Origin of the sequence: Marinactinospora rubrisoli, from assembly GCF_042664915.1 — a bacterium.
Lineage (GTDB): Bacteria > Actinomycetota > Actinomycetes > Streptosporangiales > Streptosporangiaceae > Marinitenerispora > Marinitenerispora rubrisoli.
In genome coordinates, this window is sequence record NZ_JBHTBH010000003.1 from 229182 (window position 1) to 342902 (window position 113721).

Sequence of the window (113721 nt, forward strand, 5' to 3'; positions counted from 1 at the left end):
TCCACAGGCGCCGCCGGGGTCCGCGACCGGACCGCGCACGCCGCCGCCCGGCGGGTTCGGCTCCAACGTCCGCATCAGTTCCGGTCCAGGCGGCGCGTTCTTCACCGGTGGTCCGGATCCCGGTGGCGCGTCCGGAACCGCGCCACCGCGCGTTCCCGGGCCGCCCTACCTCGCACCGCGCCCGGCCCCCGCGCCCGCGGCTCCGCCGCCGGTCGGTCCGGGCGGAGCCGGGGCACCGCCCTTCGCGGCCGGCGGCTATCCACCGCCCGGGCCGGTCGCGCCGCCGCCCGGCCCGGTGCCCCCCGCCCCGCGCCGGCAGCAGGGGATCAACGTGCTGTTGCTGGCCGCGGTCCTCGGCGGCGTGCTGCTCGTGGCGGTGGCCGGCCTCGTGGTGGTGGTCCTGCTGCTCAGCCAGGTGAGCGCCTGACGGCTGCGGCCGGGCCGATCACCGGCCCTCGAAGACCGGCGCGCTCTTGTTGACGAAGGACAGTGTCGCGTTGAGATGGTCGGTGGTCTCCGCGCACTGGTCCTGCAGGCTCGCCTCCATCTCCAGAGCGTTCTGCAGGTCCAGCCCCGAGCCGAACGTCAGCTCCGCCTTGATCGCCGCGTAGGCGACCGTGGGGCCGTTGGCCAGTCGCACCGCCAGCTCACGGGCGGCCGTGGCGAGTTCGTCCGCCGGAACGACCCTGGTGACCAGACCGATCTCCAGAGCGCGGTCCGCCCGTACCGGCTCGCCCAGCAGGAGCAGCTGCATGGCACGCGCGTGGCCCACCAGGCGGGGCAACGTCCACGAGGTCCCGGAGTCCGAACCGAGCCCCACGCCTGCGAACGCGGTCAGGAACGTCGCCCGGTCCGAGGCCACCCGCAGGTCGCAGGCGAACGCGATCGAGGCGCCGGCACCGGCGGCCACGCCGTTGACGGCGGCGATGACGGGCTTGGGCATGCGGGCCAGGGCGAGCACGATCGGGTTGTAGTGCCGGCGCACGGTGTCGCCGAGCCCCTTGCCCTCGCCGAGCGAGGCCGCGTGCTCGTGCAGGTCCTGGCCGGCACAGAACGCCTTCCCGCTGCCGGTCAGCAGGACCGCCCGCGCCTCACGGTCGGACTTGGCGCGTTCGACCGCGGCGAGCAGCGCCTCCTTGGCCTCGACCGTCAGCGAGTTCATCGCGTCCGGGCGGTTCAGGGTGATCGTCGCGACGCCCTCAGAGAGTTCGTAGCCAACGCTGTCGGAATCGGGCACGGGAATCCCCTGTTCATGGTCGATCGGCTCGGCCCCGGCAGGCGGCCCTCCGGCGCCGCGGCTATAACCTTAACTGTTCAGAATCTTTGGGCCCGGTGCTGCGGGGACCGCTCGATCGTTCCCAATCCGGTCTGAAAACCGAGATAATGACAGACCAGTGATTCGATCACTGCGTCACGCGGATGCGGCCCAGGACCCGGCGGGGCTCGCCGGAGGCGAGCCGGAGCGCAGGTGGAGCGGCCCATTCACGCGAGGTCTTCCTACGAAAGGGGTTAGGGCATGGCGGCGATGAAGCCGAGGACCGGTGATGGTCCGATGGAGGTCACCAAGGAGGGTCGCGGCATCATCATGCGAGTCCCGCTGGAGGGCGGCGGGCGCCTTGTCGTCGAGCTGTCGGCCGAAGAGGCGACGGAGCTGGCCGCCGCCCTGAACGGCGTGGTCGGCTGATCCCCTGTTCGGGCGTTAGCCGTTGCGCAGCCGCTCGGACGGTTCTCCCGCTCCGCAGCCGCTCGGACGGATTTCCCGCTCCGCAGCCGCTCGGGCTGGCCCACCGACCGCCGTTTCCTCCCGTACGGCACCGGGGAGCCGTGGCCACTGTCCGCAGGGGCGCCCCGCCCCTGTTCGGTGCCCGGCGCTCTTCGCGGCGGTGGGACGGTGACAGCCAGGTAACTGCCGGCTCCATGCAGTATGTCGAGATTGTGAGCGTTCGTGCCCTTCGCTACTGAGATCCGACCGGTTCCGGGACCTCTCACCGACTCCGCCGCCGACCTGCTCGCGCTCCCCATCTCCGCGGGGTCGGGCGAACCGGTGGTGGCCGTCCCCGGCCGGGGCGACCTCCCCGCCGACCTCGCCGCGCGCCTTCCGGCGCCGCTGCCCGAACTGGTCGCCCACTACGACTTCACGGGCAGGCCAGGTGAGACCGTCGAATTCCCGATCGCGCTCGATCGCGGGCTCGTGCGATTCGCGCTCGTCGGCGTCGGTGACCTCGGGGCGCGGGATCTGCGCAAAGCCGGGGCGGCGTTGGCACGGCTGGCGCGGGGACGGCAGCACGCGGCGGTCGTGGTGCCAGGGGAGCGAGTCGGCGAGCGCGACCAGGGGCACCATGCCGCCGACGGCGCGGGTCTGACCGCGTTCGTTGAGGGCGTGCTGCTCGCGAGCTACACGTTCTCCCTGGCGGCCGAGCCCAAGAAGCCGCGTCCCGTACCGCTGGTCGAGCTGGTGTCGGACGATCCCGACCGCCACCGTGCCGCGGTCGATCGCGGCCGGGTCCTCGCCGGCGCCACCGCGCTGGCCCGGGATCTCGTCAACACCCCGTCCGCCGAGAAGGACCCCGCCTGGCTGGCCGCGCGTGCGCAGGAGGCCGCCGGTGCGGCGGGTCTGGCGGTGAAGGTGTGGAACGAGGCCGACCTGGAGCGCGAGGGCTTCGGCGCCATCCTCGCCGTGGGCCGTGGATCGGCGCGCCCGCCACGCCTGGTGCGCGTCGAGTACCGTCCGGAGAACCCGGACCGGCACGTCGTGCTCGTGGGCAAGGGCATCACGTTCGACACCGGCGGGTTGTCGTTGAAGCCGAACGACAACATGAAGCTCATGAAGACCGACATGAGCGGCGCCGCGGTGGTGCTCGGCGTGCTCTCGGCGCTCGCCGAACTCGGTTCCCCGGTGCGCGTCACCGGGCTGCTCGCGATCGCGGAGAACGCCTTCTCCGGGAGCGCGCAGCGTCCCGGCGACGTCATCACCACCTACGGCGGGCGCACGGTCGAGGTGCTCAACACCGACGCCGAGGGCCGCCTGGTGCTGGCCGACGCCATGGACTATGCCGTCGCCGAGCTGGCGCCCGACTGCATCGTCGACGTCGCCACCCTCACCGGCGCGGCGAAGCTGGCGCTCGGAACGGGGATCGGCGCGCTGTTCGGCACGGACGACGGCCTCGCCGCCCAGCTGGTCGAGGCCGGTGAGCGGTCCGGCGAGGCGCTGTGGCGGATGCCGCTCGTCGAGGAGTACCGGGAGACGCTGCGGTCCCGGGTCGCGGATCTGGCCAACATCGGCACCAAGCCGGAGTTCGGCCGCCCCGGCGCCACCGAGGCGGCGCTGTTCCTGCGCGAGTTCACCGGGGGCGTCCCCTGGGCGCACCTGGACATCGCCGGGCCGGGCCGGTCCATGGCCGACAACGCGGAGCTGACCAAGGGCGGCACCGGATTCGGCACCCGGTTGCTGCTGCGCTGGCTCACCGAGCGATAACGGCCGGCCGGCGCTTCGGGCCCCGGCGGGCGGATCTCCCGTCAGCGGGGCCCGCGGCTCACTCGGCGCGGATGGCGGCCAGCAGGCCCGCGCCCACCGGTACCAGCAGCGGGATCAGCCGCTCGTCCTCGCGTACCAGCCGGCCCGCCTCCCGCACGCCCGCCGAGTCGGGGTCGGAGATCGCGAGCGGCCCGTCGGATCGCGGATGGCCCGCCAGCGCGTTGTTGCACACCACGATGCCGCCTTGGCGTAGCAGCCGCAGGGCCTCCAGCAGGTAGTCGGGGTACTCGCTCTTGGCCGCGTCGACGAAGACCATGTCGTAGGCGCCGTCGGTGAGCCGCGGCAGTACGTCGAGGGCGCGGCCGTGGATCAGCCGGGCGCGGTTGGCGGCGAAACCGGCGCGCACGTAGGCGTCGCGGGCGTGCTCCTGGAACTCGGGTTCGACGTCCACGCTGGTCAGGATCCCGTCGGGCCGCATCCCGCGCAGCAGCCAGATGCCCGAGCTGCCGCATCCGGTCCCGATCTCCACCACCGCCCGCGCCGCGATGGCCGCGGCCAGGAAACGCAGCGCCGCGCCGCTGGCCACGCCGACCGGATCGGCGTCCGCGCGCTGGCCGACCTGCCGGGCCGTGGCGAGGACGTCGTCCTCCGTGGCGTACTGCTCGACGTGGGCCACTGTGTCGTCTCGGCTGGCGATGACGGCCTCCCCGCGCGTGTGACGGACTCGATCGACGGTCACGACCGTCACACACGGTCATGGCGTGACTACGGCCGGACATTGTCCCCTGGCAAAGCGTAACCCGGGAGCGCTCCTCAGGCGGTCACGGGAACTTAATCGGCCCCGCGTGGCGTTGGAATCGGGGAGGGCTCGCCCGTCCGGATCCTCCCGTTCACCCCTCTCGGGACACCGTCCCGTCGACCCGACACGGGAGGCGCCGGCCGTGGCGGCCGAAGTCGACAACGACGCGGTCGACGACGCGAACGAACCGGCCGCGCCGACGAAGGGAGCGCTGGTGGCAGACCCCGATTCTGCCGTTGACTTCGAGCAGTGGGAACCCCCCAGCTGGGACGAGGTCGTCCGCACCCACTCCATGCGCGTCTACCGGCTCGCCTACCGGCTCACCGGCAACCAGCACGACGCCGAGGACCTCACCCAGGAGGTCTTCATCCGCGTCTTCCGCTCGCTGGCCAACTACACCCCCGGCACCTTCGAGGGCTGGCTGCACCGGATCACCACGAACCTCTTCCTCGACATGGCCCGCCGGCGGGCCCGCATCCGGTTCGAAGGACTCGCCGACACCGCCGACGAACGCATCTCCAGCCGCGAGCCGTCCCCCGCGCAGGCGTACGACGACCGGCACTTCGACGCCGACATCCAGGCGGCCCTCGACGCGCTGCCCGCCGAGTTCCGCGCCCCCGTGGTGCTCTGCGACGTCGAGGGCCTGTCCTACGAGGAGATCGCGGCCACGCTCGGGGTCAAACTCGGCACCGTGCGCAGCCGCATCCACCGTGGCCGCGCCCAGCTGCGCGCCGCGCTGGAGCACCGTCGGCGCCTCACCGGCCAGCGCGGCGTGGACGGTACCGACAGGAGCGGGGAGGCGCTGCCCGACGGCGGCACGTCCCCGGTGGCGACCCGGGAGGTGGAGGGCTGATGAGTCACTTGGGGGAGCGCATGTCCGCCCTGGTCGACGGGGAGCTGGGCCATGCGGAGCGCGAGCGTGCGCTGAGCCACCTGGCGGTCTGCGAGTCGTGCAGGTTCGAGGCCGAAATGCTGCGTCGGCTCAAGCGCCGGCTGAGCGGGCTGGGGGCGCCCGAACCGTCGATGGACTTCATGGGGCGGCTCGCCGGGCTGTCCGCGGACGACCGCACACCGCCGGACGATGACACCCCCGATTCCCCGTTCGGTCCGCCGCCGATGCCCTCGCGCGGGTTCCTCGAGGGGCTGGCGCGCCGCACGGCCGACCCTGCCGGGGAGGTCGCGCCGCGGAGCGGGTTCGGTTCGATGCCGCCGCTCGGGTCGAGCCGGCCCATCGGTGGCGGACTGCCACGCCGCGGCGGACCCGACGACGACGGCACGCTGTTCGGCGGCGGGACCGCCCTGGCCACGCTGCCCGCCGATGACCGCCCGGATCAGCCCGCCGAGGAGAGCCCCCGGCCCGCGCGGCGCGCCGCGGAGGGCATGGGAGGGCTCGCCCGGCTCCGGCCGGGCTGGGGGCGGACCCGGTTCGCGGTCGCGGGGGCGTCGGTGGTGGCGCTGACCCTCGGCACCGCGTTCGTGGTCGGCGGCCAGCAGCGCGACACCCGGCCGGTGACCCCGGCGCTCTCGGAGTTCGCCGTCGAGCACGCGCTCACCGCCCGGCAGGCGACGCTGCCCGACCCTGCCGCGGTCACCGCGGTCGACGTCGTGCGGGCACCCAGAACGGGAGGTGAGCACGGTGGCCTCGGAGCCGTCCCCGCCTCGGCGGACGGCTCCGGATCGGGCGAGACGGCCGGCCGGCGGTGACGGCGGGCGCTGTCGGCAGGCGGCGGAGCTGGCGGGTGATCGTGCTCGCCGCCATGCTGTGCTGCCTGCTCTGTCTCCTGGCGCTCACCGGCTCGGGCAACGCGCTGGCGGGACCGCCGGGTCCCCCGGACCAGGAAGCGGACGGAGTGGCGGTCCTGCGCCGGGCCGTGCGGGCCGGTCAGGACGTCGCGTACGAGGGGGTCCAGCTCATTTCGGCGCGGCACGGCTCAGGGTCGGACAGCGGGCTGATCGACGTCGTCAACCGCCCCGGTGAGGGCGTGTCCTTCAGCACGCCGGACGCCGCGCCGGTGCTGAAGGCGGCGCCGTCGCCGCTGGACGCCGACGGCAAGCTGCTCGACCTGCTGCGGACCAACTATGAGGTGGTCCGGGCCGGCACGGGCACCGTGTGCGAGCGCCGCGCCACCATCGTGGAGGCGCGCCGCGGCGACGGCACGGTGGCCGGGCGGTTCTGGGTCGACGAGGCCACCGGGCTGCTGCTGCGCCGGGAGACCTTCGACTCCGACGGGCAGGTGGCCCAGGTGAGCACGTTCGTGTCGATCGACTTCGATCCCCCGGCGCGCACGCTCACGACGGAGGACGGGGCCGAGCCCTGGGGCGACGTCATCACCTCGGAGGAGCGCGCCGATCTGCGCGGCGACGGCTGGCGGCTTCCGGACCGGCTCACCGACACCGTGGTGCTGGTCGAGGCGCGCACCACCGGCCGCGGCGCCGACCGGGTCGTGCACCTGTGCTACTCCGAAGGCATCTCGGTGATCTCGGTGTTCGTGCAACGCGGCCGGCTGGCCGCCGACCCCGGCCCCGAGGACGCCGCCGGCCTGCGGCCGGAACAGCGGGACGGCCGCACCGTCTACGTCAGCGAGAGCGGTCAGGAACGGCGCCTCTGGGAGGACGACGGGTTCGTGTACACGATCATGGCCGACGCTCCTCCCGAGCAGGTCGACGTCGCGGTGGACGCGCTGGCGTCCCCCGACGGCGCGGAGATCCTGACCCAGGTGGGCCGCGGTTTCGGGCGCCTCGGCGGGTGGCTGTGGACCATGGCCCCGTGAGCATCGGGGGACACGGCCGTGTTTCTGATCGTGTTTCCTGACCGTGTCTCCTGGTCGTGTTCACCGGCTCGCTTCCCTGCGCCGCCGGTGCGGGCGGCCTTCGGCCATGGCATCGACGGCTCCGGGCGCTCGACGGCTCACACTTCGCGTGGCGGAGGCTTTTGCAGGGAATGAACCAGGCCTGGATCTGGTCGGATCAACTTTTGGGCAGAATGGTGCACTCTGGGTGGGATTCGGGCCGCCGACCTGATGGGGCGGTTCCGGGTGGGGTGCCTGCTACGAACCGTTGATCCTTTAACTAACTGCTTATGTTGTGTGCGCCATGATGTGGAGGCGCATCGACAGACGGAGACCACATGACCGACGACACCGGACAGCGCGATCCGCACGAGGGAGGGCGGGACTGGCCGCCACCGTCGCAGGACGGGGCGGATGCGGACCACACGACCGCCGGCCTCCCCTCTGCCGGCCGCACCGCTCCGGAACCGGCCGAACCGTCCCCTCCGCCGGGCGCGCCACCGCCGACGTGGCCGGGCGATCCCGCCGCCGACCGCCATGCGCAGGAGGCCCCCGGCCACCAGCACGCCGCCGGGCCACCCCCGGGAAGCGGGGCGTACGCCGGACCCCCTCCGGGGGAGCCCAGCGGCGGCACGCTGTGGGGCGGCCAGGGCGCGCCCACCGGCGGCTGGCCGGGAGCCGCTTGGTCGGGCGGCGGGCCGGGGTATCCGGGAGCGCCGCCCCCCGCACCGACTCCGGGCGCCATGCCGCGGCCGCGCCGCTCGGTGTCGCTGCGCGCCGCACTTCTCTCCGTGCTCGCGGTGGGCCTGCTCTCCGGTGGAGTCGGCGGGCTGGTCGGCGGACTCGTCGCCGAGGACCGCATGACCGGGGCCGCGGGCAACCTCAGCAACGACATACCGAGCGACACCCCGAGCCGGCCGCCGGACACCATCGCCGGCGTGGCCCAGCGGGTCAGCCCGAGCGTGGTGTCGATCCGCGGCTCCGGCCCCCAGGACTCCGGCAACGGCTCCGGGTTCGTCATCCAGGACAACTACGTGGTGACGAACAACCACGTGTCCGCGGCCCTGGAGGGCGGCGGGATCGAGGTCGTGTACAGCGACGGCCACTCCAGCCCCGCCACCGTGGTCGGCGCCGCCCCCGGCTCCGACCTCGCCGTGCTGGAGCTGAGCGACCCGCTGGACGTCGACCCGCTGGAGTTCGGTGATTCCGACGACGTCACCGTGGGCGACACCGTGATCGCGATCGGCGCTCCGCTCGGCCTGGACGGCACGGTCACCACCGGCATCATCAGCGCGGTGGACCGGCCGGTCACCGTGGGCGAGACCGGCGCCGAGACCTACCTCAACGCCCTGCAGACCGACGCCGCCATCAACCCCGGAAACTCGGGCGGGCCGCTGGTCGACGCCCAGGGCCGGGTCATCGGCGTCAACTCGGCTATCGCCACCATGGGCGGCGGGATGACCGGCGAACAGTCCGGGTCCATCGGCCTCGGGTTCGCCATTCCGGCCGCGCAGGCCCAGCGGGTCGTCGACCAGCTCATCCGGACCGGCGAGGCGCCCTACGCCGTCATCGGCGCGGTCCTGGACATGCGGTACCAGGAGAGCGGTGCGCTGATCAGCACCGACAAGGCTGCCGGCGGCACCGCGGTCGTCGGTGGCGGCCCCGCCGACCGGGCCGGCCTGCGCTCCGGTGACGTCATCGTGGAGTTCGACGGCGAGAGCGTTCGCGACGCCAACCAGCTGGTCTCGATGATCCGCGACCGGACACCGGGCGACGAGGTGGAGATCACCTACCGGCGCGACGGCGAGGAGCGGACGACCGAGATGACCCTCGGCTCGTCGAACGAGTGAGCCCACCGGCCGCCCGCAGTGCGGGCGGCCGGAGCTTCCGGGCCGGACCCCGCGCAGGACGGGGACCCGGCCCCCCTTCCGTCAGGCGCTCGGGCGCACGCCCGCGCGCCGGTGCAGCGCCAGCGTGCCGAGGACGGCCACCAGCGTGCCCACCACAGGCGGGATGAACCAGCCCGCCTCGCTGCACCACCAGGCCGCGAGCGAGGCGGCGGCGTACACCGCCACCACGTCCCACCGCACGGCGGGCAGTGTTGCCTTGTCAGGCAGCACGCCGCGTCGGCGGAGCAGGAAGTCGCCGATGATCACCCCGCCCAGCGGCGGGATGAGGATGCCGAGCCAGGTCAGGTAGCCGATCAGGTGGTCGTAGATGCCCGTGACCGCCAGCGCCGTGCCGATCACCACGCACGCCAGCACCCACGGCTTGCGGGATCGGGTGTTGAAGATCTCCGCGCCGGCCACCCCCACCGCGTACGCGGTGTTGTCGTTCGTGGTCCAGATGTTCGCGATCAGGAATACCACGCCCCACGCCACCAGGCCGAGCTGGAAGAGGACCAGGACGAAGTCGCCCTCGCCGAAGGCCAGCGCGCCGACGGCGCCGCAGGCCAGCATGAGGAGCTGGCCTGCGAAGAAGGCGATCAGGCAGGACCAGAATCCGGCGGCCGGAGAGCGGGCGAAGCGTGTCCAGTTCGGTGCCTGGGTGCCGCCCGAGGCGAAGGTGCCCACGATGACGGTCACCGCCGCTGTCATCGACAGGGTGGTGGTCGGCTCGATCGCGGCGAGCCCGGCCAGGCCGCCCGTCTCGGCGAGTGCCCGCCAGCTCACCCAGCCGGCCAGCACGAGCAGCAGCGGCACCGAGACCACCGACAGCCAGTACATGCCCTGGTAGCCGATGTACGCGGTGACCCCCATGACCGCGCCGGACAGCACCATGACCAGTGCGGCGCCGAGGTCGCCCCACCCGGCCACCTGCGCGACCAGCTGACCAACGGTGGCGATGGAGACGCCGTACCAGCCGACCTGGGTTCCGCCGAGCAGCAGTGAGGCGAACTTGGCGCCGCCGGTACCGAGCGTGTAGCGCGCCATCATCACCGTGGTCAGGTTGCTGCGCGCGCCGACCCAGCCGATGGCGGCCACGTAGAGGCCGAGGATGAGCGAGCCGAGCACGAGCACGCCCACCAGCGGCCCGAGCCGGAAAGCCGCGCCGACCTGGGCGCCCGCCAGCATAGTCGGGGTGAACAGCGTGAAACCCGTCAGGACCACGGCAAGCGAGAAGAGCGAGCGCCGCGCGTGCGGGGGGACCGGATCGACCGGGTAGTCGGGGTCGCTGGCCGGGGCGGGGCGCCGTTCGGCCGCCGGGGCGGCGGGAGCGGTGGCCGGACCGCGAGAGGTTGCGTGCTCTTCGACGGATTCGCCGCCGTCGGCCGGCACGCTCACGCCTCATCCTCCTCGCCGATGTCCTCGTTCCACAGCGACGGATGGGCGGCGATGAAGTCGGTCATCAGCGCCACGCACTCGGCGTCGTCGAGCAGGACGACCTCCACACCGTGCTCGGCCAGCCAGTCGTGGCCGCCGTGGAAAGTTCGGGCCTCGCCGATCACCACGCGGCTGATGCCGAACTGGCGGACCAGGCCGCTGCAGTACCAGCACGGGGACAGCGTGGTGACCATGGTGGTGCCCGCGTAGGAGCGCTGCCGGCCGGCCGCCCGGAAGGCGGCGGTCTCACCGTGCACGGACGGGTCGCCGTCCTGCACCCGGCGGTTGTGGCCGCGGCCGAGGACGGAGCCGTCCCGGCCGATCAGTGCCGCGCCGATGGGGATTCCGCCCTCGGCGAGGCCGGTCCTGGCCTCCTCGACGGCGATCCGCAGCCAGTCGGCGTAGCGCGCGGTGTCGGTGTCGGTCATGCGGGTGTGCTTCCTTTCGGCGGCGCGGACGGCGGAAGCGGGCGGCCGGCGCCGCGGTCACGGCGCCAGGAGACCATTCCGGCTCTCGCTCCGACAAGGGGGCGATTTGGGTGATTCGCCCCAGATGTTGCGCTGACCCTATCCAGCGACCTGCGCCGACGGGACATCACGGCGATGTGCGCCCGGACACGCCGCAGGCCGCCACCGCGGCGGTGGCGGCCTGCGGCGACCGGGGCGGGCGGTCGCTACCGCCGTGCCGGGGTGATGCCGAGCTGGAGGCCGGACAGGCCGCGCGGCTTGCCCACGAGTTCGTCGGCGACCTTGCGCAGCACCTGGGCGGCCTCGGCGTCGGGGTCGCTGAGCACGAACGGCCGTCCGGCGTCACCGCCCTCGCGCAGGCCCATGTCGAGAGGGACCTGGCCGAGCAGCGGCACGTCGGCGCCGAGCGCGCGGGTCAGGCCCTCGGCCACCGTCTGGCCGCCGCCCTCGCCGAACAGGTAGGTGCGCTCCGTGCCGCCCGGGGTGACGAAGTAGGACATGTTCTCGATGACGCCGGCCACGCGCTGATGGGTCTGCGCGGAGATGGCACCGGCGCGCTCGGCCACCTCGGCCGCCGCCTGCTGCGGGGTGGTGACCACCAGGATCTCCGCGCTGGGCAGCAGCTGGGCGACCGAGATGGCGATGTCGCCCGTGCCGGGCGGCAGATCCATCAGCAGCACGTCCAGGTCGCCCCAGAAGACGTCGGCGAGGAACTGCTGCAGCGCCCGGTGCAGCATCGGGCCGCGCCAGACCACGGGCTGGTTGCCCTGCGTGAACATGCCCACCGAGATGACCTTGATGTCATGGGACACCGGCGGCAGGATCATGTCCTCGACCTTGGTCGGGCGTCCCGTGACGCCCAGCATGCGCGGGACCGAGTGGCCGTAGATGTCGGCGTCGACCACGCCGACCTTGTGACCCTGCTCCGCCATGGCCGCCGCGAGGTTCACGGTGACCGAGGACTTGCCGACGCCGCCCTTGCCGGACGCCACCGCGAACACGCGGGTCAGCGAGTTGGGCTTGGCGAACGGGATCTCCTTCTCGGCCTGTCCCCCGCGCAGCTTGGTCTGCAGCGCCTTGCGCTGCTCCTCGCTCATCACGTCCAGGTCGACGGCGACCCGCGCCACCCCCGGCACCTTCGAGACGGCGCCCGCGACGTCCTTCTCGATGCGGCCCCGCATCGGGCAGCCGGCCACCGTGAGGTAGATGCCGACGCGTACGCCGCCGTCGTCACCGATCTCGACGCTCTTGACCATGTCGAGGTCGGTGATGGGACGGCGGATCTCCGGGTCCAGGACGGTCGCCAGGGCCCTGTTCACCTGCTCGGTGGTGGGTGTGGAGGACATGTAACCCATGGTACGTAAGCCGGTGGCGCCGCAGCACCGCAGGCGAGTGAGCGGCCGTGCGTCGCGCGCCCGGACCGCGGCCGGACGGCCCGCCGTGCCGCTGACCTGAGCCGGAACCGGCAGGCCGCCCTGCTCTTAACGCGGTGATTACATCGACCGCTAGTAATCTCGACAAACGATGGGAAAAGCGCCGCCACCGCCCGGCTCGCCCTGGCCGACCGAACCCAGGGGCCCAGGCCCGCACGCCCAACCGCGATCGTCGCCGGCCTGGGCGTGGCCGCCCGAGCCCACGGCCGCGCACGGCACGCACGAGGCGGTGTGGACGTGGCCGCCGCCACGGCCGGCCCGTCCGTCCCGGGTGGCCGCGCCGCCGCCGGGCAGCGAGTTCCATCGGCTCGCCCGCACCGCCCGGTTCCGCTGGTGGGTGCCGCCGCTGGCGCTGGCCACGGCGGCCGCGCTCTCCCAGCTCATCCAGGTCCCCATCGGCCTGTTCGCCGGGCTGATGGCGCTGGCCTCCGGTGGCCCTCTCGACAGCGGCGTGCTGTTCGGGTCGGCGGTCCCCGACCTCGCCGTGCGGCTGGCCGTCGTGGCGCTGCTGCTGCCGTCGGTCCTGGTGGCCGCCCGGTTCGTCCAGTGGCGCCGGATCGGCACCCTCTCCTCCGTTGAGGGGCGGCTGCGCGTGCGGTGGCTGCTGGTCTGCACGGGGGTCGCCGCGGGTTGCGTCGCGCTGACCATGGTGGTCATGTTCGCGATCCCCGGCACCGGCCCCCGGGAGGCGTCGGAGTCCTTCGTGGGAGCCGGCGAGTTCGCGCTGGGCATGGCGGTGGTGCTGCTGCTCGTGCCGTTCCAGTCCGCGGGGGAGGAGTACGCGTTCCGCGGCTTCCTGCTCCAGCTCGTCGGCGGCTACGGCGCCCGGCCGGGCGAACTGGCCGCGAGCGGCCGTGCCGACGGGCCACTGCGCCGGTTCCTGCGCGGTCCGGCACCCGCCATCGTCGTCAGCGCGGTCGCCTTCACCCTGCTGCACACCTACGGCGGGTGGGCCACGGCCGAGGTGCTGCTGTTCGGGCTGGCCACCGGGTGGCTCGCCTGGTACACGGGCGGGCTGGAGGCCGGCCTCGCGCTGCACGTGCTGCACAACATCGCCGGGTTCGGGCTGTCCGCCTACGCGGGGGCGCTGGACCCGCAGGGAACCGGGAGCGGGAGCTGGCAGAGCCTGGCCGGCACGGTGCTCGAGGTCGGGCTGTTCGTGCTGCTGGTGGTCCACCTGGCCCGTCGGCGCGGTCTGCGCCGGGTCGTGCCCGGCGGACACGCCGCACTGCCGGCGGCCCCGGCCGGTGGCCCCGGGCCGCACGCCTCCGCCGGACGGTCCCGCCTGCCCGGCGGCGGCGATGCGTCCGTGGCCCCCTCCGTCGACGCGTCCGCGGCCACGCCGGTCCCGGACCGCCGGCCGAGACCGCGACCGCGGCGATCCTGACCCGCGGCCGGCGGTGACGTTTTCCCACAGGTGAGTCGGGTATCACCTCCGCAGTCATGAAGTCAGACCCGTCGTGCCCGCGATGCGGACGTCCCGTCCACCCGCCGAACCTGTGGTCGAGCGCGTGGCAGTGCGACGCGCACGGGCCCGTGGCTCCCCTGCAACCGCTGCGCGACCCCAGTCCCGCCACGCTGGAGCTGATGCTCGTCACCGCCGAGGTGCCGGTGTGGATCCCGTGGCCGCTGCCGACCGGCTGGGTGGTCACCGGGTTCGCCGAGGCCGGCGACGAACGCAGCGGCGCGCTCGCCGTGGCGGTCGCGCTGTCCGGTCCGGCGCCGCTCGGCGGGGTCGGTGAAATGGTGGCCGTCGCCGAGGACCCGGGCATCGGGTTGGCCGCGCGGCTCGCGGGGCTGGAGGGGCCCGATCCCGGAGACGGTTTCGACTCGGGCCCTCCGGCCGGCAAGATCCGGCACGATGGCCACGAGATCGCCCTCTGGGGCGTGCCGGCCGGCGACGACCACGCCGTCTACGCGGGCGAGGCGATGGCGAGCTGGCTCTGGCTGGTCTTCGCGCCCGCCGACGCCGGTGTGCTGATGTGCGAGATCAGCGGGCTGCGCGATCTCCGGGACCGTAACGACGGCGGTGCCGCCCTGGAACCTCCGTTCGGGGCGCCCACACCGTTCCTGTACGACCGGCTCCGCGCACGCGGCTGATCCGCCCAGGGCCGCTCCGTTCCGGTCCCAGCTCCCTAGAATCGGTGCGATGCGCATCGATCTGCACGCCCACAGCTCCGTCTCCGACGGCACGGACGCCCCGGAGGCCGTCATCGATCACGCGGTCGCCGCCGGACTGGACGTCCTGGCGCTGACCGACCACGACACCGTGGCCGGGCACACCGCCGCCGCGGCGCACCTGCCGCCCGGTTTCACCCTCGTCCCGGGCATGGAGCTGTCCTGCGTGCACCACGGCGCCAGCGTGCACCTGCTCGGCTACCTCTTCGATCCGGCCGCGCCCGAGCTCGCCGCCGAGTTGCGCCGGATCCGGGAGGACCGCGTAGTGCGCGCCCGGGGCATGGTGCGGCTGCTCCGCGAAGCGGGGATCGACGTCACCTGGGACCAGGTGCGCGAGATCGCGGGAGACGTCGGCGGGGACGACGTGGTCGGCCGTCCGCACATCGCCCGCGCGCTGGTCGCGGCCGGCGCCGTCGCAGACGTCCAGGACGCCTTCGACCGGTGGATCGGCTCCGGCCGCCCGGCCTACGTGGCGCGCTACGCTCTCGATCCGGTGCGCGCCGTGCGCCTGATCCGTGCGGCCGGTGGAGTGTGCGTGCTGGCGCACCCGGCGCGTGGCGAGGGGGCACTGACCGGGCCCGTTCCCGACGACCTGGTGCGCCGGATGGCCGAAGCCGGCCTGGGCGGCATCGAGGCCGACCACCCCACGCACGATGACGCCGAGCGCGCATACTGGCGGAACCGCGCGGCCGAACTCGGGCTGGTCGTCACCGGGTCCAGCGACGACCACGGCGAGCTGACCGGTCACCGGCTCGGCTGCCGGACCACCGACCCCGACGCCTACGCGGAGCTGATCGCGCCCGCGACCGGAGCCGCCCCGATCGTCGGCCGCTGACCTGGCCGGACGCGTCGGGAGAAGGTTCTCCGTCGCGGGAGCGACGCGGCGCGCGGTTTACTACGGTTTTATGCGTTGCGCGGGATGGTTCCTGTTCACGCTACCGAGTACCCATCCACGGTGTGGGACCGGAACAATGGGGCCCGCAGAGGTTGACAGTCGGACGGAATCGAAGGGTCGGCACCGTGTTCTGGAAGCGGAAGGGCAAGAAGCAGGACGGCGACGCCGCCGCCGCGGAGTCCGGCGGCGTCACCACGGCGACCGCAGACGAGAAGGACGCCGGGCCGGACCGGCCGGCCGGTCCGGCCGAAGCCGAGGCCACGCCCACGAAGGCGGAACCGGCCGCCGGCACCGAGCGGCCCGCCGGCGAGCGCACCGAGGCGGCCGGCGCCGCGGCCGAGACGGCGGATGCCGGCACCGGCGCGGACGGCACGGACTCCGCTGAGAGCGCGGCGGGCACCTCGGTCGAGGACGCCACAGCGGAGGAGAACGCGAAGGACGCGGACGGCGCGAGCCAGACGGAACCGGCCGGCGCCCGAGACGACTCCGCGATCCAGCTCGTGCGCACGTCCGGCGTGCTGCACGTCGACGGCGAGGACTTCGACGTCGTCAGCAACACCTGGATCGTGCAGGCCGACGACGACGGCGTCATCGTGGTCGACCCCGCGCACGACGCCGCCGCCATCCTCGAAGCCGTCGGCGAGCGCGAGATCTACCTGGTGGCGTGCACGAACGGCTACAACAACCACATCGGCGCGGCCGTCGAGGTCGCCGCCCGCGACGAGGCCCCCATCGCGCTGCACCCGCGCGAGCTGCGATCCTGGCGTAAGGTGCACGGCGTCGAGGCCCGCCCCGAGATGGAGGTCGAGGGCGGCGGCCAGCTGGAGGTCGGCGACCTCGAACTGGACGTCCTGCCCACCCCCGGCACCTCGCCCGGTTCGGTCTCCTACTACATCCCCGAACTCGGCGCGGTCTTCAGCGGCGACATCCTGCTCGCCGGGCGGCTCGGCACCGTCGGCGAGGGGTACGTCGACTACACCACCCAGCTCGCCTCCGTCGGAGAGATCCTGCTGTCGCTCCCGCCGGACACCCGGGTACTGCCCGACAGCGGCGACGAGACCACCGTCGCCGCCGAGTCCAAGAACTTCGACGACTGGGTCTCGGCCGACTGAGCGGTTCTCAGGGCCGCCGGGGCGCCTCCGCCCGGTTCCAGAAGTCGGTGAGCGCGCTCGCGGTGGTCTCCGGCGCCTCGACGCCGGGGGAGTGCGCCGCCCCGGGGATCACCACGCGCTCGGCCCGGAGGCGCTTGGCCATGGCGGCCTGTGCCTCCGGCGGCCAGACGTCGTCGTCCTCTCCGTAGAGAACGAGTTGCGGCAGCGGCGCCTCGGCGAGTTCGGCGGTGCGGTCGGGGGCCGTGGTGACCCCGTCGGCCATCCGCACCAGGCCGACCGGGCAGTTGCCGAGCATGCGGGCGCGCAGGAAGTCCGCGATCTCCTCACTGATGCCGCTGGCGCGGGTCGGCCCGTCCAGGTGCTGCCGCCAGATCTCGGTGAGGAGCTCGGCGGTGGGCGTGGGGCCGAGCGCGGCCATCAGCCCGCGGGCGTTGTCGGCCGACGCCCCGCCGACGCCGCTGGGTCCGGAGCTCATCAGAGTGTGAGAGAGCGGCGTGATCTCGCCGGACAGCACGACCTCGCGGGTCACCAGGCCACCAAAGGAGTGCCCCAGCAGGTGCACGCCGTCCTCGCCGAGCGCTCGGACCAGCGCCGCGACGGCGTGGCCCAGGGCTTCGCAGGTGTAGTCGGCGGGATCGCCGGTGCCAGGGGACTCGTACTGCCCGGGCAGGTCGATGGCGTGCACCCGCCGCCCGGCCTGGGCGAGCGTCTGGAGGATGGCGAGGAAGTCCTCCTTGCTCCCCGTGAATCCCGGCACCAGCACGGCGGACTGCCGTTCGCAGCCGCCGGCGGCGGGGACCGCCTCAAGAGTGGCGATCCGCCCCAGCGGAGTCGCGACGTCCACCCGCCGCACTCCGGGCGGAAGTTCCAGAAACCGAGGCGTACTCACGTCGGCTCACCTTAGACGATTTCCCGATTCGCAGCCGCTCGGGCTGATTTCCCGCTCCGCAGCCGCTCGGACGGACTTTCCCGTTCCGTGGCTGCTCGGACGGTCTTTTCCGCTCCGCAGCCGCTCGGACGGTTTTTCCCGCTCCGCAGCCGCTCGGACGGTTTTTCCCGCTCCGCAGCCGCTCGGACGGCTTTTCCCGCTCCGCAGCCGCTCGGGCTGGCCCCCCTCGCGCGGAGCGGCGGGTCACGCGGCCCCGGAGCCGGTCGAGCCGGCCCGGTTCCGTTCGTGACCCCGCGCGGTGCACCGGTGGCGCACCCGGTCAGTCCTGATCGCTGGACACCTCGACGCCGCCGCGGGTGCGGCGCCGCCGCCGCGACCTGCGGGCCGGGCGCTCAGCGGCGGACTCGGCGCCGCCTTCGACCGGCGCCTCCGCGGCCGGGGTCTGCTGAAGGGCGGTGTCGGTCCCGCCCGCGCCGGCCGCGGCACCGTTCCCGGACTCGGTCGCGTCGGCCGCCTGGCCGCCACGGGTCCGCTTGCGGTTGCGCGAGCGCCGCCGGCGTGGCTGTTCCTCGTCGCGGTCCCGGTGGCGGCGGCCGGTGTCGCCGATGTCCTCGACCTCCTCGGCCTCCAGCCCGGCGCGTTCCCGCAGTTCCTTGGCCAGCGTGCCCTTCGTCCCCGGCGGAATGCGCAGCGCCTCGAAGAAGTGCTCCGACGTGGAGTAGGTCTCGGGCGGGTCGGTGAACGGCAGGTCGAGCGCGGTGTTGATGAGCTTCCAGCGCGCCACCTCCTGCCAGTCGATGAAGGTGACCGCGGTGCCCGAGCGCCCGGCCCGGCCGGTGCGTCCGATGCGGTGGGTGTAGGTCTTCTCGTCCTCGGGGCACTCGTAGTTGACGACGTGCGTGACGTCGTCCACGTCGAGACCGCGGGCCGCCACGTCGGTGGCCACGAGCACGTCGATCTTGCCGTTGCGGAACGCGCGCAGCGCGCGCTCCCGCTGGCTCTGGCCGAGGTCGCCGTGCACCGCGGCGGCGGCGAAGCCGCGCCCCTTCAGCGCGGTGGCGACCTGGTCGCAGGCGCGCTTGGTCTGGCAGAACACCATGCTCAGCCCGCGGCCCTCGGCCTGCAGCAGCCGGGCGAGCATCTCGAGCTTGTCCAGCGGGTGGGTGCGGAAGACGTGCTGCTCAGTGCTGGCGGGCAGCAACTGCTCCGAATCGTCGTCACTGGCCCGCACGTGCGTGGGGCGGCGCAGGTAGTTGCGCGACAGCGCGACGATCTCGCTCGGCATCGTGGCGGAGAACAGCATGACCTGCCGCTCGGCCGGCACCTTGGTCATGATGCGTTCGATGTCGGGCAGGAAGCCGAGGTCGAGCATCTTGTCGGCCTCGTCGAGCACGAGCGCCGCCACCTGTGAGAGGTCGAGGTGGCGCTGGTTCTCCAGGTCGAGCAGCCGGCCCGGTGTGCCCACGACGATGTCGACGCCGTTGCGCAGTCCGGTGATCTGCGGTTCGTAGGCCCGGCCGCCGTAGACGGTCAGGATGCGGGCGCCGGTGCGCTTGCTGGCGGTGGCCAGGTCGGCGGCCACCTGGATGGCGAGTTCGCGGGTCGGGACCACGACGAGCGCCCGGGGGCTCCGGGGGCTTCCGGGCGCCGACTGCACCCGCTGCAGCAGCGGCAGGCCGAACGCGAAGGTCTTGCCGGTGCCGGTGCGCGCCTGCCCGATGATGTCGGTGCCGGTGAGCGCGAGGGGAAGTGCGAGGGTCTGGATCGGAAAGGGCTCGACGATTCCTTCTGCCTCCAGAGCGTCCGCGATGTCGGCGCTGACGCCGAGGTCGCGGAACGTCTGGCGGGTTCCTTGGGTGGGTGCTGCGCTGGTCAGGGCTCGTGCCTCCATCTGGGCTGGCCGCAAGGTCTTCGTGGCCTGGTGTGGCGCGGACGGGCTCGCCGTGGGCGAGCCGGACGCTCTCGCAGAGGTTCCCGGAAATCCCGGACCGAATCCGGCGCTGCTCACCGGGACCGTGGAGGTGTCCACGGGCCGGTGGCGCGGCTTCGTCGCTCTGCACCGTCGGTGCCGTCGGTCACGGATTCGCGATCGGCGCACGGCGTCCGCTGAGTTGTCTGCTGGTTGTCATGGTGCGCGGCGGAGCTGGTCGCGATCGTGCGGAACCGGGCCCGTCCGTGTGGACGTGCCGCGGTGCTCGCCGATCGCGTGGACTCCCGCGCTCGCCCCCCGTCGCTGGGCCCGGGTCGGCGCGGGTGCGATGACCCGGGCCGGTACCGCGGCCTCGGCGGTGGCGTGCGGCGGGGACTCCGCGCGGTGGCCGGCCGGTGCCGGTCACAGGGCGAGTGTATCCTGCGTGTTCCCCGGCTGGACATGCCGCTTTTACCACAGGACGGACAGTGCCTGAACCGTCCGCAGGTGCAACGACGCGGGCGTCCGGAAAAGTCCCGCGTGGGGCGCCGGATCCGGGAAAGGGCCCACCGTGGGGCGGCTCCACGGCTCGGTCGGCGGGGGCCGGATCGTCTACGCTTTCCGGTATGACGAACGGAACCGGAGCCGGCTCGCCGGCGCGTACCGCCGACTCCGCCACCGGTGCGGTCATCGACCTTCTCGGCCTGCTGGCCTACGCCGAACTCGTCTCCTTCTTCCGCCTCTCCGACGACGCCGAGCTGGCGCCGACGCTCGCCGACAAGGGAGAACTGGCCGGGCTGGCCGCCACGGAGTTCGGGCACTACCGCCTGCTGCACGACCGGCTGACCGAACTGGGCGCCGATCCCGAGGAGGCCATGCGGCCGTTCGTGGCCCCGCTGGACGACTGGCACGCCCGCACCCGGCCGCAGAGCTGGCTGGAGGGCCTGGTCAAGGCGTACGTGGGCGACGGGATCGCCGCCGACTTCTACCGCCAGGCCGCCGAGCTGGTCGACGAGCACACCCGCGAGCTGGTGGGCGGGGTGCTGATCGAGACGGGGCGCGCGGAGTTCGTCGCCGCCAAGGTGCGCGCCGCCGTCGCGGATGATCCGCGGCTCGCCGGCCGGCTGGCCCTGTGGGCGCGCCGCCTGGTGGGGGAGGGCCTCAGCCAGGCGCAGCGGGTCGCCACACACCGGCCGGACCTGGCCGAGCTGCTGGCGTCCTCGGCGGAGGACGAGGGCGAGTCCGCCGACCTCGCCGCGGTCGGCCGGATGTTCGCCCGGCTCACCGACGCGCACACCGCGCGGCTGCGCGCGATGGGCCTGGCGAACTGAGCCGCCGCCGCGTCCCGGCGGCGGAATTTTTTGGCCGCCCCGAATGTCTGAAACATGAGAAATGTTGATGTTCGCGGCTATCGCGGTCGGTTGGGGGACCTGTCGGTTGCGCCACAGATGACGCGAATGTTAGTAAGTCGCTATATAGTCGGTCACGTTCGCGTCCCCGTACCGTCCCTGAGGTATCCATTCATGCGCCGTGGGTTCTTCGTCGAGTGCCCGCTGACCCGGCTGTCGTTCGACATCGGGCACTTCGGGCTGCTGGCGGCCCGGGAGGACCCCGGATTCACCGCGGAGCTGGACCAGCACGCCGCCGCTGTCCGCGATTCGATCGAAGGCGACGGCCTGCGGGTGACCCGAAGCTCGCTCACCCATTACCTGCACGGTTTCGTCGACGGCTGCCGGGAGCGCGACCGGGGTTACGACAGCGTGGACTACGACTGGGAGACCCTCCGGCTGCTCGCCATCTGCCGGATGGCCAAGGAGTACGGATTCATCCGGTAGGACGCCGCAGTCGACCACGGTATCCCCGATTCCCGGCGGTTCCCGGCGATCCGCAAAGTGACCACGAGAACGCGTGCGCTGGGCGTACGCTAAGCGATGTCCCGGGTACCACCGCGCCGTGAAGCCTCCGTGGCGGGAACGGAAAGCCCGTCTCCGTGGCGGGAACGGAAGGCCCGTCTCCGTGGCGGGAACGGCAGGCGCGGTTCGCCGCCGCACGCGAGGGCGCGGTCAGCGCCGTGCGGCGCGGCGCTGCGAAGAGACCACCCGGATCTCCAGGGGGCCCGCCCCGCGACCGATGACGCGGACAGCTGCGCGCCGCGAGAAAGGAACAACGCATGAGGAGTGGCCGGCATGGGGCGGCGCGTCCACCGATCGGCGTCCTGGTCCAACAGGACCGCGTCGACTTCTCCCTCTTCGCCCTGCACGCCGTGATCGCGGTGGTCATCATGATCAGCACCGGCGTGGCGAGTGTGGCTTTCTGGCTGTCCTTCCTGTCCGTCATCGCCAGCGTCGTGCTGGCCGTGCGGCGCATCGACCGGCTGTCGCGTGAGGAGGTCGCCGACGAGGAGCTCCTCTGAACGCGTTCGCGACAACGGGCGAGGGCGAGGCCGCGCCGGCCCCGCCCTCTGGTGTCTCCGCCGCCGACGTCGGTCTCACGGCTGCGGGGGACGCTCCCGCTCCTGTGCGACGTCGTGCGGTGCCTCGGGCCCGGCCGGGCGGGCCGTCCGTGGCGGCGCCTCCTCGCGCTCGCCGGCGGCGGCCGGCGCGCCCATGGCGTCGGCACGTCCGCGCCGGTAGCCGGAATCCCGCACGCGGACGCTTTCGCGCTCCGCGGCGTCCAGCCAATTGGACCAGCGCTGCTGCATGGGGCGGACCAGCCCGCCGCCGACCCCGACGATCAGGATGCCGGCGAGCGTGGCGAGGACGGCGATCAGCACCGGCTGGGTGACGGTCGTGGCCACCTCGATCTGGTTCAGCGCCGCGATGACGCCGAGCGCCAGGATGAAGACGCCGGTGACGTTCGCCAGGAAGCGCCCGTAGGTGAGCCCGCCGAGCGCGGCGGCGATGAGGTCGCGGACGGCCTTGGCGATCAGCGCCGCGACCACGATGATCACGAGCGCCACCACCGCCTTGGGGATCCAGGCGACCACCCGGTCCAGCATCCTGGTGATGGGGTTGTTGGGCCCGAAGACGCTGAACGACAACTGCAGCACGATCAGCACACCGACGTAGTAGATGACCCGGCCGCACAGGTCGCTGGCGGTGAAGCGGCTGCGGCGCATGTACTCTCCGGCGCCCCCGCGTTCGAGAGCCCGGTCCAGCCCCGCTTTGGCCAGCCCCTTGGCGACGAGCCGGCCGATGATCTTGGCGATGATCCATCCGATGATCAGGATGACCAAGAAGGCCAGCAACTTCGGCCCGAAGGACACGATGGAACTCCAGGCATTGGCGAGTCCGCGTCCGAGATCGATCGCGGCGAGCGACGTGGACATGACGATCCTCCCCCGATGACGCCGGTTTACCGACAATCTGTGCGACAACCGGACAAAAGCGACATAAGCCGCTCATTGTGCGGGGGTACCCGGGGGAGGGGAGATCGAACCGTCGGAGCGCCGAACGCCGTCGGCGCCGGGACGTCAGCCGCGGGTGAGATCCCAGCCGCTGATGCCGCGCCAGGCCAGCCGGGCGATGAGCTGCTCGGCGGCCTCCTTGGGGATGCTGCCGTAGTTGCCCAGCCAGTACCGGGCACTGGTCTCGGCCATGCCGACCAGCCCCATGCTGAGCAGGTGCGCCTCGTCATCAGAGATGCTGGTGTCCTGCCGGATCACCTCGCCGATGAGATCGGCGCACCGGCGCAGGGTCTGTTCGGTCTTCTCGCGGACCGCCGGCAGGTTGCGCAGGTCGGACTCGAAGACCAGCCGGAAAGCCTCACCCTCACCGGCCACGAAGTCGAAGTACGCCCGGAAGCTGGCCACCACACGCTGGCGGTTGTCGTCGGTCGACTCCAGTGCCGCGCGCTGCTTCTCGACCAGGATCTCGGTGTGCTGGTCCAGGAGCGCGAGGTAGAGGTCGAGCTTGCCGGGGAAGTGCTGGTAGAGCACGGGCTTGCTCACCCCGGCCCGGTCCGCGATCTCGTCCATGGCCGCCGCGTGGTAGCCCTGCGCGACGAAGACCTCCTGGGCCGCGGCCAGCAACTGGCGGCGGCGGGCCAGGCGCGGCAGCCGTGTCCCGCGCGGACGGGCGTCTGAAGGAGCTGTCACACCCACACCCTCCGAACTTCACGCGGTCGGCGACCACGTGATCCAGTGAAGCCGAAACGTGCCGGGGGACGGTCGAACCGGTCGGAAACCCGGCATGTGCCACACAATCTTACTCGTCCGTAGGTTGGCGGCAGGCGGGATCGGCGCGCGATTCCCGTTCCGCGGTCGCCGGGCGGTTCAGGTGCCCCGCGGCGCCGGCGTCACTGGCGGTACTCCTCCTCGCCGGCATCGGTCTCGACCTCGACGGACTGCTCGACGGCGTCGGCCTCCGGCAGCTCCACCCCCTGCTCGATGTCGGGACCCCCGGCGGGTTCCTCCGGCCGGTTCAGGACCGCGGCGCGCTGCTCCGCGGTGTCGGCCTCGGGAGACTCGACCGAGGACTCCTCCTGGAGTTCGGGGTCCGCGGGCTCGGTCTCCACTCGCTTCGGGTCGGTCGCCACGGCTGAACACCTCCCGATGTCGCTCGTCGCCTTCCACGCTACTCGGCCATGTGGCCGTCCGGACCGGCCGCGGCCGTGCGGTCGGGTGGGCGGCGCGGTCGGGCGGCCGTCGGCATCCGTATCCCGGAATGGGAATGCGAAACCCGACCGCGTAGGTTGGAATGGGAGCAAGACCGATGCTCAGCCGAGTTCCCGGCTGGTCCCACCCGCGGGGTGACCCCGTCGCCGAGAGCCCACGCTGACACTGTCAACAGTCTGAGGAGCCGCTGTGTCGCTGCCGCCGCTGGTTGAACCAGCCGACGAGCTGACTGTGGACGAGGTACGCCGCTACTCTCGTCACCTCATCATCCCCGACGTGGGCATGGACGGCCAGAAGCGCCTGAAGAACGCCAAGGTCCTGGTGGTCGGCGCCGGCGGGCTCGGGTCGCCCGCGCTGCTGTACCTGGCCGCCGCCGGGGTCGGCACGCTCGGCATCGTCGATTTCGACGTCGTCGACGAGTCGAACCTGCAGCGCCAGGTGATCCACGGGCAGAGCGACGTCGGCAAGCCCAAGGCGGAGTCCGCCCGGGAGAGCATCGAAGAGGTCAACCCCTACGTCAACGTCGTCCTGCACAAGGAGCAGCTCGACTCTTCCAACGCGCTGGAGATCTTCCGCGGGTACGACCTCATTCTGGACGGCACCGACAACTTCGCCACCCGCTACCTGGTCAACGACGCCGCCGTGCTGCTGAACAAGCCGTACGTGTGGGGGTCGATCTACCGGTTCGACGGCCAGGTCAGCGTCTTCTGGAACGAGTACGGGCCGAACTACCGCGACCTCTACCCCGAGCCGCCGCCGCCCGGCATGGTGCCGTCGTGCGCCGAGGGCGGTGTGCTCGGTGTGCTGTGCGCCGCCATCGGGTCGGTCATGGTGAACGAGGCCATCAAGCTCATCACCGGCATCGGGGAGACCCTGGTCGGCCGGCTGATGATCTACGACGCACTGGAGATGACCTGGCGGACCGTGAAGGTGCGCAAGGACCCCGAGGCGGAGCCCATCACCGAGCTCATCGACTACGAGGCGTTCTGCGGCACGGTCTCGCAGGAGGCCCAGGAGGCCGCCGCCGGGTCCACCATCACCGCGCGTGAGCTGAAGGACATGATGGACCGCGGCGAGGACTTCTACCTGGTGGACGTCCGCGAGAAGAACGAGTACGAGATCGTCAGCATCCCGGGCTCGGTCCTCATCCCCAAGGGCGAGTTCCTCAACGGCGAGGCGTTCGGCAAGCTGCCGCAGGACAAGAAGATCGTGCTGCACTGCAAGTCCGGCGGCCGCTCCGCCGAGGCGCTGGCCGCGCTCAAGGGCGCCGGGTTCGCCAATGCGGTGCACGTGGGCGGCGGTGTCCTCGCCTGGGTGAACCAGGTCGACCCGAGCCTGCCCGCCTACTGATCGGGCCGGTCGTGCCCACCGGGGCCGCCGCGGTGACGTCCGCGACGGCCCCGTTCGCGTTCCGCGCCCGGCGGTTCTGACCCGGATCTGACCCAGGATTGGGACGCCGCCCGGTTTGGGTAAGTATCGAGTAGTTCTGAGCCCTCATCCGGGAGGTGCGGGATGAAGATCAAAGGGCGTTGGGAAGACTGGGTGGCTCTGCTCGCGGGAGTCGCCGCGATGATCAGCTGGCTGTGGCACGGCATGCTCGGATACGGCATGGCCGCCATGTTCGTGCTCGGCATCCTCACGGTGCTCGCCGCGGTGATGTCGATCACCCGCCCCGGAGTCATCGCCACCGAAGCCGCCACGCTCGTCCTCGGGGTACTGATGTTCATCACCCCGTGGGCGCTGGGCTTCGCCGGGCACGCGGCGGCGGCGTGGACCGCCTGGATCGTCGGCCTGGTCATCGCCGTCGTGGGCGCCATCGGCCTGCCGATGAGCAACGCCGCACACCACCGGACCGTCCCGCACTGAGCGCGCCCGGCCACCCGGCCGGCGACACGGGACGACAAGGGCGGCCGGCCCGCGCCGACGGGCCGGCCGCCGTCGTGTGCGCGGGCCGGGTCGCGGCGCCGAGCGGGCACCAGGGGCGGCGGCGATCGCCCTAGGGTGAGGGCATGCAGCCCGACGCCCATCCCAGCGACTACGCCGAACGGGTCCTCGACGTCGTGGAGCGGATCCCGCCCGGGCGGGTCATGTCCTATGGCGACGTCGCCGAGTACCTCGGCGAAGGCGGGCCGCGCCAGGTGGGCGCCGTCATGGCGGCGTGGGGCGGTGGCGTGCCGTGGTGGCGGGTGATCCGAGCCGACGGCACGGTGGCACCGGGGCTGGAGGTGCGCGCTCGCGCCCATCATGCGGCCGAGGGGACCCCGCTGCGGCCGGGATCACACCGGGTCGACATGCGCCGCGCCCGCTGGGACGGTTCGGCGGCCGGCTGACCGGCCGCGGGCTCCGCCGGCCCGCCGGACCGGGACGCCGCAGGTCGAACGCCCGCTCCGGCGCCCGGCCCTCCCGTGCGCCGCGTGTCCCGAACGTCTGATGAACTAGGTCGGGTGAGCTCATCCCCGTACCGCCTCGTTCGCCGCGTGCGGCGAGCGGTGTCCGCGCCGGAGCTGGACGAGAACCAGCGCCGCGTCGTCGCGCACGCCGGCGGTCCGATGCTCGTGCTCGCCGGGCCGGGCACCGGCAAGACGACGACCATCGTCGAGGCCGTGGTCGACCGCATCGAGCGCCGCGGGGTCGACCCGTCCCGGGTCCTGGTGCTCACCTTCAGCCGCAAGGCCGCGCAGGAGCTGCGCGAGCGCATCACCGCGCGGCTGCGCCGCACCACCCGGGAACCGCTCGCCCTCACCTTCCACAGCTACGCCTACGCGCTCATCCGGCGGGAGTTCCAGCGTTCCGGAGACCTGCCGCCGCGGCTGCTGTCCGGGCCCGAGCAGTTGATGGAGATCCGCGAACTGCTCGCGGGGGAACTGGCCGACGGCGCGCGGACGTGGCCGGAGCGGCTGCGGCCCGCCCTGGCCACCCGCGGATTCGCCGAGGAACTGCGGGACTTCCTGATGCGCGCCGAAGAACGCGGGCTGGACGCCGGGGCACTCGCGGCGCTCGGCCGGGACCTGGGGCGTGACGACTGGACGGCCGCGGGCGGGTTCCTCGACCGCTACACCGGGCGGTTCGACATCGCGCCGGTCCCCACCTTCAACTACGCCGAACTGGTGCGGATCGCCGCGAACCTGCTCGCCGACCCCGGCATCCAGGCCCGCGAACGGGCCGCCCGGGAGGTGGTGTTCGTGGACGAGTACCAGGACACCGACCCCGCCCAGGAGGAACTGCTGCGGGCGCTGGCCGGTGACGGCCGCGACCTGGTCGTCGTGGGCGACCCCGACCAGTCCATCTACGGGTTCCGCGGCGCCGACGTGCGGGGCATCCTGGACTTCCCCGCCCGATTCCCCGCCGTCGACGGCCGGCCCGCTCCGGTGGTCGCCCTGCGGGTGTGCCGGCGCAGCGGCCCGGCGCTGCTCGACGCCTCCCGCCGGCTCGCCCAGCGGCTGCCCGCGGCGCCCAGCCCGAGCGGCGGCGGAGCGGGAAAGGCTCCGGGCGGGCGGGCGGTCAACGCGCACCGCGTGCTCACGCCGCTGCCGGACGCGCCGGCCGGAGCGGTGCGGGCGCTGCTCGCCGAGAGCAGCACCCAGGAGGCCGCGGTCATCGCCGACACGCTGCGCCGGGCGCACCTCCTCGACGGGGTCCCCTGGTCGCGCATGGCCGTGCTGGTGCGCTCCGCCACCCGCCAGATCCCGGTGCTGCGGCGCGCCCTGGCCGCAGCGGGCGTGCCCGTCGTGGTCGGCGGTGACGAACTCCCGCTGGCCGCTGAGCCGCTGGTGCGCCCACTGCTGCTGTTGCTGCGTTGCGCGCTGCACCCCGAGACCCTGGACGACGCCGCCGCGCACGAGCTGCTGACCAGCCCGTTCGGCGACGCCGACGCCGTGCTGCTGCGCCGGCTCGGCCGGGCGCTGCGGCAGCTGGAGCTGGACTCCGGCGGGCGGCGGCCCTCCGCGACGCTGGTCGCCGAGGCGCTGCGCGATCCGCGCGACCTCGCCATGGTCACGCCGGAGGTGCGCGGCCCCGCCGAGCGCGTCGCCCGCTACCTGGCCCTGGTGCGGGACCGGGCCGCGGCGGGCGCCTCCGCCGAGGAGGTGCTGTGGGAGGTGTGGCAGGCGAGCGGCCTGGCCGACCGGCTCTCGCGGGCCAGCCTGGCGGGCGGCCGGCGCGGGGCGGCGGCCGACCGGGACCTGGACTCCGTCGTCGCGCTGTTCGAGAGCGCGGCCCGCTACTGCGACCGGCTGCCGCCCGGCGTCCCCGAGGGGTTCCTCGACGACCTGGAGGCGCAGGAGATCCCCGCCGACACGCTGGCCGAGCAGGCGCCGCAGGGTGATGCCGTGCGCATCCTCACCGCGCACCGGTCCAAGGGGCTGGAGTGGGACCTGGTGGTGGTCGCCGGGGTCCAGGAGGGCGACTGGCCCGACCTCCGGCTGCGCGGCTCCCTGCTGGGAGTGGAGCACCTGGTGGACACCGTGGCCGGGTTCGCCGAGAGCACGGGCGCCGCGGTGGCCTCACGGCTGCTGGACGAGGAGCGGCGGCTGTTCTATGTGGCGATCACGCGCGCCCGCCGCTCGCTGGTCGTCACCGCCGTGGGCGGCGAGGACACCGAGGAACGCCCGTCCCGGTTCATCGGCGAGCTGGGTCTGGGCGAGCCGGAGCGGGTGGCCACCGGGCGGCGCTGGCTGTCGCTGCCCGCGCTGGTCGCCGACCTGCGTTCGGTGGTCACCGACCCGGACCGCCCCGAGCCACTGCGCCGTGCCGCCGCCGCGCACCTGGCCCGGCTGGCGGACGAGGGCGTGCGCGGTGCCGACCCGGACGAGTGGTACGCGCTCACCCCGTACTCCACCGACGAGCCGCTGGTCGGCGAGGAGGACCGGATCCGGGTGTCGCCGTCGCAAGTGGAGAAGTTCGGCAGCTGCCAGTTGCGCTGGCTGCTGGAGGTGGCGGTCGGGGCGCGTTCGGCCGAGCTGGCCTCGGCCATCGGGAGTATCGTGCACGCGCTCGCCGTGCTGGTGGCCGAAGGCGCCGAACTGCCCGACATCGAACGCCGGATGGACGAGATCTGGACCGAGCTGGACTTCGGCGGCCCCTGGTACGCGGAGAAGGAGCGGGAGCGCGCGGAGGCGATGGTGCGCAAGCTCATCGACTGGCACGAGGGGAACGATCGGGAACTGGTCGTCACCGAGGAGGGGTTCCGGGTCGACATCGGCGGCATCGAGATCACCGGCCGGGTGGACCGGCTGGAACGGGACGGCGCCGGGCGGGCCGTGGTGGTCGACATCAAGACCGGTTCGTCCCGGCCGGCCGCCGACGAGCTGGCCCGCCACCCCCAGCTGGGCGTCTACCAGCTCGCCGTGCTCCGGTCCGCCTTCGAGCGGTACGGCCTGCTGGAGCCCGGCGGCGCCGAGCTCGTGCAGGTCGGCGCCGCGGCGTACTCGGCGAAGGTCCGCGTGCAGGAGCAGCCCGCGCTCGGCGACGACCGCGACCCGGAGTGGGCGGACCGCCTCGTACGCACGGTCGCGACCGGGATGGCGGGGAACACGTTCGCGGCCGTGCGCAACGACGGATGCCGTACCTGCCCGGTCCGGTCCAGCTGCCCGGCGCACGAGGAGGGCGGGCGGGTGTGACACTCCGTGCCTCGGCGGCCGGGCACCGGTCAGGCCGGGCCCGGGTGCGCCGGCGCGTCGTAGACGAGGGAGTACCGCCAGAAGAGCCGGCGCCGGATCCGCGCACCGGGAAGCTCGGTTGCGGCGACGGCACGGATCTCGGCCAGTGTCTCGCGCGCCACGGCGGTCGGCGCGGTCATGTGGACCGGGAGCGCCCGCGCCCGCGCCGGGTGCTTGACCAGGCCCATGATCGGGTTGGCCAGCGCGGCGAGGGCCGCGGTGAGGTGGTCGCCCGGGCTCGCCTCCCGGTAGCACCCGACGATGACGAGCCGCCCGCCCGGGGTCAGGCATCCGCGCAGCTCCCGCAGGGTCTCGGCCAGCGGGAGGTGATGCAGGACCGCGACGAGGGTGATGGCGTCCCACCTGCGCTGCCGGGCGTGTTCCGCGAAGGCCGCCCGCTCGATCACCACCGTGTCGGTGTCCGAGAACCGGTCCGCCGCGACCCGCGCCGTGGCCGGATCCGGTTCCAGGCCGGTGACGGACGTGGCCCGGTGCCGGAGCAGCTCGACCAGGTTGCCGGTGCCGCACCCGATGTCGAGGACGTGCCGCGCCCCGCTGGCGGCGACCTGGCCGGCCACCCAGCGGCCGTAGAAGTCGTTGTGACTCCACGGGTGCCGCTGGTTGAAACGTTCGAGATGGGCGAGGAGAGCCATGCCGGAAGGCTAGCCTCGGTGCCGTCGTACGACTCCCCACTGAGCGCCGACGACGTACCGGCGCCGGATGCGTCGCGTCGTCCGGGACCTCGGGAGGGCCGCGTCGCCCGTGGCCGGGGCCGAGCAGGCAGGACGCGTTCCCTCGGACTCCGGCAACGACCCCGACGCGGAGCGGGCGAGAGCGGCTCGGGTGACGACGAGTCGTTGCGCCTCCCGGAGGACCGTTCCGGACGCCCGAGTACGCTCGGATGGTGCTGGCGGATGAACGGCCGTGGGAGACGGGCGGTGCTGTGGAGCGGCGCGCCGAGGCGGGGCCGATCTCATCACGAAGGTCCGTGACCGACCCGAGGAACAACGAGAGAGCGGCGCCGGGCAAGAGCGGCTACAGCGGCGGCGGAAACCGCGTGGAGGTCAACGGCCCGGCCCTGGCCACCGTGAGTTCCCAGCGAAGGAATGGGCGGCCTGCCCCACACAGGTCCGCCGATACATGACTGCCGCACGCGGTTTCGGACGCCCTGTCGCCCCACCGCGTGTCGGTACCGACCCCCCGGATGGACCCCGACGACCATGACCACCGCACCTCCTCGCCCTCCCTCGGCCCACGTGTTCACGCCCGCCGAGCTCGCGCGCATGCTCGGGCAGCCGGAGCCGACCGCCGAGCAGGCCGAGGTCATCTCCGCGCCGCTCGGTCCCGGCGTGGTCGTCGCCGGTGCCGGATCGGGCAAGAGCGAGACCATGGCCGGCCGGGTGGTGTGGCTGGTCGCCAACGGGCTGGTGCGCCCGGAGCACGTGCTCGGGCTGACCTTCACGCGCAAGGCCGCCGCCGAACTCGCCGAACGAGTGCGCCGCCGGCTCGACCAGCTCCGGGCCACCGAGCAGGTCCCGGCCGAGGTGCTCGACGGCGAACCCACCGTCTCCACGTACAACTCCTACGCCGCCCGCCTGGTCGCCGACCACGCGCTGCGCGAGGCGATCGAACCGTCCACCCGCCTGATCAGCGAGGCGCAGTCCTGGCAGCTGGCCGGCCGGGTCGTCAGCACCTACGACGGGCCGATGGACGACATCGACGTCGGCCCCGGCACCGTCACCGCCCGGCTGCTCACCCTGGCCGGCGAGCTGGCCGAGCACCTGCGCACCCCCGACGACGTGCGCGGCGTCGGCGACTGGCTGCGCGCCCGCGCGGCCGACCTGCCACGCCGGCCCACGGCGGACACCCGCCGGCTCCTCGCCGTGCAGCGCAGGCGTGAGCAGCTGCTTCCGCTGGTCGAGCGGTACGCGGCCGCGAAGGCCGCCCGCGAGGTGATGGATTACAGCGACCAGGTGGTGCTCGCGGCGCGGATCGCCGAGCGCCACCCCGAGGTCGGCATGGTGGAGCGCAGCCGGTTCCACGTCGTGCTGCTGGACGAGTACCAGGACACCAGTCACGCCCAGTTGGTGCTGCTCCGCTCGCTGTTCGGCGGCGGCCACCCGGTGACGGCGGTCGGCGACCCGTGCCAGTCCATCTACGGCTGGCGCGGAGCCAGCTCCGGCAACCTCACGAGTTTCCCCACCGACTTTCCCGAGGCGCCCGGACGCGCGGCGCGGGTGCGTCAGCTCGCCACGAGCTTCCGCAACGGCGAACGCATCCTGCGGGTGGCGCGGCACGTCTCCGAGCCGCTGCGCGCCGAGGCCGCCGACGTCCCGGTGCTGCATCCCGGACCGGCCCGCCGGGGGCGCGGCGCGGTGGCCTGCGGGCTCTTCGAGACCGACGTCGCCGAGGCCGAATGGATCGCCCGCACGGTCGAGACGGTCCTCGCCCAGCCCGAACACCTCGCCCCGGACGGCGCTCCCTGGCCGCCCGGTGAGGGCGGCGGCCGGATCACCCCGGGCGACGTCGCGATCCTGTGCCGTAAGCGCGCGCAGTTCCCGGTGCTGCGCGCCGCGCTGGAGGCGCGGAACATCCCGGTGGAGGTCGTCGGGCTGGGCGGGCTCATGACGGTGCCCGAGGTCCGCGACATCGTGGCCACCCTGCGGGTGCTGCACGACCCCGCGGCCGGCAACGAGCTGGCCCGGCTGCTCACCGGCCCCCGATGGCGGCTCGGCCCCCGTGATCTCGTCGCGCTCGGGGACCGCGCGAAGGAGCTCGCCGAACGGACCCGCCGCGACCTGCGCACCGCGCCGTCCGGCGCGGGCGAACCGTCCGGAGAACCGACCGGCCCCGCCGCGGGGGCCGACGATGGGACGACGGACCTGCTGCGGCAGACGGTCCTGGATCTCACGGCCGAGAACGGCAGCCTCGTGGACGCCCTGGACGACCTCGGCCCGGCGGAGCGCTACTCCGCGACCGGCCACGCCCGGCTGACCCGGCTCTCCGAGGAGCTGCGGGCCCTGCGCCGGCTGGTCGGCCAGCCGCTGCCCGACCTCGTCACCGAGGTGGAGCGCGCGCTCGGGCTGGACATCGAGGTGGCCGCCCGCCCGGGACGCGACCCGGTCGCCGCCCGCGCGGACCTGGACGCGTTCGTCGACGCGGCGGTCCGATTCGTCGGCAATAGCGACGATCCGACGCTCGGAACGTTCCTCAGCTACCTGCGCTCCGCGGAGGACGCCGAGAACGGCCTGGAACCGGGCGAACGGGTCGGCGGCAGCGACACCGTCAAGCTGATGACGGTGCACGCCTCCAAGGGGCTGCAGTGGCCGCTGGTGGTGGTGCCCGGACTGTGCGGAGGACGGTCGCCACTGTTCCCCACGAACGCGCGCGACTCCGGCGCCTGGCTGAAGCACGAACAGAAGCTGCCGTTCCCGCTGCGCGGCGACGCGGCCGGACTGCCCAAACTGACCGACGTCGGTAAGGCGGACATCGCGCGGTTCATCGAGGCGGACCAGGAGCGGCACCGGATGGAGGAACGGCGACTGGCCTACGTGGCCGTGACACGGGCCTCCTACGCGTTGCTGTGCACCGGTCACTGGTGGGGCGGTACCGCGCAGGGGCGGCGCGGGCCGTCGCCGTTCCTGGAGGAGATCCGGACGGCGTGCGAGGCCGGCGCCGGACGGGTCGCGGAGTGGGCGCCGCCGCCGGACGAGGGTGCGGCCAACCCGCGGCTGGTCGAGGTCGAGCCGGTCCCGTGGCCGCCGTCCGGCGACCAGGAGGGGGAGGCCGCGGAACGGGAGCGGCGGATCCGCAACGGGGCCGACCTCGTGCGGCGCGCCCGGGACGGCGCCGCCGCGGAGTGGCTGGCGTTACTCGACCGCGCCGACATGCCGCCCGCGATGCGGCGGCGGCTGTCCGGCTGGCAGCGCGACACCGACCTGCTACTCGCACACCGCGACGGACCACCGGACGCCGACGGGGCGATCCCCGTGGAGTTGCCCGCGCACCTCACGGTCTCATCGCTGGTGACCCTCGCGCGCGACCCCGCCGCGCTCGCACGGCAGATCCGCCGCCCCCTGCCGCGCCCGCCCGCGCCGCACACCCGCCGGGGCACCGCCTTTCACGCGTGGCTGGAGCAACGGTACGGCCAGCAGAGCCTGCTCGCGCCCGACGAACTACCCGGCGCCGCCGACGACGAGGCGGGCCCCGACGAGGACCTCGCGGAGCTGCGCCGCCTGTTCGAGGCCAGCGAGTGGGGCGGGCGCACTCCGCTGGACGTGGAGGTACCGTTCGAGACCATCATCGGCGACCGTCTGGTGCGCGGTCGGATGGACGCGGTCTTCCACGACCGCGAGCACGGCCATTACGACGTCGTCGACTGGAAGACCGGCCGACCCCCGGCCACCGAACGGGAACGCCGGGCGGTGGCCGTGCAACTGGCCGCGTACCGGATCGCATGGGCCGAACTGGCCGGTGTCCCGCTGCGGAACGTCCGCGCCGCCTTCCACTACGTGCGGGCCGACATCACCATCCGCCCCGCCGACCTGCTGGACGCGGCCGGCCTGGCCGCGCTGGTGGAACGAGTGCCCGAGGCGGAGTGACGGGGGATGGACGCCCCCCGCCGACAACCGACAACTCGTATCGCGCGCGGCCGGGGGATACCCGCGGCCGAGCGGCGCCCGTTCGGGTCAGGACACGACGCTGCCTCGGCGCCGAAGCGGCGCTGTCGATGGCGTCACGCGGACGCTGTGAGGGACGAGCCGCGCGGCGCGCTGCCGGCCGGAGCCATGCGCGAGGCGTTGTGCGGTACGCGGCTCGACGCCCCGCAGCAGGCGCTCAATCACCTCGAATGCCGGAAAATGCGATGAATTGCGGTAACGCGCCAAGGTCAGGAAGGCAGACGGGGCCGGCGCATCCCTCCGGCGAGCCTGAGGTTGACAGAGCGCCGACCCCCACACCAGAAATCCAAGAAAGGAATTCCGAGCCGGATGGTAGCCGAGGAGACCGTCACCGTGGAAGAGATCGCCGAGCGCTACAGCGTCTCCTGGTGGACCGTGTCCACGCGCTGGACCCAGGACCCGACCTGGCCGGAGTCGGTCGGCCGTAAGGGCAACGCCAAGCTCTACCTCGCCCGCCAGGTCGAGGCATGGATCGAGGGACGCCGGCTGACCCGGCCTCCCGAAGCACCGATCTTCACCCGCGACCCCGACGAGCTCATCGACCGGCCCACCATCGTGCAGGAGTCCGGCCTGGCCAAGGGCACGATCTACGCGAACTTCAGCCAGGGCCTCCTGGTCCCGAAGGAAGGCCACGCCCTCCGCGGCAACACCAAGGTGCGGCGGCGCGGGGACATCGCCGACCAGCTGCGCAAACGCAACACCTACCGCAAGAAGCGCACATGATATTCGGGGGCGCCGGCGCCTCGGCCATGGCCGCCGAACTCGACGCCGACCGGCCTCCGCATCAGGCGACGAACACCAGATACCCGACGTACCCCGAGGCGAGGAGTACCGCGAGGCCGCGGGTCCAGGGAGACGCCAGCGCGGGGCGGTCCCACGGGCTCTCGAACCTGCGCAGTGCCACGAGAAGCACGGCCAGCGCCGCCGCGAACGCCGGCAGCCACAGCAGACGAGCCGGTATCCAGCTCGGGTCCAGCGCGGTGGAGGTCAGGCCGGGCACGACCGGGCCGAGCAGGACGCCGAGTGCGCTGACCGCGACGAGTGCCGTCTGGTGCCAGCAGAAGATCGTCAGCGCGCCGACGTTCAGGGCGGCGACCATCGTCCAGAGGATCGGGCGCCGCAACGCACGTTCCAGGCGGTCGCGGAGCAGCACCGCCGCGCCGATCTGCGTCATGGCCAGCATGGGGACGAACAGCGACGGCGGGTGCGAGTTGCTGCGTCCGGCCCCCGGGATTCCGACGGCGCTGGCGGGGTAACCCAACGGGCCGACCAGCACGGCGAAGCCGACCGTGCCGAAGAGCAGCAGCGTGAGCGCGACCGGCCGGGTGAGCCCGCCGCGCGCCCACGAGACGCCGAGCTGGTAGGCGAAGAGCCAGACCGGCAACGCGTTGAGCAGGCCGATCCCGTCCGGGACCGCCGCGTGCCACGGTCCGTACCGGAGCAGGTCCACGACGGCGACGAAGGCCAGCGGGGGAACGGCGGCCAGGACCCCGAACCGGGCGTCCGCCGCGATCGCGTAGCCGGTCAGCGCGGTCACCGCCACGTACACCGCGATGAACCACATGGGCTGCACGGTCAGCACCGCGCCGCTGCGCACGGTCGCGGCCGGGACGCCGAGTGGCGGCAGCGCGACCACCAGCAGCCCCCACACCGCCGCCGCCAGCAGCACGGGCCGGACCAGGCGCACCAGCCGGCGACGCAGCCACGCGGCGTCGCCCTCGCCGCGTGCCCGGGCGCGTTCCAGCCCACGGGCGGCGACGTAGCCGCCGACCAGGAAGAACAGTCCGAGCATCTGCAGCACCCAGCTCAGCGGGGCGAAAGCGGGCATGTCCCGCAGCGAGCTGGAGACGCGCAGCCCACCGTCGGCCCAGACCACCAGCGCCGTCACGAGCCAGTGGCCGAGGACGACTCCGCAGATGGCGAGCGCGCGCAGACCGTCGATCGCCCGCTCCCGGTCAGGAGGCGTGGCACGTTCCACACGTTCGACGGCGCCTCGGAGCCCGCGTCCGAGCCGCCCCAGCCGGGACCGCCACGGCCCTTGGGCCCGGCCGCGTTCGATCCGTGCGTGGTCCTCGCGCATGCTCCCGTCCGTACCCGGTGGCGGACCGGGCGCACTTCGGTCGGCACAAGCATCACTTCTCGACCCAGGCGGCCGGGCGCGACACCCCGGCCAGGGGTCACGCGGCGCGCACCGGAACGTCGTCGTGGTCGCCGAGGACGATCCGCGCCGTGTTGGTCAGTGTGGCGCCCCCCGGCCGGTAGTACTGTTCGTGGCCGTGCGCCCCGGTCGCGGCGAAGACGCGGGCGCCGAAACCGGGAGCGACGGGATCGGCGCCGTGGCCGACCGGACCCAGCCGGATGTGGGGGACGAAGCGGATCCAGTCGTCGGCCGCGCGGGTGGCCCAGACACGGGCGTGCAGGCGGTCGGCGGTGTCGACACCCATGCCGGGACTGGCCAGCGCCACCACGTCGTCGGCCACCCCCGGCTGCCGGACGGCGAGGCCGCCCACCACGGAGCCGTAGCTGTGGCAGACCAGCGTCACGTGGACGCCCTCGGGCGCCCGGCCGCGGACGAGGCGGACGAAGCGGGCGAGTTCGGTGGCGCCTTCGCGGGCCCTGCCGCTGGTGACCGCCGCGAGGTTGAGCGACTGCGGGGGCAGGTACCCCAGCCACACGATCACCGCGACCCGGGCGTCCGGGCGCTGGCGCTGTGCCTCGGCGAGCAGATTCTCGCCGTTGCTGACCGGGACGGTGCCGGGGTGCTCGGGGTCGTTCCGGAAGTTGCCGAGGTGCTGGCCACTGCCCGGGACGACGATCGCGACGTGCTCCGCCGTCGCGAGGTCGCCCAGTAGCTCGACGATCCGTCCGGAGCCGGCCGGGTCCTCGGCCAGCACCTGACGGCCACCGGACGGCACGGCCGTGTAGTCCAGCGGGCCTGGTACCGCCTCGGCGGCGGCCGGGCCGGCCGTGCCGAGCATCGCGGCCAGCAGCGCCGGCACGGCAAGTGTTCTGGTGAGTCGAGCCATGGCGGGAACGTTAGAAAGCGCGCTACCGCCCGGTCGTCGCTCTTGGGAGTGGTTCCGGCCCTGGCTCCGGGGAGCGACCGCTGTGCGGTGGAACCGGGGAGGCGGGTGACGTGTCGCGCTCGCCGCTCCCGTGGGTCCCTGTCACTGGGCCCGGGCACAATGTCGGTCATGACGATGAGTGATCGCCCGCTCCCTCCGACCATCGCCGACGAGCGCACCATGCTGGAGGGGTGGCTCGAGTTCCAGCGCGGCACCCTCGCCATGAAGTGCGCCGGGCTGGACGACGCGCAGTTGCGCGAGGCCGCGGTACCGCCGTCCCGGATCACCCTGCTCGGCCTGGTGCGCCACATGGCCGAAGTGGAGCGCAACTGGTTCCGCCGGATTCTGCTCGGTGTGGAGATCGCCCCGATCCATGGGCGTGACCTGAGCGGGATCGACGGCGGATTCGACCTCGCCGGCGCGGACGGTATCGATGAGGCGCTCGCCGTCTGGCGGGCGGAGATCGCCGTTGGCGCCGAGAACGCCGCCAAGCTGTCGCTGGACGACACCGTGCCGCTCCCGGAACTCGGCGCCGACATCAGCCTGCGCTGGATCTACCTGCACCTGATCGAGGAGTACGCGCGCCATAACGGCCACGCCGACCTGATCAGGGAACGGATCGACGGCCGCACCGGCGTCTGAGCGTTCGGCGGGCCGGATTCCGGGCCGGGCTCAGGCGAGTCCGTTCTCGTAGCAGAACACCACGGCCTGGGTGCGGTCCCGCAGCCCCAGCTTGGTGAGGATGCGCCCGACGTGCGTCTTCACGGTCTGTTCCGCGAGGAACAGCTCCTCGGCGATCTCGGAGTTGGACAGCCCGCGGGCGATCTGGCGGAGCACGTCCACCTCCCGTGGTGTGAGGTCGGCGAACGCCTCGGGGCGGGCCCGGATCCGTTCGCGGCGGCGGCGCGCGATGTCCGCGATCAGGCGCTTGGTCACCGACGGCGCGAGCAGCGCCTCGCCCCCGGCCACCACCCGGACGGCGGAGCGCAGGTCCTCGACCGGCGCGTCCTTGAGCAGGAACCCGCTCGCGCCGGCCCCCAGCGCCTCGTAGACGTACTCATCCAGGTCGAAGGTCGTGAGGACGAGGACACGGGTACCGGTGGCCGGATCGCCGTCGACGGCGGTGATCTCCTGGGTCGCGGCGAGGCCGTCGAGCACCGGCATCCGCACGTCCATCACCACGACGTCGGGCCGGTGCCGCCGCGCCAGCTCCACCGCCTCACGGCCGTTGGCGGCCTGCCCGACGACGCTGATGTCGGGGGCGGCGTCCAGCAGGGTGGCGATGCCGTCGCGCACCATGGCCTGGTCGTCGGCGACAACTACGGTGATGGGCACGGCGCTCAGCTTACGGCCTTGCCCGGTGGGACGATCCGGGCGCCGTCGGACCGCTCCGCAGGAGGCGGGCCGACCGCCGCGCCCGTTCGGGACGCCGCTAATCCGTGGACGGGTCGGCGAGGGGGAGTTCGGCCCGCACCTCGAAGCCGCCTTCGGGCAGCGGCCCGGCGCGGAGCGTGCCGCCGAGCATGGCGACGCGTTCCCGCATGCCCACCAGGCCGTGACCACCGGAGTCGAGGCCGGGGACGCCGCCGGATTCCTCGGCACCGGAGTTGCGCACCCGTACGACGAGCAGGCGGTCCGTGTGGGCGACCTCGACGTGCACGTCGGCGCCGGGAGCGTACCGCCCGGCGTTGCTCAGCGACTCCTGCACGATCCGGTACACCGACAGGCCGACCGCGCTCGGCAGGTCGTCCGGAGGGACGGTGACGTCGACGGTCACCCGCATCCCGGCCTGCCGGGCCCCCGACACGAGATCGGGGAGCCGGTCGAGGCCCGGCTGCGGAGCGCGCTCGGCGTCCTCCCCCTCCGCGCGCAGCAGACCCACCACGCGCCGCATCTCGGTGAGCGCGTCGCGGGCGGTGTCGCGGATGGTGTGGAACGTCGCGGTCGTCTCGGGGGAGAGACCGGGGTACTTGTAGGGGGCGGCCTCGGCCTGGATGGCGATGAGCGACATGTGGTGCGACACCACGTCGTGCAGCTCCCGCGCGATGCGCGAGCGCTCCTCCAGCACGGCCTGGCGGGCGCGGTCCTGGCGGCGCAGGGCGCTCTCCTGCGCGAGTTCGCGCTGCGCCGTGCGGCGGGCCCGCACGTTGCGGCCGTAGGCGAGCACCGCGACCGCGACGGCCGCCACCCACAGCGACTGCAGCAGCGGCGTGCCGGCCAGCAAGCTCGCCGCGAGAACGTCGAAGAGCACGGTCACCGCGCCGACCCCGACGGCGATCCGTCTCGGGTAGCTGATCGCCACCAGGTAGAGCACCACCGGCAGCGCCAGCAGCACGGCGACGGGCCACGGCCACAGCACGCTCGGCGAGGTGCCGCCCGGGACCGTTGCGGGTGTCGGCGTTCCCGCGACGCCCGCCACGAGCAGCAACGCGAACAGGCCGACGGCCATGAACCGCCACGTGAGCAGCGGCGAGCGGGCGACGAGGGCCAGCGGGAGCCCCATGGCGAGCCCCAGCACCACCGCGATGGGCACGTCGAGGCTGAAGAAGCTCACGATCTGCACGGTCGTCAGCGAGGTCACGGCGGCGCCGGTCAGGAACAGCAGGAGCCACGCGAGGTACTCCCGGGTGGACGCCGGCCCGGACGCGCGGCCGGGCTCCCCGCCTTCCGTGTCGGCGCCGTCCCGCTCCGCTCCGGGCTTCGCCGATTCGTCCGGCAGGACGAGCCACAGCAGCAGATACAGCACGCCTCCGGTCAGCCCCAGCAGGCAGCCGGCCGAGAAGAGCACCCGCAGCGCGACCGTCCGCCACGGCGACCCGCCGGCGAGTGCCCGGCACACTCCCGCCACGAGCCGCCCCTCGACCGGGCGGCGCGGGTGCTCGGGGAGGCGGAACGGGCCGCCGGGCCGTTCCGTGGGCGCCCGCCACAGCGCGTCCAGGACGCCGTCCCACACGGGGATCGACGCTCGCCGGCGTTCCGGTCGGGTGTCGCCGGGGGCGTGGCCCGAAGTCGTGGGCGCCTCGCGCCGTACCCGGACGTTGTCGCCCGCGATCAGCAGAACGGCGGCCAGCACGATGCTCCACACCACGGCCGCCGCCTCGCCGTCCGTGGTGCTCCACGAGACGATCGCCATGGCCGCGGTACAGCCGCCGACCCCGGCCACCACGTGCCGGGGATACTGCGTGCCCACGAGGAAGAGGAGGGGCAGGTAGCAGGCGATCGTGGCAAGGGGAGGCTCCACGAAGACGCCCGGTAGCGCCCGCATCACGAACAGCACGGCGGGCAACGCCGCGGTCAGCCACCGCCAGGCCACCAGCGGACTCCGGCCCACCAGGATGACCGGCAGCCCGAGCAGCAGGCCGGCGACGGCCGCCAGCGTGGTGGGAAGGCCCGCGTCGCCCAGCTGGGCGGTGTCGGCGGCGGTGACGGCGGCCGCGACCAGCGCCAGGAAGAGCTGCCGGTTGGCGCGGTCGCGGCCGTGCGCCTCCGGACGCTGGCCGATGCGGACCAGCCAGACCACGGGGTAGGCGAGCGCCGGCAGCAGGAGAACGACGCACATCAGCCGCACGAGCAGCAGCGGCCAGCCGCGGCGGTCCGCGAAGCCCGCGCAGATGCCGCCGAGCACCGCCCGCGGGCTGGTCACGGTGGGGAGGGTGAACCGGGGCAGCTCGGCGGCGGCCGTCCGGACGGCGTCGCGCAGCGCGCGCCGCACCAGTCCGCTGACGGTGTGGGCGTCGTTGGCCGCACCGCCGGTCGTGTCCGCTGTCCGCTGATCCTCGCCCATCCCGCCGATCCGTCCGGCCGACTCGCGGCCCTTCGGCGACCGCCTGACATGCTCACACTAGGCGGGGCGGTGGGCGGCCGGCCGTCCCTCCACAGGGCGAGCCGGGGTAGCCCGGGAGTAGGGGGTGCCGTCGGAGGGCGCGCCGCACTCCCCGGGAGCGCGCACCCCGGCGGATCGACACCGGAACGTCATTCCACCGTCCCCGGGATGACGTCCGGCCTCGACAGCGTTGCGCATTGGGGGCGGACCGCTGTACACAGACCTCGGCGATCCCACCACCGGATGAACGACGAGACGAGGAGCCATTCCCTTGACGGAGGACGTGCGCGCCTACATCGAACGGCACCGTGGCGAGTTCGTCGCCGCCCTCAAGGAGTGGCTGGCCATTCCGTCCATCTCGGCGGATCCGGCGCGCGCCGACGACGTCCGGCGGTCGGCGGAGTGGCTCGCGGCACACCTCAGGGCGACCGGGTTCCCCACGGTCGAGATCTGGCCGACCGGCGATACGTTCCCGGCCACGCAGAAGGATGGTGCGTTCCCGGCCACGCAGGCGGGCGGCGCCCCCGCCGTCTTCGCCGAATGGCCGGCCGCCGACCCCGACGCCCTGGTGGTGCTCGTCTACGGGCACCACGACGTCCAGCCGGCCGACCCCGTGGAACTGTGGGAGACCCACCCGTTCACCCCCGTCGAACGCGACGGGCGGATCCTCGGCCGTGGCGCCTCCGACGACAAGGGCCAGGTGCTCTTCCACACGCTGGGCGTCCGCGCCGGCCTCGCCGCCTCGGGCGCGACGGCGCCGCCGGTCACCCTGCGGCTGCTCATCGAGGGCGAGGAGGAGTCCGGCTCCCCGCACTTCGGCGCCCTGCTGCGGGCGCACCGCGACCGGCTGGCCTGCGACGTCGCGGTCATCTCCGACACCACGATGTGGAGCGCCGACACCCCCTCGATGTGCGTGGGGATGCGCGGCCTCACCGACTGCCAGATCGACGTGTACGGCCCCGACGCCGACCTGCACAGCGGCTCTTTCGGCGGCGCGGTGCCCAACCCGGCGCACGCCCTGGCCGCACTGCTCGCCGGACTGCACGACGCCGACGGGCGGATCGCCGTCCCGGGGTTCTACGACGACGTGGTCGAGATCACACCCGAGGAGCGCGACCTCATCGCCAAGCTGCCGTTCGACGAGGCCGCCTGGTTGCGCACCGCCCGCAGCACGGCGGCGGCCGGTGAGGCCGGTCACACCACGCTGGAACGCGTCTGGGTCCGCCCGACCGCCGAGGTCAACGGCATGTGGAGCGGCCACACCGGCGCCGGGACCAAGACCATCGTGCCCCGGTCCGCGCACGCCAAGGTGAGCTTCCGGCTGGTCCCCGACCAGGAGCCGGCGCGGATCCAGGAGCTCGTGCGGCGCTACGTCGCCGCCGCGACGCCGCCCGGCCTGCGGGCCACCGTTACCTTCGCCGGGCCGGGCGTGCGCCCGTGCGCCTCCGACCTCGGATCTCCCGCGGTGCGCGCGGCCCGGAGCGCCATGCGGCGGGCCTTCGGCACCGAGGTGCTGTTCACGCGTGAGGGCGGCAGCGGGCCCGAGGCCGAGATCGCCGACGTCCTCGGCGCGCCCCTGGTGTTCGTCGCGGTCGGCCTGGACGAGGACCGGATCCACTCGCCGAACGAGAAGGTCGACGTTGCGCTGCTGCTCAAGGGCGCCGAGAGCGTCGCCTACCTGTGGACGGAGCTGGCCGCCGTGCTGCGGCGCGGCGCCGGCACGGCCCCGTGACCTCGCCCGGTGCCGGGCGCCCGCCCGGCACCGCCGGTCATCCCCGCCGACGGTGCCGGACGTCCCCGCCACCGCACGGTCGGACGACCACCGGATGACCCTTCGCCCCGCCTGTCTTCGGACCACCGGAAAGCACGATGCCTGACACCCACCTCACCCCCGCCCTGTCCCGCAGCGCCGTCGATGTGGCCGCCCACCGCCGCGCCGACGACGTGTGGCTGGCGTCCGCCTGGGCGGACCCGGCGACCCGGGTTCTCGTCCTGGAGGGCGGTGACCCGGGAGAGTACGGCTGGCAGGGGCTGATGGCACGCCAGTCCCGGACCCTCGTCCGGCACGACCTCGACGGCGTCCGGCTCGTGCTCGTCAGCCCGGCCGAGGCGCCCGACGGCGACCGCTATCTCCTCGGCGAGGACGAGGAGGGGCGGGCGTACTTCGCGGTGCGCGCCAAGCCCGGCACGGAGCTCGCCGAAGCCGACGGAGCCGTCGCCGCCTCGCTCCGCGACGTCGGCGCGGTCCTGGGCGACCGGGACGCGGGCCTGCTCACGCACGCCGTGGCGCTGGCCAACTGGCACGTCACCCACCTGTACTGCCCGCGCTGCGGCTCGGCCACGCGCAGCTCCGCCGCCGGGCACGTCCGGGTGTGCGAGCGCGAGGGGAACGAGAACTTTCCGCGCATGGACCCGGCCGTGATCATGCTCGTGTACCGGGAGGTCGACGGCGTCGAGCAGTGCCTGCTCGCCCACAACCCGCGGTGGCCGGAGAACCGGTACTCCGTCCTCGCCGGGTTCGTGGAGCCGGGCGAGTCGCTGGAGCAGGCGGTGGTGCGCGAGGTGGCCGAAGAGGTCGGCGTCGCGGTGGCCGACCCCGAGTACCTGGGCTCCCAGCCCTGGCCGTTCCCGCGCAGCCTGATGCTCGGCTACCGGGCGCGGGCCGTCGGCGAGGCGCGGCGCACCGACCACGACGAGATCGGCGATGTGCGCTGGCTGTCCCGTGGGGAACTGGCCGCCGCCGTCGAGAGCGGCGAGGTGCTGCTGCCGGGTTCGGTCTCGATCGCCCGCAAGCTCATCGAGCACTGGTACGGCGCCGGGTTGCCGGGCGACTGACGGGCCGCCGGGCGGGACCGGGCCGGCCGGACCGCCCCCGGCGGCCCCGGCCAGGTGTCACGGCTTGCGGCGCGCCGGACCCGCCTGCGCCGCGGCACCCTCGCGCGCCAGTTCGCGTGGCAGCGGGGTCAAGGGGTTGTGGGAACTCGTGGTGACCTCGCGGGCGAGGTCGGCGACTCTTCGGCCGCGGGAACGGGCCGCGTGGCGCAGCCGCTCGAACGCCTTGCGCGGCGTCAGCCGGTACCGCTCCGAGAGCACCCCGATGGCCTGCTCGACGACCACCCGGGTGTGCAGGGCGTGCTCCAGCTGCGACACCGTGATGCGCAGCCGCTCGATCTCGCTGGCATCGTCCTCGGCGCGGGGGGGAGCGGACACACCGGACTCGGCCGGCGTCTCCTCGGCGGCCAGCAGGTCCGCGAGCACCATGGCGTTGAGCAGGTCGGGCAGTTCCTCGCCGGACTGCACGCGCCATCCGTCCGAGGTCCGCCGGATGAGGCCGACCTTGGACTGGTCGTCACCGAGAACCGTACTGTCAGGCGTCACGTCATCCCCCATTTCACTTCCCCGTAGCCGAAGCGGGCCCGCCGTCCGGCCGCCGCCGGACGGCGGCCACGACTACGACTGCTGCCCGAGTTTCTCCTTGACCTGTGACAGCGAAGGGTTGGTCAGTGCGGTGCCGTCCGCGAAAACGACGGTCGGTACCGTCTGGTCGCCCCCGTTGACCTGCATCACGTACTCGGCCGCTGCCGGATCCTGCTCGATGTCGATCTCGTTGACCGCGATGCCCTCGCGCCCCAGCTGGCTCTTCAACCGCCGGCAGAAACCGCACCACGGTGTGGTGTACATGGTGATCTGCGCGGTCGCGGGGGTGGTCATGGGGCGTCTCCTTCTGGCCGAGTGGACATTCACCGCCTAGAGCAACGTCAGAAACCGTGCCGAGCTTCCCGAACGCGGTCGAGGTTGGCAGGTGAGACGCAGGTCGGCCCACCCAGGTTCCCGCATTCCGGCGTCGCCGGGGTAACGACCGTCCACAGGCGCGAAATCCGGTCCGAGGTCCCGCCCGGCCGCTGGCCGATACTTGAGAGACTGGTCGGACGGACGCGACCGGCGCGACCCACGGTGCGGCACGGACACCGGTCGCCATGCCGGACCACTGGCGGATTGGAGACGCGGCCACATGGATCCTGACGGCGTGCTGGCGGGGCTCGACCCCGAGCAGCTGGCGGCGGCGCGCGCGGTGCGCGGACCGGTGTGCATCCTCGCCGGTGCGGGCACCGGCAAGACCCGCGCCATCACCCACCGTATCGCCTACGCGGTGGCCAGCGGCGTCGTCGCCGAACAGCAGGTCCTCGCGGTGACCTTCACCGTCCGCGCCGCAGGTGAGATGCGCGGACGGCTGCGCGCCCTCGGCGCACCGCGGGTGCAGGCCCGCACCTTCCACGCCGCCGCGCTGCGCCAGCTCTCCTACTTCTGGCCCGAGGCCGTCGGCGGTCCCACCCCCACGCTGATCGACCGCAAGGTCCAGGTGGTCGCGCACGCCGCGCACGCGTGCGGGCTGCAGCTCGACCGCACCGGCCTGCGCGACCTCGCGAGCGAGATCGAGTGGGCCAAGGTCACCCAGGTCCGCCCCGCCGACTACGAGTCCGCGGTGGTCAAGGCCGGCCGCACCGCGCCCATCGCCGCGCGCGACGTCGCCCGCGCCTACGACGCCTACGAGGAGCTGCGCCGCGAGCGCAACCTGCTCGACTTCGAGTCGATGCTGGAACTCACCGCCGCCGTCATCACCGAATCGCCGAAGATCGCCGCACGGGTCCGCGACCAGTACCGCTACTTCGTCGTCGACGAGTACCAGGACGTCAACCCGCTGCAGAAGCTGCTGCTCGACGCGTGGCTGGGCGATCGCGACGACGTCTGCGTCGTCGGCGATCCCAGCCAGACCATCTACTCGTTCGCCGGTGCCACCCCCGGCTACCTGACCGGGTTCCCGGCCGCCTACCCGCACGCCACCGTCGTGCGGCTGGTCCGCGACTACCGCTCCACCCCGCAGGTCGTGCGGGTCGCCAACGCCGCGCTCCGGCACGCCCGCGGGCCCGCCGCCCAGCAGCGCCTCGAACTCGTCGCCCAGCGCCCCGACGGCCCCGACCCCACTTACACCGAGTACGACGACGAGCCGGCCGAGGCCACGTCGGTGGCCCGCAAGATCGCCGCGCTCATCGAGTCCGGCACCGCCGCCCGCGAGATCGCCGTGCTGTTCCGCACCAACTCCCAGTCGGCCACCTACGAACAGGCGCTGTCCGACGCCGGGGTCCCCTTCACGGTGCGCGGCGCCACCCGGTTCTTCGACCGCCCGGAGATCCGGCAGGCGGTGCACACGCTGCGCGGCGCCCGCAACGGCGCCGACGGCGACCCGCTGGTCGCCACGGTCCGGCACATCCTGGTACCGCTCGGTCTCACCGAGAGCCCGCCCGAGGGGCGCCAGGCCCGCGAACGCTGGGAGTCGCTCGCGGCCCTCGCCCAGCTGGCCGAGGACGTCGCCGCGGCCCACCCCGGCGCGACCATGGCCGACTTCGTCGGCGAGCTCGACGCCCGCGTGGCCACCGAGCACGCCCCCGAGCTGGAGGGCGTCACCCTGGCGTCGCTGCACGCCGCCAAGGGCCTGGAATGGGACGCGGTGTTCCTGGTCGGCCTCACCGAGGGCATGCTGCCCATCGTCTACGCCGAGACCGACGACGCGGTCGAAGAGGAGCGCCGGCTGTTCTATGTCGGAGTCACCCGCGCCCGCGAGCACCTCGCCATGTCATGGGCGCTCGCGCGCGCGCCGGGCGGCCGGCGGAGCCGCAAGCCGTCGCGGTTCCTGGACGGACTGCGCCCGGCGTCGCCGTCGCTGGCCGGCCAGCGGGCCGAGCGGCGCCGCCAGGCCCGCACCGTGCAGTGCCGGATCTGCTCGGCCACGCTCACCGACGCCGCCGAGCGCAAGATCGGCCGCTGCGTGGACTGCCCGGCCGACTACGACGAGGAGCTGCTGGAGCGCCTGAAGGCGTGGCGGCGCGAGACCGCCTCCGAGCAGCAGGTGCCCGCCTACGTCGTCTTCACCGACGCCACGCTGCAGGCCGTCGCCGAACACGTGCCCACCAGTGCGGCGGAGCTGTCCCGCATATCCGGAGTGGGTGCCGTGAAACTGGAACGATACGGCGACGCCGTGCTCGCGCTGTGCGCGGGACGGGAGCCGGATGGCGGCGCGGCGGCCGGTGGGGCGCCGGACGGCGGAGAGGAGGAACCGCGATGACCAGGGACGAGCACGGCGGGCAGACGCTGGACGACTTACTCGGCATCCTCGACCTCGAACCCATCGAGGTCAACATCTTCCGTGGCCGCAGCCCCGACGTCGGCCCGCAGCGGATCTTCGGCGGCCAGGTGGCCGGGCAGGCGCTGGTGGCCGCCGGCCGGACCGTCCCCTCCGACCGGCACGTGCACTCGCTGCACGCCTACTTCATCCGGCCCGGCGACCCCGCGGTGCCGATCGTCTACGAGGTCGACCGGGTCCGCGACGGCCGTTCCTTCACGACCCGGCGGGTGACCGGCATCCAGCACGGCAAGGCCATCTTCACCCTCTCGGCGTCCTTCCACCACGTCGAACCGGGCCTGGAGCACCAGGCTGCGATGCCCGACGTTCCCGCCCCCGACGAGCTGCCCACCATGCGCGATCGCCTCTATGACCTCGTCGGGAGAGTGCCGCGCTCCGCCAGCTGGCACCCCATCGACATGCGCCCCGTGGGGCCGCTGTCCATCGAGGCCGAGCACGACCCCAGCCTGCGCACCACCCGCAACCTCATCTGGCTACGGGTCGGCGAGACCCTGCCCGACGACCCGCTGCTGCACGTCTGCCTGATGACCTACGCTTCGGACCTGTCGCTGCTCGACACCGTGCTGCTCGCGCACGGACGCTCCTTCTCCGGCATCGCCATGGCCAGCCTCGACCACGCCATGTGGTTCCACCGCCCGTTCCGCGCGGACGACTGGCTGCTGTACGCCCAGGAGACCCCCACCGCGGCGGGGGCGCGCGGGCTGGCCCGCGGTCTGGTGTACACCCGCGGCGGTGACCTGGTGTGCTCGGTGGTGCAGGAGGGGCTGATCCGGCTGGTCGCCGACCGCGGCGAGTCCGCCTGACCGAGTCGGCGCATCGCCGTGACCCACGGCCGGATCCGGGCGAAACCGCAGGTCAAAAATAGGTTGCCGGGTTTCCGGAAATCCATCTAGTCTTTACGCCATCACGTTCGCGCCAGTCGCGTGAGAGGATCACGCGACTTCACATGTGAGGAGGTGCCCCGTCCAATGCTGAGCCTGAACTATGAGGTCGTCGAGTCGTTCCCGACCGTCCGGGGCGCCGATCACGGCACTGGCGCGTCCTCTGACACCGCCTTCGCGTCCATCTGGCGCGGCGGTGTCGGCATCGGCGTCGATAGCGAGCCGCGGCGCAGCGGCGGTCGCGAGGGCTCGGCCCTGTCGGCCGGCGGAGCGCAGCCCATCAGCGTGCTGCTCACCGGCAAGCGCCAATCCCAGCGTCTCCGCACCGAATCCGACCTCGCAGGAACCCCGCGCCCGCTGGGCGCAGTGGGGAAGTGTCCACGGAGTTCACCGGCTTAGCCGTCAAGGCCGGCTCGTCCTCCCGTGGCCGCGGATCCCCACACAGGGGCCGCGGCCATTCTGCTGTCATCGGAGCTTTTCCCGTCCACCCGTGGACGCGGACGCTCCGCACGCCAGCGCCGGTCAAGGCCCCATCGCCGGGTGAACTCCCGGCTGGAATGTCGCCTACCGCGTTGAACGCAAACGACAGGGAGGACACCGATGCTTGCGTCGGTCCTGGAAACCCCGTGGCTCGGAGAGGTAGAGGTGCCCTGCCGGCTGGAGCCGGACCTCTTCTTCGCCGAGGCCCCGGCCGACGTCGAGGCCGCCAAGGCGGTCTGCGCGGACTGCCCGGTCCGTGAGCAGTGCCTGGCCGACGCTCTGGAACGGCGCGAGCCGTGGGGCGTCTGGGGCGGCCAGCTGCTCGTGGCCGGCCAGGTCGTCGCCCGCAAGCGCCCGCGCGGCCGTCCGCGCAAGGACGCCCAGCCGGTCGCGGCCTGACCCGCCGGGACGCTCGGCCCCGATTCACCACTTCACCCACGTCGCAACAGGAGACCACCATGCTGCTCCACGAACTCGTCCAACTTCAGAAGACCGTCGACCTCAAGCGTGAACAGCGTCAGCGGCTCAACGCACGACTGCTCCGCGCCCAGCTGCGGGAGCGTCGCCGTGCGGAACGGGCGCTCACGGAAGCGCGGTACGCACGCCTGTGTTGACGGAGGGGCGCGGCCGGTCCACCCGGCCACGCCCCTCACCTCCACCGCATCCGGCCCGGCCGGCGCCACCGCCGGCCGGGCCCGCTTGAGCGCGGGGCCGGACGCCGCTCGTCGTCGCGCTCGGCGGCTACGGACGCTCGACCACGGGCCCCTCACGGAAACCCGGTACCCACCGCTCCAGCTCGGCACGGACCGGCACCTCCGCCTCCAGTTGGCACAGCACCCCGGTCGCCGCCATCACCACGCGGTGGATCAGCAGATAGGACGGCGGCAGGTTGAGCTCGCGCAGCACGCTGTCGGGCTGGCGCCGGGTGAGCCGCCGCGCCTCGCTCCGCAGCCAGTCGCGGCTGAACGCGAACCGCTCGTTGCGCGCCGGCTCCGCGCTGGGCATCAGGAATTCCAGTACCGCCTCCGGCTCCACCCGGGAGTCCGCCGACAGGAACCCTTCGTCGACCAGCCCGCGCACCACGGTCGCCGCGTCACCGCGCAGTCCGATGCTGACCAGCCGTCCGAACGCGGGCGGGAGCCCGTCCGGCAGCCGGTTCACCGCGCCGAAGTCCAGCACGGCGAGCCGCCCGTCCGGGAGCAACCGGAAGTTCCCGGGATGCGGATCGGCGTGCAGCAGCCCGGCCCGCTCGGGGCCGGAGAACAGGAAACGGGTGTACAGCAGCCCCGCGTGGTCGCGCTCCCGCCGGTCGCCGTCGGCGATCACGGCCGAAAGCGGACGCCCGGTCAGCCACTCCGTGACCAGCACCCGGTCGCACCCGGCCAGCACCTCGGGGACGGCGATGTCCGGGTCGCCGGCGTAGGCGTCGGCGAACCCGGTCTGGGCGTCGGCCTCCAGCCCGTAGTCGACCTCCTCGACGATGCGGTCCTTGAGTTCGGCGAGCAGCGGCCGGACCTCCAACCCGGGCATGATCAGCGTGAGCATCCGGCTGATCCGCGCCAACTGGTGGAAGTCGCTGAGCAGGGCCCGGTGTGCTCCGGGATACTGCACCTTGACCGCGACCTCGCGCCCGTCGTGCCAGACGGCGCGGTGCACCTGACCGATCGACGCGGCGGCCGCGGGTTCGTCGGGGAAAAACCGGAAGAGCCGCCGCCAGTCCGGACCGAGGCTGTCGCGCAGCACCTCCTGGACGGTGTCCGGCGGCATCGCCGGGGCGGCCTCCTGCAGCCGGGTCAGCGTGGCGCGGTAGGGCTCGGCGAGTTCGTCCGGCAGGGCGGCCTCGAAGATCGACAGAGCCTGGCCGAGCTTCATCGCGCCGCCCTTGAGGTCGCCGAGTACCTCGAACACGTGCTCGGCCGTGCGGCGGTGGACATCCTCGCTGACCTCGTCGGCCGAGCGTCCGCCGATCCGTCGGCCGAGGCCGATGGTGGTCCGGCCGGCGTACCCCAGAGGAAGGGACGCCAGCCTCGCGGTGCGCGTGAACGCGCGTCGGGGCAGATCGGTCACCGTCTCATTGTCACCATCGAGCGCCGGGGTGGAAGAGCGCCCCGGCCCATCGTCGCGATCAAATCGTGATCTCGCTCTCGGCGTGGCGGGGCGCGGCCGGCCGCGGCCACCCCGGGGGCGCCGCCACGGGCCACCAGCACGGCGGACGACCGCGGCGAGACGCCCGCCCGGACAGGGGACGTGGCCGCCGCGGCGGAGACGCGGGCGGGGGACGGCCGTGTCCGGCCCCTGTGGCGTATATCAAGTCTGAGCTACCGTGAATTTGTGCCTCCCAACACAGAAGTCGAGGTGCGCCGGAGTTCCCGTCGTCGGCGAACCGTGTCGGCCTATCGAGACGGGGAGAAGACCGTTGTGCTCGTACCGGCCAGCTTCTCCCGCGCCGAGGAGCAGCGCTGGGTGGATCGCATGCTGCAGCGGCTGGCCGCGCGCGAGGAACGGCGCCGGCCCAGCGACGACGCGCTGCAGGCCCGCGCGACCGAGCTCGCCGAGCGCTATCTCGGCGACATGGTGCGGCCGGCGAGCGTGCGGTGGGTCGACAACCAGAACGCCCGATGGGGGTCGTGCACCCCCGCCGACCGGTCGATCCGGCTCTCCCGCAGGCTGTCCGGGATGCCCGGGTGGGTGGTCGACTACGTGCTCATTCACGAACTGGTCCACCTGGTGGTGCCCGGCCACGGCCGCGACTTCTGGCAACTCGTGCAGCGCTACCCCAAGGCCGAGCGCGCCCGCGGCTACCTGGAGGGCGTCAGCGCCGCCCCCCGGCTGGCCCCGGGCGGCGGCATCGATCTGTCCGACGCCTACTGAACCCGCGCCGGCGCCCCCCGCGTCCCCGTGTTGAGCGACCGGAAGGAAAGTCCCCCGTGCAGCGTATCGCCGCCGTGCTCCTCACCCCCCGGACCGGATCGGCGCCGCCGCCGGGTGTGGACGCGCGGCGCTTCGCCGCGGCGGTGACGGAGGACACCTACGAGGTCGTCGCGGGCCTCGCGCAGTGCGACCCCGCCATCGTCGTGTGGGCCGAGGAGGGGCCGCCCGCCGCTCTCGCCGAACAGGCCGCCGCCCTCACCTGGCCGGGCACACCGGTGCTGGCGGTGCACGGGCCCGGACCGGTGCGCCGCGCCCTGGACGCCCTCACCGGCCCGGAGCCGGGGCAGGCGGTCCTGGTGGCCGCCGACGCCCCCGACCTGCCGCCGCTGCTGGTCGGCAAGCTGTTCCGTGCACTCGGCACGGCCGAGGTCGCCGGCTGTCCCGCCGAGGACGGCACCCTCGTCGCGCTCGCCGCACGGCTGCCCGCGCCCGCCTGGCTGGGGCGAATCTCCCTCGACGATCCGGCGGCCCTGACCACCCTGCGTGCGGCCCGCCCGCACCGCCGCGCGCTGGCGACCGTCCCCGGCTGGCACCGACTGCGCGCCCCCGCCGACATCCACCGTCTCGACCCGGGCCTGGAGGGGTGGGAGTCCACCCGCGCGGTGCTCACCGCCGGGTGACGCGCCACCCGGCGTTGACCCGCGCGACCACTGACCGTCGCACGCCCATCGCCCGGACCGGCCACACTGGCACCCCCCGCATCCCCCGGCGAAGGGAGCACGCATGCCCCCGTGGAGCCCCGCGCGCGCATGGCGCCGAACCCTGGTCCTGGCCTGCGCCCTGGTCGTCCCGTTGCCGACGGCGGTGGCCGCCGCCCCGTCCGCCGAGGCCGCGCACCTCACCCCCTTTGCGGCCGTCGACCAGTTCATCGGCACGGAGATGGACACCACGCAGAACAAGAGCAACGACGCCTACGGCAACACCTTCCCGGGCGCGGCGATGCCGTTCGGGATGGTGCAGTCCAGCCCGACCACGTACCGGCCGGGCGACCCGCTGGTCGGTGAGAAGGGCGGATACGAGTACACGGCCGACCTCATCCGCGGGTTCGGCATGACGCGCTACTCCGGATCGGGCTGCACGGGACGCTACGGCGGGTACGAGTTCCCGGTGATCCCGTTCGCGGGCGAGTTGCGGGACGGTGCCCTGCCGGCCGACCCGTCCACCGACATCAGGGACTACTACCTGGGCTTCGACCACGCCGACGAGGTGGCCGAGCCCGGCTACTACTCGGTCGCGCTGGAGAACGGCGTCGATGTCGAGCTCACCGCGAGTGAACGCGCGGCCGTGAGCCGCTTCGACTTCCCCAGGAGCGGCGACTCCACGCTGATCCTGGACGTGTCGGGGCCGAACAACCGGGTCTTCGGCAGCGAGGTGACGATCGACCCGGAGACCCGCACGGTGAGCGGGTGGATGCACGGCGTCGACATCTGCGACAACGGCAACAACTACCGGGCGTACTTCTCCACCACCTACGACCAGGACTTCGCGTCGTACGGCGTCTGGAAGGACGGCGAGCTGACCCCCGGCGCGACGCACGCCGAGAAGAGCACCGACGACCTCGGAGCCGACTTCCGCCACGACACCGGAGCCTGGCTCACCTTCCCCGATGGCGCCCGGGTGACCGCGCGGACCGGCCTCAGCTTCGTGAGCGTGGAGAACGCCGCGGAGAACCGCGAGACCGAGGTCGGCGAGGCGGGGTTCGGCCACGTGCGCGCCCAGGCACGCCGCGCCTGGACGGAAGCGCTCGGCACGATCGACGTCGCCGGTGGGACCGCGGAGCAGCGCACCAAGTTCTACACCGCCCTCTACCACGCGCTGCTGCACCCCAACGTCCGCGACGACGTCAACGGCGAGTATCTCGGCTACGACGGCGAGGTGCACACCGTCGAGACGGGCCGGCACTTCTACCGCAACTTCGCCGGCTCCGGGTGGGACATGTACCGCAGCCAGGCGCAGCTCATCGCGCTCACCTTCCCCGAAGTCGCCAATGACATCAACCAGTCGATCGTGCTGCTCACCGAGCAGACGGGATCGTGGGCGCCGGGAGCGGCGCGCATGCAGGGCGACAATCTGCAGGTGATCGTGTCCACCCTGGACGACATGGGCGCGACCGGCTACGACCGTGCGGCCGCCCTCGCCTCCATGGTCGGCACCCAGGCGCTGCCCGCGACGGCCACGACGCGGACGGACGGGTACCAGTACTTCGCCACCGGGCTGATCGAGAACCGCAAGGGAGACTTCGCCACCTCGCGGGTCCTGGAGTACGCCATCGACGATTTCGCGATCGCGCGGCTCGCCGGGCGCCTCGGCGACGAGGCGGCCCACGGCCGCTTCATGGCGCGCGCGCAGAACTGGCTGAACGTCTTCGACCCCGAGACCCGGCACATTCGCCCGCGCGAACGCACCGGATTCGACCGGGACTTCGACCTGCGGGTCCGCGACGACGGTGCCGGGCGCGGCCAGTTCAACCAGTCCACCGGGTACCAGTACGGCTGGCTGGTGCCGCACAATCTCGCGACGCTGATCGAGCGGCGCGGCGGCGTCGAGGAGTCCATGGCGGCGCTCGACGTTCTGATGGCGGAGCTGGACGCCGGTGCCTACACCCAGACCGGGAACTACCTGTCCAACCAGCCCGCGTTCAGCACGCCCTGGGTGTACAACTGGCTGCGCGCGCCGGAGAAGACCACCGACGTGCTGTACCGCGCGGTGGAGGAGATGTACGACACCTCCCCGTCCGGGCTGCCCGGCAACGACGACCAGGGGTCACTGAGCGCGTGGTACGTGTTCGCCAACCTCGGGGTGTTCCCGACGATCTACGGAACCGGTGACCTGGTCGTCAGCGCGCCCATGTTCGAACGGATCACGATCGATCCCATCGACGGCGACCGCGACATCCGGATCACCGCCCGTGGGGTCGCGGACGGGAACCGCTACACCACCGGCCTGCGCGTCGACGGCACTCCGCAGACCGCGTCCTGGATCGACGCCGCGTTCGTCCGCTCCGGCGGCACCCTGGACTTCGAGATGTCGGCGAGCCCGGGCGACTGGGGGACCGGGGCCGGCGACGTGCCGCCCTCCTACACCGAGGGCGTCGACGCGCGCAACAACGTCGGCACCACTCCCGACGGCCGCGGCGAACTGGGCTCGCTCGACCTCAGCGACTGGTCCCTGTCCCGTGAGAGCCTGGCCGAGGCCGGAGCGGCGCCGGGAGCCGAGCTGCCTCTCGACGGCACGGGGATCGTGTTCACCTGGCCGGACACCGAACCCGGCGAACCGGACAACTGGCTGCCGCACGGGCAGCGGATCGACCTCGACGACGCCTCGGCCGGCAGCATCGCGTTCCTCGGCCTGGCGACCAACGGACCCGCGCGGGGGACGGCCACGGTCGAGTACACCGACGGGTCGACCCAGGAGGTGGCCGTCGAGTTCCCCGACTGGGCCGCGCCGACGCCGTCAGGGAGCACCGCGGTCGTCACGGTGCCGGGGCGCAACAACGCCGACGGGTCCACCGGTGGCGGCACCTTCCGGGTGTTCGCGACGCGGCCGGCGGCGCTCGACCCCGGGAAGACCGTTGCCGCGGTGGTCCTCCCGCAGGGCACCGACCAGGGCATGATGCACGTCTTCGACGTGGCGACGGCGGAGTAGCCCGCCGATCGTCCGCCGTCGCGCAGCGCGCGCCGTCCGCTCCCCGGGCGCGGTCGCCGCAGGTGGCCTCCTGGCAAGCGGGCGGCGTCTGCGTGCACTGCCCCGGGGTGCCGGCCGGGCCGCACTCGGGGCGGCGCACCGCAGGCACGAGCAGGGCTCGGGCGCGGTGCGCACAGGGGGGAATGGAGACGGCAAATGGGGGGCAGGCGGGCGATGTCGCCGTGGATCGCACCGAATCCGGAGGCGCGGTGCTCGCGGTGTGGCACGGAGGTCCCGTCCTCGCACAGCACCGGCGCCCTGTAGAGCGGGCGTGTGCCGTCCAAGGACATCGCCCGTGTCTCCGGATCCGTGTCGGTGACCGCAGATGGTGCAGGCAGTCGCGGACGCGCAACGCGTCATCGTCGGCGCGCTGATCGCGGCACCGGCGCGATGTGTATCCGGGTATCTGACAGGGCGCCGGAACCTTCCCCGCGCAACCGTCAGATCAATGAGCGGAACCGGTACCCGCCCGGCGGTCGTCCCACCCCGAGCGAGTCATCCGGCCCCCGGAGTGGCCGCCAGACGGCCCCCGGCGTTCCCATGGAGAACCGGCCGAAGGCCGGGCAGGGGCCTGCCGTGTTCCGCCATGAGGACGTCGCCCCGTCCTTCACCGAATCAACGACTCAGAACGCCGTTCACGCGGCCGCGCGGCGTGCCACTGGATCGTGGCGGGACCGGGCCGCCGTCCACTACGGCGGCCCGCAACGCCGGACGGCCGTGCCGGCACGGGACCCGGGCGGCCAGGACGACCGCCACGGACCGCGGTCAGCCCCCGCTGGGGACGGCGCCGCGCACCGCCGCCGACGCGGCGGCCGCGAGCGCCCGGCAGGCGTCATCGGAGGGTTCGGGGAGGGCGTCGATCGGGAACCAGCGCAGATCGTCGGATTCCTCGGCGACGCGGGTCAGCGCCGCACCGGCCGGGGCGACCGCCGCGTACTGGACGTCGAGGTGCCATGAACCGCTGCCGCATCCCACCCGGTGCCGGTCCAGCCGGAGCGGGGAGGGCAGCAGCCGCAGACCCGCGATCCCGGACTCCTCGGTGGCCTCGCGCAGCGCGACTCCCGCGAGGCTGCGGTCCACGGGTTCACAGTGCCCGCCGACCTGCAGCCACAGGCCGATGCGGCGATGCAGCGTGAGGACCATGCCGCGGCCCTCGGGATCGACGATGGCGGCGCTCGCCGTCACGTGGCCGGGGCGGCAGGACCGCCACATCCCGTCGGGGTGGCGGTCCAGGTGCGCGAGGTACTCCCGGCGCAGCTCCTCCTGCGCCGGATCCGGAGCCTGCCACTCCCGCAGTACCGAGCGCGCGTCCTCGTGCAGTGGCTCCGGCACGGCGCGCGCGGACTCCGTCGCCGGCGTCACCGGCCGCCGTCCGGCCGCTCCGGGCCGTCGGCGCCGTCGTCGCCCTCCGGCTTGGTGTCGTCGGTGAACTGAGAGATGTCGATGTCGGCGGCCTCGTCGCCCGTCTGCCCGCTCACGAACGGCCCCGGGTCGTCGAGGTCGGCGCTGGACGGCATCAGGTCCGGGTGCTGCCACACGGCATCGCGGCCCTCGACCCCGCGCGCCTCGCCCAGTGCGGTCCACAGCGTGGCGGCCTCGCGCAGCCGGCGCGGCCGCAGTTCCAGACCCACGAGCGTGGCGAAGGTGTGCTCGGCCGGGCCGCCGCTCGCGCGCCGGCGCCGTGCCGCCTCGGCCAGCGCCGCCGCGTGCGGCAGCCGCCCGGCGACCGACGCGTCCACGACGACCGACACCCAGCCCTCGACCAGCGCCAGCGTGGTCTCCAGCCGGGCCAGCGACGCCTTCTGCTGCGGCGTGTCCTGCGGCTGGAAGAGCCCCTGGCCCTCCGAACCGCTGAGCGCCTCCTGGAGCGCTTCGGGGTTGGAGATGTCGATCCGGCCGAGCTTCTCCTCCAACGCGCTCATGTCGAAGGACATGCCGCGCGCGTACTCCTCGACCAGCGTGAACACGTGCGAACGCAGCCACGGAACGTGCCCGAACAGCCGGTGGTGCGCCACCTCGCGCGCGGCGAGGTAGAGCCGCACCTCGTCCAGCGGGATGCCCAGTCCCTCGCCGAACGCCGAGACGCCCGGCGGAAGCAGCGCGGCCCGGCCGTCGCCGGCCAGCGGCACGCCGACGTCGGTGGAGCCCACGACCTCGCGGGAGAGTTCACCGATGGCCTGGCCGGCCTGCTGGCCGACCAGCATCCCGCCCATCTGCCGGACCATGCCGAGCAGCGGGCCAGCCATGGACTGCATCTCACCCGGCAGGTTCTGCCCCATCGACTCCACGATGCGGGAGGTCAGCGGCTCGCACAGCCGTGACCAGGAGTCCATGGTCTTCTCGATCCACTCCGAGCGGCTCCACGCCTCCATGGTGTGCACGCCCGACGGCAGTGAGGCACCCTCGTTCACCCACAGGTCGGCGAGCCGGAGCGCCTCCTGCACCTGCGCGTACTCGTGCGCGCTCACGCTCGGGTCGCCCTGCTCGGACACCAGGTGCCGGGCGATGTTCCGCGCCATGTCCCAATTGATGGTCCCGGAGGCACCGCTGGAGCCCGGCGCCGATTGCGCCGCCATCATGTCGGCGAACTGGCGCAGCATCTGTGCCATCTGCTGCGGGTCGCCGAACGGGAAGCCACCCGGGACGTTCGGGAGGTCTCCGCCTGGGCCGCCGTTGCCGGACCCCGAGCCGGAGTTACCCGACCGGCGCCCGGACTCGTCGTCGGGGTCGTTCGGCATGCTGAAACCAAAAGGCAGGTCACTCACGATTAGACCTCAGGCAGGATAGGAATGTCTCCACTGTCACGTTAGCTGGGAGCCGCCCGGAGTGAACACTCAATCTGGCCAGGTTCGCCCACAGCACAGCACGGCCGCCGGGGGGCTGACGGTGGCGGTCACCGGAGCCGCCACCGGCGTCGGGCGCATGCTTGTGGAACGCCTGTTGGCCCCCGGAGGTTCCGGGTCCGCCCCGGCCGTCGGCGGCGGGGCCCGCATCGGCCGGGTGATCGCCCTGGACGAGCAGCGCGGCGACCTCGACGGGCCCGTCTGGCGGATCGCCGACGTCCGCGATCCGCGGCTGGCCGCGCGGCTCACCGGAGTGGACGTCCTGGTGCACACCGACGACGACCGGACCCTGGAGCGCTCGCCGAGAGAACGCCGGGCGCGCAACGTCCGGGCGGCGCAGACCGTGCTCACGGCGGCGGCGGCCGAACGGGTTCCGCGGGTCATCCTGGTGACCAGCACCATGGTCTACGGCGCCGACCCGGCCAACCCCGTCCCACTGGAGGAGACCGCCGCGCTGCGGGCCGAGGCCGGAGACGGCCTGGTCAGCGACTTCCTGGAGATCGAGGAGGTCGCCGAACGCGCGCGCCGCGGGCACCCCGGGCTGTCGGTGACGGTGGTGCGGCCGGCGCCGCTGGTCGGCCCGGGCGTCGACACACTGCTCACCCGGCACTTCTCCGCGCCCCGGCTGCTCACGGTCAAGGGGTGCGAGCAGGTCTGGCAGTTCTGCCACGTCGAAGACCTGGCCAGCGCCCTGGACTTCGCCGTCCGGCACGGCACCGACGGCAAGGACGGCGCGTTCGCGGTCGGCTGCGACGGCGCGATCGGCCAGGCGGAGGCGCGGGAGATCGCCGGGCTGCGCGATTTCGAACTCCCCGCGAACCTCGCCTTCGGGGCCACCCGACGGTTGCACCAGGCCGGCATCACCCCCGCACCCGCCGGCGACCTGCGCTTCCTCGTCTACCCGTGCGTCGTGGACTGCGGCACACTTCGCGACGCCGGCTGGCGGCCGGCCCACGACAACGCGGCGGCACTGCACGCGCTCCTGGACGCCCGCTCCGGCACGCCCGCGCTGGTCGGGCGCAACCTCGGCCGCAAGGAGGCCACCATCACGGCGGCGAGCGCGGCCGGTGCCGCCGTCGCCGCCATCGGCACCGCCGCCGCCGTGCGGCACCTCCGCAAGCGCCGCAGGGGCTGACCGGACGCCGGAGCCGGAAGGGGATCGTGGTCCGGAACGCCCCCCTTGATACCGTCGTGAGGGTGGAAGCCATCACATTGGCGGAACTGCGCGACGCGCCGCTCTCGGTCGACGAGGTCATCGCCGCCGTACAGGACCCGCGCGCGGGCGGGACCGCGTTCTTCGTCGGCACGGTCCGTGACCACGACCACGGGCGTGGTGTCACAGCGCTGTCGTACTCGGCGCACCCCAGCGCCCCGGACGAACTGCGGCGCGTCATGGAGAAGGTGGTCGCCGACACCTCGGCCGACGGCCGCCCGGTGTGGCGAGTCGCCGCCGTGCACCGGGTCGGCGACCTCACCGTGGGCGACATCGCCGTGGTCGTGGCCGCCGCCGCAGGCCACCGCGAGGAAGCGTTCGCCGCCTGCCGCCGCCTGATCGACGACATTAAGGCGGAGGTGCCCATCTGGAAGCACCAGGTCTTCGACGACGGCGACACCGAGTGGGTCGGGGCCTGCGAGTAGCGGGGGGAGATCCATTTCGAAGCGCCGGGAGCAGCGGGAGGAGTTCCGGCGGCTCTACGAAGCGGTGAAGCGCGATCCGGACTCGGCGATCGGCGCGGCCCTTCGCAGAATCGAGGCCGGCGAGGACCCCGGCGACTTCACCGCCACGCTGCGCAAGGCGATTCAAGGCGCCAAGGACGAGAAGCAGGCGCGGGCCGTCATCAACCGGATCGGGCGGAAGTACCGGAAGAAGTTCCCGCAGTAGCCGGACGAGCGGGGCTCCTCGGGGGCGCGTGGCCCGTTGAGCCTGTCGATGACGGCGGAACGACGATCGATCGGGTGCCACTTCCGGCCCGGCGAGGGGATGGTCTCCCCACCGCTTAGGCTGTCCCTCATGTTCCGTCGTGCGATGACCCTTATCGTCGCGGCCGTCCTCCTGGTCGGCCTTGCGGTCGGAGGGATGTTCCTCCCGGTTCCCTACCTCGTCGCCTCGCCCGGGCTCGCGCTCAACACCCTGGGGGAGCGCGACGGCGAGCGCGTCATCCAGATCGACGGGCGGGAGAGCTACGAGCACGACGGCGGACTTTCCATGGTCACCGTGCAGTACGTGGGCGGGCCCGGGAGCCGGCTGGATCTGTTCACCGCGTTGAGCGCGTGGCTCTCGCCGACCCAGGCGGTGCTGCCCGAGGAGGCGATCTTCCCGCCGGACCGCAGCGTCGAGGAGATCACCGAGTCGCAGACCCTGCAGATGGACGACTCCCAGCAGGCGGCCGTCGCGGCGGCGCTCGGTGAGATGAACATCGACTACCAGCGGCGGGCCATGGTGGCCGGCGTCTCCGAGGGGCTGCCGGCCGATGGCGAACTGGAGGCCGGCGACGTCATCGTCGCGGTGGACGGCGCCGCCGTGACCGGCCGGGACGAGGCGGTGCGGGCGATCCGGGACCGCGAGCCCGGCGACCCGGTGCAGCTGACGATCCAGCACGACGGCGACGACCGGGACGTCACCCTCGACACGACCGACCTGGAGGGGCAGCCCGCCGTCGGCGCGCTGATCGGCGACGACCTCACCTTCCCCTTCGACGTGCACATCAGCGTCGGCGACATCGGCGGACCCAGCGCCGGCATGATGTTCGCACTCGGGGTCATGGACCACCTCAGCGAGGAAGGACTCACCGGAGGCCACCAGATCGCCGGCACCGGGACGATCACCGCGGACGGCGTGGTCGGCGGGGTCAGCGGGGTCGAGCAGAAGATGGTGAGCGCCGAGCGGCAGGGCGCCGAGTACTTCTTCGTCGCGCGGGAGAGCTGCGCACAGACGCTGAACTCCGCCGCGACCGGCGAGATCGACGTGGTCGCGATCGAGGAACTGGACGACGCCGTGGCCGCGCTGGAGGCCATCCGCACCGGCGAGGGTCTGGACGAGCTGCCGCGCTGCTCGTAGCCCGCGCCGTGCGGCCGCTCTGGTCGGGCTCGCCGTTTCGCTTTCCTGCGCCGTCGACACGGGGGGCCTTCGGCCGTTGGCATCGACGGCTCCGGACGCTCGACGGCTCGCCCTTGGTGTTTCTGGTCGGGCTCGCCGTTTCGCTTTCCTGCGCCGTCGACACGGGGGGCCTTCGGCCGTTGGCATCGACGGCTCCGGACGCTCGACGGCTCCCCCTTCCGGCGACCCCGCCTATTCTTCCTCGTCCAACGTGAGCGCCAGTGCCGAGGTGAGCGCCGGTACGAGATCGGCACCGTTGAGCACCTGGTCGTCGCTGTCGTGGCTGCGCATCCGCAGCGCCGCGTGCCGGCCGCCGTTCCGCAGCACGCCCGCCACCATGCGGATCTCCTCACGGCCCGGCTGGTCCTGCGCCCAGGCGGCGGCGTCGGCGCCCCGCGGTGGGTCGAGAGTCTCGTCGGAGCCCCGCACCACCAGCCGCTCCATGACCAGCGCGCAGCCGACGACGGCGTCCGGCCAGGCCATTCGGCCCAGCGCCTCCTCCAGCGGCATGTCGGCGGGCAGCGGCTCCTGCTCGACCGGGGTCAGGTCGGCGGCGTCGACCGGTTCGGCGACTCCCAGCAGCCGCGCGAGCCCCGGCTCGCGCGCCAGCAGGTCGGCGGTGGGGACGAGCGCGTACACGCGCACAGGCTGGTCCCATCCCTGTTCGGCGGCGTGGCGCTCCAGGGTCAGGACGGCGTCGCGGATGTCGAATGACTCGGAAAACTCGGAATCGGGCACCGCTCCATGGTGGACCATGCCGGCCGCCGCCGCAGCCGCCCCGCGTTCGCCCCGCCACGGGACGCGGGTTTCGCCGAGTATGGTCGAGGTGGCGGCTCGGACCCGGTGGTCACCCGGCACCGTGGCCCGTCCCTGGTGCTCGGCGCGAGGGCCGGGCGCGGGACCACACCACTTCGGTGGTGGATCGGGAACCAAGCACGTCCCGCCAAGAGTTGCCAACGTAAGGGACAAGTCTTCGTTGTCCGTAGTACCCGATCAACAGCCATGACGAGGGGGAGGCGTGAGCTTCCGACCGCCCGGCGCACCGACTGCGCGCATGCCCCGTCGACCACGGCTGCTCGCGCCCGTCGCGGCAGCCGTGGTCGTCATCATCGCGGGCATCATGCTGGCCGCGAACTTCTGGACCGATTACAAGTGGTTCGACTCGGTCGGCTACACCACGGTCTTCCTGACCGAGCTGCGCACCCGAGCCCTGCTGTTCGTGGGCGCCGGCCTGCTGATGGCGCTCGTCGTCGGCTCCAGCATCTACCTTGCCTACCGCACCCGGCCCGCCTACCGGCCGCTCAGCCTGGAGCAGCAGGGGCTGGACCGGTACCGTGCGTCGGTCGATCCGCACCGCAAGCTCTTCTTCTGGGGCATCCTCGGCGCGCTGGCGCTGCTGACCGGTGCCTCGGCCAGCGGCGAGTGGCAGACCTTCCTGCGGTTCGTCAACTCCACGGAGTTCGGCACCGAGGACCCGCAGTTCAACATCGACATCTCGTTCTACGCCTTCATCTACCCCTTCCTGCGGGTGATGCTCGGCTACCTGTTCACCGCCGTCGTGATCGCCTTCATCGGCGCGGTCATCGTGCACTACCTGTACGGCGGGGTCCGGCTCCAGGCGCACGGCCAGCGGGCCACACCGGCGGCGCGGGTGCACCTGTCGGTGCTGCTCGGGGTGTTCGTGCTGCTGAAGGCGGGCGCCTACTGGCTGGACCAGTACGGGCTGGTGTTCTCCAACCGCGGGTACACCACGGGTGCCTCCTACACCGACGTCAACGCGGTGCTGTACGCCAAGATCATCCTGGCCATCATCGCCGTGGTGTGCGCCGGGCTGTTCTTCGCCAACATCTACTTCAAGAACGCCATGGTGCCCATCGTCAGCCTCGGGCTGCTGGTGCTGTCGGCGGTACTGGTGGGCGGGGTCTACCCGTGGATCGTGCAGCAGTTCACGGTGGGGCCGAACGAGCAGCGGCTGGAGCAGCCCTACATCCAGCGCAACATCGAGGCGACCCGTGAGGCGTACGGGATCGCCGACTCCGAGGTGACCACCTACGACGCCCACACCGAGCTGACCCCCCAGCAGCTCGCCCAGGAGGCGTCCACGATCCCGAGCGTGCGCCTGGTCGACCCGTCCGTGGTGTCGCAGACCTTCCAGCAGATGCAGCAGGTCCGCGGCTTCTACCAGTTCCCCGAGGTGCTGGACGTCGACCGGTACCAGACCCCCGAGGGCGACACGGTCGACACCATCATCGCCACCCGCGAGCTGAGCGGCCCGCCCGAGGGCCAGGACCGCTGGCTGACCCGTCACCTCGTGTACACCCACGGATTCGGCATCGTGGCCGCGGCCGGCAACCAGGTCGACGCCGAGGGCCGCCCGGTCTTCACCGAGTACAACATCCCGCCCACCGGCGAGCTGTCGGAGGTCACCGGCGACTACGAGCCGCGCATCTACTTCGGGCGAGAGGGTGCCGAGTACGTCATCGTCAACGCCGAGCCCGAGTACGACTACCCGCTCGACGCCGAGACCGAGGACGTCCCCACCACCGAGGACGCCGTCACCCCCACCGCCTCGCCCGAGGCGGACAACGCCCAGGCGCCCGCCGACGGCCGGACCGGCCAGGACGCGGAGCAGGGAACGGACGAGGGCGCCGGTCAGCAGCGCGCCGACGGCGGTGCGGCCGAGCCCTCGGCGAGCCCGGAAGAGGACGGCGCGACCGCTGAGAGCAACGACTCCGGCCAGGCGACCAACCACTACGACGGCGACGGCGGCGTCCGGCTCAGCAACTTCCTCGACCGCATGCTGTACGCGGTGAAGTACCAGGACCTGGACATCCTGCTGAACAGCGCCATCAACAGCGAGTCGCAGATCATCTACGAGCGGGACCCGGCCGACCGGGTCGAGATGGTCGCGCCGTTCCTGACCGTGGACGGCAAGCCCTACCCCGCCGTGGTCGACGGCCGGGTGGTGTGGATCGTGGACGGCTACACCACGTCCAACGGCTACCCCTACGCCACCTCGATCGACCTCGCCCAGGCGACGACCGACACCTTCACCGAGGGCACCGACACCGTCAACGCGCTGCCCGGCAATCAGGTCAACTACATCCGCAACTCGGTCAAGGCCACCGTCGACGCCTACGACGGCACGGTCACGCTGTACGGGTGGGACGAGGAGGACCCCGTCCTCCAGACCTGGTCCAAGGCGTTCCCCGGTGTCGTCACCACGTCGGACGAGATCGGCGACGAGCTGATGTCCCACCTGCGCTACCCGGACGACCTGTTCAAGGTGCAGCGGGAGATCCTGAAGCGCTACCACATCACCGACGCCAACGCCTTCTACGGTGGCCAGGACTTCTGGGACGTCCCGTCCGACCCCACCCAGGAGGGCGACAGCCCCGAGCCGCCGTACCGCCAGACGCTGCGCTACCCGGGCGACGATGACGCGTCGTTCTCGCTGACCTCGACGTTCGTGCCGCGTGGTCGCGACAACCTGGCGGCGTTCATGGCGGTGGACAGCGACCCGTCCTCGGACAACTACGGGCAGTTGCGCCTGCTCGAACTGCCCCGAAGTACCGTGATCCTCGGGCCCGGGCAGGTGCAGAACGCCTTCCAGTCCGACGCCGGGGTCCGCGAGGTGCTGCTGCCACTGGAACAGAGTTCGGCCCGGGTGACCTACGGAAACCTGCTCACCCTGCCGTTCGCGGGCGGCCTGCTGTACGTGGAACCGCTGTACGTGCAGGCCGGTGGCGGCGATCAGGCGTCCTACCCGCTGCTCCAGCAGGTCATGGTCGGGTTCGGTGAGGAGGTCGCCATCGGGCGCAACCTCCAGGAGGCACTGAACAACCTGTTCGACGGCGGCGACGGTCCGCTCCCCGAGGACGACGGCGCCTCCGAGGAGGGCCAGCAGGACGCCGCGCCGAGCGGCGACCTGGCGTCGGCTCTGCAGGACGCTGCCGACGCCTACGACCGGGGCCAGGAGGCGCTGCAGGACGGCGACTTCGCGGCCTACGGCGAGGCGAATGAAGAGCTCAAGGACGCGCTGGACCGCGCGGAGCAGGCTTCGCGCGAGGCCGGCGCCGAGTAGCCGCGTTCGAGGCGGTGGCGGGGCGGAGAGCCGGAGGGCTCCCCGCCCCGCTCCGTTCCCGGACACCGCCGGGCGCGGTGGCGGTCAATTCACCTCCGCGGCCCTGATAGAGTCGTAGACGTCGACGCGGGGTGGAGCAGTTCGGTAGCTCGCTGGGCTCATAACCCAGAGGTCGCAGGTTCAAATCCTGTCCCCGCTACCAAATCGGAGGCCCGGTACTCACCACGAGTACCGGGCCTCCGCCGTTTCCCGCGCACGTTCACGAGAAATCCCGCACGCGGTTCCGGGCGGCGCCCGGGGCGGGCGCGGGTGCGGCGCCGGGGCCGGGGAAACCGATTTGCATTACGGCTGGGGTATCCCTAAAGTGAACAACACATCGACGCGGGGTGGAGCAGTTCGGTAGCTCGCTGGGCTCATAACCCAGAGGTCGCAGGTTCAAATCCTGTCCCCGCTACCAAGCCGGAGGCCCGGTACTCACCACGAGTACCGGGCCTCCGCCGTTTCCCGGCTCCGGCCGATGCGGACGGTCACAGGCCCATGTCGATGACGAGCTTGCCGAAGAACCGCTTGCCCGCGAAGTCCTGCTGGGCCCGCCGGAGTTCGGGAAGCGGGTAGCGGCCGGCGAGGAGCGGGCGCAGCCGGCCGGCGGTGATGAGGGCGACGAGGTCCGCGAACTCCTCGTGCGTGGCGAAGGACGATCCCACGAGCGTGAGCTGGCGCAGGTAGACGGTCCGTAGGTCGGCGGTGACGAGCGGGCCGGCGATCGCCCCGGCGGTGACGTACCGTCCGAACGGGCGGAGCGCGTTCAGCAGGCCGCCGAGGATCGGACCGGCGACCACGTCCGCGACCACGTCGGCCGGTCCCACGCCCGCGGCGTCGAGAGCACCGGCGATGTCGGGGCAGTCACGGTCGAGCACCGCCTCGGCGCCCAGCTCCGTCGCCTGCTCCCGCTTGCCCGCTCCCACCATGGCCACGGGCCGCGCACCGCGTGCCCGCGCGAGCTGGATCAGCGCCGAACCCACGCCGCCGGACGCCCCGGTGATCAGCACCGTCTCGCCTCCGGTGACGGCGGCCCGGTTGAGCATGCGCAGCGCGGTGGCGTAGGCGGTGGGGAAGGTGGCCAGTTCCGCGTCGGAGAGAGGGCTGTCGACGCTGATCGCGTTGCCCGCCGGCACGGTGACGTAGTCGGCGAATCCGCCGTCGCGTTCACTGCCGAGGTAGTGCAGCCGGGTGGTGTCGGCCAGCGCCCGCTCGTCCCCGTCGTACAGCATGGGGTCGACGATGACGCGCTGCCCGACGCGGCCGGCGTCGACGCCGTGCCCCACCTGGTCGACCCGCCCGACGACGTCGGCGCCCTGAATCCGCGGAAAGGCGACCGGTTCCCGGCGCCAGCCGGCCGTGGCCTCCGCGTCGGCGGGCGACCCGTAGCGCCCCTCGCGTGTCCAGATGTCGGTGTTGTTGAGGGCGGCCGCGCCGACCCGCACGCGCAGCTCGCCCGGCCCGGGGGCCGGGTCGGGCGCGTCGTCGTGGTACCGCAGCATCTCGGGACCGCCGAAGCCGGTGAGGAACTGGGCGCGCATGCAACCTCCAAGAGATGTATACCGAACGGTATGGTTACCGTGGCAGCCCAGGTCGGCATATGTCAACACACCGGTCGGTATACTTGGCGTGGTCCGCGACACCCAGCACTGAGAAGAGCCGCCATGGTCGACGCTCCCCCGCTCACCCCTGCTGCCCGCCGCGTCCTGGACGCGGCGTCCGACCTCTTCTACCGCGAAGGCATCCACGCGGTCGGTGTGGAGGCGATCGCCGCCGCCGCGGGCGTCACCAAGAAGACGCTCTACGACCGCTTCGGATCGAAGGACCGGCTCGTTGCCGCCTACCTCCGAGCGCGCGACGCCCGTTGGCGCACCTGGCTGACCGAGTACGTCGCCGCGCGGGCCGGGGATCCGGCCGCCGGCCTGCTGCACACCTTCGACGCGCTGGGGGAGTGGATACGCGCCGAGAACCCGCGCGGCTGCGGCTTCGTCAACGCACTCGCCGAACTACCCGACGCGGAGCATCCGGGGCGTGCGATCATCGCGGCTCAGAAGCGCTGGCTGCGGGAAGAACTGACCGCCCTCGCGACGGCCGCCGGTGCCCGGGATCCGCAGGCGCTCGCCGAGCAGCTGCTGCTGCTCCACGAGGGAGCCACCATCGCCCACGGCACGGCCGCGGCGGCGGACCCGGTGGGGCGGGCGCGCGCCGCGGCCGCCGTCCTGGTCGAGCACGCCGTCGCCGCAGAGGGCCGATGACGGTTCGGGGAACGGCCGGACGCCGCCCGGGTCACGCCTCGACGCGGAAACCGTCACAGGAGATGAACGGCCCGTCCCCGCCCTCGCCGGTGGACCACACGACGGTGTACGTCCCGTTGGGCAGGGTCTGCGGCCCGTCGTCGAAGTGGTTCGGGAACACCAGCTCGGACCATTCGTCGCCGCCCAGTTCGGTGGAGGCGACGTGCTCGGTGCCGTCCGGGGTGATCACGCGCACGCTCACCGGGCCCTCGGTGGTTCCCGAGGCATCACGCAGGGCCAGCCGCGCCGCGTTGTCGGACACCTTCGTGCGCGGCACCGACGTCTCCCAGGTGCCCTCGACGCGGGTGCTCACCCGCGGCTCGCAGGTGTGGGTCCCGGCGTCGAAGCGGACCTCCTCGGCCGCCGCCGTGTCGTCGGGGCCTTCCCCGGCGGCGGAGCTCGGCACGAGCATCGCCTCCAGCTCCTGCTGGGTGGGGTTGTCACCGCCTCCGCAGGCGGACAGCAGCAGGATCCCGGCGGCCGCGACGGGCAGCATGCGCCGGGCCGGCCGACGCGTGACAGAGAGCAGCGAGATGTGGAGGGGAAGCACGAGCGCAGAGTACTACGCACCGAGGCGCCGTGCGGACTCCTCGTCGCGGCCGACGCGCGCGGCCGGAGACACGTCCCCGCCGCCGGGGCCCGGCCGCTCCGCGGACGTCAGGTCAGCCGCAGCGGCGTCGGCCCGCCCTTGAGCGTGGTCAGCACCTCATCGTGCAGGAGGCCGTTGCTGCACACCAGTGGACCGCCGTCGCAGAAGTCCCGTCCGTCCAGGCCGGTGGCCCGGCCACCGGCCTCCTCCAGGATGACGGGCAGCGGCGCGGCGTCCCAGAGCGACAGTTCCGGCTCGGCGGACACGTCGACGGCGCCCTCGGCGACCATCACGTGCGACCAGAAGTCGCCGTAGGCGCGGGTCCGCCACACCGACCGGGTGAGCCCGAGGAACGACTCCAGGCGGCGCTGCTCCTCCCACCCCGTCAGGGAGGAGTAGGAGAAGGAGGCGTCGGAGAGCTGCGCGACCTCGGAGACCCGGCAGCGGCTCGCCTTGGTCAGGCTGCGACCGGTCCACGCGCCGCCGTCCTTCGACGCCCACCACCGGCGCTGCAGCGCCGGCGCCGAAACCAGGCCGACTACGGGGCGGTCGCCGTCCAGCAGGGCGATCAGCGTCGCCCACACCGGCACGCCACGCACGTAGTTCTTGGTGCCGTCGATCGGGTCGATCACCCAGCAGCGGGTCCCGCTGCCCGACCTGCCGTACTCCTCGCCGAGGACGGCGTCGCGCGGCCGCGCCCGGGAGAGCACGCTGCGCAGCGTCTCCTCCACCGCGCGGTCGGCCTCGGTCACCGGTGTGAGGTCCGGCTTGGTGTCCACGCGCAGGTCGAGCGCGCGGAAGCGCTTGAGGGAGGCATCATCGGCCGCGTCGGCGAGGACGTGGGCGAGACGCAGGTCGTCGTCATAGGGCGCCATGGGCGGTAACGCTACCTGGCCGCGCCGCAGGCGGGCAGCCCGGCGCACCCGCGTGACCAGAGTGTTAGTGAGGCGGGGTCGGCACGCCGCGGTTGTCGTCGCGATCCGGAAGCCGTGAGACTGGGGATCGTGAACGCATCGACTCCGTTTCCCGACCCGCATCCCAGCACGCCGGAGCGGCGAGCCGCCGAGCGTCCGGAGCCGTCGGCGCCAGCGGCCGGAGGCCCGATCGCGTCGGCGGTGGAGGGGAGTGAGGTGGTGAGTGCGACCGGGAGCACGGAGCGGCGAGCCGCCGAGCGTCCGGAGGCGTCGACATCGCGTGCCGTAGGCCGTTCTGTGTCGGCGGTGGAGGGGAGTGAGGTGGTGAGTGCGACCGGTAACACAGAGCGGCGAGCCGCCGAGCGTCCGGAGCCGTCGGCGCTCTCGCGCGTAGCGCCTTCTGCGTTGACGGTGGAGGGGAGCGAGGTGGGAAGTGCGACCAGTAACACAGGGCAGCGAGCCGCCGAGCGTCCGGAGCCGTCGGCGCCAGCGGCCGGAGGCCCGATCGCGTCGGCGGTGGAGGGGAGTGAGGTGGGGAGTGCGACCGCGAGGGTGACCAGAGGTCCCGCCTTTCTCTTCGACCTCGACGGAACCCTCATCGACAGTGTCTACCAGCACGTCATCGCCTGGCGTACCGCACTGGCGGAGATGGACATCGACCTGTCGGTGTGGCGGATCCACCGCCGGATCGGCATGAGCGGCGGGCTGTTCGTTTCGGCGCTGATGCGCGAGACCGGCCGCGACCTCACCCCGGAGCAGGTCCGTCGGCTCCAGCAGGCGCACGCGCGCGAGTTCCTCCGGCGCCACGAGCTGGTGCGGCCACTGCCCGGCGCGGTCGAACTGCTCCACGAGCTGAGTGATCGCGGTGTGCCCTGGGCCATCGCCACCAGCGGGCGCAGGCAGACCGCCGGAGCGGCACTGGGGCTGCTCGGCCTCCCCGAGGACACCCCCATGGTCACCCGGGACCTCGTGCGGCACGCCAAGCCGGACCCCGACCTCTTCCTCGCCGCCGCCGAACTGCTCGGAGTGGATCCGCGCAACTCGATGGTGGTCGGCGACAGCGTGTGGGACCTGCTGGCCGCCCGGCGGGCCGGTGCCCTGGGCGTGGGGCTGCAGTCCGGCGGGTACGGCCGCGAGGAGCTGGAACGGGCGGGTGCCTTCCGGGTGTACGCGGACCCGCTCGACATGCTGGAGCGGCTGGACGAACTGGGGGTCCGCAACGCGGTGGCCGAGGAGGAGTGACGGCGAGGCGGACGTCGCTGACCTGCGGATCCACGCCGCGTTCGGCTGCCGGAGCGGCTTAAACACATGACGGCGGCCCCGGGGCTCTGCTTGCATGGAGACATGCCCGACGACGAACGTGTGAGGTTGCTCGGCCTGATCAGCGCCCCCGAGCGGCTGCGGGTCTTCGCGGCCCTCGTGCTCGGGACCTCCGGCAGTGAGGCGGTCGCCGAGCGTGCCGGCCTGCCGCTCAAGGACGCGCTGCGCGCGCTCAGCCAGCTGGAGCAGGGTGGGCTGGTCGGCCGGGAAGGCGTGCGCTGGACCGCCCGGCCCGAGGTGCTGCGCAACGCGGTCGCCGCGGCGTCGCCGCCTCGGCCGCGCGACGACCTGGCCGAGGCGGAACGGGAGGAGGCCGCGGTCTTCCGCGCGTACACCCGGGAGGGGCGCATCACCGCGATGCCCGCGCATCGCAGCCGCCGCCTGGTCCTGCTGGACCACATCGCGCGCATCTTCGAACCGGGAGTGCGCTACACCGAGGCGGAGGTCAACGCCTTCCTGCACGCCTTCCATGAGGACCACGCGATGTTGCGCCGCCTGCTGGTGGACGAGGGGTTCCTCGACCGCGACGCCTACCACTACTGGCGGTGCGGCGGGACGGTCGAGGTCTGAACCCCGATCAGCGAGCGGGCGCGCGCAACTCCGCGGGCGGCTCCGCCGGCAGCCCGACGGGCATGACCCGGAGTTCTCCGCCACCCGACGTGTGCTCCAGGTTCATCGCGACCCAGCGGCCGTCGGGCGACCACGCCAGGCCCGCGACGTCGGCACCGGGCCGGTGACGCAGAACGACCTTCCGGTCGCCGAGCCGGTGCACGAGGACCACGTCGTCCTCCATGGGGGCGTCAGCGGGTGAGCCGGCGGTGATCAGGTACCCACCGCACGGGCTCACCGCCAGACCCGACACCCGCCCCGCGACATCGGAGATGCGGTCAACGACGACCCTGGACTCCGGGTCGATGACGTGAACGTCCCGTGCCATCCCCGCGGCGAACAACCGGGACTCGTCCGTGGTGAAGGCCGCGGTCTCGACCGCGACCTCCTCGACGCCGGGCACCGGAACCCGCTGGCCGTCGACCAGGAACTCCACGCCGTCCACCTGCCCGAACTCGATCCGGTGCCGTCCGGTGCGGGACCGGGCGAATCCCTGTTCCAGCGGCACCTCGACCGCTGCCCGCGCGACGACGTCGTACGCCCGCTGCACGGTTTCCAGCGAGTCGAAGTCGGTGCGCGCGACCACGTGTTGACCGGGGACCCACTTCAGGTTCCAGGTCAGATCGGAGTCCGGGAGGTCGAAGCGGGCGTGCTCCGACCAGTCGGCGCAGTCGTACACGACCACGTCCTCGTCGTCACCGTCGACGGCCAGAAAGCGGCCGTCGTCGGAGAACGCCACACCGTGGGGCCCCTCGTCCCCGAAGGGGCGCAGTTCGAGAGGCGCGTGCACGTCGGGCACATGCGGGAGGTCCGCGCCGCTCGGGTCGTCGGCGTCCATCGGGTACCAGGCGCTGCCCCAGGCGTCGCCCGGCGACAGGTGTTCGATCCAGGCCGGATCGGTGACCCGGACGACGTAGTCGGCCTGCACGAGCAGCTCCTCATCGCGCCAGCGGCCCTCGCGTTCGTAGTAGAAGTCGTGCATCCGGTCCCAGGCGTCCTCGCGCGGAGGGTCATTGCGGACGGCGGTCCGCTCGACCTCCTCGACGAACCAGCGGGCGTTCTCGACCACCCAGCCCTCGCCGAGCATCTGCTCGACGGAGACCGCCTTGCCGATCGGATGCGCCCAGCGGCCGGACTCCCACAGCAGTCCGAGGAAGAAGCCGGGATCCCGTTCGGGCGGCGCCGTATAGTGCCGCGTGGCGGTCTCGTAGTAGACGACGAAGACGCGGAGCCGCACTTCGCGGCGGTCGAGGTCGACGCCGAGGACACGGGCTCCGTAGAGATCGGTGGACATGGGCGGTCGGCTCCGGACTTCGTCAGACGGTGGCGGGCGAATTCGGTGAACCTCGGCCGGGGAGCCGAGTGATCACGAGGGGAAACTATCCGCCGGATCGGACACCAGGCCCGTTCGTGCGGCCTCCGCCCGGCGAGCGCTCGGAACCGCTCGTCAGGGCCGAGCGTCGTGTACCGCCTTCCGAGAGGCGTTGGACGCTTTACGCTGCGGTTATGGGAGAAGCAGCTCGCGAGCTACCGTTGACCGAGTCCAACGGTCCACTCGCCGACTCCTGCGAATCCGTTCGTCCGGATGGAACGGTGACCTGCCTGACGCGACACGGCCGGCGAGGTGCGGCGATCGTTCCTGCGGATCTCGTCGCCGCGCTTGAGGCGGCGGAGGATCGTGCCGACGCCCTCGAAGCCGATGCCGCGATGGCCGAACCTGGAGAGTCGATCCCCTGGGACCAGGTCAAGGCTGAGGCCGGCCTGTGGTGACCTACGAGCTCAGACCGCGGTCGTGAGCGCGTAAGGCGTTCCGTCGTCTTGGGGCGTCCGAGCATCGGCTGATCGCTGGTGCCTTGGACGAGTCGCGTCGCGTTACCCGCCACGACCGGTGGAAGGCGACGTGTACCGGAATCCGGTTATCTGACCGGACACCGGAACCTTCCCCGCGCAACCGTCGGATCAATGAGCGGAACCGGTGCGCCCGGCGGCCGTCTCGGTGGGCCTCCTTCCGCATTCTGTCCGGTTACGGCTAATCTGAGGCATTGTGTGTGGTCCGACCGCTGTACTGCGCATGGTCCTGTTCTCCATGACGCTCACGAGCACCGACGACGCGCTGTGTCGCGCCCGGTGCCCGCGGCGGGTGCGCTGACGCGCCCGTCCCATCCCGAGCGAGTCATCCGGCCCCCGGAGTGGCCGCCAGACGGCCCCCGGCGTTCCCATGGAGAACCGTCGTGACCACGTCCGCCACCCCCGCGTCGCCCACCGCCTCCGACACCGCCGGCGGCCGGCTGCCGAAGCTGCTGTTCCACAACGCCCTGTCCGCGCCACCACCCGCAGCGCCCCCGCTCGATCCGGTCCGCTGGATCCCGCTCGGCGTGGCGCTGGCCGGTCTCGCCGCGCTGACCGGCTACGTCTGGTCGGCGCACGGCCCCCGCCCGGCCGTCCTGCTGCTGCTCGGCGGCGGACTCGGCCTTGCGCTGTTCCACTCCCGGTTCGGTTTCACGTCCGCCTGGCGGCAGCTCGTCGCGGTCGGCAACGGCACCGGACTGCGCGCGCACGCTCTGCTGCTCGGGACGACCGCGACCCTGTTCGCCCTCATCATCGGAACGGGCACCGGCCTGTTCGGCAGCAGCCCCGCACCGTCCGCCGGGCCGCTCGGCGTCGCCCTGATCCTCGGGGCGTTCCTCTTCGGCATCGGCATGCAACTGGGCGGGGCGTGCGCGTCGGGGACGCTGTTCGCGGTCGGCTCCGGCCAGAGCACGATCCTGCTCACGCTGTTCGGCTTCATCGCCGGGTCGGTCCTGTACAGCTGGCAGTGGGAGCTGGTCGCCGACCTGCCGGCGCTCCCGCCGTTCGTGCTCGCCGACCACATCGGCTGGTTCGGCTCCTGGCTGGTCACGCTCGCCGTGCTGGGCGCCGTCGTGCTGGTGACCCGGCTGGTACAGCGGCGGCGCACGCCGCCCCCGGTGGGCGCGGTGCCCAGCGCCACCGGGCCGCTGCGGATCGTGCGGGGATCGTGGCCACTGCTGGCCGGTGCCGTGGTGCTGGCCGTCCTGGGCGCCGGCGTGCTGCTGGTCTCGGGCGGCGCCTGGGGGATCACCAGCGCCTTCAACCTGTGGGGCGCGAAGTTCCTTCAGCTCATCGGGCTGCACCCGGAGACGTGGGCGTTCTGGCAGCAGCCGGACCAGGCGGCCCAGCTGGCGGGTCCGGTGCTCGCCGACAAGAACAGCCTCACCGACATCGGCATCATGCTCGGCGCGGCCGTGGCCGCCGCGGCCGCTGGAGCCTGGAAGCTGCACACCGGCATCCGGTGGAACGTCGCGGTCGCCGCGATCCTCGGCGGGGTGCTCATGGGCGTCGGCGCCCGGCTGGCCGGCGGCTGCAACATCGGCGCCTACCTCGCGGGGATCGCCTCGGGCAGCCTGCACGGCTGGCTGTGGGGCGCGGTGGCCCTGGCCGGCACCTGGGTCGGCTTGCGGGCACGCACCCTGTTCGGGCTGGGCAACCCCAGGCCGACGGACAGCGTCTGCTGAGACGCCAACGAGCGGCGAGCCGTCGGCGCCCTCGCGCATTGCGCCTGCTGCGTTGGAGGTGGAGGGGAGTGCGGCGGTGAGCGCGACCGGGGGACGCGGAGCGGCGAGTCGTCGAGCGTCCGGAGCCGTCGACGCCAACCGCCGAAGGCCGCCGTGTTGGCGGTGGAGGAAAGCGAGGCGGTGTGCGCGACCAGGATGCCCGGCGGCGAGTCGCCGCCCGGCGCTAGTCGGCCTCCCTGCTGCTCAGCAGCCGTCGTAGCGACGCCACCCGCGCCGGGTCCAGACGGTCCGCCGCCAGCCAGGTGCCGAGCGCACACCCCGGTGCCTCCTCGCTGTGCGAGCAGTCCGGTGGGCATTCGGCGACGGCCTCGGCCAGATCCGGGAAGCCGGCGACGACGTCGTCCGGGCGGATGTGCGCCAGGCCGAAGCTGCGCAGGCCCGGCGTGTCGATGATCCAGCCGCCGTCGATCGGCAGCGCCACGGCGGAGGTGGACGTGTGCCGCCCACGGCCGGTGACCGGGTTCACCTGCCCCACGGCCCGCTCCGCCTCCGGGACCAGCAGGTTGACCAGGGTCGACTTGCCCACCCCGGACGACCCCACCAGCACGCTGAGCCGGCCCATCAGATGGGCGCGCAGATCGGAGAGGTCGCCGTCCCGGCGGGTGACCACGTACGGCGGTCCGATGGTGGCGTAGGTGGCCAGCAGGTCGCCTGGGCCGGCGAGGTCGGACTTGGTGAGGCAGAGCAGCGGGTCCAGCCCCGCGTCGTAGGCGGCGACCAGGCAGCGGTCGATGAACCGCGGCTGCGGCTCGGGGTCGGCCAGTGCCACGACGATGACCAACTGGTCGGCGTTGGCGACGATCACCCGCTCCACCGGGTCCGTGTCGTCGGCGGTACGTCGCAGCACGGAGCTGCGCTCCTCGACGCGGACGACGCGGGCCAGCGTGTCGGGGCGGCCGGACAGGTCGCCCACCAGTGCCACGCGGTCGCCCACCACGATGCTGCCGCGCCCGAGTTCACGGGCCTTCATCGCCACGACCGTGCGGTCCTCGACCAGGCACCGGTACCGGCCGCGATCGACGGCGGTCACGAAGCCGCGCTTGGCGTCCTCGTGCTTGGGGCGCTTGCGGGTGCGCGGCCGCGAACCGCCGCGCGCCCGGATCCGGACGTCGTCCTCGTCCAGGTAGCGCCGGCCGCTCACGCGGTGACCCCGGCCCACATCTCGGGGAAGTCCGGCAGTGTCTTGCCCGTGGTGGCGATGTTCTCCACCTCCACTCCGGGCACCGCGAGCCCGATCACGGCGCCCGACGTGGCCATCCGGTGGTCGTCGTAGCTGTGGAACACTCCGCCGTGCAGGGGCCGCGGGCGGATCGCCAGCCCGTCCGGCAGTTCCTCGGCGTCGCCGCCCAGCGCGGTGATCTCCCGGACCAGTGCGGCGATGCGGTCGGTCTCGTGCCGCCGCAGGTGCGCGATGCCGGTGAGCCGCGACGGCGTCTCGGCGAGCGCGGCGACGGCCGCGATGGTGGGGGTCAGCTCGCCCACGTCGCGCAGGTCCGCGGTGATGCCGCGGATCCGGCCGGTGCCCCGGAGGGTCAGCCCGGTCTCGTCCAGCGTGACCTGACCGCCCATCTCGGTGAACAGCCCGCGCAGCGCGTCGCCGGGCTGCGTGGTGGCCCGGGGCCAGTCGCGGATGGTGATCCGGCCGCCGGTGACCAGCGCGGCGGCCAGGAACGGCGCGGCGTTGGAAAGGTCGGGCTCCACCACGATCTCCTCCGCCGAGATCGGGCCGGGAGCCACGCGCCACACGTCCGCAGTGCCGGTGTCGACCTGCACGCCCACCTCTCGCAGCATCTGCACCGTCATGTCCAGGTGCGGCTGGGAGGGGACCGGTGCGCCTTCGTGCCGCACCTCGACGCCGTCGGTGAACCGGGCGCCGCTGAGCAGCAGCGCCGAGACGAACTGCGACGATCCGGACGCGTCCAGTGTCACCGAGCCGCCGCGCAGCGCACCGCGTCCGTGGATGACCAGCGGAAACGCCCCCCGCCCGCCATCGTCGATATCGGCTCCCAGCGTGGCGAGCGCCTGGATGAGCGGGCCGACCGGCCGTTCCCGGGCGCGCGGGTCGCCGTCGAACCGCACGTCGCCATCGGCGAGCGCGGCCAGTGGCGGCACGAACCGCATGACCGTTCCGGCGTTGCCGACGTCCACGGTGGCCGGGCCGTGCGGCGCGGCGGGGCTCACCAGCAGGTCCTCCTTGCCGTGCGGGGCGACGTCGATCCCCAGGGCGCGCAGCGCACCGGTCATCAGGTCGGTGTCGCGGCTGCGCAACGGGCGCCGGATGACCACCGGGGTCTCGGAGAGGGCGGCCAGCACGAAAGCGCGGTTGGTCATGGACTTCGAACCGGGCAGGTCGACGACGGCGTCGACGGGACCGGACGCGGTGGGCGCGGGCCAGTGCGGTGCGGAGTTCGGCATATCCCAAGGTTAGCCGTCGGCGTGTCGCGGGGGCTCCCGGCCGCGACGGCATGGGGCGCGGTGCCGCGGGGTAGCGGGAGGGCGCCGACCCGGGGCGCGCCGCCGGTCGTCCACCCGGGTACGGCGCGAACCCGGTGGTCCGGCAGGCTGGAGTGCGCAGTGTTCCGGGTTCTGTCCGCAGGGAAGGTGGAGCCGTCATGGCGGAGAAACAGCACCACTTCGAGGTCCGCGTGCGCTGGACCGGCAACACCGGCTCGGGCACGACCGGGTACCGCTCCTACGAGCGGTCCCACGAGGTCGAGGCCGCCGGCAAGCCCACGCTGCCCGGATCGGCCGACGTCGCCTTCCGCGGCGACGCGAGCAGGTGGAACCCGGAGGAGCTCCTCATGGCGGCGCTCAGCCAGTGCCACATGCTGTCCTACCTGGCCGTCGCCGTCGCCGCGAAGGTGAACGTGGTCGACTACACCGACACCGCCACCGGCACGATGGTCACCCGGCTCGACGGCTCCGGGGAGTTCACCGAGGTGACGCTGCACCCCGTCGTCACCGTCGCCGCCGCCGAGAGCGTGGACACCGCCGAGCGGTTGCACGAGCGGGCGTCGGAGCTCTGCTTCATCGCGCGTTCGGTGAACTTTCCAGTGCGCCATGAACCGGTGATCCGGGTCGCCGACACCCGGGTCGGGGGCTGAGGCCGGCCCGGGCCGTCCGTCCGGTCGGCCGTGGTGCGCCGCCGGCCGGGATAACGTGGCTCCGTCCCCCCGATCTCGGGAGATTGGAGTGCGATGGCCTGCCAACGGACGCATGCCACGGATGGTCTGCGCGGCACGATCCGGTCCCGGTCCGAAGAGGCACGTCGGCTCGTCGCCGCGGTCATGGCGAGCTGCAAGCTGTGCCGGTGGGAGGGCACGCACGCGGCCGCGGCGGACCTGTCGCCCTCCGGGGTGCTCGCGGAGCTGTACACCTGCGCGGCCGAACAGTCCGTGATGACGAGCCTGGTCGAGGGGCGGCGGCTGCCGGCCGGGCCGTTCCCGCTGTCCGAGATCCGGGGGAGCGGCGGCGTCATCTGCTGGCCGCCCACACCGCCGACGTGGTCGCTGTGCCGGGTCACCGTGGAGGGAGATCGCATCCGGGTGGATCTCGGCCGGGTGCTGGCGCACCTGGCCGACCTCACGGTCCAGGACCGGGCGCGGGTCGCCGACGACTGTCTCGACACGCTGGTGGGCGCGGAGTTCTACCCGGCCGAACGGATCGAGGGCGTGCGCGCCCGGCACCTGGCCGCACTTCAACGGGCGTGAACGCGGGGCTAGAGGATGCCGGCCCCCTCGCAAACGCTGCAGATGTCGCCGGTGTTGTCGATGCCCTGGCCAGAGCAGGTGCTGCACCGCTCGGTACAGACACCACCGCTGGTGACGTTCTCGATGGCCATGAGACGTCTTCCTCTCCGATATCGGGCGGGCGCCGCACGTGCGCTGCGTAGAGTGTTCCCGGAGTGGCGCGACGTCGATCATCGGTGTCCGGACCAGGTCACCTGGTCACCGGCGGAATCGAATCCCCGGCAACGCGGTCCGGGCCGGTGTGCGGCGCGGCAGGCGGGTGGACGCCCCACGGTCCCCGGGTACGGACGGACGGTGCCGCGGTTCCGTCGCCGCCAGCACCAGCGCGCCCAGCAGGCTGAGGTCGCGGACCGCGGTCCGGCGCAGCGCGCCCCGCGTCTCCGGGGTGCCGTCCCGGAACTCGCGGAGGTGCGCCACCAGGGTCGGCACCGACTGCGCGGCCAGCAGAGCGCACGCCACGCGGGGCGCTCGGCCGGTGGCCAGCAGCGCGCCGCCGGCCACGCCGGCCGCGCCCTGCACGCGGGCGAGCAGTTCGGGGTCGTCCGGCAGCCACGCGTTGCGTCCGGCCAGCCGGCGCACGGTGGGAGCGAGCGCGTCGGCGCGTGCCGAAGGATCGCGCAGGGTCTCCAGCCCTTCGAGGACGAGCGGGGCGGCGAGCATCCGCCGGGCCTGAGTGCGTAGCAATCGCATGCTGTCGCGTATACCCGGGTGGGCCCGGAACATCCCCACGGTCCCTGTCGTCCGTTGCTCGTAGGCTGGTCCCATGTGTGGTCGGTACGCGCAGGCGCGCAACCAGCACGAGCTGCAGCTCGCGTTCGATTTCCCGGAGGCCGAGCCGGAGGGGCCCGCCGCGGACCGCCGTTCGTGGCCGCCGCTGGAAGAGCTGGCCCCCGACTACAACGTCTCGCCCGGAAAGCCGGTGTACGCCGTGCTCGGCCCGCCGCCCGGCGGAGGCGGCGCCGCCACGCCCGGCCCGCAGCACCTGTGCACGCTGCGCTGGGGGCTGGTGCCCTCCTGGGCGAAGGACGTCAACGTCGGCTACCGGATGATCAACGCCCGCAGCGAGACGGTCGCGGAGAAGCCCGCTTTCCGTGCCGCCTTCGCCCGGCGGCGCTGCCTGCTGCCGGCCGACGCCTACTACGAGTGGCAGCTGCTGCCCGACCGCGCCCCCGGCTCCGCCGAGCCCGGCACGTCCCCGGCCACCGACCCCGCCCACCGGACGCGCAAGGCCCGGTCCCGCAAGCGCCCCTTCGCGGTGCGCTACGCCGACGGCCGGCCGCTGGCGCTGGCCGGCCTGTTCGAGCGGTGGCGCGACCCTGACAAGCCTGAGGAGGACCCCGACGCGTGGCTGTGGAGCTGCACGGTGGTCACCACCGAGGCCGCGCCCGAGCTGAGCCACATCCACGAGCGGATGCCGGTCGTGCTGCCCCGCGAGGCGTGGGACGACTGGCTGGACCCGGCCGCGGACCCCGGACGGCTGCGGCTCGCCATGGAGAGCACGCCCGTCGCCGAGTTCGACGTCTACCAGGTGGGCACCGAGGTGAACAGCATCCGCAACAACGGCTCGCATCTCCTGCAGCCGGCCGCCGAGGCGCCCCCCGCCGAACCGGAGACCCTCTTCTAGGACACCCCACGCGGTTGTCCGTGCCGCCCGAAACCCCTTCCGTGCGGCCGAATCCGGCCACCAGGGTCATCGCTGGCCGGGGCGGGCTCCCCCGCCCTCGTGTCGGCGGGGGCTGGCATACCGCGGGGGCCGACCGTATCGTCGGACGCAGCCGCCCGTACCATCGTGTGCGGCGCGCACAAGTGAACACCGCGGGAGCTCGCGCCATGGCGGGCTGAGAGGGCGGCTGGACCCCGAGGGCCGGTGCCGCCGACCGCTGAACCTGTTCGGGTAATTCCGGCGTAGGGAGGCGTGCCTTGACGGCGCTCGACGATCACAGCGTCCGGCCCACCGTGACCACCGGGCCCATCGCGGGCTCGGAGAAGGTCCACCACGAGATCAGCGACCCCGTGACGGGGTACGCGCTGCGGATTCCGCGGCGCCGGGTGGGACTCGCCGACGGCAGCCACATCGACCTGTACGACACCTCCGGCCCGTATACCGACGCGGCCGCCGCCGCGGCCATCGACCCGCGCGCCGGCCTGCCCCGCATCCGCGCGGAGTGGATCGCGGGGCGCACACCGGTGAACGGCGCCGCCACCCAGCTGGCCTGGGCGAAGGCCGGCATCGTCACCGCGGAGATGCGCTTCGTCGCCGAGCGCGAGGGCATGGACGCCGAGACCGTCCGCGCGGAGGTCGCGGTCGGGCGCGCGGTGATCCCCGCCAACCGGCGGCACCCGGAGTCCGAGCCGATGGCGATCGGCAAGCGGTTCCTGGTGAAGGTGAACGCCAACATCGGCAACTCCGCCGTCTCCTCCTCCATCGAGGAGGAGGTGGAGAAGATGGTGTGGGCCACCAGATGGGGCGCCGACACGATCATGGACCTGTCCACCGGCCGGCGGATCCACGAGACGCGGGAGTGGATTCTGCGGAACTCCCCGGTGCCGGTCGGCACCGTGCCGCTGTATCAGGCGCTGGAGAAGGTCAAGGGCGACCCGGCGCGGCTGTCCTGGGAGGTGTACCGCGACACCGTGATCGAACAGGCCGAGCAGGGCGTGGACTACATGACCGTGCACGCCGGAGTCCTGCTGCGGTACGTGCCGCTCACCGCGCGCCGGATCACCGGCATCGTCTCGCGCGGCGGCTCCATCATGGCGGCCTGGTGCCTGGCGCACCACCGGGAGAACTTCCTCTACACGCACTTCGAGGAGCTGTGCGAGATCCTGCGCGGCTACGACGTCACGTTCTCGCTCGGCGACGGCCTGCGGCCCGGATCGATCGCCGACGCCAACGACGAGGCGCAGTTCGCCGAGCTGCGAACGCTCGGCGAACTGACCCACCTGGCGCGCGCACACGACGTGCAGGTCATGGTGGAGGGCCCAGGCCACGTCCCCCTGCACAAGATCGCCGAGAACGTCCGGCTGGAGGAGGAGCTGTGCGGTGAGGCCCCCTTCTACACCCTCGGTCCCCTGGCCACCGACATCGCTCCCGGCTATGACCACATCACCTCGGCCATCGGCGCCGCGCAGATCGCCTGGCACGGGACCGCCATGCTGTGCTACGTGACCCCCAAGGAACACCTCGGCCTGCCGAACCGGGACGACGTGAAGACCGGCGTGATCACGTACAAGCTGGCCGCGCACGCCGCCGACCTGGCCAAGGGGCACCCGCGCGCCCAGGAGTGGGACGACGCACTGTCTCGGGCCCGGTTCGAATTCCGGTGGCGGGACCAGTTCCACCTCGCGCTGGACCCCGACACCGCGCGGGAGTACCACGACGAGACGCTGCCCGCCGAACCCGCGAAGACCGCGCACTTCTGCTCGATGTGCGGGCCGAAGTTCTGCTCGATGCGGATCTCCCAGGACGTCCGCGCGTTCGCCGAGCGCCGCGGCCTGTCCACCACCGAGGCCATCGACCGCGGTATGCGCGAAAAGGCGGCGGAGTTCGCCGAGGGCGGCCATCGGGTGTACCTGCCGTTGGCCGAGGACCCGCGGGACTGAGCGGCGAAGGGCGGTCATGGTGTCCCGCGCCCCGGGCGCGGGACACCATGGACCCGCGTCGGGGGCCGGAGCGCGGATCGCGCCTGGACGGCTAGACGGGCTTACGGGCGCTCGCGAGCAGGTGGACGCCGACGTAGTCGTCGGACTCCGCCGCCTTGAGCTCCATCTCCACGAGCCGGTTCAGCGCCCCCGGGTCGCTGCCGAGCACCTTGTCGACGGTGGACGCCGACAGCACGGTGCGGGGCTTGACCCATTCCAGTTCCAGACCGACGTCCACGAGGAGTTCGCCGAGCTGCTCGCCGGTGAAGCACCGGGTGATGGTGCCGTCGGGCCAGGGCACCAGCAGGACGTCGGCGTTGGGCGCGAAGCTCAGCTCCGGCCAGCGGTCCTGCTCGGCCAGCAGCGCCATGCCGAGCACGACCGAGTCGACGCACAGCAGGGTGCGTCCGCCCGGGCGCAGCACGCGATGGATCTCGGCCAGCGACGCCTCGGTGACCAGGTGCTGGGAGAGCACCCGGTTGTCGGCGATGACGCCGTCGAAGACCTCGCTGGCGAACCCGGAGAGGAAGGTGGAGTCGGCGACGACCGAACGCAGCCGCCCGGGGCGCCGGCCGCGTGCGGCGCCGTTGGGGGCCTGCGGCGCGGCACCGGGACGCGGCGCGAGGTCGGCCGAGGGCAGCAGGGTGACCACGTCGTGGCCGGCCGCCACCGCGCGCGGCGCCCCGCGGAAGTCGGGACCGGACAGGTCCAGGATGCAGCCGGGCTCGCGCGGCAGCCACCTGGCGAGTTGGACCCCCGCCACCGCCCAGTAGAAACGCCAGTACGCCGTCAGCGAGTCGGTCGTGGCGAAGTGGGCCGCGGGTGACCGGGGTGGCGGCGGATCAGCTGCTGGTCGGGGTGCCGACGCGTGTGCCGCGGAACTGGAGGACGGTCGCACGCACGCTCCTCTCCCCATGCCTTTGATGAGGGTTTACCCCCACTCTTCCATGCTGCACCTCTCCGACTCAGGAGAAAACCGGAAGACCGGCGGGCAGCCGATCCGCTCATGTCCGGAATCAGGGAGGGCGGCCGGTTGTTGGGATCGACAGCACCGCTGGACCAGGAGGCCGCGGAGCGCCCTGGACCGCCGGGGCGGTTCGCCCCCCGAACCGGAGAACGAGAGTAAAGGCAGGTCGATGCCCGCTTCAACAGCGTGCCTGGTGGAGGAGCGCCCCGAAGCCGGGGTGCGGTCCCTCAACGTGCGTCCCGGGTCTCCCACATCGTATGGTGTGGCTACGGTTGCCCGAGGGGAGACCAGCACAAGGAGGCCGGCGGGCTTGAATCAGGGCCAGGAGACACTCGACGAGCGTGGGGCTCGGTTCGAACGGGACGTGCTCCCGTTCCTGGACCAGCTCTACTCGGCCGCGCTGCGCATGACGCGCAACCCGTCCGACGCCGAGGACCTCGTCCAGGAGACCTTCGCGAAGGCGTTCGGTTCGTTCCACCAGTTCAAGGAGGGGACGAACCTCAAGGCGTGGCTCTACCGCATCCTCACGAACACCTTCATCAACTCCTACCGCAAGAAGCAGCGGGAGCCCCGGCAGGCGGGCACCGAGGACGTCGAGGACTGGCAGCTCGCGCAGGCCGCCTCGCACTCGTCCAGCGGCCTGAAGTCCGCCGAGGCCGAAGCGCTGGAACACCTCCCGGACTCCGACGTCAAGCGGGCACTGCAGGAACTGCCCGAGGACTTCCGCATCGCGGTCTACCTCGCGGATGTCGAGGGTTTCGCCTACAAGGAAGTCGCCGAGATCATGGACACCCCCATCGGGACCGTGATGTCGCGGCTGCACCGCGGTAGACGCCAGTTGCGCTCCCTACTGGAGGAGTACGCCGTCGAGCGCGGCTTCCTCCCGAGGGACGCGGTGGAGTCCGTGACCACGGGTGCGGTCAACGGCGGCGCGAGTCGGAGGGACCAGCGATGAGCTGCGGAGAACCGCACGCCACCCCCTGTAGCGAGGTGCTGGGAAAGCTCTACGCCTACATCGACGGCGAACTCGAAGAGGCCAATTGCGCGGACATCCGCGTGCACCTCGACGAGTGCCGCGAGTGCCTCCAGGAGTACGGCCTGGAAGGGGCCGTCAAGAAGCTGGTGGCGCGGCACTGCGGCTGCGACCCGGTTCCCGAGGACCTGCGCGGCAAGGTACTGAGCCGCCTGGCCGCGGCGCGAGCGGACCTGCAGATCCGCGAGGCCGGCGTCGAGTCCTGACGCCTGACGACCGGAGCACAGAGCGGCGAGCCGCCGAGCGTCCGGAGCCGTCGACACCCGTGTGCGGAGCCACTTTGGTGTCGGCGGTGGAGGGGAGCGAGGCGGGGAGCGCGACCAGGAGCACAGAGCGGCGAGCCGCCGAGCGTCCGGAGGCGTCGGCACCCCTGGCGTAGCCCCTTTTGTATCGACGGCCACCACGCGGCCCGCTGAGTGCGTCGTGGCCGGGAGCGAGGTCGCGAGCGCGAAGAGGCGGACCGCGCGCGGCGCGCGGAGCCCGGGGCTGTTCCCCACTGGTCCGATGTGAACCGGTACGCTCGAAGCCACGTTTCGGGCACTCCCGCGCGTGCGGCCGCCCCCGGGTCGAGACCGATGAGGTGAGCGTCCACGATGATCCGAGAGCAGCCGACGGGGAGACGGATGGCTACGCAGAGTGATCACGGTGGCCGTCGCTGTTCGGGGCCGGGCCGCCGAAGTCGCCCGGCGAGCGGCGGAAAGGCGGGGGAGACCGCCGTTAATTCCGCTGCGGAGAGTCGCCGAAATAAGTACGAATTGGATTCGTATTTCCGCTCTTTGGAACTCGGGTAACGATTCTTTCTCACGGTTGGCTCACGGTTCGCGGTGAGGCGATGAGATGGCTGTGAACTGCCGTTAAACTGGCCGCTATATCCGCTGTATCGGGCAATATCGCGCCGTTCCCGGGGGAGAGACGGAAACGGCGCGGGGAGAGGGGAAAGCGGTGAGTCCACTGTTCGGAAAGCTGGCGTTCTTCGCGATCGCCGCCGCACTCCTACTGACCAACTACCAGGGATGGGTGTGGTGGTAGGAACATCGTGAGGCTGGGGCGAGCGGTCGGCACTGGGACGGAGGGCAAGGGGAGTTGCGTGCGCTTCCGGCAGTCGCGCGGATGTACGTGTGTCTCGTCGTTCTGGGGGCCGCCGCCGTCCTGGTCGTGGGCCCTTACGAGGGCATCGCCCCCGAGACCCTGATCCTGCTCGCGGTGGTCTCCGTGCTCGCGGAGTCGATCGCGAGTCTGGTCGACGGCGGGCGGGTCGGGCTCTCGCCCAACTTCGCGGTCCTGCTGGCCGCCGTGGTCATGACCGGGCCGACCGGCGCCGCGGTCGTGGGGCTCTGCTCGGCGCTGGCAATGCGGCGCCAGGGCGTGGTCAAACGGCTGTTCAACGGCGGCCAGATGGCGCTCACCGGTTACGCGGCCGGTCACGCGTACCAGCTGCTCGGCGGCCCCCAGGGCATCCCGGAGCGGTCGGACTTCCCGTGGATCATGCTGCCGTTCCTCGTGGCGATCCTCGTGCACACCGTCGTCAACATCCTGCTGGTGACGACCCTCATGTGGTGCCTGGGAGTGGTCCGGATCCAGCAGGTGCGCACCGTCCGGTGGCGCCCGCTGGCCGTCCTGGAGCTGTCCTCCATGGGCTACGGCATGCTCGGCCTGTTCATCGCCGCCGTCTGGGGGCTGGTCGGCGCGTTCGCCGTGCTGCTCGTGCTGCTGCCGCTGTTCATCGCGCGCTGGGCGTTCGACCAGTACATCGCCGAACAGCGGGCGCACGACGCCACGCTCGCGACCCTGTGCCAGGCGGTCGAGACGAAGGACTACTACACGCGCGGGCACTGCATGCGGGTCTCCAAGGCGTCGGCCATGATCGCCCAGGAGCTGGGCATGCACGCCGAACGCGTGCAGACCATCCGGTACGCCGGCATGCTCCACGACGTCGGCAAGCTCGGCGTGCCGACCAAAGTGCTGCAGAAGTCCGGCAAACTGACCGAAGAGGAGTTCGCCGCCATTCAACTGCACCCCATGCGCGGATACGAGATCGTGCGCGAGATCGGATTCCTCGACGAGGCCCTGGCCGGCATCATGCACCACCACGAGCGCATGGACGGCCAAGGCTATCCCATGGGGCTCGCCGGTGAGGAAATTCCGGAATCGGCGCGGATCATCTCGGTCGCCGACGCCTTCGACTGCATGACGTCCACCCGTTCCTACCGCAAGGCCCGCTCCGTGGACGAGGCCATCGCGGAACTGCGCCGGTGCGCCGGCCCGCAGTTCGACCCGCGGATGGTCGACGCCCTCATCAACGCGGTCGCGCGCGAGGGCTGGGAGACCCCCGACGCCGTCGATCCCTCCGACGACGACCTCGTCGAGGTCGCCCAGCAGGATCACGACGATCCCAGTGTCCCGCTCCGGGTCGCCAAAGAGGCCGAGAGATCATGAACGGTGTGTCGACGTCGCGCCCCCGGCAGCGGTTCGATCCCACCCGCGTGGTGCTCATCGCGGTGGCCTCGGCCAGCGCGGCCGGGTCGCTGTGCTGGACCTCGCTCACCGGATTCACCGAGCCGAACGCCGCGCTCGCCTTCGGCGTACTCGTGGCGCTGGGCGAACTGGCCCGCATCACACTGCCCGGGAACCGGGAGGTGGCGCCGATCGCTTCGGCGGGCGCCATCGGCTACACGTTCCTGGTCACCATCGGCGGCCAACCGGTGCACCACTCGCCGGCGCAGGTGATCGCGGTGGTCGCGGTGGGGATGGTCGTCGGCGAACTGCCGCACGTCGCGGTGGGCCGGACACCCAGGCTGAGCGACCTCGCCCGGAGGCTGCTCATCGTCGGCATCATCGCGGTGGCGTTCCGGCCGTCCACCATGTGGCTGGAGCCCTCGGCGCCGCACTGGGGCTACAAGCTCGGCACGATGGCCGCGCTCGTCATGCTGGTCTGGATGGTCGACTGCGCGATCGCCGCGGCCATCCGCGCCGAGCGGCTGCGCACCCGGTTCTCGGTGGCCTACCGCGATGAGGTGCGCGCCCAGCTGCCCATCGGTATGGCCATCGGCGCCTCGGGCATTCTCATCGCGCTGGCGAGCAGCGTCATGGGGCTGGTCGCGCTGCTGGTGTTCACCGCGCCGCTGCTGGTCACCCAGGTGGCCTTCCGCCGGTTCGCCGAGATCCGGCTCACCTACTTGCAGACCGTGCGGGCACTGTCGCGGGTCACCGAGGTGGGCGGCTACGTCGAGACCGGGCACTCCCGCAGGGTCAGCCGGCTGGCCCAGGCGGTGGGCTGCGAACTGGCCATGCGCGAGTCCGACCTGCTCGAACTGGAGTACGCGGCCCTGATGCACGACATCGGGCAGCTCTCGCTGCGGGACCCGATCCCCAGCGGGGCGACCGTCCTCGCACCGCCCCGCGAACAGCGCCGGATCGCCGAGCTGGGCTCGGCGGTGATCCGCGAGACCGGGGTACTGGACAGCGTCGCGGACCTGGTGCGCCGGCAGTGCGAGCCCTACATGGGCGACGGCGACGACGGTCCGCCGCCGTTGGGCAGCCGCATCATCAAAGTTGCCAACGCCTTCGACGACCTGGTCGGCGAGTCCAAGGACCGCGACCGGATCGAGGCGGTGCTGCAGCGGTTGCGGATGGACACCGACCGCGAGTACGACCCCGCGGTGGTCGAGGCGCTGGCCTCGGTGCTCAACCGGCCGGCCTCCCGGTGGCCAGGGGTCCGCCTGCTCTCGGGAACTCCTCTAGGATCAACCGGGTCACCAAGCATGACGGAGCCGGCACAGGAGGGGGCACGAGATGGCTGAGATCCGCGCGGAGATGGTCGCCAGCGTCTGGAAGATCGAGGTGTCGGAGGGCGACCAGGTCGCCGAGGGCGACACGCTGGTCATCCTGGAGTCCATGAAGATGGAGATCCCCGTCCTCACCGAGGATCCGGGCACCGTCGTCAGCATCGCGGTCGGCGAGGGCGACGTCGTGCAGGAGGGGGACCTGCTGGCGGTCGTCGAGTAACGCCGGCGGCGCCTCAGCACGCCATCCGCCGCGCCGCCGGGCTGCCACGCGCGGCCCGGCCGCCCCGACGCCCGTGGCGTCCCGGCCGGACCGCGCGCCGATCCACTACACCCCCATCGTCGCGCGGGGGTACACGTTCTCCGGGTCGGTCACGATGTTGACCAGGTAGGGAACGCCGGAGTCGAACGCGCGCCGCAGCGCGGGGCCGATCTCCGCCGGATCGGTCACCAGCTCCCCGCCTCCGCCGAGCGCCCGTACCACCTCGTCGTAGCGGGTCCCCGGGGTCAGGTCGGCCGCGACATCGTACCCGTAGACGAGCCGCATGGGCGCCTTCTCCAGCCCCCAGATCCCATTGTTGCCGCACACCATGACCACCGGCAGCCGGTGGCGCACCAGCGTGTCCACGTCCATGAGCGAGAAACCGGCGGCGCCGTCGCCGAGCAGGGTCACCACCTGTGCGGACGGCCGGGCCAGCCGGGCCGCGGCGGAGTAGCCCATACCGGTCCCCAGGCAGCCGAACGGGCCGGGGTCCAGCCAGTTGCCGGGATGCCGCGGCTCGATGTACTTGCCGGCGTAGGAGACGAAGTCGCCGCCATCGCCGATCACCACCGCGTCGTCGTCGAGCACCCGGTTCAGCTCGCCGTAGATCCGGGCGGGGTGGATCGGGTCCGACGTGCTGGTCAGCGCCTCGGCGTCGGCGGCCACGGCCGCCGACGCGGCCGCCGCCAGGGTGCTCCGCCACTCCGCCACCTCGGCGCGGGGTTTAGCGGCGTCGCCGATCGCGGTCAGCACGGCCGTCAGGTCCCCGGAGGCCGAACCGGCGAGCGTGAGGTGGGTGGCCAACTGGCCGGGGGAGTCGGTGACGTGCACGACGCGGGCGAGCGGCGCCCCGTCCTGGCCGCCGAACAGCCCGTGCCGGATGCGGAAGTCCAGCGGCGTGCCCACCACGACCACCAGGTCGGTCTGCGCGAACGCGGGGCCGCGCGCCCGCGACACCAGCAGTGGGTGCCCGGCCGGGAGCACCCCGCGCCCCTGGCCGTTGGTGATCACCGGGACGCCGAGGTGTTCGGCGACGCGCAGCGCGGCCTCCTCGGCGCCGTCCAGCCACACGTCGGAGCCGAACACGAACAACGGCCGGCTCGCCTCGCCGAGCAGGCGGGCGATCGCGGCCACCGCGTCGGGGTCGGGGGTGCGGTCGGCCGCCTCACCGGCACCGGCCAGCTCCACCTCGGCCTGGTCGTACAAATGGTCCATCGGCACGTCGAGGAAGACCGGGCCGCGGTGTGCCTCGTTGGCGAGCGTGAACGCCTCGTCGACGGCCGCGCCGATCCCGGCGGCCCCGTGCACCGTCCAAGCGCGCTTGGTCACCGGGGCGAGAACCGGCGGCTGATCCAGTTCCTGCAACAGCCCCTGGCCCCACCGGCCGTCCGGGGCGCGTCCGCCGACCACCACCAGCGGAGAGCCGTTGAAGTACGCGGTGGCGACCCCGCTCACCCCGTTCGTCACCCCGGGGCCGGCGGTCAGCACGGCCCAGCCGGCCCGGCGGGTGAGTTTGCCGATCCCCTCGGCGGCGAACACCGCGGTCTGCTCGTGCCGGACGTCCACCAGGCGCATGGCGGGCTCGGTGCGCACCGCGCCGTCGTACAGCGGGAACACGTGCCCGCCGGAGAGGGTGAACATGGTGTCCGCGCCGTGGTGGCGGGCGACCGTCACGGCCTGGGCGCCTCCGTGGCCGGAGAGGCTGCCCGAGAACGGGGAGGTGTTCATGAAGGGGGTCACACTCCTTCGTGAGGGGGCCGGCGGGGGCCGGTCCCCTTCCGGCCCGTCGGCGGAGTCCCGACTTACCGGCGGGTAGGGTCGAGCGTAGTGACGCGCGGCACACCACGACAAGACGCCGAACGGCCGCCGTGCTCGCGCCCCTGGTGGCGTTCGCCGTCTCGTTTCCCTGCGCCGCCGACGCGGGGCGGCCTACGGCGGTCGGCGTCGACGGCTCCGGGAACTCGACGGCTCACCGCTCCGTGTTCCTGGTCGCGTTCGCCGTCTCGCTTCCCTCCGCCGCCGACGCGGGACGGCCTACGGCGATCGGCGTCGACGGCTCCGGGAACTCGACGGCTCACAGCTTCGTGGTCAGTCGTTCGGGGGCCGCAACCGGGTGACGAACTTGTACCGGTCGCCGCGGTAGAGGGAGCGCACCCACTCGACGGGGTGGCCGTCGGCGTCGAAGCTGTGCTGGCAGTGCAGCACCAGTGGCAGCCCGACGTCGACTCCGAGCAGCCGGGCCTCGTTCGGGGTGGCCAGTACCGTCTCGATGGTCGCCTCGGCCTCGGCGAGCCGGACGTCGTAGGCGCTGGCCAGTGCCTCGTACAGGGAGGCGTAGCGGTCCAGTTGCCGGCGCAGGCCCGGAAAGCGCCGGGCCGCGAGGTGGGCGGTCTCCACCGCCATCGGCTCGCCGTTGGCCAGCCGCAGGCGCTCGATCCGCAGGACGCGCCCGCCGGAGCGGATCGCCAATAACTCCGCGAGGCTTTCGTCGGCGTTGATGTAGCTCACGTCAAGGATGCGGGTGGCCGGGTGCAGGCCGTGCGCGCGCATCTCCTGGGTATAGCTCGTGAGCTGCAGCACCTGCGCGACCTTCGGCTTGGCGACGAAGGTGCCCTTGCCCTGGATGCGCAGCAGCCGCCCCTCGACCACCATCTCCGTCAGCGCCTGGCGCACGGTGGTGCGTGAGGTGCCGAATCTGGTGGCGAGCGCCCGCTCCGGTGGCACCGGGTTGCCGGCCGGCATGGTCGCGATGAGTTCCAGCAGCTGCTTCTTCACCTGGTAGTACTTCGGAACTCGGGGACCGTCTTCGAGCGTTCGCTGAGCCGTCACGTCGGTTTCCTCCACCGCTTCCCACCCGTTCAGCACGTGCTGCATCCTCGCAGGGGCCGCGGACCGCCGCTCGGCCGGGCTCGGGTCGACCCCGACCAATGGTCCAGACCATTCTGGAGATATGCGTCCCTTGAGTATGCCCTCACTCGTGGGATGATTTGTGAGTGCCTCACCTCAGCGATCTGATTCCGCGGTACACGGCGCTGAAGACCGCCGACCTCGAATGGCTGCACTCCCTGGTCTCGGACTGGCAGCTCCTGGCGGACCTCTCCTTCGCCGACCTGGTGCTGTGGGTGCGGCTGCGCGACGACACCGGCTGGGTGGCGGTCTCACAGATGCGGCCGACCACCGGCCCCACCGCCTTCCAGGACGACGTCGTCGAGACCGTCCTGCGCGATGGCGTGACGGACTCCACTGCGCCCTCGGGCGGTCTGGGCGTCCAGCTGGCCGCCAAACGGGCGCTCATCGACCGGGCGTGGACGGAGGGCCGGATCTGCCGCGAGGGCGACCCCGACTGGTCCGGCGGCGTCCCGGTGCGGGAGGAGACCATCCCGGTGCGCCGCGACGCGCATCTGATCGGCGTCATCCAGCGCAGCACCAACCTCAGTTCCGCCCGCACGCCCAGCCGCCTGGAGCTGACCTACCTGCAGAGCGCCAGCGACCTGGCCCAGATGATCGCCGAGGGCGCCTTCCCGTTCAGCGACCAGGGGCCGCTCATGGTGCGCTCGCCGCGGGTCGGCGACGGCCTGCTCCGGCTCGACGCCGAGGGGACCGTGGTCTACGCCAGCCCCAACGCACAGTCGGCGTACCGAAGACTCGGGCTCACGGCCGACCTGGTGGGCACCAGGCTGGACCGGACCACGCTGGAGCTGTCCGCGGTCGGCGACGCCCGTGACGAGTCGCTGACCTGGACGGCGAGCGGCCGCGCCCCGCAGGAGGCCGAGGTCGAGGCGCGCGGCTCCACCATCCAGCTCCGGGCGATCCCGCTGGTGATCGACGGCGACCGTATCGGTGCGCTGGTCATGGTGCGCGACGTCACCGAGCTGCGCCGCCGCGAGCGGGAGCTGATGACGAAGGACGCCACCATCCGGGAGATCCACCACCGGGTGAAGAACAACCTGCAGACGGTGGCCGCGCTGCTCCGGCTGCAGGCGCGCCGCCTGCAGGTGCCGGAGGGGCGTGCGGCACTGGACGAGGCGGTGCGCCGGGTCGGCTCCATCGCGATCGTGCACGAGATGCTTTCGCACACCCCGGACGAGATCGTCGACTTCGACGACATCGCCGACCGCGTCATCGAGATGGCGGCGGAGGTCTCGTCCACCGGCGCGCCGGTGGTGCCACGCCGGGTGGGGCACTTCGGGCTGCTGTCCGCCCTGGTGGCGACCCCACTGTCGATGGTGCTGGCGGAGCTGGTGCAGAACGCGGTGGAGCACGGCCTGCGCCGCGGGCCGGGGACGATCCAGGTCGTGGTGCACCGCGAGGACCCGCCGCCTTCGGGAGGTTCGGACGCGGGGAACCGGTTGCGGATCGAGGTGACGGACGACGGCGGGGGGCTGCCGCCGGACTTCGACATCGAGGGGACCGACAGTCTGGGGCTGCAGATCGTGCGGACGCTCGTTGTAGGTGAACTCGGCGGCACCCTGGCGTTCACGCCGCAGGAGGACGGCGGCACCAAGGTGTCGATCGGGCTTCCGGTGGAGCGGGAGGAGCAGCCGCCGTTCTAGCGGCTGCCCGGGGAGCTACGGGAGGGGAAGCGGAGAAGGCGGCAGGCAAGGAGTGAAGGGGCCGGGTGGGTCAGACCGCGGTGCGCAGCCGCTGGGCCGGACGCAGGGCGCGACGGCGCTTCAGCGCGCGACGCTCATCCTCGCTCATTCCGCCCCAGACGCCGCCGTCCTGACCGCTCTCCAGGGCCCACCGCAGGCACGAACTGGTCACCGGACAGCGCCGGCATACTTCTTTGGCTTCTTCGATCTGGATCAGTGCCGGCCCGGAATTCCCGATGGGGAAGAACAGTTCGGGGTCTTCGTCACGGCAGGCAGCGTGGTGGCGCCAGTCCATGCGGGTCCACTCCTCACGGTGAGGCGATCTTGGGCGTACGCTTTGTGAACGAATTCACTAAGTCGAACGCTGTTTCGGGGCCACGCCTTCGTTGGTCCCCGATTTCGCTTACGCGCCCGGAAACGGGCCGCCCGTGGCCACTTCCGTGTGGCCCGCGCTGCGCGGATCCCATATGGCCGCGGCCACCGGCCCCGGAATGGTCCGTTTACTTGCCCGTAACGTACGGCGACACTTTGAGCCTGTCAGGGATGGTGGACGCATGCAAGGGTTGAGCTGGTCTATCCTGTCTAGGCAGGTGTCGTGTGCGTCACAGGCCGTTTACCTGTGTGTGGCCGAGATTGATCAGCCGACCATTCGTAATGCCTTCGGAATGGAGCGGAAATTGACTTGTTTCCGCCGACCGAGGTACTCCCCGTCGATTTGGAACGCCCGCGGACGCCGGGCGCGCAGTACGAACTCCTGTTGGTCGTGCCATGTGAGATAGCCCCGCCCCGACGGTGGCAGCCCTCGGTGCGAGACCATCTTGCGAAGCACGGCGGTCGTCGTCACCGTGTTCAGACGGGTGAGCGCGAACGCGTCGAGCCCGAGCTGGAAGCGCGAGCGCGGGGTCGGCTGCACGGGAACGGTGCCGGCATACGTCCACGGCGTGGTGTTGGTGACCAGGGCGAAGTAGAGGTCACTGACCACGTCGTACCCCGGGATCTCCAGCGTCAGCGACGGCTCGTGGATCTCCCTGCCCTTGACGAACAGTTGCGCGGCGATGCTCATGTACAGCGCGGGGGACGCCCGGCGGCCGCGCCGGCGCTGCCGCTCGACCTCGCGCACCACCTCGGCGTCCCACCCGAATCCGGCGCAGAAGGTGAAGTAGCGGCCATCCGCCGCGTCGTCGATCTGCCCCAGACCGACCTCCCGGTAGCCGCCGTTGCGCAGCGCCTCCAGCACCGCGCCGGTCGCTTCGATCGGGTCGGCCGGCAGGCCGAGGGCGCGGATGAAGACGTTGGCGCTCCCTCCGGGCAGCGCGGCGTAGGCCGGCCTCGGAAGGTCCTCGGGGGCGGTCAGCAGGCCGTTGACGACCTCGTTGACCGTGCCGTCGCCGCCCAGGCTGATGACGAGCTCGTAGCCCTCGCGCGCCGCCTGGCGGGCCAGCTCCTTGGCGTGGTCGCGGTACTCGGTCTGCACGACGTCCAGCGCGAGGTCGCTGGCGATCGCCCGGACGATCACGTCCCGGGACCGAGGGCTGGTCGTGGTCGCTTGCGGATTCACGATGAAGAGCGCGCGCACGCCGCCAGTGTAGGGGGTACCGCGCGGGCCCCCACCGCGGTGAGCCGTCGAGCGTCCGGAGGCGTCGGCGCTGTTTGCCGGAGGCCGTTTTGTGTCGGCGGTGGAGGGGAGTGAGGCGGCGAGCGCGGTGGGGGTGCGGGGTGAGCCGTTGAGCGTCCGGAGGCGTCGGCGCTGTTTGCCGGAGGCCGTTGTGCGTCGGCGGTGGAGGGGAGGGGAGCCCTGCCCCCGGAGACCGGGTCTCCGCATGGCGGATACAGTGAAGCGTGTCCCGACGACCCTTGACCGTGACCCTCGCCGCCGCCTTGGAGGCGCTGCTGTGCCTCGTTGTGGCCGCAGAGGGCGTCTTCGTGCTCGCCAACACCCTGCTGGGCCGCGCCTCGGACGTGGAGTTCGCGCTGCCACTCGCGGTGTTCGCCCTGGGGGCCGCCGCGGCGCTCGGCTACGTGGCCTGGGGGCTGTACTTCCTGAACAGCTGGGCACGCACGCCTGTGGTGCTCACCCAGATGTTCGCGTTCGTCGTCGCGGCCTCGCTGTGGTCCAACGGGCAGCAGATGTGGGGGGCGGCGCTCGCGGTGGTCGCCGTGGCCGCGCTGGGGCTGGTTCTCGCCCCGCCGACCACGGCGGTGCTCTTCCCGGACGACGGCACGCCGAGTCCCGGTTCACGCTGAGCCGTCGTGGCGGGGCGGCCGACGCGGAGCGCACGGCCGTGCCCCCGCCCGCGTTCGCCGTCTCGTTTCCCTGCGCCGCCGACGCGGGGCGGCCTTCGGCAATCGGCGTCGGCGGCTCCGGGAACTCGACGGCTCACGGCTTCGTGTTTCTGGTCGCGTTCGCCGTCTCGCTTCCCTTCACCGCCGACGCGGGACGGCCTTCGGCAATCGGCGTCGACGGCTCCGGGAACTCGACGGCTCACCGCTTCGTGGTCAGTCGTCCGTGGTCAGTGCCTGACGCAGCTGCGCCAGCGTGCGGGCCAGCAGCCGTGAGACGTGCATCTGGGATATCCCGAGCTCGGTGGCGATCTGCGACTGTGTCATGTTGCCGAAGAACCGCAGCAGCAGGATGCGCTTCTCCCGTGGCGGGAGCTGCTCCAGCAGCGGCTTCAGCGACTCCCGGTACTCGACGCCCTCCAACGAGTCGTCCACGATGCCCAGCGAGTCGGCCACCGCGGGGGCGTCCTCGTCGCCGCTGTCCGGGGCGTCCAGCGAGACCGTGGAGTAGGCGTTGGCCGACTCCAGGCCCTCCAGGACCTCCTCCTCGGTCATGCCCAGGTGCTCGGCGAGTTCGTGCACGGTGGGCGCCCGGCCCTCGCGCTGGGAGAGGTCGCTGACCGCCTTGGTCAGGGACAGCTTCAGCTCCTGAAGGCGGCGCGGTACCCGGACCGCCCAGCCCTTGTCGCGGAAGTGCCGCTTGATCTCGCCGACGATCGTGGGCGTCGCGTAGGTGGAGAACTCCACCCCGCGTTCCAGGTCGAAGCGGTCGATGGACTTGATCAGGCCGATGGTCGCGACCTGGGTGAGGTCATCGAGCCACTCCCCGCGGTTCCGGAAGCGGCGCGCCAGGTACTCCACGAGGGGCAGGTGCAGCTCCACGAGCTCGTCGCGGATGCGCTGCCGCTCCGGCGAGTCCGCGGGGAGCTCGCTCAGGCGCTCGAACAACTCTCGTGCACGGGCCCGGTCGGGCACCGCGTGCTCCGTTTTCGCCGTCAGAGCGGGCCCCCTCTCACTCACGCCGACTCCACCACGTCGCGGCGTTTGTGCAGAACGATGGTTACGCGGTCGTCGGGGCCGACGTTGGCGTCGACCTCGCCGGCCAGGGCCGAAAGTACGGTCCAGGCGAACGTGTCACGGGCGGGCAGTCGGCCGTCGGCGGTGAGCACCGATACGGCGATGCGCATGCCGTCGCCGGTGAGTTCGAACTCTGTTGTGAGGTCTGTGCCCGGCAGTGCCTGGGAGAGCAGCATGGCGCACGCTTCGTCGACCCCGATGCGAAGATCCTCGATCTCGTCGAGGGTGAAGTCGAGGCGAGCCGCCAGTCCTGCCGTGGCCGTGCGAAGGACGGACAGATAGGCACTGTCGGCCGGCATCCGGACGGTCACCGCGTCCCGTACACCCATGGCGTCCGCCGTCGGCACAGCGGTTTCTTCGGTCACGTCCCTCCTTCGGGAAGCGAGATTGCCGCTTGACTGCAATCTATCTTGTTTCGTTGCGGCCCCGGTGCACGCGCCGCGTTCCGTGTGCCGCGACCTGGCCGGTGCGGGCGGAGCCGCGGCACGGCGTCAGCTCCGGCCGAGCTTCTCCAGGTCCGCGCCGTCCAGCCGGAAGGTCGTCCACTCGTCCATGGGCTGGGCGCCGAGCGACCGGTAGAACTCGATGGACGGCGTGTTCCAGTCCAGGACCGACCACTCCAGCCGCTGGTAGCCGCGCTCCACGCAGATCCGCGCGAGTTCGGCGAGCAGCGCGCGACCGTAGCCGTGCCCGCGCAGTTCGGGGCGGACGTAGAGGTCCTCCAGGTAGATGCCGTGCCGGCCGGTCCACGTCGAGAAGTTGCGGAACCACAGCGCGAAGCCCGCGATCTGGCCGGCGCCGTCCTCGGTCACGTGCTCGGCGACGTGCGCGAATGCCGCGGCGCCGGGCGCGAACAGTGCCGCTTCGAAATCGGCCGGAGTGGAGAGCACCTGCTCGGGCGCGCGCTCGTACTCGGCGAGGTCGCGGACGAGCCGGTGGATGGTCGGGACGTCATCAGGACGCGCGGGGCGGATCACGTGCGGCTGCCTCTGTCGTGTGGATCGGGTGGGCACTACCCTCCCAACGTTAGCCCCCGGTCGATGTCCCGTGCCCGTCCGCCGCCGGACGGGCACGGGCCTGGTCACAGCACCTTCGACAGGAACGCCTGGGTGCGCTCGTGCCGGGGAGTGGTCAGCACCTCCGACGGCGCCCCCGACTCGACGACGACGCCGCCGTCCATGAACACCAGCGAGTCGCCGACCTCCCGGGCGAACCCCATCTCGTGGGTGACCACGATCATGGTCATCCCGTCCCGGGCGAGGTCCTTCATGACGTCCAGCACCTCGCCGACCAGTTCTGGGTCGAGCGCGCTGGTGGGCTCGTCGAACAGCATGAGGGAGGGGGCCATCGCCAGCGCCCGGGCGATCGCCACCCGTTGCTGCTGGCCGCCCGAGAGCTGTTCGGGGTAGCTGTCGGCCTTGTCGGCCAGGCCGACCCGGTCCAGCAGCCCCATCGCCCGTTCCCGGACCTCGGCACGCGGTTCGCGCTTCACCTGGACCGGCGCCTCCATGACGTTGCCGAGCACCGTCATGTGCGGGAACAGGTTGAACCGCTGGAACACCATGCCGATGTCACGGCGCTGCGCGGCCACCTCGGACTCGCGCAGTTCGTACAGCCGGTCGCCCTTCTGGCGGTAGCCCATGAGCTGGCCGTTCACCCACAGCCGGCCGGCGTTGATCTTCTCCAGGTGGTTCACGCACCGCAGGAAGGTCGACTTGCCGGAGCCCGAGGGGCCCACGACGCACATGACCTCGCCGCGCCGCACCTCCAGGTCGATCCCGCGCAGCACCTCCAGGCGGCCGTAGCTCTTGTGCACGTTCTCGGCGACGACCATCCGCTCGTCCGGCAGGACGTCGGCGCCGCTCTCCGGTCGCTGGATGGTCACCGCGTCCCCCCTCCGGCGCCGCCGAGCACGCGCGCCCTCGCCCGTGGGTCGCCCTTCGTGAACCTGCGCTCCAGGAAGTACTGCCCGATCATGAAGAGGCTGGTGATCGCCAGGTACCACAGGCACGCGGCCACCAGCATCGGGAACAGCTGGAAGGTCCGGGAACCGATCGCGCTGAGCTGGAAGAACAGCTCGGTGGTCACCGGCACGTAGGCGACCAGGGCGGTGTCCTTCAGCATGGCCACGGTCTCGTTACCGGTGGGCGGCACGATGACGCGCAGCGCCTGCGGCAGCGTGATGCGCCACAGCACCTTCCCGCGGCTCATCCCCAGCGCCTGGGCGGCCTCGGTCTGGCCGCGGTCGACGGACTGCAGGCCGGCGCGCACGATCTCGGCCATGTAAGCGGCCTCGGACAGTGCGAGGGCCAGCAGGCCGGCCATGAAGCCGCTGAGGAAGGTGTTGGCGTCCACGCTGAAGATGCGGGCGTCGCCCTCCAGGCCGAGCCACGGCATCCAGTAGTTGTCGAACGGCAGGCCGATCTCGATCGTCTGGTACAGGATGCCGAGGTTGCCGAACAGCACGGCGAGCACCAGACGGGGCGTCGCCCGGAAGAACCAGGTGTACAGCCAGGCGATGCCGGCCAGGATCGGATTGCTGGACAGGCGCATCACGGCGATGACGACGCCCAGCAGCACCCCGATCACCATGGCGAGCACGGCGAGCAGCAGGGTGGTGCGGACGCCGATGAGGACCGGCGGCAGGAACATGTTCGCGAACATGAATTCCCACTGGAACGCCTCGTTCGTCAGCAGCATGTGCACGAACATGGCGGCCAGCACGAGGATCACCACGGCGGCCACCCAGCGGCCTGGGTGCCGCACCGGCACGGCCTTGATGGGCTCGGCGGGGGACCGCCCCGGCGCCGGGGGTGCCGGCTGGTCCGGGGGGTCAGCGGAAACAGTCACGTTACGGGTGCTTCTTCTACGTCGGGCCGGTCAGGAATCGATGTCGGGGTTGACGGTGGGCGTCTCCACGGCGCCCTGGGTGAGTCCCCACTCGTCCAGGATCTCCTGGTACGTGCCGTCCTCGATGATCGCCGCGTAGCCGGCCGCGATGGCCTCGGCGAGTTCGGTGTCGTCCTTGTTCACCACGGCGCCGTACGGGGCCGCCTCGTACTGTTCGCCGAGCGTCTCCAGCCGTCCGCCGGTCTGCTCGACGGCGTAGACGGCCACGGGCATGTCGGCCAGTCCGGCGCTGTTCCGGCCCGAGACGATCGATTCCGTGGCCTGGTCCTGGCCCTCGTACTGCTCGATGGAGATCGGCTCCTGGCCGTCCTCCTCGCACTGCTCGCTGCGGGCCTCGATGTCGGGAACCTGCACGGTGTCGCTCTGGACGGCCACTCGCAGACCGCAGGCGTTGTCGGGGTCCACGCCGTCGGGGTTGCCGGCCTGGGTGAACCATTGGGTGCCCACGTTGAAGTAGCTCACCATGTTCGCCTGCTCCAGGCGCTCCGCATTGACGGTGAAGGAGGAGACGCCGGCGTCGTAGCGCCCCGAATCCACGCCGGTGATGATGTTGCCGAACGGCGCCGGCTCCCACTGCGTACGGAGCCCGAGCTTGCCGGCCACCGCGTCGAACAGGTCGACGTCGAAACCGATGACCGTGCTGCCGTCGGTGTCCAGGAACTGCCCCGGCGCGTAGCTCGCGTCCACGCCGACGGTGATGACGCCGGCGTCCTGCAGCTCCTGCGGCACGAGTTCGACCAGTTCCGGGTCGGCGGCCACCGAGGGGGAGGGGTCGGCGGTTCCGTCACCGCCGCCTCCACAGGCGGTGACCGCCAGGAGAGAGGCGATGGACACGAGGCCGAGGTACGGCCGGCGGCTGCGGGCAGCCGAGACGATGCGGTGCTTCGGCACTGCCACGTCGGTCTCCTTTGCGCGGGTGGGCCGCTGGTGTCGCCAACCAGCGCGGCACTTGGGGCATTTCATGCTGATTCATGATAAAAGTGCGAGTTGTTCAGCGACCGTCCATCCTGTCGGACCGGCATGCCGGCGGGGGTCACCGTTGTGAGATGATTGTGTAACGGGTGAACCCCGTACCTGCGGCAGCGCCGCGCTCGCTGACAGCCCCGCGCAGACGCACTCCCGTCGCCGGGCCGGGGCCGGGCGCGGAGGCCGCCTTCTCTCGTACCCCGCCGCCGTGCGCTGCGCTGTCTGGGTTTTTTATCTGGATTCCAGCTTGCTGTGTCATCGTCGAGCAGCCGGCGGCGCTTTCGGCCACCCGCCGATCGAACCATCGACGAACGCCACGGCGTCCCATCGCCGGCGTACCAGCATCAGGACCGAGGGGTTTCCCAGTGACCGTTCAGGCACATTCCGATCTCGACGAGGATCCGGCGTTCGCACTGCACCGCGGTGGCAAGCTGCGGGTCGAGTCCTCGGTGGAGGTCACCGACCACGAGGGCCTGGCCCTCGCCTACACGCCCGGCGTGGCCCGCGTCTGCAGTGCGATCGCCGAGAGCCCGGAGCTCGTCGACACCTACACCTGGAAGAGCAAGGTCGTCGCGGTCGTGACCGACGGGTCGGCGGTGCTCGGCCTCGGGGACATCGGCCCGGAAGCGTCGCTGCCGGTCATGGAGGGCAAGTCGCTGCTGTTCAAGCAGTTCGGCGGCATCGACTCGGTCCCGGTCGCGCTGGCCTGCACCGAGGTGGACGACATCGTCGAGACCGTGGTGCGCATGGCGCCGTCGTTCGGCGGGATCAACCTGGAGGACATCTCGGCCCCGCGGTGCTTCGAGATCGAACGCCGGCTGCGCGAGCGACTCGACATCCCGGTGTTCCACGACGACCAGCACGGCACCGCCATCGTGGTGCTCGCGGCGCTGCGCAACGCGGCGCGGCTGACCGGCCGCGGCCTGGGCGACCTGCGAGCGGTCGTCTCCGGGGCCGGGGCCTCGGGGCTGGCGGTGACGCGGATGCTGATCAACGGCGGCATCGGCGACATCGCGGTGGCCGACAGCAGGGGCCTCGTCCACGCCGGCCGGGCCGGGCTGAACGAGGCCAAGACCGAGATCGCCGCCATCAGCAACCGGGCGAACCTGCGCGGCCCGATCGAGACGGCGCTGGAGGGGGCCGACGTGTTCATCGGCCTGTCCTCCGGGCAGGTGCCCGAGGAGGTCGTCGCCACCATGGCGAAGGACGCGATCATCTGCGCCATGGCCAACCCCACCCCCGAGATCCACCCGGACGTCGCCGCTAAGTACGCCGGCGTCGTGGCCACCGGGCGCAGCGACTTCCCGAACCAGATCAACAACGTGCTCGCGTTCCCCGGAGTGTTCCGCGGCGCCCTGGACGCTCGCGCCACCGACATCACGGAGAACATGAAGATCGCGGCGGCCGACGCGCTGGCGGACCTGGTCGGCGACGCCCTCGCGCCGGACTACATCATCCCGAGTTCCTTCGACGAGCGTGTGGTGCCCGCGATCGCCGCGGCCGTGGCGGCGCAGGCCCGGGCCGACGGAGTGGCCAGGGCGTAGCCGGACGACTCTGTACGGTAGTCAATCCGGAGCGGGGTGAGCCCCGCTCCGGATTGTGCTTTTGAGGTGGCGCGGCGCGGCCGGTGGCTCCGGGCGCCGTGTGCCGGTCGTGGCCGCCGGGGGCGGCGGCCGGGGTGTCCGTCCGGGACAGCCCGGGAGGGGTCCGCTGGTGAGGCGGCGGGCTGGTGAGCGTGGCGGTCGGATGGAACAGGGTCGGCGGTGGCCGCCGTCTCCCGGTCTAGAGCCCGGCGCGTTCGACGGCCTGGAGGAAGGCCGCCCACGCGCCGGAGGAGAAGGTGAGTACTACGCTTTCGGGTGCCGTGGAGTCGCGTACCGCGACGTCGAAGCCGAGGTCGGCGACCTCGACGCACTGGCCCCCCTTCGAGGTGCTGTAGGAGCTCGTGCGCCAACGGGTGTTCTCCGTCTGATCCGCGGCCATGCCGCGCCCCCTTCCCTAACCATGGTGTTCCTCGTCTTCCTTCGCGTGCTGGGAGCGGATCCGCTGCTCCACCTCGGTCAGGAAGTCGCGAGTCTCCGCGGGGCTGAGGGCCGCGGTGTGCAGGTGCTCGAAGGCCACCACGAACTCCCGGACCTCTTTCGGCTTTTCGATATAGAGGCTGCTGGTCAGATTTTCCAAATGGACCAGCCTGGGCACGTAAATGTCCGGCTCGGCGAACTCCAGGATGTCGAAGGAGCCGTTGACGCCCGGATGGGCTCCGCGGTCAAAGGGCAGCACCTGCAGGGTTATATGCGGCTTTCGACTCATCTCGACCAGATGGCGTAGTTGGTCGGCCAGTACGAGGGATCCCCCGATGGGGCGGTAGATGGCTGACTCGTCCAGAATGACCCAAACGTCCGGCGGGTTCTCCGCGGTGAGGAGTTCCTGCCGGCGCATCCGGACCGCGGCGCGGCGCTCGACCTCGTCGCCGTCCGTGACGTCGGGATGCGAGGCGAGCAGCGCGCGGACGTAGGGCTCGGTCTGGAAGAGTCCCGGAATGATCTGGGACTGGAAGAACCGGAGCGTGCTGGCCTCGGGCTCCAGCCCGAGGTAGACCTCGAAGCGCTCGGGCAGCACGTCCCCGTAGACGTGCCACCACCCTCGGCGGCGTGACTCCCGGGCCAGCATCACGAGTGTCTGGCGCAGCCCGGGATCCTGCACGTTGTACAGTTCGAGCAGGTCACGTACGTCGTCGGAGTTGGTGGCGACCTGTCCGCGCTCGATCCGGGACAGCTTGCTGCCGGACCAGGACATGCGCTCCGCGGCCTCCTCGCCGGTCATCCCGGCGAGCTCCCGCAGGCGCCGCAATTCGACACCGAGCCGACGGCGGCGGACCGTCGGGTTATAGCCAGCGGCCACCTTAAGCCTCCTTTTCCGGGGGAGAGGCTGAGTCGAGAACGCAAGAAGGCTACTCGACTCCGGGAGTGCGGAAATCCGAAGAGAATTCGCACGGGCAATTGCGGTCCAGGCCAGGGAGCTGCCTGAGGGTCACTATGCCACGGGCCGAATGGCCGCGGAGGCTTTTGCGGTGGGCCGTTATGGCAGATGATCATTCTGTGATCAGCGTGTCTCCGCGCGGGCACGGAACACGGACGCTTCGGGCACGGGTCGCCGGGTGCGGTGGATCACGGCGTTGGTTAGGGTCGGGTCATGTTTGCCGTTACCGCCGAAAGCATCGACCGCGACGACCCACTGTCCGGACTGCGGGCGGGCGAGCGCCCCGACCCCACGGCTCGCGAGGGCTGGGCGACCGTCACCGTCCGGGCGGCGGCGCTCAACCACCACGACCTGTGGAGCCTGCGCGGGGTCGGACTGCCGGCCGACCGGCTGCCCATGGTGCTGGGATGCGACGCCGCCGGGGTGGACGAGGAGGGCAACCCGGTCATCGTGCACGCCGTGATCGGCGACCCCGACGCCGGTGGCGGCGACGAGACCCTCGACCCGCGCAGCTCGCTGCTGTCGGAGCGCTACGACGGCACTCTCGCCGAGAAGGTGACCGTCCCCCGGCGCAACCTGGTCCCCAAACCGGAGGAACTGTCCTTCGAGGAGGCGGCCTGCCTGCCGACCGCCTGGCTGACCGCGTACCGCATGGTGTTCGAGAAGGCCGGCCTGCAGCCCGGCTCCACGGTCCTGGTGCAGGGCGCCGGAGGCGGCGTGGCCAGCGCCCTGATCCGGCTGGCGGCCGCGGTGGGACACCGCGTCTACGCGACGAGCCGGAGCGCCGCCAAGCGGGCGCGAGCGCTGGAGCTCGGCGCGCACGCCGCCTTCGAGACCGGCGCGCGGCTCCCGGAGCGGGTGGACGCCGTCTTCGAGACCGTCGGCGCGGCCACGTGGGCGCACTCGATCAGGTCCGTGCGGCAGGGCGGCCGGATCGTCACCTGCGGCGCCACGAGCGGCGACGCGCCGCCCGCGGAGCTGACCCACGTGTTCTTCCGGCAGCTGTCCGTGGTGGGCTCCACCATGGGCACTCGCGACCAGCTGCGCCGCCTGGCCGAGTTCTGTGTCCGGAGCGGGGTGCGCCCCGAGATCGACCGCGTGCTGCCGCTCGCGGAGGCACGGTCGGGCTTCGCGGCGATGCTGGAGGGCGACCTCTTCGGCAAGATCGTCTTCACCGTGTGACGGCTCCGGCCGGGCGCGAGGGCGCGGCCTGGCACGCCGGTGGGCCGGGACCCCGCGGGGTCCCGGCCCACCGGCGTGCCAGGCGGTTCGCTCAGGCGTTCGGGGACGGATCGTCCGGTCGGCCGTCCCGGTCCCCGGCGGTGCCGGACGGCCCATCCGATCCGTTCGGTCCGCCCGCCCCGGGCGCATCCTCCCGGGTCTCCCGCACCGCCGCGCTCCACGGGTCGCCGCCGTCCGGCGCCGGGGCGCCGTCCCCGTCGGACCGGCCGCCGGCCGGTGCGGAGCCGGTGCGCCCAGCGGCCGGGCCGGACCCACCGGCCTCCTCACGCGCACCCTCGGCACCGCCTTCGGTGGTCCCGCCCCGCGCGTCCCGGCCGCCTTCCGGCGGACCCCAGGACGACACGTCGCGGCGGATCACCTCGATGGTGTCGTCCAGGATCCGGCGCAGGTCCGTGGCCGCGCTCTCGCCGACGTGGCCGGCCTCGCGAACGACGTCGCGAACCCGGTCGGTGAACTCCCGCAGGGTGTGCTCGAAGTCCGGGCGTCCGCCCGCGCCCTGGCCGGGCCGCTTGGACCACGACGCGCCCCACGCCGTGAACCCGTGCGCCAGCTTCTCCCAGTCGCGATCCCACCAGGTACCGCCGCGGTCGCGCTCCTCCTCCGTGGCGCCCGAGGTGCCGCCGTCGGCGCCGGTGCGCTCCCGCGCCGTCTCCTCAGCCGATTCGGAGCCGGCCTGCCGCCAGACGTCCTCCTGGCCGCCCGGCGTGGAGCCGGAGTCGCGGGATCGCTCCGACCGTGCGCGGCGGAAGTCGCCGGCCGCGAACTTCAGCTCCTCGCGCAGCGAGCTGATCGTGTCCCGCACGTCCTGCTTGACGGCGCGCGCCACGTCGCGGACGGAGTCGGTGAGCTCGCGCTCCAGGTCGTCGAGCTCCGCGGAGCGGCTGCGCAGTTCCTCGCGCCCCTTGTCGGTGAGCCGGTAGACCTTGCGTCCGTTCACTTCCTCGTGGGTGACCAGGCCCTCCTCCTCCAGGCGGGCCAGCCGGGGGTAGATCGTGCCGGGGGAGGGGGAGTAGACGCCCAGGAAGCGGTCGCGGAGCAGGCTGATGATCTCGTAGCCGTGCCGTGGGCTCTCGTCCAGCAGCTTCAGCAGGTACAGCCGGAGCCTGCCGTGGCCGAATATCGTGCTCATGCGTCCCCCTTCGGGATGGCGGCCGGAGCGTCGGGCTCGCGGCGCAGCAGCGAGACGGCCCCGGACACGGTGGTGGTGCTGATGCTGGCCGGATCCACCCCGCTGCCGATCTTGCCGGTCAGATTACTGCGGGCGCGGAGGTCGCGCCGATCCAGGCCGAACGCGGAATCCAGCGTGCCGGTGGCGGAGCGGAGCTCCACCGAGGCGGAGGTCTCCGCCGGCACCCGCAGGGCGACGTCGCCGGAGATGGAGGCGAACCGCACCCGTGCGGCCGGGGCCAGGTCCACGTCGGCGAGCAGCTGGCCGGAGGCGGTCTTGGCGGCGACGTCGGCCAGCCGGCCGCCGGCGACCGCGAGCTGGCCGCTCACGCTGCCGAAGCGCAGGCTTCCAGAGACCCCGCGCGCCGCGAGATTGCCGGAGACGGTGTTGACCTCCACGGTCCCGTTCACATCGTCCAGGGTGATGTCGCCGGAGGCGCTGCGCAGCTGGGTCCGGCCGCTCAGGCCAGCGACGACGACGGGCGCCGAAACGGTGGTCACCTCCACCGGGCAGTCCCGGGGCACCCGCACGCTCACCGTGGCGGCGCGCCGCCCGACGGAGCGGTATCCGGCGAGCTGGGCGGGACGCAGCCGGTCCATGAGGCCGCCGCGGGTCAGATCCTCGTAGGTGACCGTGAGGATGCCGGCCTCGTGGGTGACCAGGACGGGCTCACCGGCGATGTCGGAGACCTCGAAGGTCACCGGATCGTCGGTGGGCAGAACGTTCACGTGACCGCCGACGATCCTGATGCGCAGCGCCACGATGCCATCGAGGGTGCGGGTCGTCGACTGGTCGATGGTCCAACGCGCCATCGCAGTCCCTTTCGGTTCTTCTGAGGTACCAGTGGAGTCTCTGAGAGACACGATATGTCGCGTTGGACGGTGACTCAAGATATGTCGCGTCGCACCGTGTGGTTTTCCGGGGAAATCCGGAGGCCGCCAAGGGTTCTCCCGCAGCCCGGCTCCGGGGTGGGCCCGGACGCGGCGGAGGGCCCCAGCCCGTGGCTGGAGCCCTCCGGTTCAACCGCTTCGGTCACCCGTCGTCGTCATCGTCATCCAGCCGGGCCAGCCAGGTGGCCAGCCGCTCGATGGCGGTCTCGAACTCGGGGTTGAGGTCGGTGAACGCCCGCAACTGGTCGGCGAGCCAGGCGAGGGAGACCTCCTCCTCGCCGCGCCGCTGTTCCAGTTCCTCGATACCGCGGTCGGTGAAGTACACGGCTCAGTCCGCCGGCGGGAACACGGTGTTGACCAGCGCCTGCTGCTCCACCTCGTGCCGCTTGGCGGAACCGGCCGCCGGCGACGAGCCCGCCGGGCGGGAGATCCGGGTGAACGGCCGGTCCAGCTGCTCGGAGAAGACCAGCGCCACGAACGGCCACGGCCCCATGTTCGCCGGCTCCTCCTGCACCCACAGCACCTCGCCCGCGTTGGGGAAGGCGGCCAGCTGCTGCCGGATCTCCTCGATCGGCAGCGGGTACAGCCGCTCGACCCGGATCACCGCGGTGCTGGTGTCGCCGGTGCGCTTCCGGGCCGCGTCGAGGTCGTAGTAGACCTTGCCCGAGCAGAGCACCACCCGGCGGACCTCCTCCGGCTTGATGCCGCTGGTGTCCGGGATGAGCGGCCGGAACGAGCCCGAGGTGAACTCCGACGTCGCCGAGGCCGCGGCCTTGAGCCGCAGCATCGACTTCGGGGTGAAGACGATCAGCGGGCGGCCGTACGGCGACTTCACCTGCCAGCGGAGCAGGTGGAAGTAGTTCGCCGGGGTCGTGGGCATCGCGACCGTCATGTTCTCCTGGGCGCACAGCTGCAGGAACCGCTCGATGCGTGCCGAGGAGTGGTCGGGGCCCTGGCCCTCGTAGCCGTGCGGCAGCAGCAGGGTCACGCTGGAGCGCTGCCCCCACTTCTGCTCACTGGCGCTGATGTACTCGTCGATGACGCTCTGCGCGCCGTTGACGAAGTCACCGAACTGCGCCTCCCAGGCCACGAGCGCCTCGGGACGGACCACCGAGTAGCCGTACTCGAAGCCCAGCGCCGCGTACTCGCTGAGCAGCGAGTCGTGCACGTGGAACTTCGAGGTGCCCTTCTCGAACTTCTTGAGCGGGACGTGCACCTCGCCGGTGTTGCGGTCCACCAGCGCGGCGTGCCGCTGGCCGAAGGTGCCCCGCCGGGTGTCCTGGCCCACGAGACGCACCGGGTGGTCCTCGATGAGCAGCGAGCCGATGGCGATCGTCTCGCCCATGGCCCAGTCGATGGCGTCGTCCTGCACCATCTGGGCGCGGCGCTGCAGCTGCGGCTGCAGGCGCGGATGCGGCGTGAAGCCCTCGGGGAGGTCGATCTGGGTCTCGACGACCTGCTTGACGACCTCGTCGGAGACCGCCGTCTCGACCGCCGCGTGGTCGATGCGCTCCTCGTCGAACACCTCGGGCTTGATGACCGCCCCCGGTTCGACCGGCTTCTTGTCGGCCTCACGGGTCTCGGTGAACGCCCGTTCGAGCTGCTGCTGGTAGTCGCGCAGCGCCTGCTCGGCCTCCTCGACGCTGATGTCGCCCCGGCCGATCAGCGCCTCGGTGTAGAGCTTGCGGGTGGAGCGCTTGGCGTCGATGACGTCGTACATCAGCGGCTGGGTGAACGAGGGGTTGTCGGCCTCGTTGTGGCCGCGCCGCCGGTAGCAGACGAGGTCGATCACGACGTCCTTGTTGAACGCCTGCCGGTAGGCGAAGCCGAGCTGCGCCACCCGGACGACCGCCTCGGGGTCGTCGCCGTTGACGTGGAAGATCGGCGCCTGCACCATGCGCGCGACGTCGGTGGCGTAGACGCTGGACCGGCTGTCGGCGGGCGAGGTGGTGAACCCGACCTGGTTGTTCACGATGACGTGCACGGTTCCGCCGGTGCGGTAGCCGCGCAGCTGCGACAGGTTGAGGGTCTCGGCGACCACGCCCTGGCCGGCGAACGCCGCGTCGCCGTGGATCAGGATCGGCAGCACCGTGAAGCCGTGCGGGCCCTTGTTCAGCAGGTCCTGCTTGGCGCGGACGATGCCCTCGGCGACCGGGTTGACCGTCTCCAGGTGGCTCGGGTTGGCCGCCAGCGAGATGGCGATCTTGTCGCCGTCGGGGGTCTCGAAGACGCCCTCGGTGCCCAGGTGATACTTGACGTCACCGGAGCCGTGCGCGCTGCGGGGGTCGAGGTTGCCCTCGAACTCGCCGAAGATCTGGGCGTAGGACTTGCCGCAGATGTTGGCGAGCACGTTCAGCCGGCCACGGTGCGCCATGCCGATGACGACCTCGTCCAGCTCGGCCCGGGCGGCCTTGGAGATGACCCCGTCGAGCAGCGGGATCAGCGACTCACCGCCTTCGAGCGAGAACCGCTTCTGACCCACGTACTTGGTCTGCAGGAAGGTCTCGAACGCCTCGGCGCTGTTCAGCCGGCGCAGGATGTGCAGCTGCTCGCCGCGGCTGACCTTCTCGTGCTCCCGCTCGACGTGCGACTGGATCCACTCGCGCTCTTCGGGGCTCTGGATGTGCATGTACTCGATACCCACCGTGCGGCAGTAGGTGTCGCGCAGCACGCCCAGGATGTCGCGCAGCTTCATGACCGGCTTGCCGCCGAACCCGCCGGTGGGGAACTCGCGCTCCAGGTCCCACAGAGTGAGCCCGTGCTCCAGCACGTCGAGGTCGGGGTGGCGGCGCTGCTTGTACTCCAGCGGGTCGGTGTCGGCCATCAGGTGACCGCGGACCCGGTAGGCGTGGATCAGCTCCTGAACCCGGCTCGCCTTGTCGATCTGGTTGTCGCGGGTCACGGAGATGTCCTGCGTCCAGCGCACCGGCTCGTACGGGATGCGCAGGGCCGCGAAGATCTCGTCGAAGAACCCGTCCTCGCCGAGCAGCAGCTGGTGGATCCGGCGAAGGAACTCACCGGACTGCGCGCCCTGGATGATGCGGTGGTCGTAGGTCGAGGTCAGGGTCATGACCTTGCTGACCGCGAGGTCGTTCAGCGTCGCCGGGGCCATGCCCTGGAACTCGGCCGGGTACTCCATGGCCCCGACGCCGACGATGGTGCCCTGGCCCGGCATGAGCCGCGGGACCGAGTGCACGGTGCCGATGCCGCCGGGGTTGGTCAGGCTGATCGTGGTGCCCTGGAAGTCGGGCACACCGAGCTTGTTGGCCCGCGCCTTGCGCACGAGGTCCTCGTACGCCGTCCAGAACTCCTTGAAGTCCATGGTGTCGGCGGCCTTGATGCTCGGGACGAGCAACTGGCGGGTGCCGTCGGGCTTCTTCAGGTCGATCGCCAGGCCGAAGTTCACGTGCTCCGGCTTGGCCACGCCCGGCTTGCCGTCGATCTCCACGTAGGAGTGGTTCATCTCCGGCATCGCCGCCAGGGCCTTCACCATGGCATAGCCGATGAGGTGGGTGAAGGACACCTTGCCGCCGCTGCCGCGGCGCAGGTGGTTGTTGATGACGATGCGGTTGTCGAAGAGCAGCTTGACGGGGACCGCGCGCACGCTCGTCGCCGTCGGCAGCGCGAGGCTGGACTCCATGTTGGCGGCGGTACGCGCCGGCGCGCCGCGGAGCCGTTCCTCGGTGACCGCCAGCGCGTCATCAGCGGGCGCGGCACCGTTGGTCTTCGCGGGGGAGGCGGGCGCTGCGGGAGCGCTCCTGGGCGCCTTCGCGGCCGGCTTCTTGCCGTCCGCCGCCCGGCCCGGCGCAGCGGGGGCGGCGCCGTTGGCGGTGCCGGTTCCGGCCTTGGCCGCACTGGTGGGCGGAGCACTGGCCCCGCTGGCGCTGGTGGTGCCCGCCTTGTAGTCGGCGAAGAAGTTCCACCATGCCTTATCAACTGAGTTCGGGTCGTTCAGGTACTTCTGGTACAGCTCGTCGACCAACCACTCATTTGGGCCGAAATCTGTCAGGGGTTGAGACGCCTCAGACGACACGGCGGAGATCGCCCTCTTCCGCAGCTCGCTTGTGAATGTGATGGAGAGATGGCCACGGCGCAGGGCGGGCACGGCTCAGCGGCCCTTCGGCCGCGTCGAAACACGCCCGGCCGGCAATCTCGCCTAACAGGCTACTTGGCCGGGCGTCGCAGTGGGGACCCCAGGTCGATCGGGAACTGGGAGATTCCTAACAATTATTCACAAAATCGTCGAGGTTCCGTTGCCGTGTCTGCACGTGCTCCGCATCCGGACCTGCCACGGAGCCACTGCCGGCGGCGGGGAGGCGCACACCGCCATCCCTCCACTTCCCAGCCGGACGTGCGGCTAATCCTCGTTGCCGAAGGCGATTAGCGGAACCCGTGCGCCGCCCGCCGCGTCCCACGGAGACCGGTGCGCGGGCGGCCCGGGACGCGGCGGCGCGGCGGACCGACGGGGGCTCCGCCGAACCGCCCTCCCGGGGCCCGCCATCGGCCGGAACTCCTTCCCGTTGGCCGGAACCGGCCGGGCCACACCGGTCGTTGCGGGGACTGGGGAGCGGCGAGCCGCCGAGCGTCCGGAGGCGTCGATGCCCTTGCGCGTAGCGCCTTTCGCGTCGGCGGTGGAGGGGAGTGAGGCGGTGAGCGCGACCGGTGACACACAGCGGCGAGCCGCCGAGCGTCCGGAGGCGTCGATGCCCTTGCGCGTAGCGCCTTTCGCGTCGGCGGTGGAGGGGAGTGAGGCGGTGAGCGCGACCGGTGACACACAGCGGCGAGCCGCCGAGCGTCTGGAGGCGTCGATGCCCTTGCGCGTAGCGCCTTTCGCGTTGGCGGTGGAGGGGAGCGAGGTGGCGAGTGCGACCAGGGGCACAGGGCGGCGAGCCGCCGAGCGTCCGGAGGCGTCGATGCCCGCCGCCGTAGGCCGGACCGCGTCGCGCGCATCTCCTCGCGAATCGGGTAGTTAGTGTCGAGGTCATCGAGTCCCCAGGTCATGGGCGTAACCGGCGCCATGGTGCGAGCAAGGAGGAAACATGACTGACCTGCGGTTCGACGGGCGTGTCGCCCTCATTACGGGGGCGGGCCAGGGACTGGGCCGGGCACACGCCCTCGAACTCGCCGCGCGCGGCGCGAAGGTCGTCGTGAACGACGTCGGTGGGCGGGTCGACGGCACCGTGGAGCGGCGCGCGGGCGAGCCCCCGGAGCGGCCGACGGTTCCGCAGGGCCCGGCCGCGTCGATTGCGGAGGGCCACGAGGCGACGAGCGGGACCCGGAACGCGGACTCCGCCGCGGACCCCGGTTCGGCCGCGGCGGTCGTGGAGCTGATCCGGAAGAGCGGTGGCACGGCGGTCGCCGACACCAGCGACGTCGCGACCGAGGAGGGGGCACAGGCGCTGGTCGACACGGCGCTGGACGCCTTCGGCCGGGTCGACATCGTCGTCAACAACGCCGGGATCCTGCGCGACCGGTCGTTCAAGAACATCACGGTGGCCGAGTGGGACGCCGTCATCGGCGTCCACCTCCGCGGGTCGTTCCTGGTGGCCCGCGCGGCCTTCTGCCATCTGCGGGAGCACGGCTACGGCCGCATCGTCAACACCGCGTCGCCGTCCGGTCTGTTCGGCAACTTCGGGCAGAGCAACTACGCCGCGGCCAAGATGGGCGTCGTCGGCCTCACCCGGGCGCTCGCCATCGAGGGCGCCCAGTACGACATCACCGCCAACGCCATCGCCCCGGTCGCCTACACCAGGATGAGCGAGGAGCGGTTCCCCGCCGAAGTGGCACGGCGGCTCGCGCCGGAGCACGTCTCGCCGCTGGTCGCATGGCTGGCGCACGAGGATTGCCCCACCACCGGCGAGGTGTACACGGTGGGCGGTGGCCGGATCGCGCGGGTGTTCGTCGCCGAGGGGCCCGGCGTGCTGCTGCCCGGCGCCACCGCCGAGGACATCCTCGACAACTGGCCGGACATCAACGCGGAGCGGCCGTTCGTCATCCCGCACAGCCTGGCGGAACACACCGAGGGGCACCTGCAAGGCGGGACTCCGGATCGGTAGCCCGGCCGCCATGCCGACGGCCCGGATCACGCTGCCGTGAAACGGCGTCAGAAGTCCCGAAATAGGGGTGAGTTTACGGTCGGCAGCGGCATATCGTGCGCTTTCCCTCGGAGGATGAGTCGGATCCGCGTGGTCCGCTCCGTTTCGCCGCGAGCGTCCGACCCCGGCTCCTAGCATGTCCACTCGGAGCCGGGGAGGGTGGTCCGCAGGTGGGGGAGAGGATGCAGGTGAAGGAGTTCGGCGAGCTGGAGTCCGCGATCATGGACGCCCTCTGGAGGGCCGATCGGCCGCTCGCGGTCCGAGAGGTGCGCGAAACGATGACCTACCACCGCGATATCGCCTACACGACCGTGATGACCGTCGCCAACATCCTCTTCCACAAGGGCCTGCTGGACCGTGAGAAGTCGGGGCGGGCCTGGCGCTACTGGCCGCGCGAGTCCCGCGAGGAGCACACCGCGCGGGTCATGAGCGAGGTCCTGAGCGGGAGCGGTGACCCGGGAGCCACCATGCTCCGCTTCGTCGAGGGGTTCACCGACGAGGAGGTGGCCCGGCTGCACGAGGTGCTCGCCGAGGTCCGGACCCGGCGGACGCTCGCCTCCTGAACCCGGTGGCGGATGCGGCGAGAAGCATGGGGAGCCGGCGACGGCCGGAAGAACGCGGAAACGGGGGAGCGATGGACCGTCTGGTTCTCGGTCAGGGATGGTCGATCGACGACTACGAGCGCCTGCGCGGCCGAAGGGCGAGCCGGTCGGCGTCGGCCGCCGCACCATCGGCCGGGGCGGGTGTGCCCACACCGCGCGGCGAGACCGCGCCGCCGACCCGGCGCGGCCGGCTGGCCGACGGGCTCGTGGGGCAGCGGACGGACGGCTGCGCCGACGCCGCCCACTGGCACGTCACGGGAGCGCCCTGGCGCTGAGGTACGCGGCAGCGGGCGTGGGTCGCTTCGCCGTCGATGCGGGGGGCCTTCGGCGTGGGCGTCGACGACTGTGGTCGGCTCGGCGGCGCATCGCGGTTTTGTGGTCGCGTTTGCCGCCTCGCTCTCCTTCGCCGCCGACGCGGGGGGCCTTCGGCGTGGGCATCGACGACTCCGGTTCGCTCGGCGGCGCACCGCTCACGTGCGGCGGGGGGTCGCGGCTATGCTGGCCTGCTGTGGACGAACCGCTCGTCGCGCGGATGCGGGGGTTCGGCGAGACGATCTTCGCCGAGATGACCCGGCTTGCCGTGGAGACCGATTCCATCAACCTGGGCCAGGGCTTCCCGGACACGGACGGCCCGCCCTCGCTGCTCGCCGGCGCGGCCCGGCGGATCGAGCAGGGCGTCAACCAGTACCCGCCGGGGCCGGGGCGGCCGGAGTTGCGGGCCGCCGTCGCCGCCGACCGTGCGGCCAGGTACGGACTGGAGTACGACCCCGACTCCGAGGTCTACGTGACCGTGGGCGCCACGGCGGGGATCACCGCCGCG

General features: G+C 72.3%; 104 protein-coding genes and 2 tRNA genes (2 of these 106 running past the window's edge). 60 read left to right on the forward strand and 46 right to left on the reverse strand.

Translation table 11 applies throughout. The annotated features are described in order from the left end of the window. On the forward strand, positions 1-427 hold the final stretch of the coding sequence (locus ACFQRF_RS07815; protein ID WP_379870059.1) for a serine/threonine-protein kinase. 1040 nt of this gene lie to the left of the window's left edge; only the last 427 of its 1467 coding nucleotides appear in the window; its start codon lies beyond the left edge, outside the window; it ends in the stop codon at positions 425-427. A gap of 18 nt (positions 428-445) precedes the next feature. Here ACFQRF_RS07815 and ACFQRF_RS07820 read toward each other — a convergent pair whose 3' ends face one another. Continuing rightward, entirely contained in the window at positions 446-1237 is a 792-nt protein-coding gene (locus ACFQRF_RS07820) for an enoyl-CoA hydratase-related protein (protein ID WP_379870061.1), read from the reverse strand. A 279-nt stretch (positions 1238-1516) separates the two neighbouring features. Between ACFQRF_RS07820 and ACFQRF_RS07825 the strand changes: the two genes are divergently transcribed. Both ACFQRF_RS07825 and ACFQRF_RS07830 read left to right on the forward strand, forming a co-directional pair. After that, complete coding sequence (locus ACFQRF_RS07825) at positions 1517-1684, forward strand: DUF3117 domain-containing protein (protein WP_114397387.1); 168 nt, start codon at positions 1517-1519, stop codon at positions 1682-1684. A 261-nt stretch (positions 1685-1945) separates the two neighbouring features. Continuing rightward, on the forward strand, positions 1946-3475 hold the full coding sequence (locus tag ACFQRF_RS07830; protein WP_379870063.1) for a leucyl aminopeptidase: 1530 nt from the start codon (positions 1946-1948) through the stop codon (positions 3473-3475). Positions 3476-3533: 58 nt separating this feature from the next. On the opposite strand, the gene ACFQRF_RS07835 is transcribed toward ACFQRF_RS07830, so the two are convergent. Then, on the reverse strand, positions 3534-4214 hold the full coding sequence (locus ACFQRF_RS07835; RefSeq protein ID WP_379870065.1) for an O-methyltransferase: 681 nt from the start codon (positions 4212-4214) through the stop codon (positions 3534-3536). Positions 4215-4488: 274 nt separating this feature from the next. On the opposite strand from ACFQRF_RS07835, the gene sigE reads away from it, so the two are divergent. From sigE to ACFQRF_RS07855, 4 genes are all read left to right on the forward strand, one after another. Then, positions 4489-5127, forward strand: coding sequence for an RNA polymerase sigma factor SigE (sigE, locus tag ACFQRF_RS07840; protein WP_379870420.1), 639 nt, complete (start codon positions 4489-4491; stop codon positions 5125-5127). After that, a complete protein-coding gene (locus tag ACFQRF_RS07845) occupies positions 5127-5978 on the forward strand; it encodes a zf-HC2 domain-containing protein (protein WP_379870067.1) in 852 nt (283 codons plus the stop codon). The genes sigE and ACFQRF_RS07845 overlap by 1 nt, the downstream gene beginning before the upstream one ends. A gap of 35 nt (positions 5979-6013) precedes the next feature. After that, the gene (locus tag ACFQRF_RS07850; RefSeq protein ID WP_379870068.1) at positions 6014-7045 is read left to right on the forward strand and encodes a sigma-E factor regulatory protein RseB domain-containing protein; all 1032 of its coding nucleotides are present in this window, start codon (positions 6014-6016) and stop codon (positions 7043-7045) included. A gap of 761 nt (positions 7046-7806) precedes the next feature. Next, positions 7807-8913 (forward strand): S1C family serine protease, encoded by a 1107-nt coding sequence (locus ACFQRF_RS07855; protein ID WP_379870070.1) that lies wholly within the window; start codon positions 7807-7809, stop codon positions 8911-8913. An 81-nt stretch (positions 8914-8994) separates the two neighbouring features. Here ACFQRF_RS07855 and codB read toward each other — a convergent pair whose 3' ends face one another. The 3 genes from codB to ACFQRF_RS07870 all read right to left on the reverse strand — a co-directional run bounded on the left by codB (position 8995) and on the right by ACFQRF_RS07870 (position 12199). Next, positions 8995-10347: a cytosine permease gene (gene codB / locus ACFQRF_RS07860; RefSeq protein ID WP_379870072.1), complete on the reverse strand. Its 1353-nt coding sequence runs from the start codon at positions 10345-10347 to the stop codon at positions 8995-8997. Beyond that, positions 10344-10814: a nucleoside deaminase gene (locus ACFQRF_RS07865; protein WP_379870073.1), complete on the reverse strand. Its 471-nt coding sequence runs from the start codon at positions 10812-10814 to the stop codon at positions 10344-10346. Before ACFQRF_RS07865 ends, codB begins: the two co-directional genes overlap by 4 nt. Before the next feature lie 245 nt (positions 10815-11059). Further along, positions 11060-12199 (reverse strand): Mrp/NBP35 family ATP-binding protein, encoded by a 1140-nt coding sequence (locus ACFQRF_RS07870; protein WP_379870075.1) that lies wholly within the window; start codon positions 12197-12199, stop codon positions 11060-11062. A 316-nt stretch (positions 12200-12515) separates the two neighbouring features. Here ACFQRF_RS07870 and ACFQRF_RS07875 point away from each other — a divergent pair, with 316 nt between their 5' ends. From ACFQRF_RS07875 to ACFQRF_RS07890, 4 genes are all read left to right on the forward strand, one after another. Next, positions 12516-13673 (forward strand): CPBP family intramembrane glutamic endopeptidase, encoded by a 1158-nt coding sequence (locus ACFQRF_RS07875; protein ID WP_379870076.1) that lies wholly within the window; start codon positions 12516-12518, stop codon positions 13671-13673. Positions 13674-13729: 56 nt separating this feature from the next. Beyond that, positions 13730-14386 carry a DUF6758 family protein gene (locus ACFQRF_RS07880; RefSeq protein ID WP_379870078.1) on the forward strand — a complete coding sequence of 219 codons (657 nt, stop codon included), beginning with the start codon at positions 13730-13732 and terminating at the stop codon, positions 14384-14386. Positions 14387-14435: 49 nt separating this feature from the next. Beyond that, positions 14436-15299: a PHP domain-containing protein gene (locus ACFQRF_RS07885; protein WP_379870080.1), complete on the forward strand. Its 864-nt coding sequence runs from the start codon at positions 14436-14438 to the stop codon at positions 15297-15299. Between the two features lie 185 nt (positions 15300-15484). Next, positions 15485-16471: an MBL fold metallo-hydrolase gene (locus tag ACFQRF_RS07890; RefSeq protein ID WP_379870081.1), complete on the forward strand. Its 987-nt coding sequence runs from the start codon at positions 15485-15487 to the stop codon at positions 16469-16471. Between the two features lie 7 nt (positions 16472-16478). Here ACFQRF_RS07890 and ACFQRF_RS07895 read toward each other — a convergent pair whose 3' ends face one another. Continuing rightward, complete coding sequence (locus ACFQRF_RS07895) at positions 16479-17360, reverse strand: alpha/beta fold hydrolase (protein ID WP_379870082.1); 882 nt, start codon at positions 17358-17360, stop codon at positions 16479-16481. A gap of 319 nt (positions 17361-17679) precedes the next feature. Beyond that, positions 17680-19251, reverse strand: a complete 1572-nt coding sequence (locus ACFQRF_RS07900; RefSeq protein WP_379870084.1) for a DEAD/DEAH box helicase — start codon at positions 19249-19251, stop codon at positions 17680-17682. A 644-nt stretch (positions 19252-19895) separates the two neighbouring features. Between ACFQRF_RS07900 and ACFQRF_RS07905 the strand changes: the two genes are divergently transcribed. The 3 genes from ACFQRF_RS07905 (at position 19896) to ACFQRF_RS07915 (ending at position 21682) form a co-directional block, all read left to right on the forward strand. Next, positions 19896-20600 carry a ferritin-like fold-containing protein gene (locus tag ACFQRF_RS07905; protein WP_379870085.1) on the forward strand — a complete coding sequence of 235 codons (705 nt, stop codon included), beginning with the start codon at positions 19896-19898 and terminating at the stop codon, positions 20598-20600. A 192-nt stretch (positions 20601-20792) separates the two neighbouring features. Next, entirely contained in the window at positions 20793-21104 is a 312-nt protein-coding gene (locus ACFQRF_RS07910) for a DUF6401 family natural product biosynthesis protein (RefSeq protein WP_379870087.1), read from the forward strand. 335 nt (positions 21105-21439) lie between these two features. Next, the gene (locus tag ACFQRF_RS07915; RefSeq protein ID WP_379870088.1) at positions 21440-21682 is read left to right on the forward strand and encodes a hypothetical protein; all 243 of its coding nucleotides are present in this window, start codon (positions 21440-21442) and stop codon (positions 21680-21682) included. 75 nt (positions 21683-21757) lie between these two features. Here ACFQRF_RS07915 and ACFQRF_RS07920 read toward each other — a convergent pair whose 3' ends face one another. From ACFQRF_RS07920 to ACFQRF_RS07930, 3 genes are all read right to left on the reverse strand, one after another. Continuing rightward, the gene (locus ACFQRF_RS07920) at positions 21758-22576 is read right to left on the reverse strand and encodes a mechanosensitive ion channel family protein (RefSeq protein ID WP_379870422.1); all 819 of its coding nucleotides are present in this window, start codon (positions 22574-22576) and stop codon (positions 21758-21760) included. 165 nt (positions 22577-22741) lie between these two features. Beyond that, positions 22742-23365 carry a TetR/AcrR family transcriptional regulator gene (locus tag ACFQRF_RS07925; protein WP_379870090.1) on the reverse strand — a complete coding sequence of 208 codons (624 nt, stop codon included), beginning with the start codon at positions 23363-23365 and terminating at the stop codon, positions 22742-22744. Between the two features lie 200 nt (positions 23366-23565). Continuing rightward, the gene (locus ACFQRF_RS07930) at positions 23566-23805 is read right to left on the reverse strand and encodes a hypothetical protein (RefSeq protein ID WP_379870092.1); all 240 of its coding nucleotides are present in this window, start codon (positions 23803-23805) and stop codon (positions 23566-23568) included. A gap of 268 nt (positions 23806-24073) precedes the next feature. Here ACFQRF_RS07930 and moeZ point away from each other — a divergent pair, with 268 nt between their 5' ends. From moeZ to ACFQRF_RS07950, 4 genes are all read left to right on the forward strand, one after another. Next, entirely contained in the window at positions 24074-25234 is a 1161-nt protein-coding gene (moeZ, locus tag ACFQRF_RS07935) for an adenylyltransferase/sulfurtransferase MoeZ (RefSeq protein WP_379870093.1), read from the forward strand. Positions 25235-25396: 162 nt separating this feature from the next. Further along, positions 25397-25750, forward strand: a complete 354-nt coding sequence (locus ACFQRF_RS07940) for an SPW repeat domain-containing protein (protein ID WP_379870095.1) — start codon at positions 25397-25399, stop codon at positions 25748-25750. 143 nt (positions 25751-25893) lie between these two features. Beyond that, a complete protein-coding gene (locus tag ACFQRF_RS07945; protein ID WP_379870096.1) occupies positions 25894-26214 on the forward strand; it encodes an MGMT family protein in 321 nt (106 codons plus the stop codon). Between the two features lie 114 nt (positions 26215-26328). Continuing rightward, a complete protein-coding gene (locus tag ACFQRF_RS07950; RefSeq protein ID WP_379870098.1) occupies positions 26329-29502 on the forward strand; it encodes an ATP-dependent helicase in 3174 nt (1057 codons plus the stop codon). Positions 29503-29531: 29 nt separating this feature from the next. Here ACFQRF_RS07950 and ACFQRF_RS07955 read toward each other — a convergent pair whose 3' ends face one another. After that, a complete protein-coding gene (locus tag ACFQRF_RS07955; protein WP_379870100.1) occupies positions 29532-30194 on the reverse strand; it encodes a class I SAM-dependent methyltransferase in 663 nt (220 codons plus the stop codon). Between the two features lie 567 nt (positions 30195-30761). On the opposite strand from ACFQRF_RS07955, the gene ACFQRF_RS07960 reads away from it, so the two are divergent. After that, entirely contained in the window at positions 30762-34142 is a 3381-nt protein-coding gene (locus tag ACFQRF_RS07960; protein ID WP_379870101.1) for an ATP-dependent helicase, read from the forward strand. 387 nt (positions 34143-34529) lie between these two features. Next, positions 34530-34943, forward strand: coding sequence for a hypothetical protein (locus ACFQRF_RS07965; RefSeq protein WP_379870103.1), 414 nt, complete (start codon positions 34530-34532; stop codon positions 34941-34943). Positions 34944-35004: 61 nt separating this feature from the next. On the opposite strand, the gene ACFQRF_RS07970 is transcribed toward ACFQRF_RS07965, so the two are convergent. Together ACFQRF_RS07970 and ACFQRF_RS07975 are read right to left on the reverse strand one after the other, a co-directional pair. After that, complete coding sequence (locus tag ACFQRF_RS07970) at positions 35005-36300, reverse strand: acyltransferase family protein (RefSeq protein WP_379870104.1); 1296 nt, start codon at positions 36298-36300, stop codon at positions 35005-35007. A gap of 97 nt (positions 36301-36397) precedes the next feature. Beyond that, positions 36398-37246: an alpha/beta hydrolase gene (locus ACFQRF_RS07975; protein ID WP_379870106.1), complete on the reverse strand. Its 849-nt coding sequence runs from the start codon at positions 37244-37246 to the stop codon at positions 36398-36400. Between the two features lie 174 nt (positions 37247-37420). Between ACFQRF_RS07975 and ACFQRF_RS07980 the strand changes: the two genes are divergently transcribed. Then, positions 37421-37927, forward strand: a complete 507-nt coding sequence (locus ACFQRF_RS07980) for a DinB family protein (RefSeq protein WP_379870423.1) — start codon at positions 37421-37423, stop codon at positions 37925-37927. A 30-nt stretch (positions 37928-37957) separates the two neighbouring features. Here the strand turns inward: ACFQRF_RS07980 and ACFQRF_RS07985 are convergent, their stop codons facing one another. After that, positions 37958-38620, reverse strand: coding sequence for a response regulator (locus ACFQRF_RS07985; RefSeq protein ID WP_379870108.1), 663 nt, complete (start codon positions 38618-38620; stop codon positions 37958-37960). A gap of 97 nt (positions 38621-38717) precedes the next feature. Further along, positions 38718-41069: a histidine kinase gene (locus ACFQRF_RS07990; protein ID WP_379870109.1), complete on the reverse strand. Its 2352-nt coding sequence runs from the start codon at positions 41067-41069 to the stop codon at positions 38718-38720. Between the two features lie 304 nt (positions 41070-41373). On the opposite strand from ACFQRF_RS07990, the gene ACFQRF_RS07995 reads away from it, so the two are divergent. Then, complete coding sequence (locus ACFQRF_RS07995; protein ID WP_379870425.1) at positions 41374-42840, forward strand: dipeptidase; 1467 nt, start codon at positions 41374-41376, stop codon at positions 42838-42840. A gap of 137 nt (positions 42841-42977) precedes the next feature. Further along, entirely contained in the window at positions 42978-43943 is a 966-nt protein-coding gene (gene nudC / locus ACFQRF_RS08000) for an NAD(+) diphosphatase (protein WP_379870111.1), read from the forward strand. A gap of 57 nt (positions 43944-44000) precedes the next feature. Here nudC and ACFQRF_RS08005 read toward each other — a convergent pair whose 3' ends face one another. Together ACFQRF_RS08005 and ACFQRF_RS08010 are read right to left on the reverse strand one after the other, a co-directional pair. After that, on the reverse strand, positions 44001-44498 hold the full coding sequence (locus tag ACFQRF_RS08005; protein ID WP_379870113.1) for an ANTAR domain-containing protein: 498 nt from the start codon (positions 44496-44498) through the stop codon (positions 44001-44003). Between the two features lie 60 nt (positions 44499-44558). After that, a complete protein-coding gene (locus ACFQRF_RS08010) occupies positions 44559-44819 on the reverse strand; it encodes a mycoredoxin (protein ID WP_379870114.1) in 261 nt (86 codons plus the stop codon). A gap of 301 nt (positions 44820-45120) precedes the next feature. Between ACFQRF_RS08010 and ACFQRF_RS08015 the strand changes: the two genes are divergently transcribed. From ACFQRF_RS08015 to ACFQRF_RS08035, 5 genes are all read left to right on the forward strand, one after another. Next, positions 45121-47229, forward strand: coding sequence for an ATP-dependent DNA helicase UvrD2 (locus tag ACFQRF_RS08015; protein ID WP_379870115.1), 2109 nt, complete (start codon positions 45121-45123; stop codon positions 47227-47229). Further along, positions 47226-48110 carry an acyl-CoA thioesterase gene (locus tag ACFQRF_RS08020; protein WP_379870117.1) on the forward strand — a complete coding sequence of 295 codons (885 nt, stop codon included), beginning with the start codon at positions 47226-47228 and terminating at the stop codon, positions 48108-48110. Before ACFQRF_RS08015 ends, ACFQRF_RS08020 begins: the two co-directional genes overlap by 4 nt. Before the next feature lie 165 nt (positions 48111-48275). Further along, positions 48276-48587, forward strand: a complete 312-nt coding sequence (locus ACFQRF_RS08025) for a hypothetical protein (protein ID WP_379870118.1) — start codon at positions 48276-48278, stop codon at positions 48585-48587. Positions 48588-48788: 201 nt separating this feature from the next. Beyond that, the gene (locus ACFQRF_RS08030; RefSeq protein ID WP_379870120.1) at positions 48789-49067 is read left to right on the forward strand and encodes a WhiB family transcriptional regulator; all 279 of its coding nucleotides are present in this window, start codon (positions 48789-48791) and stop codon (positions 49065-49067) included. A gap of 59 nt (positions 49068-49126) precedes the next feature. Continuing rightward, positions 49127-49282, forward strand: coding sequence for a hypothetical protein (locus ACFQRF_RS08035; RefSeq protein WP_379870121.1), 156 nt, complete (start codon positions 49127-49129; stop codon positions 49280-49282). Between the two features lie 127 nt (positions 49283-49409). Here the strand turns inward: ACFQRF_RS08035 and ACFQRF_RS08040 are convergent, their stop codons facing one another. Then, positions 49410-50735 carry an ABC1 kinase family protein gene (locus tag ACFQRF_RS08040; protein ID WP_379870123.1) on the reverse strand — a complete coding sequence of 442 codons (1326 nt, stop codon included), beginning with the start codon at positions 50733-50735 and terminating at the stop codon, positions 49410-49412. 264 nt (positions 50736-50999) lie between these two features. Here ACFQRF_RS08040 and ACFQRF_RS08045 point away from each other — a divergent pair, with 264 nt between their 5' ends. From ACFQRF_RS08045 to ACFQRF_RS08055, 3 genes are all read left to right on the forward strand, one after another. Continuing rightward, a complete protein-coding gene (locus ACFQRF_RS08045; protein WP_379870125.1) occupies positions 51000-51539 on the forward strand; it encodes a M48 metallopeptidase family protein in 540 nt (179 codons plus the stop codon). Between the two features lie 56 nt (positions 51540-51595). Then, complete coding sequence (locus tag ACFQRF_RS08050) at positions 51596-52219, forward strand: hypothetical protein (protein WP_379870126.1); 624 nt, start codon at positions 51596-51598, stop codon at positions 52217-52219. A gap of 103 nt (positions 52220-52322) precedes the next feature. After that, positions 52323-55244, forward strand: coding sequence for a GH92 family glycosyl hydrolase (locus tag ACFQRF_RS08055; RefSeq protein ID WP_379870128.1), 2922 nt, complete (start codon positions 52323-52325; stop codon positions 55242-55244). An 804-nt stretch (positions 55245-56048) separates the two neighbouring features. On the opposite strand, the gene ACFQRF_RS08060 is transcribed toward ACFQRF_RS08055, so the two are convergent. Next, positions 56049-56615, reverse strand: coding sequence for an NUDIX hydrolase (locus ACFQRF_RS08060; RefSeq protein ID WP_379870129.1), 567 nt, complete (start codon positions 56613-56615; stop codon positions 56049-56051). A gap of 26 nt (positions 56616-56641) precedes the next feature. Continuing rightward, positions 56642-58048: a zinc-dependent metalloprotease gene (locus ACFQRF_RS08065; RefSeq protein WP_379870130.1), complete on the reverse strand. Its 1407-nt coding sequence runs from the start codon at positions 58046-58048 to the stop codon at positions 56642-56644. A 115-nt stretch (positions 58049-58163) separates the two neighbouring features. Between ACFQRF_RS08065 and ACFQRF_RS08070 the strand changes: the two genes are divergently transcribed. The 4 genes from ACFQRF_RS08070 to ACFQRF_RS08085 all read left to right on the forward strand — a co-directional run bounded on the left by ACFQRF_RS08070 (position 58164) and on the right by ACFQRF_RS08085 (position 61184). Then, a complete protein-coding gene (locus tag ACFQRF_RS08070; RefSeq protein ID WP_379870426.1) occupies positions 58164-59261 on the forward strand; it encodes an NAD-dependent epimerase/dehydratase family protein in 1098 nt (365 codons plus the stop codon). Between the two features lie 62 nt (positions 59262-59323). Beyond that, positions 59324-59764: a molybdenum cofactor biosynthesis protein MoaE gene (locus ACFQRF_RS08075; RefSeq protein WP_379870132.1), complete on the forward strand. Its 441-nt coding sequence runs from the start codon at positions 59324-59326 to the stop codon at positions 59762-59764. A gap of 64 nt (positions 59765-59828) precedes the next feature. Next, positions 59829-60008 (forward strand): hypothetical protein, encoded by a 180-nt coding sequence (locus ACFQRF_RS08080; protein WP_379870133.1) that lies wholly within the window; start codon positions 59829-59831, stop codon positions 60006-60008. 129 nt (positions 60009-60137) lie between these two features. Next, positions 60138-61184 (forward strand): YlbL family protein, encoded by a 1047-nt coding sequence (locus ACFQRF_RS08085; RefSeq protein WP_379870135.1) that lies wholly within the window; start codon positions 60138-60140, stop codon positions 61182-61184. 231 nt (positions 61185-61415) lie between these two features. On the opposite strand, the gene ACFQRF_RS08090 is transcribed toward ACFQRF_RS08085, so the two are convergent. Then, on the reverse strand, positions 61416-61961 hold the full coding sequence (locus ACFQRF_RS08090; RefSeq protein WP_379870136.1) for a PPA1309 family protein: 546 nt from the start codon (positions 61959-61961) through the stop codon (positions 61416-61418). 316 nt (positions 61962-62277) lie between these two features. Here ACFQRF_RS08090 and ACFQRF_RS08095 point away from each other — a divergent pair, with 316 nt between their 5' ends. The 3 genes from ACFQRF_RS08095 (at position 62278) to ACFQRF_RS08105 (ending at position 65764) form a co-directional block, all read left to right on the forward strand. After that, complete coding sequence (locus ACFQRF_RS08095; RefSeq protein ID WP_379870138.1) at positions 62278-65307, forward strand: UPF0182 family protein; 3030 nt, start codon at positions 62278-62280, stop codon at positions 65305-65307. Between the two features lie 125 nt (positions 65308-65432). Continuing rightward, a tRNA-Met gene (locus ACFQRF_RS08100) sits at positions 65433-65509 on the forward strand. 178 nt (positions 65510-65687) lie between these two features. Further along, positions 65688-65764 (forward strand) — tRNA-Met (locus ACFQRF_RS08105). Between the two features lie 70 nt (positions 65765-65834). Here the strand turns inward: ACFQRF_RS08105 and ACFQRF_RS08110 are convergent. Beyond that, positions 65835-66887, reverse strand: a complete 1053-nt coding sequence (locus ACFQRF_RS08110) for an alcohol dehydrogenase family protein (protein ID WP_379870140.1) — start codon at positions 66885-66887, stop codon at positions 65835-65837. Between the two features lie 123 nt (positions 66888-67010). Here ACFQRF_RS08110 and ACFQRF_RS08115 point away from each other — a divergent pair, with 123 nt between their 5' ends. Continuing rightward, complete coding sequence (locus ACFQRF_RS08115; RefSeq protein WP_379870142.1) at positions 67011-67601, forward strand: TetR/AcrR family transcriptional regulator; 591 nt, start codon at positions 67011-67013, stop codon at positions 67599-67601. Between the two features lie 31 nt (positions 67602-67632). On the opposite strand, the gene ACFQRF_RS08120 is transcribed toward ACFQRF_RS08115, so the two are convergent. Further along, entirely contained in the window at positions 67633-68190 is a 558-nt protein-coding gene (locus ACFQRF_RS08120) for a hypothetical protein (protein WP_379870143.1), read from the reverse strand. Positions 68191-68297: 107 nt separating this feature from the next. After that, complete coding sequence (gene hisN / locus ACFQRF_RS08125) at positions 68298-69104, reverse strand: histidinol-phosphatase (protein ID WP_379870145.1); 807 nt, start codon at positions 69102-69104, stop codon at positions 68298-68300. A 591-nt stretch (positions 69105-69695) separates the two neighbouring features. On the opposite strand from hisN, the gene ACFQRF_RS08130 reads away from it, so the two are divergent. Together ACFQRF_RS08130 and ACFQRF_RS08135 are read left to right on the forward strand one after the other, a co-directional pair. After that, positions 69696-70385: an HAD family hydrolase gene (locus tag ACFQRF_RS08130; RefSeq protein WP_379870147.1), complete on the forward strand. Its 690-nt coding sequence runs from the start codon at positions 69696-69698 to the stop codon at positions 70383-70385. A gap of 102 nt (positions 70386-70487) precedes the next feature. Then, a complete protein-coding gene (locus ACFQRF_RS08135; RefSeq protein WP_379870148.1) occupies positions 70488-71033 on the forward strand; it encodes a DUF2087 domain-containing protein in 546 nt (181 codons plus the stop codon). 7 nt (positions 71034-71040) lie between these two features. On the opposite strand, the gene ACFQRF_RS08140 is transcribed toward ACFQRF_RS08135, so the two are convergent. After that, entirely contained in the window at positions 71041-72366 is a 1326-nt protein-coding gene (locus ACFQRF_RS08140) for a WD40 repeat domain-containing protein (protein ID WP_379870149.1), read from the reverse strand. Between the two features lie 212 nt (positions 72367-72578). On the opposite strand from ACFQRF_RS08140, the gene ACFQRF_RS08145 reads away from it, so the two are divergent. Further along, the gene (locus ACFQRF_RS08145) at positions 72579-72842 is read left to right on the forward strand and encodes a hypothetical protein (protein WP_379870151.1); all 264 of its coding nucleotides are present in this window, start codon (positions 72579-72581) and stop codon (positions 72840-72842) included. A gap of 518 nt (positions 72843-73360) precedes the next feature. Continuing rightward, positions 73361-74605, forward strand: a complete 1245-nt coding sequence (locus tag ACFQRF_RS08150; RefSeq protein WP_465262332.1) for a YeeE/YedE family protein — start codon at positions 73361-73363, stop codon at positions 74603-74605. 223 nt (positions 74606-74828) lie between these two features. On the opposite strand, the gene rsgA is transcribed toward ACFQRF_RS08150, so the two are convergent. Beyond that, entirely contained in the window at positions 74829-75806 is a 978-nt protein-coding gene (gene rsgA / locus ACFQRF_RS08155; protein ID WP_379870153.1) for a ribosome small subunit-dependent GTPase A, read from the reverse strand. Then, the gene (gene aroA, locus ACFQRF_RS08160; RefSeq protein WP_379870155.1) at positions 75803-77080 is read right to left on the reverse strand and encodes a 3-phosphoshikimate 1-carboxyvinyltransferase; all 1278 of its coding nucleotides are present in this window, start codon (positions 77078-77080) and stop codon (positions 75803-75805) included. Before aroA ends, rsgA begins: the two co-directional genes overlap by 4 nt. 197 nt (positions 77081-77277) lie before the next feature. Here aroA and ACFQRF_RS08165 point away from each other — a divergent pair, with 197 nt between their 5' ends. After that, complete coding sequence (locus ACFQRF_RS08165) at positions 77278-77769, forward strand: OsmC family protein (RefSeq protein WP_379870156.1); 492 nt, start codon at positions 77278-77280, stop codon at positions 77767-77769. Positions 77770-77862: 93 nt separating this feature from the next. Further along, the gene (locus ACFQRF_RS08170) at positions 77863-78375 is read left to right on the forward strand and encodes a hypothetical protein (RefSeq protein WP_379870158.1); all 513 of its coding nucleotides are present in this window, start codon (positions 77863-77865) and stop codon (positions 78373-78375) included. An 8-nt stretch (positions 78376-78383) separates the two neighbouring features. Here the strand turns inward: ACFQRF_RS08170 and ACFQRF_RS08175 are convergent, their stop codons facing one another. Both ACFQRF_RS08175 and ACFQRF_RS08180 read right to left on the reverse strand, forming a co-directional pair. Continuing rightward, the gene (locus ACFQRF_RS08175) at positions 78384-78506 is read right to left on the reverse strand and encodes a hypothetical protein (protein WP_379870159.1); all 123 of its coding nucleotides are present in this window, start codon (positions 78504-78506) and stop codon (positions 78384-78386) included. 106 nt (positions 78507-78612) lie between these two features. Next, entirely contained in the window at positions 78613-79104 is a 492-nt protein-coding gene (locus ACFQRF_RS08180; protein ID WP_379870161.1) for a DoxX family membrane protein, read from the reverse strand. A 73-nt stretch (positions 79105-79177) separates the two neighbouring features. Here ACFQRF_RS08180 and ACFQRF_RS08185 point away from each other — a divergent pair, with 73 nt between their 5' ends. Then, positions 79178-80038 (forward strand): SOS response-associated peptidase, encoded by an 861-nt coding sequence (locus tag ACFQRF_RS08185; RefSeq protein ID WP_379870163.1) that lies wholly within the window; start codon positions 79178-79180, stop codon positions 80036-80038. Positions 80039-80334: 296 nt separating this feature from the next. After that, the gene (thiC, locus tag ACFQRF_RS08190) at positions 80335-82017 is read left to right on the forward strand and encodes a phosphomethylpyrimidine synthase ThiC (protein ID WP_379870164.1); all 1683 of its coding nucleotides are present in this window, start codon (positions 80335-80337) and stop codon (positions 82015-82017) included. Positions 82018-82108: 91 nt separating this feature from the next. Here the strand turns inward: thiC and ACFQRF_RS08195 are convergent, their stop codons facing one another. Then, positions 82109-82972 (reverse strand): methyltransferase domain-containing protein, encoded by an 864-nt coding sequence (locus ACFQRF_RS08195; protein WP_379870166.1) that lies wholly within the window; start codon positions 82970-82972, stop codon positions 82109-82111. Between the two features lie 361 nt (positions 82973-83333). Between ACFQRF_RS08195 and ACFQRF_RS08200 the strand changes: the two genes are divergently transcribed. The 5 genes from ACFQRF_RS08200 (at position 83334) to ACFQRF_RS08220 (ending at position 88061) form a co-directional block, all read left to right on the forward strand. Next, complete coding sequence (locus tag ACFQRF_RS08200) at positions 83334-83978, forward strand: sigma-70 family RNA polymerase sigma factor (RefSeq protein ID WP_379870167.1); 645 nt, start codon at positions 83334-83336, stop codon at positions 83976-83978. Then, the gene (rsrA, locus tag ACFQRF_RS08205; protein ID WP_379870169.1) at positions 83975-84262 is read left to right on the forward strand and encodes a mycothiol system anti-sigma-R factor; all 288 of its coding nucleotides are present in this window, start codon (positions 83975-83977) and stop codon (positions 84260-84262) included. Before ACFQRF_RS08200 ends, rsrA begins: the two co-directional genes overlap by 4 nt. Positions 84263-85166: 904 nt before the next feature. Next, positions 85167-86492, forward strand: a complete 1326-nt coding sequence (locus ACFQRF_RS08210; RefSeq protein ID WP_379870171.1) for an HD-GYP domain-containing protein — start codon at positions 85167-85169, stop codon at positions 86490-86492. After that, complete coding sequence (locus ACFQRF_RS08215; RefSeq protein WP_379870172.1) at positions 86489-87856, forward strand: HD-GYP domain-containing protein; 1368 nt, start codon at positions 86489-86491, stop codon at positions 87854-87856. Before ACFQRF_RS08210 ends, ACFQRF_RS08215 begins: the two co-directional genes overlap by 4 nt. Then, on the forward strand, positions 87849-88061 hold the full coding sequence (locus ACFQRF_RS08220) for a biotin/lipoyl-binding carrier protein (RefSeq protein ID WP_379870174.1): 213 nt from the start codon (positions 87849-87851) through the stop codon (positions 88059-88061). Before ACFQRF_RS08215 ends, ACFQRF_RS08220 begins: the two co-directional genes overlap by 8 nt. A gap of 105 nt (positions 88062-88166) precedes the next feature. On the opposite strand, the gene ACFQRF_RS08225 is transcribed toward ACFQRF_RS08220, so the two are convergent. Beyond that, positions 88167-89828, reverse strand: coding sequence for an acetolactate synthase (locus ACFQRF_RS08225; RefSeq protein WP_379870175.1), 1662 nt, complete (start codon positions 89826-89828; stop codon positions 88167-88169). A 360-nt stretch (positions 89829-90188) separates the two neighbouring features. Continuing rightward, positions 90189-90929, reverse strand: a complete 741-nt coding sequence (locus ACFQRF_RS08230; RefSeq protein ID WP_379870177.1) for a GntR family transcriptional regulator — start codon at positions 90927-90929, stop codon at positions 90189-90191. A gap of 164 nt (positions 90930-91093) precedes the next feature. Between ACFQRF_RS08230 and ACFQRF_RS08235 the strand changes: the two genes are divergently transcribed. Continuing rightward, a complete protein-coding gene (locus tag ACFQRF_RS08235) occupies positions 91094-92653 on the forward strand; it encodes a sensor histidine kinase (RefSeq protein ID WP_379870179.1) in 1560 nt (519 codons plus the stop codon). Positions 92654-92723: 70 nt separating this feature from the next. Here ACFQRF_RS08235 and ACFQRF_RS08240 read toward each other — a convergent pair whose 3' ends face one another. Next, on the reverse strand, positions 92724-92987 hold the full coding sequence (locus ACFQRF_RS08240; protein ID WP_379870180.1) for a WhiB family transcriptional regulator: 264 nt from the start codon (positions 92985-92987) through the stop codon (positions 92724-92726). A gap of 342 nt (positions 92988-93329) precedes the next feature. Continuing rightward, entirely contained in the window at positions 93330-94268 is a 939-nt protein-coding gene (locus ACFQRF_RS08245) for a diacylglycerol/lipid kinase family protein (RefSeq protein WP_379870182.1), read from the reverse strand. A gap of 263 nt (positions 94269-94531) precedes the next feature. On the opposite strand from ACFQRF_RS08245, the gene ACFQRF_RS08250 reads away from it, so the two are divergent. Beyond that, entirely contained in the window at positions 94532-94936 is a 405-nt protein-coding gene (locus ACFQRF_RS08250; RefSeq protein ID WP_379870183.1) for a hypothetical protein, read from the forward strand. Between the two features lie 252 nt (positions 94937-95188). Here ACFQRF_RS08250 and ACFQRF_RS08255 read toward each other — a convergent pair whose 3' ends face one another. From ACFQRF_RS08255 to ACFQRF_RS08280, 6 genes are all read right to left on the reverse strand, one after another. After that, positions 95189-95947, reverse strand: a complete 759-nt coding sequence (locus ACFQRF_RS08255; protein WP_181874279.1) for an RNA polymerase sigma factor SigF — start codon at positions 95945-95947, stop codon at positions 95189-95191. Positions 95948-95988: 41 nt separating this feature from the next. Continuing rightward, positions 95989-96414, reverse strand: coding sequence for an ATP-binding protein (locus ACFQRF_RS08260; RefSeq protein WP_379870184.1), 426 nt, complete (start codon positions 96412-96414; stop codon positions 95989-95991). Positions 96415-96540: 126 nt separating this feature from the next. Then, on the reverse strand, positions 96541-97026 hold the full coding sequence (locus ACFQRF_RS08265; RefSeq protein ID WP_379870186.1) for a GNAT family N-acetyltransferase: 486 nt from the start codon (positions 97024-97026) through the stop codon (positions 96541-96543). 104 nt (positions 97027-97130) lie between these two features. Continuing rightward, complete coding sequence (locus tag ACFQRF_RS08270; protein ID WP_379870429.1) at positions 97131-97883, reverse strand: amino acid ABC transporter ATP-binding protein; 753 nt, start codon at positions 97881-97883, stop codon at positions 97131-97133. Positions 97884-97930: 47 nt separating this feature from the next. Further along, the gene (locus ACFQRF_RS08275) at positions 97931-98899 is read right to left on the reverse strand and encodes an amino acid ABC transporter permease (protein WP_379870187.1); all 969 of its coding nucleotides are present in this window, start codon (positions 98897-98899) and stop codon (positions 97931-97933) included. A 30-nt stretch (positions 98900-98929) separates the two neighbouring features. Beyond that, positions 98930-99856 carry an ABC transporter substrate-binding protein gene (locus tag ACFQRF_RS08280; protein WP_379870189.1) on the reverse strand — a complete coding sequence of 309 codons (927 nt, stop codon included), beginning with the start codon at positions 99854-99856 and terminating at the stop codon, positions 98930-98932. A 434-nt stretch (positions 99857-100290) separates the two neighbouring features. On the opposite strand from ACFQRF_RS08280, the gene ACFQRF_RS08285 reads away from it, so the two are divergent. Beyond that, entirely contained in the window at positions 100291-101469 is a 1179-nt protein-coding gene (locus tag ACFQRF_RS08285; RefSeq protein WP_379870191.1) for an NAD(P)-dependent malic enzyme, read from the forward strand. A 238-nt stretch (positions 101470-101707) separates the two neighbouring features. On the opposite strand, the gene ACFQRF_RS08290 is transcribed toward ACFQRF_RS08285, so the two are convergent. Both ACFQRF_RS08290 and ACFQRF_RS08295 read right to left on the reverse strand, forming a co-directional pair. Then, positions 101708-101908 carry a DUF397 domain-containing protein gene (locus ACFQRF_RS08290; RefSeq protein ID WP_379870193.1) on the reverse strand — a complete coding sequence of 67 codons (201 nt, stop codon included), beginning with the start codon at positions 101906-101908 and terminating at the stop codon, positions 101708-101710. Between the two features lie 15 nt (positions 101909-101923). Further along, positions 101924-102826: a helix-turn-helix domain-containing protein gene (locus ACFQRF_RS08295; protein WP_379870194.1), complete on the reverse strand. Its 903-nt coding sequence runs from the start codon at positions 102824-102826 to the stop codon at positions 101924-101926. 291 nt (positions 102827-103117) lie between these two features. Here ACFQRF_RS08295 and ACFQRF_RS08300 point away from each other — a divergent pair, with 291 nt between their 5' ends. Next, on the forward strand, positions 103118-104086 hold the full coding sequence (locus ACFQRF_RS08300) for a zinc-binding dehydrogenase (RefSeq protein WP_379870196.1): 969 nt from the start codon (positions 103118-103120) through the stop codon (positions 104084-104086). 91 nt (positions 104087-104177) lie between these two features. Here ACFQRF_RS08300 and ACFQRF_RS08305 read toward each other — a convergent pair whose 3' ends face one another. The 4 genes from ACFQRF_RS08305 to ACFQRF_RS08320 form a co-directional block, all read right to left on the reverse strand. Continuing rightward, complete coding sequence (locus tag ACFQRF_RS08305; RefSeq protein WP_379870197.1) at positions 104178-105275, reverse strand: PadR family transcriptional regulator; 1098 nt, start codon at positions 105273-105275, stop codon at positions 104178-104180. Further along, positions 105272-106126 carry a DUF4097 family beta strand repeat-containing protein gene (locus ACFQRF_RS08310; RefSeq protein WP_379870198.1) on the reverse strand — a complete coding sequence of 285 codons (855 nt, stop codon included), beginning with the start codon at positions 106124-106126 and terminating at the stop codon, positions 105272-105274. Before ACFQRF_RS08310 ends, ACFQRF_RS08305 begins: the two co-directional genes overlap by 4 nt. A 220-nt stretch (positions 106127-106346) precedes the next feature. Continuing rightward, positions 106347-106529, reverse strand: a complete 183-nt coding sequence (locus ACFQRF_RS08315; protein ID WP_379870199.1) for a DUF6104 family protein — start codon at positions 106527-106529, stop codon at positions 106347-106349. 3 nt (positions 106530-106532) lie between these two features. Next, positions 106533-110237, reverse strand: coding sequence for a multifunctional oxoglutarate decarboxylase/oxoglutarate dehydrogenase thiamine pyrophosphate-binding subunit/dihydrolipoyllysine-residue succinyltransferase subunit (locus tag ACFQRF_RS08320; protein WP_379870201.1), 3705 nt, complete (start codon positions 110235-110237; stop codon positions 106533-106535). A gap of 1006 nt (positions 110238-111243) precedes the next feature. On the opposite strand from ACFQRF_RS08320, the gene ACFQRF_RS08325 reads away from it, so the two are divergent. The 4 genes from ACFQRF_RS08325 to ACFQRF_RS08340 form a co-directional block, all read left to right on the forward strand. Continuing rightward, the gene (locus ACFQRF_RS08325) at positions 111244-112260 is read left to right on the forward strand and encodes an SDR family NAD(P)-dependent oxidoreductase (RefSeq protein WP_379870203.1); all 1017 of its coding nucleotides are present in this window, start codon (positions 111244-111246) and stop codon (positions 112258-112260) included. Between the two features lie 221 nt (positions 112261-112481). Further along, complete coding sequence (locus ACFQRF_RS08330) at positions 112482-112862, forward strand: BlaI/MecI/CopY family transcriptional regulator (RefSeq protein WP_379870430.1); 381 nt, start codon at positions 112482-112484, stop codon at positions 112860-112862. Positions 112863-112933: 71 nt separating this feature from the next. Continuing rightward, positions 112934-113176 carry a hypothetical protein gene (locus ACFQRF_RS08335; RefSeq protein WP_379870204.1) on the forward strand — a complete coding sequence of 81 codons (243 nt, stop codon included), beginning with the start codon at positions 112934-112936 and terminating at the stop codon, positions 113174-113176. Positions 113177-113409: 233 nt separating this feature from the next. After that, on the forward strand, positions 113410-113721 hold the beginning of the coding sequence (locus ACFQRF_RS08340) for a pyridoxal phosphate-dependent aminotransferase (RefSeq protein WP_379870206.1). It continues 870 nt past the right edge of the window; 312 of the gene's 1182 nt are visible here — the first part of the coding sequence; the start codon lies at positions 113410-113412; the stop codon falls past the right edge of the window.

What these genes read in the sequence shown, in the direction of transcription:
- ACFQRF_RS07970 (WP_379870104.1), bottom strand. Translation starts at nt 36,300, where the DNA reads ATGCGCGAGGACCACGCACGGATCGAACGCGGCCGGGCCCAAGGGCCG.
- ACFQRF_RS08085 (WP_379870135.1), top strand. Translation starts at nt 60,138, where the DNA reads ATGTTCCGTCGTGCGATGACCCTTATCGTCGCGGCCGTCCTCCTGGTC.
- ACFQRF_RS08095 (WP_379870138.1), top strand. Translation starts at nt 62,278, where the DNA reads ATGCCCCGTCGACCACGGCTGCTCGCGCCCGTCGCGGCAGCCGTGGTC.
- hisN (WP_379870145.1), bottom strand. Translation starts at nt 69,104, where the DNA reads ATGGCGCCCTATGACGACGACCTGCGTCTCGCCCACGTCCTCGCCGAC.
- ACFQRF_RS07865 (WP_379870073.1), bottom strand. Translation starts at nt 10,814, where the DNA reads ATGACCGACACCGACACCGCGCGCTACGCCGACTGGCTGCGGATCGCC.
- ACFQRF_RS08290 (WP_379870193.1), bottom strand. Translation starts at nt 101,908, where the DNA reads ATGGCCGCGGATCAGACGGAGAACACCCGTTGGCGCACGAGCTCCTAC.
- ACFQRF_RS08220 (WP_379870174.1), top strand. Translation starts at nt 87,849, where the DNA reads ATGGCTGAGATCCGCGCGGAGATGGTCGCCAGCGTCTGGAAGATCGAG.
- ACFQRF_RS07905 (WP_379870085.1), top strand. Translation starts at nt 19,896, where the DNA reads ATGACGAACGGAACCGGAGCCGGCTCGCCGGCGCGTACCGCCGACTCC.
- ACFQRF_RS07880 (WP_379870078.1), top strand. Translation starts at nt 13,730, where the DNA reads ATGAAGTCAGACCCGTCGTGCCCGCGATGCGGACGTCCCGTCCACCCG.
- ACFQRF_RS08020 (WP_379870117.1), top strand. Translation starts at nt 47,226, where the DNA reads ATGACCAGGGACGAGCACGGCGGGCAGACGCTGGACGACTTACTCGGC.
- ACFQRF_RS07900 (WP_379870084.1), bottom strand. Translation starts at nt 19,251, where the DNA reads ATGGAGGCACGAGCCCTGACCAGCGCAGCACCCACCCAAGGAACCCGC.
- ACFQRF_RS08015 (WP_379870115.1), top strand. Translation starts at nt 45,121, where the DNA reads ATGGATCCTGACGGCGTGCTGGCGGGGCTCGACCCCGAGCAGCTGGCG.
- ACFQRF_RS07885 (WP_379870080.1), top strand. Translation starts at nt 14,436, where the DNA reads ATGCGCATCGATCTGCACGCCCACAGCTCCGTCTCCGACGGCACGGAC.
- ACFQRF_RS08195 (WP_379870166.1), bottom strand. Translation starts at nt 82,972, where the DNA reads ATGGGGAGAGGAGCGTGCGTGCGACCGTCCTCCAGTTCCGCGGCACAC.
- ACFQRF_RS07960 (WP_379870101.1), top strand. Translation starts at nt 30,762, where the DNA reads ATGACCACCGCACCTCCTCGCCCTCCCTCGGCCCACGTGTTCACGCCC.
- ACFQRF_RS07945 (WP_379870096.1), top strand. Translation starts at nt 25,894, where the DNA reads ATGCAGCCCGACGCCCATCCCAGCGACTACGCCGAACGGGTCCTCGAC.
- ACFQRF_RS08310 (WP_379870198.1), bottom strand. Translation starts at nt 106,126, where the DNA reads ATGGCGCGTTGGACCATCGACCAGTCGACGACCCGCACCCTCGATGGC.
- ACFQRF_RS07915 (WP_379870088.1), top strand. Translation starts at nt 21,440, where the DNA reads ATGAGGAGTGGCCGGCATGGGGCGGCGCGTCCACCGATCGGCGTCCTG.
- ACFQRF_RS08165 (WP_379870156.1), top strand. Translation starts at nt 77,278, where the DNA reads ATGGCGGAGAAACAGCACCACTTCGAGGTCCGCGTGCGCTGGACCGGC.
- ACFQRF_RS08030 (WP_379870120.1), top strand. Translation starts at nt 48,789, where the DNA reads ATGCTTGCGTCGGTCCTGGAAACCCCGTGGCTCGGAGAGGTAGAGGTG.
- ACFQRF_RS07955 (WP_379870100.1), bottom strand. Translation starts at nt 30,194, where the DNA reads ATGGCTCTCCTCGCCCATCTCGAACGTTTCAACCAGCGGCACCCGTGG.
- ACFQRF_RS08335 (WP_379870204.1), top strand. Translation starts at nt 112,934, where the DNA reads ATGGACCGTCTGGTTCTCGGTCAGGGATGGTCGATCGACGACTACGAG.
- ACFQRF_RS08300 (WP_379870196.1), top strand. Translation starts at nt 103,118, where the DNA reads ATGTTTGCCGTTACCGCCGAAAGCATCGACCGCGACGACCCACTGTCC.
- ACFQRF_RS08110 (WP_379870140.1), bottom strand. Translation starts at nt 66,887, where the DNA reads ATGCGCGCCCAGTTCCTCACCGGCTTCGGCGGTCCCGAGATGCTGCGG.
- ACFQRF_RS07870 (WP_379870075.1), bottom strand. Translation starts at nt 12,199, where the DNA reads ATGTCCTCCACACCCACCACCGAGCAGGTGAACAGGGCCCTGGCGACC.
- ACFQRF_RS07845 (WP_379870067.1), top strand. Translation starts at nt 5,127, where the DNA reads ATGAGTCACTTGGGGGAGCGCATGTCCGCCCTGGTCGACGGGGAGCTG.
- ACFQRF_RS07965 (WP_379870103.1), top strand. Translation starts at nt 34,530, where the DNA reads ATGGTAGCCGAGGAGACCGTCACCGTGGAAGAGATCGCCGAGCGCTAC.
- rsrA (WP_379870169.1), top strand. Translation starts at nt 83,975, where the DNA reads ATGAGCTGCGGAGAACCGCACGCCACCCCCTGTAGCGAGGTGCTGGGA.
- ACFQRF_RS08210 (WP_379870171.1), top strand. Translation starts at nt 85,167, where the DNA reads ATGTACGTGTGTCTCGTCGTTCTGGGGGCCGCCGCCGTCCTGGTCGTG.
- ACFQRF_RS07990 (WP_379870109.1), bottom strand. Translation starts at nt 41,069, where the DNA reads ATGGGCGAGGATCAGCGGACAGCGGACACGACCGGCGGTGCGGCCAAC.
- ACFQRF_RS08115 (WP_379870142.1), top strand. Translation starts at nt 67,011, where the DNA reads ATGGTCGACGCTCCCCCGCTCACCCCTGCTGCCCGCCGCGTCCTGGAC.
- ACFQRF_RS08180 (WP_379870161.1), bottom strand. Translation starts at nt 79,104, where the DNA reads ATGCGATTGCTACGCACTCAGGCCCGGCGGATGCTCGCCGCCCCGCTC.
- ACFQRF_RS08305 (WP_379870197.1), bottom strand. Translation starts at nt 105,275, where the DNA reads ATGAGCACGATATTCGGCCACGGCAGGCTCCGGCTGTACCTGCTGAAG.
- ACFQRF_RS08025 (WP_379870118.1), top strand. Translation starts at nt 48,276, where the DNA reads ATGCTGAGCCTGAACTATGAGGTCGTCGAGTCGTTCCCGACCGTCCGG.
- ACFQRF_RS07910 (WP_379870087.1), top strand. Translation starts at nt 20,793, where the DNA reads ATGCGCCGTGGGTTCTTCGTCGAGTGCCCGCTGACCCGGCTGTCGTTC.
- ACFQRF_RS07940 (WP_379870095.1), top strand. Translation starts at nt 25,397, where the DNA reads ATGAAGATCAAAGGGCGTTGGGAAGACTGGGTGGCTCTGCTCGCGGGA.
- ACFQRF_RS07980 (WP_379870423.1), top strand. Translation starts at nt 37,421, where the DNA reads ATGAGTGATCGCCCGCTCCCTCCGACCATCGCCGACGAGCGCACCATG.
- ACFQRF_RS08170 (WP_379870158.1), top strand. Translation starts at nt 77,863, where the DNA reads ATGGCCTGCCAACGGACGCATGCCACGGATGGTCTGCGCGGCACGATC.
- ACFQRF_RS08145 (WP_379870151.1), top strand. Translation starts at nt 72,579, where the DNA reads ATGGGAGAAGCAGCTCGCGAGCTACCGTTGACCGAGTCCAACGGTCCA.
- aroA (WP_379870155.1), bottom strand. Translation starts at nt 77,080, where the DNA reads ATGCCGAACTCCGCACCGCACTGGCCCGCGCCCACCGCGTCCGGTCCC.
- ACFQRF_RS08035 (WP_379870121.1), top strand. Translation starts at nt 49,127, where the DNA reads ATGCTGCTCCACGAACTCGTCCAACTTCAGAAGACCGTCGACCTCAAG.
- ACFQRF_RS07855 (WP_379870070.1), top strand. Translation starts at nt 7,807, where the DNA reads ATGCCGCGGCCGCGCCGCTCGGTGTCGCTGCGCGCCGCACTTCTCTCC.
- ACFQRF_RS08140 (WP_379870149.1), bottom strand. Translation starts at nt 72,366, where the DNA reads ATGTCCACCGATCTCTACGGAGCCCGTGTCCTCGGCGTCGACCTCGAC.
- ACFQRF_RS08135 (WP_379870148.1), top strand. Translation starts at nt 70,488, where the DNA reads ATGCCCGACGACGAACGTGTGAGGTTGCTCGGCCTGATCAGCGCCCCC.
- ACFQRF_RS08240 (WP_379870180.1), bottom strand. Translation starts at nt 92,987, where the DNA reads ATGGACTGGCGCCACCACGCTGCCTGCCGTGACGAAGACCCCGAACTG.
- ACFQRF_RS08055 (WP_379870128.1), top strand. Translation starts at nt 52,323, where the DNA reads ATGCCCCCGTGGAGCCCCGCGCGCGCATGGCGCCGAACCCTGGTCCTG.
- ACFQRF_RS08225 (WP_379870175.1), bottom strand. Translation starts at nt 89,828, where the DNA reads ATGAACACCTCCCCGTTCTCGGGCAGCCTCTCCGGCCACGGAGGCGCC.
- ACFQRF_RS08330 (WP_379870430.1), top strand. Translation starts at nt 112,482, where the DNA reads ATGCAGGTGAAGGAGTTCGGCGAGCTGGAGTCCGCGATCATGGACGCC.
- ACFQRF_RS08215 (WP_379870172.1), top strand. Translation starts at nt 86,489, where the DNA reads ATGAACGGTGTGTCGACGTCGCGCCCCCGGCAGCGGTTCGATCCCACC.
- ACFQRF_RS08010 (WP_379870114.1), bottom strand. Translation starts at nt 44,819, where the DNA reads ATGACCACCCCCGCGACCGCGCAGATCACCATGTACACCACACCGTGG.
- ACFQRF_RS07825 (WP_114397387.1), top strand. Translation starts at nt 1,517, where the DNA reads ATGGCGGCGATGAAGCCGAGGACCGGTGATGGTCCGATGGAGGTCACC.
- ACFQRF_RS08325 (WP_379870203.1), top strand. Translation starts at nt 111,244, where the DNA reads ATGACTGACCTGCGGTTCGACGGGCGTGTCGCCCTCATTACGGGGGCG.
- ACFQRF_RS08185 (WP_379870163.1), top strand. Translation starts at nt 79,178, where the DNA reads ATGTGTGGTCGGTACGCGCAGGCGCGCAACCAGCACGAGCTGCAGCTC.
- ACFQRF_RS08005 (WP_379870113.1), bottom strand. Translation starts at nt 44,498, where the DNA reads ATGGGGGATGACGTGACGCCTGACAGTACGGTTCTCGGTGACGACCAG.
- ACFQRF_RS08175 (WP_379870159.1), bottom strand. Translation starts at nt 78,506, where the DNA reads ATGGCCATCGAGAACGTCACCAGCGGTGGTGTCTGTACCGAGCGGTGC.
- ACFQRF_RS07975 (WP_379870106.1), bottom strand. Translation starts at nt 37,246, where the DNA reads ATGGCTCGACTCACCAGAACACTTGCCGTGCCGGCGCTGCTGGCCGCG.
- nudC (WP_379870111.1), top strand. Translation starts at nt 42,978, where the DNA reads ATGCCTGACACCCACCTCACCCCCGCCCTGTCCCGCAGCGCCGTCGAT.
- ACFQRF_RS08270 (WP_379870429.1), bottom strand. Translation starts at nt 97,883, where the DNA reads ATGGTCGTCGCCGAGAACGTGCACAAGAGCTACGGCCGCCTGGAGGTG.